Origin of the sequence: Enterobacter sp. JS8-1, assembly GCF_049187015.1 — a bacterium.
GTDB classification, from domain to species: Bacteria; Pseudomonadota; Gammaproteobacteria; order Enterobacterales; family Enterobacteriaceae; genus Enterobacter; species Enterobacter mori.
Map to the genome: position 1 here is coordinate 341984 of NZ_CP185805.1, position 114150 is coordinate 456133.

A 114150-nucleotide genomic window follows, 5' to 3' on the forward strand; every position below is an offset into this window, starting at 1 on the left:
CTGGCAGTCAGGCATGCTGTTTCTCCTTCTGGCGGATCAGCGTTAAAAAGGTCTCGACTGACTGTAGCAAACTTCCGTCGTTATTGAGGACGTGACAGCCTGACGGGGTGTAGCGCGCCGCACGGTCCAGGCGTTGGTCTATCTCTTTTGCGCTTTCGCGGCCACGAGTTTGCAGGCGGTTACGCAAGATCTGCGGCGACACCTCTAAACAGACCGGCAGCAGGGCCGCTTCATATCGGGAACGCGCCTGCGGTAGATGCGCGCGCGAGCCGTTAACCAGCACGTCAAAACCCGCGTGCAGCCAGAGGTCGATTTCGATGCCCACGCCATAGTAAAAGCCGTTGGCGTGCCAGCTCAGCGCCAGCAGATTTTGTCCGGCGCGGGTAAAAAATTCCTGCTCGCTCAGGGCGATATGGTTTTCGCTTCCGGCGTTGGCCGCGCGGGTGATGTACCTGTGCGCGACCAACAGTCGCGCGTGTTCCTGCTGCCGCAGCGCCGACAGCAGGCTGTCTTTCCCGGAGCCGGACGGCCCCATTAACCAGATGAGTCTTCCCATCAGAACACCCTTTTTCCCTGACGCCAGACATGGCCGATATGAACGTGTTCGCCCTTGCGGTGGGCGAGCACCAGATCCGCGCGTTTACCTTCGGCGATTTCCCCGCGATCGTGAAGATTGAGCGCGGTGGCCGGGTTTTTCGTCACCAGGCGAATCGCCTGCGGCAGCGTAAAGCTGTTGCCTTCGTCGTCAGCCACCCGGAACGCCGCATCCAGCAGGCTGGCGGGGTAGTAGTCGGACGAGAGAATATCCAGCAGGCCGAGGGAGGCGAGCCTGCTTGCCGCCACGTTACCGGAGTGCGATCCGCCGCGTACGATGTTAGGCGCGCCCATCAGCACGTTCATGCCGTGCCTGCGTGAGGCTTCTGCCGCTTCGAACGTGGTGGGAAATTCGGCGATCACGCTGCCAAGTTGGTGGGATTCGAGCACGTGATCGTGCGTGGCGTCGTCATGGCTGGCCAGCGCGATGTTGCGGTCACGGCACATGGCGGCAATCTTAAGGCGGTTAGGCTGCGACCACTGTACCGCAAGTGCCAGCTGCTCTTCCTCGTAGCGGGCCATCTCCGCATCGTTGAGAGAATATTTGCCCTGATAGTATTCGCGATACTTTTCAATGTTGGCGAACTGGCGCTGCCCCGGCGAGTGGTCCATCAGGGAGACCAGCGAGACCGGCTCGCGCCCGACCAGCTTTTCAAACAGCGGCAGGGTAGTGTGATGCGGCAGCTCGCAGCGTAGGTGCAGACGGTGCTCGGCGCGGTTGAGGCCGCGTTTTTGCGTCTCCTCCACGGCGTTGATCATCTTCTCCAGATTCTCCAGGCGATCGCCGCCGTCGCGCACGTCGCCAATGGCCACCGCGTCGAGCACGGTGGTGATGCCGCTGGCGACCATCAGCGCGTCGTGGCTGCTCATCGCCGAATGGGCGGGCCAGTCCACCTTCGGGCGCGGGGTGAAGAATTTGTCCAGATTATCGGTATGCAGTTCAATCAGCCCCGGTAGCAGCCAGCCGCCTTCGCCGTCCATCGCTTCAGGGGTACGGCTCTGGGTTTCTGCGAATGCGCGGATGACGCCGTCCTGGATTTCAACCGAACCGTCGACGACTTCGTTTTCCAGCACCAGCCTGACGTTATTGATAATCATGCGTTTGTCCCCATCGGGTGCAGTCTGTCTGCGACGCGGCTGCGAACGGTTTCGTCGTGGAAGATCCCGACGATCGCCGCGCCGCGCGCTTTGGCCTGTTCGATCAGCTCAACCACTGCCGCGCTGTTTTTATCGTCGAGCGAGGCGGTGGGTTCATCCAGCAGCAGAATCGGGTAGTCAACGATAAACCCGCGCGCGATGTTAACGCGCTGCTGCTCGCCGCCGGAAAAGGTCGACGGGGCAAGGTGCCACAGGCGCTCCGGCACGTTGAGGCGCGTCAGCAGGCTGGCGGCTTTGGCGGCGCAGGCTTCACGCGGTACGCCGAGATCCAGCAGCGGCTGCATCACCACGTCGAGCGCGGAGATCCGCGGGATCACCCGCAGAAACTGGCTGACCCAGCCGATCGTCGTGCGGCGCACGTCCAGCACCTTACGCGCGGGGGCCTGCACCAGGTCGACCCACTCATCGTTGTGGCGAATGCGAATGTGGCCTTCGTCCGGCAGGTAGTTGGCGTACAGGGAGCGCAGCAGGGTGGATTTTCCGCTGCCGGAGTGCCCGTGCAGCACTACGCATTCGCCCTTGCTGACCTCTAACGAGGCGTTTTGCAGCACCGGCAGGCGCACGCCGTTTTGCTGGTGGAGCACAAAGGTCTTACTTACGTTTTGTACGTGGATCATGTTGGCCTCGCGATTCGTTTTGCCGGGTGGCGGCTTCGCCTTACCCGGCCTACAAGGTGCGATGTTCGTAGGCCGGGTAAGCGCAGCGCCACCCGGCAACCGCGACCTCAGTTCTGCAACACGGACGACACCAGCAACTGGGTGTACGGATGGTGCGGATCGTCGAGCACCCGGTCGGTTAGCCCACTTTCCACCACCTGACCCTGCTTCATCACCAGCAGGCGGTCCGCCAGCAGGCGCGCAACGCCTAAATCATGGGTGACAATCACCACCGCCAGGTTCAGTTCCACCACCAGACCGCGCAGCAGGTCGAGCAGGCGGGCCTGCACGGAGACGTCCAGCCCGCCGGTGGGTTCATCCATAAACACCAGCTTCGGGTGGGTGACCAGGTTGCGGGCGATCTGCAGACGCTGCTGCATCCCACCGGAGAAGGTTGTCGGCAGGTCGTCGATGCGCGAAGCGGGGATTTCCACCTCCTCCAGCCAGTGCTGGGCGGTGGCGCGGATGTCGCCGTAATGGCGCGCGCCGGTGGCCATCAGGCGTTCGCCGATGTTGCCTCCCGCAGAGACCTGACGGCGCAGGCCATCCATCGGGTGCTGATGGACCACGCCCCACTCGGTGCGCAGCAGGCGGCGGCGCTCGGCCTCGCTTATGCCGTAGAGGGAGCGTCCCTGATACAGGATCTCACCGTGTTGCGGCGCGAGGCGCGCGGAGATGGACTTCAGCAGCGTCGTTTTGCCGGAGCCGGACTCGCCGACGATCCCCAGCACTTCGCCCGGCCACAGCTCGAACGACACGTCGCTAAAGCCTTTGCCCGGCGCATAAAGGTGAGTCAGGTGATTAACCGAAAGCAGCGGTTTCATTGGCCGTTCGCCTCGCTCTGTTGGCGGCAGTAATCGGTGTCGGAGCAGACAAACATCCGTTTGCCCGTGTCGTCCAGCACCACTTCGTCCAGATAGCTGTGTTTGGATCCGCAGATGGCGCAAGGTTCGTCCCACTCCTGCACCGTAAACGGGTGATCGTCGAAATCGAGACTTTCCACGCGGGTGTAAGGCGGGACGGCGTAGATGCGTTTCTCGCGCCCGGCACCGAACAGCTGCAGGGCGGGCATCATGTCCATCTTCGGGTTATCGAATTTCGGGATCGGCGACGGGTCCATCACGTAGCGCCCATTCACCTTCACCGGGTAGGCGTAGGTGGTGGCGATATGGCCGAAGCGGGCGATATCCTCATACAGCTTCACCTGCATCACCCCGTACTCTTCCAGCGCGTGCATGGTGCGGGTTTCCGTTTCGCGCGGCTCGATAAAGCGCAGCGGCTCCGGGATCGGCACCTGGAAAATCAAAATCTGATCTTCTGTCAGCGGGGTTTCGGGGATGCGGTGACGGGTCTGGATCAGCGTCGCGTCTTCGGTTTTTTCAGTGGTGTTTACGCCGGTTACGCGCTGGAAGAAGCTGCGGATCGACACGGCGTTGGTGGTGTCGTCGGCGCCCTGGTCGATGACCTTCAGCACGTCAGACTCGCCGATCACGCTGGCGGTGATCTGAATACCGCCCGTGCCCCAGCCGTAGGGCATCGGCATTTCGCGGCCGCCGAACGGCACCTGATAGCCCGGAATGGCCACCGCTTTAAGTATCGCGCGGCGGATCATGCGTTTGGTTTGCTCGTCCAGATAGGCAAAGTTGTAGCCGCTTAAGTTAGCCATTGGCGCGCTCCCGTTGCAGGCGTTTCAGCAGTTCCAGTTCAGCCTGGAAATCGACGTAGTGCGGCAGCTTGAGGTGCGAGACAAAACCGGCGGCCTCAACGTTATCCGCGTGGGCCAGCACGAACTCTTCGTCCTGCGCCGGGCCTGCAATGTGCTCGCCGTAGTCCGGTGCCTGGAGTGCGCGGTCGACCAGCGCCATTGCCATGGCTTTGCGCTCGCCGAGGCCGAACACCAGCCCGTAGCCGCGGGTAAAGTGAGGGTCTTCATTTTCGGGCGCGACAAAACCGTTCACCATTTCACACTCGGTCATCAGCAGTTCGCCGACGTTTACCGCAAAACCTAGCTCTTCCGGCACGATTTCGACGTCGATGTAGCCGCTGCGGATCTCGGCCGCAAACGGGTGGTTGCGCCCGTAGCCGCGCTGGGTGGAGTAGGCCAGCGCCAGCAGATAACCTTCGTCGCCGCGCATCAGCTGCTGCAGGCGGGACGAGCGCGAGCACGGGTAAACCGGCGGCGTGCGGGTGATGTCATCCGGCTGAGCGCCAGAATCTTCTTCCGCCTTCGCCAGGCCCTGTTTCGCCAGCAGGCTGAAGACGTGCGGAGACGGTTCTTGTTCGGCGTCAGAGGTGCTGAACTGCGGTGCTTCGCCGTTCGCCAGCAGGGTAAAATCCAGCAGGCGATGGGTGTAGTCGTAGGTGGGGCCAAGCAACTGGCCGCCGGGAATGTCTTTATAAACGGCAGAAATGCGGCGCTCCAGGCGCATCTGTGCCGTGTTGACCGGCTCGCTCACCGCCAGTTTGGCAAGCGTGGTGCGGTAGGCACGCAGCAGGAAGATGGCTTCGACGTTATCACCGCTGGCCTGCTTCAGGGCCAGCGCCGCCAGCTCGCGGTCGGCGATGCCGCCCTCGGTCATCACGCGGTCGACCGCGAGGTTTAACTGCTGCTCAATCTGGGCGACGCTCAGCTCGGGAAGCCGTTCATCGCCCCGTCGTCTGTGCGCCTGCAGCGCATGGGCGGCGGCGATCGCTTTTTCGCCCCCTTTGACGGCAACGTACATCAGCACACCTCCACGTGGGTGGTCCGCGGGATCGCCAGCAGGCGCTCGCCGCAGGTCAGGATCAGGTCAATGCCCAGCGGGAACGGGTGCGGGCGTTCGGTCAGCTCGTGAATGATGCACTCCGGCAGCTGCGGCGCGACCATGCGTTCTTCGGCAATGCCTGCGCCCGTCAGGCGCAGCATGCGGCCGCCGCTCAGGCTGGAAACCTGCAGGATCAGCGTGGCGCTGGTCTCCGGGGCGACAGCGCTGCCTTCACTCAGGGCGTTAAGCTGCTCATGGCTGATTTGCTCATCGACCACGGCAAAGATTGCCTGCTGGGGCTGATCGACCAGCGGGGCGCTGGTGTGAAAACGCAGGTTCTGGCTGGCGATATCGTTGGATAATGCACCTGAAAGCCAAACAGGCGTGTCGTTGTCGGCCAGGGTCAGCAGCACGCTGGTGGTCGCCAGGTTCAGCGGCAGCCAGCCCTGTGAAAGCTGGTGCAGCGAGACGATCACGCCCGGCTCGCTCATCGCCTTCAGCAGGCGACGAAAACTGTGTTGGGCATCCTGGACGGCCAGGGTAAAAGCAGGTTGAAGCGTCATGCGTTGTCTCCGCGAACGAGCGTAAAGAAGTCGACCCGGCTGGTGTTCACTTCGGCCTGACGTGCGGCAATGCGCGCGGCGCGGTCGGCTTCCAGCGGGGCAATAAGGGTTTCCATTAATGTCTGGAAATGCGGCTGTTCCTGTAAAAGCGCGTCGATCACCGCGCAGCGCTCGGCGTGGGCTTTGTCGCGCCCCAGCACGTAGCTGTAGCCCAGCGTGCCGCTGTTCAGACGGATTGCTGCGCGGGTGAGGGTGGCGTCTCCGGCGAAGAAGCGCTCGCCGGTGCCGCCCATGCGCGCCTGGATTTGTACCAGGCCAATCTCCGGTGCGCGGAGGGTGTCGTAATCAGGTGCCAGGCTAAGGGTGCTCATGCGGGCAGAGAGCGCAGCAGGCTGGCTGTGGGCCAGCACGCGCATCCAGCGCTGTCGGGTGGAGATATCGAAGTGCATTCAGTGCTCCATGGTGAATTCGATCATGTCGGCGCGGGTCAGGCTGACGGAGTATTCCGTCGCGTTGATCTCGCCGTCACGGTGGTTGAGGGTGCGTACGCAGAGCAATGGAGCCATGTTGGGAATTTCGAGAACCTTGCTCTCTTTCGCCTGCGCGCGACGGGCGCTGATGCGTGTCTGGGTGCGCTTGAGCGCAATGCCTGTCGCATCCTGAAGAAAATCATGCAGCGAGCCGCTGGAGAAACGCTGGAGCACGGGCCAGAGAGCGAGGTCCGCGAAGTAGTGGTCTATCTGGCACACCGCCACGCCGTTCACCCGGCGCAACGTGCGCAGGTGGATGACGTTTTCGCCCTCCTGAATGCCCAGCGCGTCCGCCACGTGGCTGGAGGCCGGGCGCAATACCGAGAGCAGCTTTTCGCTGGTAGGGTGGCTGCCCTGATCCAGCAGGTTCTGGCTAAAGCGCGCCTGGGCGTTTAGCGGGTAGTCGAAGGGGCGCATAAGCACCAGGACGCCCACGCCCTGGCGGCGCTGGACCCAGCCGCGCTCGACCAGCTGGTCAATGGCGCGGCGCAGGGTGTGTCGGTTCACCTCATAGCGGTCGGCAAGCTGCTGCTCGGCGGGCAGGTAGTCTCCACAGCGGTAGTGCGTGCGCAACTCCACTTCGAGCTTTGCCGCAATCTCTTGCCAGCGGGTGGGGTAACTGGTCGGATGTCTGGATAAGTGCATAGAAAACAAAGCCTCGCTTCTCAGATGAAGTGCTTACGCAAACGTTGAGAGAGGAAATCCAGCAGGCTGACGGTGACGATGATGAGCACCATCAGGGCGCAGGTTTGCTGGAACTGGAAACCGCGAATCGCTTCCCACAGGGTGACGCCAATCCCGCCTGCGCCGACCATGCCGACGACGGTGGCGGAGCGGACATTGGACTCAAATCGGTACAGGGAGTAGGAGATCAGCAGCGGCATCACCTGAGGCAGGACGCCGTAAAGGATCTCTTCGATTTTGTTGGCGCCCGTTGCGCGAATACCTTCTACCGGGCCGGGCTCGATGGCTTCGACCGCTTCGGAGAGCAGCTTGGAGAGCACGCCTGTGGTGTGGATGAACAGCGCCATCACGCCCGCGAACGGACCCAGGCCGACGGCGACCACGAACAGCATGGCGAACACCATTTCGTTAATGGCGCGGCAGGCATCCATCAGGCGACGCATCGGCTGGTATATCCACCACGGCACGATGTTTTCGGCGCTCATCAGGCCAAACGGAATGGAGAGAACGACGGCAAGAGCGGTGCCCCAGACGGCGATTTGCAGGGTGATCGCCATTTCGCTGAGGTAGTCCTGCCACTGGCTGAAGTCCGGCGGGAAGAAGTCGGCGGCGAAGGTGGCCATGTTGCCGGAATCTTTGAAGAGCAGCAGCGGATCCATTTCCGCGCCCTTCCAGGAGATAACCAGCACCGCCAGCAGGATGGCCCAGCTGATGAGCGAGAACCAGCTGCGCTTTGGCGGTGGGAGGGTGATGGTTTGCATGTTGGCTCCTTAATCTGTTCTCCCTCTCCCTGTGGGAGAGGGCCGGGGTGAGGGCATCAGCGTGCGCATTTCCCCCTTACCCTAACCCTCTCCCTCAAGGGAGAGGGGACTTGTGTTACTGCACCGCTTTATTCACGCTGGTCATTGCACCGAGCGCGGCGGTCAGGCGGTCGAGATCGTCCAGCTGGGCTTGAATTTCAGAGACTTTGCTGGTCTTCTCGTCTTCCTTAAGGCCTTTGTTGTCCTTCACGCTCTGCATCTGCTTGAACAGCGCCAGCTGGCGAATCGGAACCAGCTGCAGGTCGCTTGACGCGCGGAACGGTGCCCAGCCCAGATGTTCAAGAACCGCTTTCTCTTCCGGCGTTTTGCCGTAGCTCATAAAGAAGTCGTACACCTTCTCCTTGGTGCTTTCGGTGAGGTTTTTACGCCACACGATCGGGTCGCCCGGGATCAGCGGCGATTTCCAGATAACCTTCAGCTCTTTCAGCTTGTCCGGCGCGGAGGTCTTCAGCTTGTCGAGGTTTTCGGTGTTGTTAGTGGCAACGTCCACCTGCTTGTTGGCAACGGCCAGGGCGTTGGTTTCGTGGCTGGCGTTGACGGTGCGCTTGAAGTCGCTGGCGGAGGCGTTGTTTTTGGCGAAGACGTAGTAGCCAGGGACGAGGAAGCCGGAAGTGGAGTTCGGATCGCCATTGCCGAAGGTCAGCTCTTTGCGTTTGGCAAGCATGTCGTTGAGGTTGTTGATCGGGCTGTCTTTGTTCACGATCAGCACACTCCAGTAGCCCGGAGAACCGTCTGCTGCGACGGTCTGGGCGAAGACCTGTCCGTTCGCGCGGTCTACTGCCTCCATGGCGGAGAGGTTGCCGTACCAGGCGATGTCCACTTTATTAAAGCGCATCCCCTGGATGATGCCCGCGTAGTCCGGGGCGAAGAAGGCGTTCACTTTGATCCCCAGTTTGTTTTCCATATCTTTCAGAAACGGTTCCCACTGGGGTTTCAGGTTCTGCTGTGATTCCGTCGAAATGATGCCAAAGTTCAGCGCTTTTTCCTGCTCCTCGGCGTAGGCAGGGCTTAACAGGGTGCTGATGCTGAACATGCTGGTGAAGGCCAGCGCGGCAACCGTTTTATAGCTCATTTCCATTCCTCGTTATGGGGACGTTAAGCAGCCTGCGCGTTCTCTTCGACGCGATTAATGCTGCGGTAGAGATGGTCAAAACGTTCGTTATCAAACTGATGGCTAGCGCCATCAAAGAACACGTGCCCCTGACGCAGGGCGACGATGCGCTCGCAGTAGCGCAATGCGTAATCCACCTGATGCAGCGTCACCACCACGGTGATGCCGTCGTGCTGGTTAATGTCGCGCAGAGTTTCCATCACGATGCGCGCCGATTCCGGGTCCAGCGAGGCGATGGGTTCATCGGCAAGAATGATTTTTGCTTTCTGCATCAGTGCGCGGGCGATGGCGACGCGCTGTTGTTGTCCACCGGACAGGGTGGAGACGCGCTGATGGGCAAAATGCGCCATACCGACGCGCGTTAGCGCCTGCAGCGCTTCTTGTTTCTGAGAAGGGGAGAACCAGCGCAGGCAGGTACGCCAGAACGGGGTGCTGCCGAGTGCGCCAATCAGCACGTTCTCCAGCACCGTCAGGCGGTTCACCAGATTGAACTGCTGGAAGATGTAGCCCGTCTGGGCGCGGCTTTTGCGAATATCGCTCGCCAGACGGCCTGCACGCTGCACGGTGTTACCCAGCAGTTCGACGTGACTTTCCGGGGTTTTATCGCAGGTAATGAGGCCGCTTAAATGGCGCAGAAGGGTGGATTTGCCTGAGCCAGAAGGCCCGAGAAGCGCCACCATGTCGCCCTGCTGGACGGTCAGATCAACGGCATGCAGCGCCTTGTTGTGGTGGAAGGTCTTGCTCAGTTTCTCGACGCGGATGACGGTTTGCATGGGCTGGGCCTCACAATAAATGTGGCCTCATGCTGGCGCATCAATATGACATTTGGGTTAAGTCTGGGTTGCGGGAATTTGAAGAGTTGAGGGGAGTTTGATGACAATCACTGTAGGCCCGGTAAGCGCAGCGCCACCGGGCGCTGTTGCCGGATGCGCTGCGCTTATCCGACCTACGATTTAACGACGTTAATCATCCACGGCACACCGTATTTATCGGTGACCTTACCGAAGCCGTGCGCCCAGAAGGTTTCCTGCCAGGCCATTTCGACATTTCCGCCCGCGGCAAGACTGTCGAACCAGCGCTTACCTTCTGCCACGTCCTGGGTGTCGAGCACCAGCGTGAACCCGGCGTATTGCGCGCTGCTGCCGGGCGGCAACCCGTCGCTCATCATAATATCGCTGCCCGCAATGCGAACGTTGGAGTGAGCGATGGCGGAATCCGGAAACTGCATGCCGGACGGACAGCCTTCTTCGCTGTTTTCGTCTTTTGGCATTTCGCCGAAGGTGATTTTATAGAGAAGTTCTGCGCCGACGGCCTGCTGATAGAAGGCGGTGGCCTCAGCACAGTTACCGGCGAAAGAGATGTAGGGACTTAATGGCATAATCATTACCTCAGGTAAGAGAAGCCCATTAAGTTTAGTTATTGTAGGCCCGGTAAGCGAAGCGCCACCGGGCGGATAAATCAGTTCTTTTTAACGAACTCAGATTTCAGTTTCATTGGACCGAAACCGTCAATTTTGCAATCGATGTTGTGATCGCCTTCAACCAGACGGATATTCTTCACTTTGGTGCCGATCTTCAGCATGGAAGAGCTACCTTTCACCTTCAGATCTTTCACCACGGTGACGCTGTCGCCGTCGGCCAGAAGGTTGCCGTTCGCATCTTTTACGATGAGGGTATCGCTGTCCTGCGACGGCTCTGCGTCATTCCATTCATGTGCGCATTCCGGGCAGATGAACATGCCATTATCTTCATAAGTGTATTCAGAATTGCATTTCGGGCAGTGTGGGAGTTGCATGTCGGTATCCTCAAAAAAGTGTTAACACGCTGGAAAGTGCCAGCTAAATGACGGCAGAGTGCCGAAAAAGGCGGCAAGTATAACGTAAATCCACACTTTTGTCGGTGCTATTGCATAATAAAAAAAATGCAAAAATTGTGTGGCGAGTGACACTTGCTGTCAGTCAGTTAAGCGATGCTTGACGCATTAAGACGATGGAAAGAAATGATGCTAAATATATCGAATATTTTATTGCATCAAATTGCTACGCTCTTCCATTTCGGATAAGGTTAAGCAACAAGTTGTTATTTATCCACGTTCACCAACGCCATTCATCCCATGGTGGCGGGGAATTACCTCTCTTTTTAGGTGGGTAAATAGCAATGATATATCCTGATGTTTCCTGAAAATGAGCTACGCTTTTTATCTTTTGGCTTTCCGCCAAGGGGGCCGTTTTACACGCCTTGCAAGGATGGTTGTTTATTTCTTATTGCCATCAATTGGTTATATTTAGCGAACATGTTTTCCATACGTGATCATATAAGCCGAAACAGCATAATCAAAACAAAGTGGCTTAATAAAAGTAATAAATTTGCGTTAAGGAAAGGCTTTTATCATGCACACACAGACCATTTTTGAATTAAGCCAGGAAGCTGAGCGTCTGTTACAGCTCGCGCTACAGAATCTTGAGACGTTGAAATCAATGCCAGGTACAATGCTGGATAGCGCGACGGCCGCATTGAGAGGCGGTAATAATAATGTATTGCCTTTACATTTCAGCGCCCGTGGCGTCGATGCTCAGCAGGCGATGCTAAATAATGAATTGCGCAAAATAACCCGTCTCGAAATGGTATTGGCCATTGTCGGGACCATGAAGGCGGGTAAATCAACCACCATTAATGCGATTGTGGGTACCGAGGTATTGCCGAACCGCAATCGGCCAATGACCGCGCTCCCGACGCTGATCCGTCATACGCCGGGTCAAAAGGAGCCTGTACTTCATTTCTCGCATGTCTCTCCTATTGATGCGTTGATTCTGCAATTGCAGAAAAAGCTCTGCGATGACGATCGCGGTAAGCTGGCCCAGCGTCTGGAAATAGATAAAGACATGAATACCCTGCTGGAGTGTATCGAAAAAGGTGAGCCATTTGAAAAGCATCATCTTGGCGCAGAGCCGATATTCCATTGTCTGAAAAGCCTTAACGACCTGGTACGCCTCTCTCTGGCGCTGGGCGTGGATTTTCCGTTTTCCGAATACACGGCAATTGAACATATTCCGGTCATTGAGGTGGAGTTTGTCCATCTCGCAGGGCTGGATGCCCATTTGGGTCAACTGACGTTACTCGACACACCGGGGCCAAATGAAGCCGGACAGCCGCATCTGCAAAAAATGCTCAGCGAGCAGTTGGCTCGCGCCTCGGCTGTTCTGGCGGTGATGGACTACACCCAGCTCAAATCGATTTCCGATGAAGAGGTCCGTCAGGCGATCTCGGTGGCGGGTAAATCGGTCCCCCTGTATGCGCTGGTCAATAAGTTCGATCAGAAAGACCGTAACAGCGATGACGAGGAACAGGTCCGGGCGTTGATTTCCGGCACATTAATGAAGGGGAATATTTCGCCTGGGCAGATTTACCCGGTTTCCTCGATGTGGGCCTACCTGGCCAATCGTGCCCGCTATGAGATGGCCGCTAACGGACGGCTCCCTGACCATCAGGCGCAGCGCTGGGTGCAGGATTTTGCCGAGGCGGCGCTGGGACGTCGCTGGCGAACAGCCGATCTGGACGATATCGACCATATCCGTCACGCCGCGGACCTGCTGTGGGAAGACTCGTTGTTTGAACAACCCATCCGTAAGCTGATTTACGCTGCGTATGCCAACGCCTCGCTGTTTGCCCTGCGTTCGGCGTCCCACAAGCTGCTCAACTATGCGCAGAATGCCCGGGAGTATCTCGATTTTCGCTATCAGGGGCTGACCGTGGCCTTCGACGAGCTGGAGTTGAATATTGTCCGGCTTGAGGACGACATGGCGCTAATAAAAACGCGTCAGAGCGTGGTCAGCGATGAAGTGCAACACGAAGTTGAAGAGGCGCTTAGCGCAACAGATGAGTTCATGGCGCGGCAAAAGCACGCGCTGAAACAGGCCATTGGGCAGGTCTTTAGTCACGGCAATATCATGGGGGTCGCTGGTATCGATCCGCTGAATGTGCGAAACGACGCAGTGGAAGAGGCACATCATCTGGTGCTGGACGACGAAGGACAGGCGCAGGTTGTACTGAGTAAGATCAGCTCCTCTTGTGAACTGATTATGCTGGATGCGCAGGATAAGATCTGTCGAGAGCTGGCGTTGCGCTTCGATCAGCTGGAATCCACGCTGGCACGTTCGCTGAATGAGGCCATGCGCCCCATAGAGACGCGGATTAAAGCACAGCTGAGCCATGCGGGTTTTCGGGCGCGGATCAGTTTCCCTGCGTTTCAGCCTAATCAGCTGAACTTCAACACGCGTGCGCTGTTTAACGATGCCATTGCGATGGATAGCCGTCCGGCAGGGCGAACCTCGGGGACGGGCAGCATGCGTGAAACCGTCTCGCGCTGGTTGAACAATCCGGGCTGGGGCTGGGAGGACGCTGTCGCGACGCGTACACGATACGTCATCGATATCGCGCAGCTTCATGACAAATTTAAGCAACATATCGACCAGTTTTGTGAACAAATAGGTAAAGCTTTGGCCGCGCAGGTCGATGTTTCTGTTACGGCAGGTATGGCGACATTCTTTGCGGAATTTTCATTATGCCTGACCGGGTTACAGGAAAGCTTGCGTGATAGCCTCGCAGTGCGTCAGCAAAATGAGCATTCGACACGAGCGCTCAGCCAGATGCTGAAGCAAAGTCTTACAACTGCAACGTGGATTCAGGAAGATACCCGACTGTTACGCGATGATATTCAAACCCTATTCGCGGCAGAGCAACCATGACAACACAGCTACTGGACGGTCCCGGGCGGACGCTGGAGTGTATTCATCCCAAATTTATGGTCGATCTGGTTCAGGGCGTGGACGCTGCGCGTCATCCCCATCTGGGGCCGCAGCAGCTGCAGTTTCGTGAACGTTTGACGCAGGAAATCATGACGCACACCCGGCTACGGCCGTGGGCGATGTCGGGAATGTTCACCGAAAATACGGCATTGCGGCTGGGGCTGGCGGAGAAGCTGGCCGGAATGCTCGATCCTGGCCATCTGGCACTGACCCGAATGTCCGATAAATTGCTGGCGCTTCGGCAGCAGACGAACCCGCGCACCGTTCAGCCTCCGGGTCTGATACGGCAGTATGAAGAACTCACCACTCACTTTAGCCAGCGTGCGGCTTATAAAGAGAAAGCGCTGACGCAGCGTGGGCTCACGGTTCAGGCGGGTGAGCATAGCGAGCAGATTTTTACCCGCTGGCGTGCCGGCCAATACGACAGTTGGTCTTTGGCTGGCCGCTGTTACGTTGTTCTGGAAGAGTTGCGCTGGGGGCCGTTTGGTGATGCGTGCCGGCTGGCAAATGACGATGTGGCGGCCATGCTCAAGGATAACCTGCGCAGCATGGCGGCGAATTATCTTGCTCAGGGTATTAATGCCTCTCCCACCACCCGACACTTTTACCCTCAATGGCTGACAACATCCGCCTCCCCCGGTCTGATGGATTACAAGGATATGCTGGGCTGGTTGGGGGACTGGTGCCTGGCGGATAAACATCCGGTGTGCTGGTCGGTGACGCAGAGCTGGCAGACAGTCGCGCTGGGCATGCCAAGGCTCTGTTCGGCAAAACGGCTGGTGGATGGGATGGTGGAAGAGATTTTTGGCTGATCCCTTCCCCCTCACCCTAACCCTCTCCCCGCAGGGGAGAGGGCTTGGTGTGGTGTGTTAATGATTCATTTCTACTGGTTTTGGTTCAGGCTGGGTCTCTTGCACATTTCCGTAGCGTTTCGCATACAGCGCCGTGATGATGGGGACCAGAATCGCGGTGACGATCACGCTGGCGGCAACCAGTGCTGTGGCTGACGCGGCGACCGGTTCGAAGGCTGGGTTAATTTGGGCAATAATCACCGGGTTTGCGACGGCAGCCCCGGCGGCCGAAGACGCGGCGACACCCGCGGTTCCATTTCCGCCCCCAATCACGCGGTCAGCAATAATCAGCGGAATACCGGTGATGATGATGACGGCAACACCCAGCACAATACCCAGCAGGCCGGTATCCAGGATCACGTTCAGGTTGATAGTGTTACCCAGTGCGAAGCCAAAGAACGGGATCAGCACCGGCGTAGCTTTGCTGAAGAAGTCGCGTAAATCGTGATCCAGATTACCCAGCGCAAAACCGATCAGGAATGGCAGGATCGCACCGACAAAGTGGTGAGGTTCAAAGGAGGCAAGACCGGCAGAGCCCAGGATCAACATGGTCATCAGCGGGCCGGACTCCAGCGACATCAGTACGAACGCACCGGATTCTTCCTTGGTGCCGTACTGATTCATCAGGCTGGCATACAGGCCACCGTTGGTCATATCCATCGCTGACACGATGGCCAGCACGGATAATCCGGCAAAGAATCCGGTCTGAATGCCGTTCTCCGGAATGAACATCGCACAGATCATTGCAACAACCCAGGCGACGGCAATTTTTGTGATAACCAGTGTGCCTGATTTGCGTAATACCGTACCCGTGGCACGTAAATTTATGGATGCGCCGATACAAAAGAACCATACCGCCAGAATCGGTACCGTTCCGCTAATCATGCCTTTTGTGAATCCACCAAAATAAGCACCGGTATTCGGTGCCAGTGTATTTAAGATCGCACCAAGTACCAGCGGAACCAACATCATTCCGCCGGGGATACGTTCTATTGTGGCTTTAATCTTCATGTTTAACCCTCGCATCTCGCCCCGCGTATCTGGCGGAAAGCTTCAAAAAAATAAATAAACAAATTCAATGGATTAAGTGCCTTTTTGAGGGGCTGATTCGTTATCCATGCAATAAAATTAAATGAGTGTCTTCCGATTCTTTTGTTCGAAAGCACTGGGGATGATGTTTGCGGATTTATGATGCGATCTTTGGAATTGCGATTCAATGAAAATAAAACAGTGTTTTAGTTATCTCGATCACATAATGAATGTAAACAAAGGATGCGGCATTTTATTATTAAAATTTATGTAAATCTGATGTGAAGGATTGTGGCTTAATCTTTTGCTGAGACCCGAATAATAACGTACGTAAGCATATTTTTTACGCCGCTTGAGTAAGTACGCATTCGCAGGAATTGACAAAGTCTGACGTCATTTGACGAACAGGAAAAAGATATGTGAAGTTGATCACATATATAAACACTGGTAGGGTAAAAAGGTCATTAACTGCCCAGGCAGGCGTCAACAGGTTCGGTTGTATCGACGTGAAACGTCAATGTAAGTAAACCTGCTACGCTTGAATAAGGCGATTCGCATGGAGCGAATCCCAGGTTCACAGAACGCGAGTTAGCTGTGGAACGGACAGGGCTGAGTCTACGAGGAAAGCTATGCTAAGAAGGAAAAAGGTTAAACCCATTACGCTTCGCGATGTCACGATTATCGATGACGCAAAACTGCGTAAAGCGATCACCGCCGCCTCGCTCGGTAATGCGATGGAATGGTTCGATTTTGGTGTCTACGGTTTTGTTGCCTATGCATTAGGTAAAGTGTTCTTCCCCGGTGCCGACCCAAGCCTGCAGATGATTGCCGCGCTGGGTACGTTCTCCGTTCCCTTCCTGATTCGCCCTCTGGGTGGTCTGTTCTTCGGTATGCTCGGTGACAAATACGGTCGCCAGAAAATACTTGCTATCACCATTGTTATTATGTCGATCAGTACATTCTGTATCGGCCTGATACCGTCCTACGCCACCATAGGCATCTGGGCACCGATTTTGCTGCTGCTCTGTAAAATGGCGCAGGGCTTCTCCGTCGGGGGCGAGTATACCGGTGCGTCGATCTTCGTTGCGGAGTATTCACCTGACCGTAAGCGTGGCTTTATGGGCAGCTGGCTGGACTTCGGTTCGATTGCCGGGTTTGTGATGGGCGCAGGCGTCGTGGTGCTGATTTCAACCGTGGTGGGTGAAGAGAACTTCCTCGAATGGGGCTGGCGTATTCCGTTCTTTATCGCGCTGCCGCTGGGCATCATCGGTCTTTACCTGCGTCATGCGCTGGAAGAGACGCCAGCGTTCCAGCAGCACGTTGAAAAGCTGGAGCAGGGAGATCGCGAAGGGCTGCAGGAAGGCCCGAAAGTATCGTTCAAAGAGATTGCCACCAAACACTGGCGCAGCCTGCTGACCTGTATCGGTCTGGTGATTTCCACCAACGTGACCTACTACATGCTGCTGACCTACATGCCGAGCTATCTGTCGCATAACCTGCACTACTCGGAAGATCACGGTGTGCTGATTATTATCGCCATCATGGTGGGTATGCTGTTTGTGCAGCCGATTATGGGGCTGCTGAGTGACCGCTTTGGCCGTCGACCGTTCATCATCCTCGGCAGTGTGGCGCTGTTTGCGCTGGCGATCCCGGCCTTTATTCTCATTAACAGTAATGTGCTGGGTCTGATTTTCGCGGGCCTGCTGATGTTGGCGGTGATCCTGAACTGCTTTATCGGGGTGATGGCGTCAACATTGCCTGCGATGTTCCCGACGCACATTCGTTATAGTGCGCTGGCGGCGGCGTTCAACATCTCAGTTCTGATTGCGGGCCTGACGCCGACGCTTGCCGCCTCTCTGGTGGAAAGCACGCAGAACCTGATGATGCCTGCTTATTATCTGATGGTTATTGCAGTCATTGGCCTGGCAACCGGTCTTACCATGAAGGAGACGGCGAACCGTCCTCTGAAAGGGGCGACGCCTGCGGCATCCGATATTCAGGAAGCGAAAGAGATCCTGCGTGAGCACTACGATAACGTAGAGCAGAAGATAGAGGATATTGACGCAGAGATTGAAGAGCTGCAGAAGAAACGCTCTCGCCTTGTTGATCAACATCCACGGATTAACGAGTAATAATGAAACCCGCCGCTGGCGGGTTTTCTTTTATTAGCATCCGGCGGCAATGTAGTCGCCGTTGGCGCTGATGGGGATCACCGTCAGGAACAGGATGGTGGCGAACAGAATCAGCACGATCCCTCCCGCGATTTTCACGACCGGGACCAGCCAGCTCAGCGTTGACCCGCCGCCGAAATACGCCACCGTGCGTTCACGGGCATAGCGTACCGCCAGCGAGAGTCCCATAATAGAAAGCGCTGTACCCAGTGACATGGTCATCACTGCGGCGATCCCCCAGGTGACAATGCCGAGCGCATTCGAGAACATCAGGATCATGATCGCGCCGCTGCACGGTCGCGCGCCAATCGCCATCACCACGCCCAGACGCGTTTTCCAGTCGCCTTTTGTCAGATCGCTTCCTACGCCATGATGACCACAACCGCAATGCTCATCATGCTGGTGGAAGGGCTTGATCGAGGAGATTGTCATTCGATGCGGACGCAGGCTTTTTAGTGCCTGATAAATCATATATGCGCCGAATGCGCCAATAAGGACGGCGCTGACCTTCTCTACATACCATCGGCTGGTGCTGATATCCCCCGAGGCGAGGTTAAATCCTATCGCCAGTATAAAGACAAAGAGTATGGCGCTGACGCCCTGCATCAGGCTGCCGAGAAACGGCACAACCCGGGCGGCCAATTCGCTTTCTTTATTTGTACTGAGATAGGTGGTGACAATGAATTTGCCATGCCCCGGTCCGATGGCGTGAAGTACGCCATAAAGGAAGGCACCGGTGAGTAGCCACAGACCGCCGCTGTACTGATGGTTATTCAGCTGGAGCAAGTACATCACCAGATAGCGATGTAAGGTGATCTGGGTGGCGAGGCACCACTGAATAAAGGCATTCCAGTGCGTATGGAGCGTAAAACCTGCAAAGAGAAGTACCAGCATCATCAGTCCTGCTGTGGAGATGCGCCAGTCACGGGTGAGACGTTGTATGGTCATGGGAGGAGCCTGCAGGAGGAATATTTGTCGCTAGTATAGTGGATTTAAGGGACGGCTGTGGATAAGTCTGTGTGTAAAAAGGTATAAGGCGGGGTTTTGCTGTGTAATGCAGCAGTCAGTCATTTTTCTGTCATTTAGCGGTTGCGGCCTGCGGAGAACTCCCTATAATGCGCCTCCATCGACACGGCAGATGTGAATCACTTCACAAACAACCGGGTCGGTTGAAGAGAAAAAATCCTGAAATAACGGGTTGACTCTGAAAGAGGAAGGCGTAATATACGCCACCTCGCAACGGTGAGCGAAAGCCGCTTGCACTGCTCTTTAACAATTTATCAGACAATCTGTGTGGGCACTCAAAGTGACATGGATTCTTAATGTCTCCGGACAATAAATGAATACCAAGTCTCTGAGTGAACATACGTAATTCATTACGAAGTTTAATTCACGAGCATCAAACTTAAATTGAAGAGTTTGATCATGGCTCAGATTGAACGCTGGCGGCAGGCCTAACACATGCAAGTCGAGCGGCAGCGGAAAGTAGCTTGCTACTTTGCCGGCGAGCGGCGGACGGGTGAGTAATGTCTGGGAAACTGCCTGATGGAGGGGGATAACTACTGGAAACGGTAGCTAATACCGCATAATGTCGCAAGACCAAAGAGGGGGACCTTCGGGCCTCTTGCCATCAGATGTGCCCAGATGGGATTAGCTAGTAGGTGGGGTAACGGCTCACCTAGGCGACGATCCCTAGCTGGTCTGAGAGGATGACCAGCCACACTGGAACTGAGACACGGTCCAGACTCCTACGGGAGGCAGCAGTGGGGAATATTGCACAATGGGCGCAAGCCTGATGCAGCCATGCCGCGTGTATGAAGAAGGCCTTCGGGTTGTAAAGTACTTTCAGCGGGGAGGAAGGTGTTGAGGTTAATAACCTCAGCAATTGACGTTACCCGCAGAAGAAGCACCGGCTAACTCCGTGCCAGCAGCCGCGGTAATACGGAGGGTGCAAGCGTTAATCGGAATTACTGGGCGTAAAGCGCACGCAGGCGGTCTGTCAAGTCGGATGTGAAATCCCCGGGCTCAACCTGGGAACTGCATTCGAAACTGGCAGGCTAGAGTCTTGTAGAGGGGGGTAGAATTCCAGGTGTAGCGGTGAAATGCGTAGAGATCTGGAGGAATACCGGTGGCGAAGGCGGCCCCCTGGACAAAGACTGACGCTCAGGTGCGAAAGCGTGGGGAGCAAACAGGATTAGATACCCTGGTAGTCCACGCCGTAAACGATGTCGACTTGGAGGTTGTGCCCTTGAGGCGTGGCTTCCGGAGCTAACGCGTTAAGTCGACCGCCTGGGGAGTACGGCCGCAAGGTTAAAACTCAAATGAATTGACGGGGGCCCGCACAAGCGGTGGAGCATGTGGTTTAATTCGATGCAACGCGAAGAACCTTACCTACTCTTGACATCCAGAGAACTTTCCAGAGATGGATTGGTGCCTTCGGGAACTCTGAGACAGGTGCTGCATGGCTGTCGTCAGCTCGTGTTGTGAAATGTTGGGTTAAGTCCCGCAACGAGCGCAACCCTTATCCTTTGTTGCCAGCGGTCCGGCCGGGAACTCAAAGGAGACTGCCAGTGATAAACTGGAGGAAGGTGGGGATGACGTCAAGTCATCATGGCCCTTACGAGTAGGGCTACACACGTGCTACAATGGCGCATACAAAGAGAAGCGACCTCGCGAGAGCAAGCGGACCTCATAAAGTGCGTCGTAGTCCGGATTGGAGTCTGCAACTCGACTCCATGAAGTCGGAATCGCTAGTAATCGTAGATCAGAATGCTACGGTGAATACGTTCCCGGGCCTTGTACACACCGCCCGTCACACCATGGGAGTGGGTTGCAAAAGAAGTAGGTAGCTTAACCTTCGGGAGGGCGCTTACCACTTTGTGATTCATGACTGGGGTGAAGTCGTAACAAGGTAACCGTAGGGGAACCTGCGGTTGGATCACCTCCTTACCTTAAAGAACCTGCCTTTGTAGTGTCCACACAGATTGTCTGATGAAAAGTAAATAGCAAGGCGTCTTGCGATTGAGACTTCAGTGTCCCCTTCGTCTAGAGGCCCAGGACACCGCCCTTTCACGGCGGTAACAGGGGTTCGAATCCCCTAGGGGACGCCACTTGCTGGTTCGTGAGTGAAAGTCACCTGCCTTAATATCTCAAAACTCATCTTCGGGTGACGTTTGAGATATTTGCTCTTTAAAAATCTGGATCAAGCTGAAAATTGAAACGACACACATGTTATGTGTGTTCGAGTCTCTCAAATTTTCGCAAGTCGATGATGAATCGAAAGAAACATCTTCGGGTTGTGAGGTTAAGCGACTAAGCGTACACGGTGGATGCCCTGGCAGTCAGAGGCGATGAAGGACGTGCTAATCTGCGAAAAGCGCCGGCGAGGTGATATGAACCTTTGACCCGGCGATGTCCGAATGGGGAAACCCAGTGTGTTCCGACACACTATCGTTAACTGAATACATAGGTTAACGAGGCGAACCGGGGGAACTGAAACATCTAAGTACCCCGAGGAAAAGAAATCAACCGAGATTCCCCCAGTAGCGGCGAGCGAACGGGGAGCAGCCCAGAGTCTGAATCAGCTTGTGTGTTAGTGGAAGCGTCTGGAAAGTCGCACGGTACAGGGTGATAGTCCCGTACACGAAAGCACACTTGCTGTGAACTCGAAGAGTAGGGCGGGACACGTGGTATCCTGTCTGAATATGGGGGGACCATCCTCCAAGGCTAAATACTCCTGACTGACCGATAGTGAACCAGTACCGTGAGGGAAAGGCGAAAAGAACCCCGGCGAGGGGAGTGAAAAAGAACCTGAAACCGTGTACGTACAAGCAGTGGGAGCCTCTTTTATGGGGTGACTGCGTACCTTTTGTATAATGGGTCAGCGACTTATATTCTGTAGCAAGGTTAACCGTATAGGGGAGCCGAAGGGAAACCGAGTCTTAACTGGGCGTTAAGTTGCAGGGTATAGACCCGAAACCCGGTGATCTAGCCATGGGCAGGTTGAAGGTTGGGTAACACTAACTGGAGGACCGAACCGACTAATGTTGAAAAATTAGCGGATGACTTGTGGCTGGGGGTGAAAGGCCAATCAAACCGGGAGATAGCTGGTTCTCCCCGAAAGCTATTTAGGTAGCGCCTCGTGAATTCATCTTCGGGGGTAGAGCACTGTTTCGGCTAGGGGGCCATCCCGGCTTACCAACCCGATGCAAACTACGAATACCGAAGAATGTTATCACGGGAGACACACGGCGGGTGCTAACGTCCGTCGTGAAGAGGGAAACAACCCAGACCGCCAGCTAAGGTCCCAAAGTCATGGTTAAGTGGGAAACGATGTGGGAAGGCACAGACAGCCAGGATGTTGGCTTAGAAGCAGCCATCATTTAAAGAAAGCGTAATAGCTCACTGGTCGAGTCGGCCTGCGCGGAAGATGTAACGGGGCTAAACCATGCACCGAAGCTGCGGCAGCGACGCGTATGCGTTGTTGGGTAGGGGAGCGTTCTGTAAGCCGTTGAAGGTGGCCTGTGAGGGTTGCTGGAGGTATCAGAAGTGCGAATGCTGACATAAGTAACGATAATGCGGGTGAAAAGCCCGCACGCCGGAAGACCAAGGGTTCCTGTCCAACGTTAATCGGGGCAGGGTGAGTCGACCCCTAAGGCGAGGCCGAAAGGCGTAGTCGATGGGAAACAGGTTAATATTCCTGTACTTGGTGTTACTGCGAAGGGGGGACGGAGAAGGCTATGTTAGCCGGGCGACGGTTGTCCCGGTTTAAGCATGTAGGCGGGAGTTTTAGGTAAATCCGGAACTCTATTAACGCTGAGGTGTGATGACGAGGCACTACGGTGCTGAAGTAACAAATGCCCTGCTTCCAGGAAAAGCCTCTAAGCATCAGGTAACATCAAATCGTACCCCAAACCGACACAGGTGGTCAGGTAGAGAATACCAAGGCGCTTGAGAGAACTCGGGTGAAGGAACTAGGCAAAATGGTGCCGTAACTTCGGGAGAAGGCACGCTGATATGTAGGTGAAGCCCCTGCGGGTGGAGCTGAAATCAGTCGAAGATACCAGCTGGCTGCAACTGTTTATTAAAAACACAGCACTGTGCAAACACGAAAGTGGACGTATACGGTGTGACGCCTGCCCGGTGCCGGAAGGTTAATTGATGGGGTTAGCGGCAACGCGAAGCTCTTGATCGAAGCCCCGGTAAACGGCGGCCGTAACTATAACGGTCCTAAGGTAGCGAAATTCCTTGTCGGGTAAGTTCCGACCTGCACGAATGGCGTAATGATGGCCAGGCTGTCTCCACCCGAGACTCAGTGAAATTGAACTCGCTGTGAAGATGCAGTGTACCCGCGGCAAGACGGAAAGACCCCGTGAACCTTTACTATAGCTTGACACTGAACACTGGTCCTTGATGTGTAGGATAGGTGGGAGGCTTTGAAGCGTGGACGCCAGTCTGCGTGGAGCCGACCTTGAAATACCACCCTTTAATGGCTGGTGTTCTAACGTAGACCCGTTACCCGGGTTGCGGACAGTGTCTGGTGGGTAGTTTGACTGGGGCGGTCTCCTCCCAAAGAGTAACGGAGGAGCACGAAGGTTAGCTAATCCTGGTCGGACATCAGGAGGTTAGTGCAATGGCATAAGCTAGCTTGACTGCGAGAGTGACGGCTCGAGCAGGTGCGAAAGCAGGTCATAGTGATCCGGTGGTTCTGAATGGAAGGGCCATCGCTCAACGGATAAAAGGTACTCCGGGGATAACAGGCTGATACCGCCCAAGAGTTCATATCGACGGCGGTGTTTGGCACCTCGATGTCGGCTCATCACATCCTGGGGCTGAAGTAGGTCCCAAGGGTATGGCTGTTCGCCATTTAAAGTGGTACGCGAGCTGGGTTTAGAACGTCGTGAGACAGTTCGGTCCCTATCTGCCGTGGGCGCTGGAGAATTGAGGGGGGCTGCTCCTAGTACGAGAGGACCGGAGTGGACGCATCACTGGTGTTCGGGTTGTCATGCCAATGGCATTGCCCGGTAGCTAAATGCGGAAGAGATAAGTGCTGAAAGCATCTAAGCACGAAACTTGCCCCGAGATGAGTTCTCCCTGACCCTTTAAGGGTCCTGAAGGAACGTTGAAGACTACGACGTTGATAGGTCGGGTGTGTAAGCGCAGCGATGCGTTGAGCTAACCGATACTAATGAACCGTGAGGCTTAACCTTACAACGCCGAAGGTGTTTTGGCGAAGAGACACGATATTTTCAGCTTTGATACAGATTTAACAGAATTTGCCTGGCGGCTTTAGCGCGGTGGTCCCACCTGACCCCATGCCGAACTCAGAAGTGAAACGCCGTAGCGCCGATGGTAGTGTGGGGTCTCCCCATGTGAGAGTAGGGAACTGCCAGGCATCAAATAGAAGAACCCCGTACCGTAAGGTGCGGGGTTTTTTGCTTTGTGCTTCATTTTCACCTTCTCCCTGCGTCAGAAAGAATAGCGCCCCCAGAAATATAATAGCTCACCACTCTTCTCCTTATTTTTAAATAAATTCACATTTCCTTCTACGAAATATCTTAATTTCCCATGTTTTATAAATTTATTCACGCGGTAAAAGCATCATGAATTTAAGACTATTCATGTCACTCTGCGAGATATAACACCCTGCTTTCGTATCCTTGCGAGTTAACAATGCGTATATATCCCACATTAAATGTATTGCTTTGTGGTGAAGTTTTCATTTGGTAGCATTTAAATTAGTTCGAAGAAACGGTGATATTTAATATTTGCGAGTTTCATTAATCGCATATCGTTTCCAGAACAAAACCAAGAGTTAATTTCACTCGCGTATATTATTTTTATAGCGTGACGACTCTTTATTTCTCAGGATATTGGTAAAAACAGGATATTTTATGAAACTGAATAAAGTTGCTATGGCTGTCGCTTTGACCGCTGCTCTGGGTTCAATGTCTGCATTCGCTGATACGACGAATGGCCAAATTGAATTCCAGGGTGAACTGGTGAATACCGCATGTGGTCTGGCGCCAGGCTCCAGCCCGGTAAGCGTTGATTTTGGCCAGATTCCTGTTTCTGCGCTGGCTAATGGTGCGCGCGCCGGAAACGTACATCAGAACATCGAACTGCAGCACTGTGACACCACTGTTGCTCAAACTGCTGAAGTGACTTACTCCCCAACCAGCGTAAACCCAACGGATGCGTCTCTGGCAGCCTTCACATCTGGTACTGCGTCTGGTGCGGGTATTGGTCTGCGTGACAGCGCCAGTCAGGACGTTGTCTGGGGTAACGCAACCACCCCTGTTCAACTGGTTGATGGCACCAACACCATTCCGTTCGTGGCATATGTGAAAGCAGAAAGCGCAAGCGCGAGTGTGACGGCGGGTTCCTTCCAGTCAACGGTTAACTTCGAGATTGCTTATCAGTAATCCGCAGAGCGGAGTCAGTGCGGGAAAATTTCCCGCACTATTAAAGAACGAAAATAAAAACGTGTTCTTAATGCCGATTTATTTCGCTGTCGCGACGTAACTATTAAAGCGGAAGGCGTTACGGCGTTCGTACATGTTTTTAAATTGTCGACACCCACAAAATAATTATAACGCAGTGGAACGCAGAGCGCATTTAATGGATTTGTTCGGGACGGGGATCATGTCAGTAAAATTAAATACTAATCTAACAATAATTGCTCTCCTGGTGATGAATTGCTGCTATGCGGCAACGGCGCGCGCGGAGGAGCGAGTTGAGTTTAATACTGATGTTCTGGATGCTTCGGATCGTACCCGTATCGATCTGTCACGCTTTGCGACAGATAACTATGTCACACCTGGTGATTATTTGCTGGATATCCGTATTAACGGCCAGTCGATAGGCCAGGAGAAAATCCGTTATGTGGAATCGCCTGACGGCAATCGTACGCTGCCGTGTATCAGCGGCGACCTGCTGGACAAACTGGCGCTGAAAGAAGACGCACGTACACAAGTCGCTCAAATATATGAAAACTGCTATTCCCTGCAGCGTCTGTCGGGGGCGAAATTAAGTAACTATGCCGGTGTGCTTGATATCACCGTACCCCAGGCATGGATGAAGTACAACGACCTTGACTGGACGCCGCCTGAACGTTGGGATGAAGGTATCGCCGGTCTGATTTTTGACTACAGCATTAACGGACAGCTGACGCGTCAGTTCAGCGACAATGAAAACTACAGCGCGATATCAGGCTACGGTCAGGCGGGAGCCAACATCGGCGGCTGGCGTATGCGCGGTGAATATCAGACAAGCTACTACAGCCAGACCCATCAATCCAATTTCGACTGGAACCAGATCTACGCCTATCGGCCATTGCCGATGATGGCGGCAAAACTGACGCTGGGTGAGATTTACCTGAACTCGCAGGTTTTTGATACGCTGCGATTTACCGGGATTAACCTCGCCAGCGATGAGCGGATGCTTCCTCCGGCGCTACAGGGCTATGCGCCTGAAATCCACGGTATTGCCCGTTCGAATGCCAAAGTGACCGTCAGTCAGAGCGGGCGCGTCATTTATGAAACCACCGTCCCCGCCGGACCGTTCAATATTCAGGATTTGCGCAGTTCGGTGCGCGGTACGCTCGACGTGCGCGTTGAGGAGCAGGATGGCTCAATCTCGATGTTCCAGGTGAACACCGCCAACATTCCGTATCTCACGCGTCCGGGCTACGTCCGTTACAACCTGTCAGGCGGCACGCCGTCTCGCTATAACCACTCACTGAAGGGGCCAACGTTCCTGTCTGGCGATTTCTCCTGGGGGATCAGTAATGCATGGTCGTTGTACGGTGGCCTGCAGTCGTCGGGTGAAGCCTACACCGCAACCTCTCTGGGGATTGGTCGCGATCTTAACGTGTTAGGAGCCATCTCCATTGATGCCACGGAGTCGTGGAGCCGTGAGCCTGACGGGAAACGTCTGAAAGGCACCTCATACAAGCTGAGCTACGCGAAAACCTTCGACGAATACAACAGCTCAATTACGTTCGCGGGATACCGCTTCTCGCAGGAAGACTTCCGCACAATGGCGCAATACCTTGATGAGCGTTATCAGGGTTATGACCGTGTCGGGCGCGAAAAACAGCTCTATACCATCACCGGGAGTAAAACCTTTTGGGCCGGTGAAGCGGGTAAAGCGACAACCGTTTTTCTCACCTGGACCCACCAAAACTACTGGAATCAACGCAGCCAGGATCGATACGGCCTGTCCGTGGGACGTGTCTTCCGCATCGGCGATATCAACGGTATCACCGCCAATCTTTCCGCTTACCGTACTGACTATAAAGGGCAAAAGGACGACTCCATCTCCCTCTCATTATCTGTGCCGATTGGGGATAACAAATGGGCAGGGCTGGACATCCAGACCAACAACGGTAAAACCAGCCCGATGGCGTCATACACCGACAACAGCGATTTCAACAATCTGTGGCGCGTTCGCGCGGGTGCCAGTCAGAACAGTAACGCCAGCGTGGACGGCTATTACCTGCACCGTTCGCAATTGGCGGAAATTAATACCAACGCCAGCTACCAGCAAAATGAGTTTATGGCGTTAAGTACCACCCTGCGTGGCGGTTTCACGGCGACACGGCATGGCGCGGCGATGCATAACAGCGGCGCAACGATGAACACGGCACGTGTCATGGTCGATACCAACGGCATTGGCGGCGTCCCTCTCAATGGCGAAAAGTCCCGGACTAACCGCTTCGGTATTGCCGTTGTACCGGATGTGGTGAGCTACAACAGCTTTGACACCCGCGTAGACGTCGATGCCATGGATGGCGATATCGAACCGGCAAGAGCCATCAGTACCAGTACCCTGACGGAAGGGGCCATCGGCTATCAGGCTTTTGGGATGGCGAAGGGGATGAAGATGATGGGCACGTTACGCCTCGCAGATAACAGCGTCCCACCTTTCGGGGCGGAAATATACAACACCGATGGCGTAAGCGTCGCCATGGTGCTGGAGGACGGCAAGGCATGGCTTGCGGGCATAAACGCCAATGAAACTCTGAATGTCATGTGGGCGGGCAAACAGCAGTGCAAAGTGACCATCCCGCCCGGCGTGAACAACGGACGTTCGGACACGCTTCTGCCGTGCCGCTAATCCCTGTGTAAAGCGTTATCCCACTGTAATTAAAGGCTAAAAATGAGCAAGAACAGACATAGCAGATATCTTATGGCGGCGTGTGCGCTGAGCCTGTTGAACGGCTACGCACAGGCGGGCGTCTCTCTGGATCGGACGCGCATCATCATTACGGAGAAAGAGTCTTCGTCCAGCGCCAATCTGTCTAATACCAGTCCGGATATTCCGTTCCTGGCCCAGTCGTGGGTAGAGGATGAAAAGGGCAATAAGATCGCCTCGCCGCTGATTGTGCTCCCGCCGTTGCAGCGAATTAATGGGGGTCAGAAAGGGATAGCGCGCGTCACTAAAACGGCGGGCATCGACAAACTGCCGAAGGACAGAGAGAGTCTGTTCTACCTCAACGTCAGGGAAATTCCACCAAAGCCGGAAAAACCCAACACGCTGCAGCTGGCAATGCAGTCACGCATCAAGTTGTTCTATCGCCCTGAAGCGGTGATCCCGAAGACAAAGGGGGAAGTTTGGCAGGATCGCCTGGTATTCCACAAAAGCGGCAGCGAGATGACCGTGCAGAATCCCACGCCTTACTACGTGACCATCCTCAGCTTGACCAGGGCCGATGGGCAGAAAATTACCCGTTTCCCGGGGATCATGGTTGCGCCTAAATCGAGCCAGAAGTTTGAGGTGACGGATGCAGGCGTTAGCCAGTTTTCGATGAAGTTTGTGAATGATTATGGCGGGCATCCGGAGCTGAAATTCCGGTGTGAAGGCACTACCTGCAAGGCGTTACCCCCCGCCCAGCAGGGCTAATCAGGAAGGAGCCTGACAATGCAAAACCCTTTTCCTTATGCAGCCCTTCTGGCGTTGTGCACGCTCGGATTTTCCGGGGCGGCGTGGTCCGTGGTGGACGGTGAAATTAAGGCGGTAAATGGTACCTATGAATACCTGATTAACATTAGCAATCATGACATTACCAGCAACCAGGTCGGTGCCGTTGTTATCGACGAATTTGACCTGGCCGGGATGTTTCAGGGCCGTGCGTACTGCGCACAGCCGATGATAAGCCAGCCGGTATATTACATGTCGCAGGCAACGTTAACCCAATCAGGAATGACGGCGGGTTACCTCAAGCTCAATGACTACATGGACGTTAAAATCGAGATCTACATCGGCGGTAATTTACAGCAGTACAAAACCGTACCGTTCGATAATGTCTCCAACAACGTCAATCAGAACTACTGCAACCCCCCCAGCACCATACTGGACAATCAGTTTGCCTCCGGCGCGAAGGGAAGAGTGACCTTCATGATCACCAAACCCATTATCAACGGCGTGAACTTACAGGGTTCCGAAATCGCAACGCTTTATGGTCGACTGGGGCCGGGTGCCATGGGGCAAACGCCACTGTCGCGCGTCACCATCGCTTCCGGCGTCATCACCGTACCGGATAAATGCATCGTTAATCAGGGGACGCCCATCGTCGTCGATTTCGGCAATATTCCGGGAACGGGCAGCAGGCTGGATGGCATCAATTACAGTCAAAACGTACCGATTCACGTGAAATGCCAGGGCGGCAGTTTTTCCCAGGGAGAGCTGAATATCAAGCTGGGGATCCAGCAGGCTAATCCGGCATTCACTGATGGTAAATACCTGAGCACCCAGGGAACCGCCGACCGGTCTGAGCTGGGCATCGCTTTGCGTGACAGCACGGGTAATCCCGTGGTGCCAAACACGTTCTATAACGTGCCGGGATTTTCCCACAACGAAGGTGACTGGAATCTGATCGCCGCGCCGGTGGCCAAAAATGCCACCTCGGTTATCCCTGAGGGCGAATTCCATGCATCGGCGACGGTTGTGGCTGAATTCCAGTAAGGAGGGAATATGCATCTCATGATAATTATCCTCGCCTGTTTTTTGACGGCATTTTCTGCGACACCCGCCTGGGCGCGAGGGGAGTTGATTGGTGGCGATCTTAGCTTTAAAGGCGTCGTAATGGCTTACCCCTGCAGTATTGCGCCAGAATCGGGGCGGGTTCTGGTCGATTTTGGTGAGGTGTCAACAAAGTCATTGTATATAAACGGAAAAACAACACCGGTTCCGTTCACTATTACCTTGCAGGACTGTAATCCGAATGTCTTTAACGCGGTGACGGTGACGTTCAGCGGCATGGCCAACGGCAACATGGCGGACCGGCTGGCCATTAACGCCACTGCCCCAGGCAATGCGGGCGGGGTGGGGATAGGATTGCTGGAGGAGGATGATACGCCTGTGCGTTTGAATGTCGCCACGCGTCCCACCCTCATCAATGACACCCTGTTACGGCTAAGCTTCCAGGCCTTTGTTGAAGCGGAACCCGATGCCATTGCAAACGGAACGTTAACGACAGGGCCTTTTACCGCCACCGCAAATTATACATTGAACTATCAGTAGCGGCGCTAATAGGGAATTGCAGCATGAGGTATCAATTTTTTCTTTACGATAAAAATATTTTTTATTCGCAAGGAATTAAAATGGTTATTACCAGCTTACTTGCTGAACAGACGGACGTTTTATATTCCTTAACGGATGACTACGATCAGCTGCTTGCTCAACTACAGCATCAGGTTAACGGCGAGGGCTGCATGTGGATCCTCTGTGATTTAGATAGCCTGCCGCAAGAGCGGCTCCATACGCTGCAATTAATGAAAGAATTTTATCAGCATGAAAATAAAAGCCTGATTATGCTATTGAGTAAGCACAATATGCCTCTTTTTTTTGCTCTGTATTCGCTTTTGCCCACCGCGCATTGGCTGCTTAAAAATGAAAATATTGAGAGCATTATGCCGTTTTTTCAGCGTCTGTTGGATAAAAAACGTCAGGGATGTTGCTTTAGCGCATCGCTGGTCAGCTATACGCAAAAAAAAATTTACGACCGGAGCAGAGATCCCACTATTTCAGGGAGTGAGTGGTGGTTGATGGAGGAGCTATTTAAGGGGAAATCATTATCGCAAATATCAGACGAAGTAAATGTCGATATCCGTCGCTTGAGCTATATCAAGCGCCACTTAATGAAGAGACTGAATATTAGAAGCAATATCGCTTTATTCTCCGCATTTAGAGGCATTATGCCCTGAATCCGTGAGCCAACCTTTCGGTAGAACGCATTACCGATTTAACGGTGCAAATTATTGCACGTCATTAACTCGAAGTAAGGAAAACGGAAATGAAAAAACTGACAGTGTTTGAAGCCGCTGGCGTTGTAGGGGGAACCTGCAAGACCTGTGAAATCACGTATCAGAACGTCACCGTTGGTGGCGTCACCTCCTGTAAGCAGATCACAACCTGTACGGATAAGCATGGCTGCACGACCAGCATGAGAGATGCTGATTCAAGCAAATGTGGTGGTATCCCTAACCGCTATTAAAATCGGCACTGCCTGGGGTGTGCTGCCCCAGGCTTTTCTACTGTGAGAAAACGATAGTGAACCCATTAACGCGCAAAACAGCGATCGGTTATTCGATCTTTCTGATTATTATTTCCGTTTCGATTACGGTGCTTTTCTATCATATTTTTGTTTTTAATTCCTTTGCGAAAGATGATTCCGCGACGAAGGCGTTTCGAGAGATCAGCGCCGAAAAGCTTGCGAAAAGTCCGATAAAAAAAGAGCACAGTATTATCGAGGTCATGTCTTACGGTTGCCATTATTGTGCGGCAAACGAAGAGAACCTTGCAGAATTTACCCGTAAACTACCGCCGGATACCACATTTACCTCTATTCATATTGCAGGCGAGGATAATGGCCTTGCCGCCTATGCGCCGATCTTTGCCACGCTGGAAGCGATGGGAATAGAAAGGGATGTTCGCGACAGTGCGTATAACGCCATTATCACGCGAAACGTTGATCTTACGGATGAGAAAAAACTGAACGGTTGGTTAGCGAAAAATAATATTGATGTCGTCAAATTTACGACATTGAGGAAAAGTAAAAAGGTTAAAGAACGTCTCAGCGAAATGGCGTCTATTGCCCATTACTACGATATTAACGCCACGCCGATGTTTATTATTAATCAACGCTATGTTGTCGCGCAGGACCGCGAATTCCCGGCGTTTGCGCAGCGCATGCTGGAACTGCTCAAAGAGGATAAATAATTCTGTGATCAGATTATTCATTGTCTGGAGCGTGTTTAGCGTCAAGAATAGCGCGGGAAAAATTGAAGTCATTCAGCGAACGCTTTCTCAGTGCGGTATTTTTCTATTGCGAAAAATAATGCGATACGTGCCACTCCCCGTGACGCTGGTGGTGGCGAAGGGACTCTGCGCATCGTGGCTTCTCGGACGCGCGTTTCGCTTACGAAACGCGGTGGCTAATGAAAACTATCGTTGCCTGACTGGGCAAACGTCCCGGCTGGACGTGGCCTGGATGGCAGTCCGGCGACGCCTGCTGGAAGAGGCCGCCACCTGGGGGCAAAACACGGTGCTGCTTCAGCAAATTCGAGCCTGCGCCGCGGATCTCGATGCGGTGGTCGCACCGCTGCACCAGCAAAACGCGCCCTACATCCTGGCACCGCTCCATACGGTGTCTGACGTGCTGGCTGCCATCATTGGTGCCAGCGTCACGCCGGGTAAAGCAAGCGTGGTGGTTTCTTCCAGCGCTGAGCTTTACAGCGCCCCCGTCCGTGCGCTTGGGGGTGTTGCACTCGCCTACTGTTCAATTCATCAGGAGAACAAAACGCTGGCCAGCGGCCTGATGGAGCTCATCACCGATGTCGCCGTCGGGCAGCAGAACATGATTATTTTTCCTGATATCTCGCCCGACTATACCTCGCAGGCAGAAGGGGCGCGGGTGGCGAAGCTGCCATGTCGTTTATTTGGTCGCAGCGCAAAGTTGCATAGCGGTCTGGTGCGTCTTTCCGGCGCAATTGCCGCACAGGTCGTGTTTTATCACCTCAGCTATGACAACGGCCTGCGCATCCACATTCATCCGCCGGTGAGCAGTCAGAATGTCGCCAGCGCGCTGCCCGTCATCATTGAATCTACCCTGCGAAAGCACCCGCAGGAGTGGCTCCTCTGGCACAGCCATTCTCTCTACTTTATTAATCACTCACTATAAAAATGAAAACCACGATCCCGAATCTGATCTTTCAGGAAGAGACCAACGAGTGCGGGCTGGCGTGCGTAGCGATGCTGGCGCAAACGCAGGGGCAGACGATCTCGCTCGAGACGCTGCGCGGCATTTTTCCAGCCTCCGATCACGGTACTTCGCTGGACACGCTGATGGCCATCCTGGCGCGATTGGGCATAGCGACGACGCCCGTGCTGTTTGAGCATCATGAGCTAAGTGAACTGCCGCTGCCGGCTATTTTGCACTACGGTGCGAGCCACTATGTCCTGCTGGCCTGGCGTAAAGGCAACCACGTCTGCGTAATGAACCCGGCGATTGGCGAGCAGTGGCTGCCCTTTGCCGCGCTTAAGCAGGAGATCAGCGGTTATGCCCTGATTGTGGAACCCGACCAGGTGCTGGCCGCCGATCCCGAGCTGGCGCTGCCGACAACGGTACAGTCCATGCCAGGGGTGATGAGCATGCAGGAGACGGCGGGCGAGCCGGGTATTTATCGGCTGATGCTGTTGACCTTCCTGGTGTCGTTAACGCTGTTTCTGATGCCCACGATGGTCAGTAGCGCCATCAACCAGGCCTTCTCCAGCGTGGAGAACAGCGGCTTCCCGTACGGTTGGTTTATCCTGGCGTTTGTGGTCTCGTCGCTGATGGCTCTGGGGGTTCGGGCGATCAGCGAACGCTACATCAAACGGTTTGTGCTGATCCACAGCGGCGTCGGATTTTCTCGTCTGCTTCAAAACCCACTACGTTTTTTTGAAAAACGAGCCCCAGGGGAGATCTTCAGCCGCTTTACCGCCTGGCAGATGGGCCTGCTGCAGAAGATCGAGCTGGATAATGGTCTGCGTTCCGATTGGGTGATAGGTGCGATCGCGCTGGCGATCATGTTCTGGATCGCCCCGGTCCTGGCGGCGATCTCCGCCATCGGCGTGACGGTAATGGGGATCATCAGCGTCTGGGCCGTGATCCGCGACCGCTGGTTTACCCAGCAGTTGCAGCTGAAAAGCGCCGCGCTGAATGATTTTTTTATGGAGACCATTCAGGGCATCTTGACCGTCAAAACAGCCGGGCTGGAAGGGCAGCGTCAGGGTCAGTTTGCCGCCTTAAGCCGCGAACTGTTTGCATGCTTACAGCGCCAGAAGGTCTATCAACAGGTAAAAGAGGGTCTGTATCAGCTGAGCGGCAGCCTGGAGATGGTGGCATTTATGCTGGTGGTGCTGCCGATGGTTCACGGCAAGCTGATCTCACTGGGCGATTTTTTTGCCTACAGCTTCCTGCGGCAAATCTTTACCTCCTACGTCACGCGGATCTTCTACGCCATCATTCAGAAAACGCAGCTGCACGTGATCGACACCCGCGCGCATGCCCTTTTTGCGCCACGGGAAGACGGTGCGCGCGCGCCGCTAACAACAATACCCCCAGCTGATGCGGCGCCTGATTTGGACTTTAACGCGCTAGGCTACGGGTACGATCCCGCCATGCCCGTCCTCACATCCGTCTCATTACCGCTCCGGTCAGGGGAGCAGATTGCAATTGTGGGAGAGTCGGGGGCCGGTAAAAGCACCTTACTCCGGTTGATAGCCGGGCTGTTCTCCCCACAGGCGGGAGGATGTTATGCAGGCGGGAACGCGCTGCCTGCCGCACAGTTGGCGCAGTATGTCTGCCTGCAAAGCCAGGAGGACATTCTCTTTAACGCCTCGGTGCGTGAAAACATCACCTTATTCGACGCGTACTACCGGGAACGCGACCGCGGACGGGTTGAGGCTCTGCTTGATGCTCTCGCGCTGGGTGACGTGGTGCGTGCATTGCCAGGGGGGCTGGATGCCCTGATCCGCGAGAGCCACGCGGCGCTGTCTCTCGGCCAGCGTCAACGGCTGTTGCTGGCCCGTGCGCTGTACAGCTCACGCCCTGTTTTGCTCCTTGATGAGCCGACGGCCAATCTTGACGACGAGACCTCGGCAATCGTCATGGCAACGGTCCACGCGCACTGCCGCAGGGCTGGAAAATCATTGATTGTTGTCACGCACAGCGAGCAGGTTTTATCGGGATTTCAGCAGGTTTACCGCCTGGCTGGCGGCAGGCTCAGCCTGCGGGAGGGTGGCAATGAAGCTTGATTCCCGCTGGGTCATGCTGGGCTGCGGTCTGGCGCTTGCCGCCGCGATGGCGGGGTTTTGGGTGGTGATGGACTCGCCCTCACCGCATGCGCGCCTGGCCGTGGAGACTATCGGCACCGGCGACATCGAAAAGGTGGTGCTGGTGACGGGGATCCTGAAGCCAGCGGTACAGGTTAACGTCGGTGCTCAGGTCAACGGGCAGTTGCGTAAATTGTATGTTCGACAGGGAGAGCGGGTGAAAAAAGGACAACTGCTGGCGGAAATCGACCCGACGCTGCAGGAGTCGGAACTCAGGAATACAAAGGCACAGCTCGCCAGCGCCCGAGCGCAGAAGCTCTCCGCGCAAGCAACGTTGCTGCGCTACCGCCAGGAGCTGGATCGTCAGCGCATGATGCAGCGCGACGGCTCAGGCGTGCGCAGCGAGTTTGAGCAGGCCAGATCGCAATACGCGGTGCAGGTACAGCAGATTGAGGTGAGCGAGGCGCAGATCGCGCAGGCTGAAATGGCGGTGAAAACGGCGCAGGCCAACCTCAGCTATACGCGCATTGTCGCGCCGGTTGACGGCGAGGTATTGGGGGTTGTGACCCGTGAAGGACAGACCATCGTTTCGTCGCAAACGGCGCCGACCATCCTGGTGCTGGCGGATCTCGATACGATGCAGGTACAAACGCGTATCTCTGAGGCGGACGTCCAAAAAATTCATCCCGGCCAGCCGCTCAGTTTTTATGTCATTGCCAATCCGGATAAACGTTACGCCAGCACCATGGGCTATGTGCAGCCTGCGCCGCAGGACGCGATCGAGGCATCCGGCGAGAGAGGTATGGGCGGGAACCCTCAGGCCGCGGCGGTCTACTACACCGGCACGTTCGAGGTGCCTAACGCCGGTCGTGAACTCAAAACGTCAATGACGGCACAGGTCTTTATTCAGATCGCCAGGGCCAGTAACGTTCTGCGCGTTCCGGTTGCCGCGCTGGGCCAGGCGATGGATGGCGATCGATACACCATTACCACCGTTGAAGACGGGAATACGCAGTCCCGTACGATCCGCATCGGCATTAACGACCGTCAATACGCCGAAGTGCTTGAAGGGCTGCAGGCGGGCGACCAGGTGGTGCTGGCACAAGACGTGGAGCGAGGATAACGGATGGAGCCGATTATCGTTCTACGGCAGGTCTGCCGAACATTTAACGCGGGCACGCAAACGCTGGCAGTGCTGAGTGATATTTCACTGACCTTTCATCGCGGCGAAATGGTGGCGATTGTGGGGGCGTCCGGCTCGGGTAAGTCCACGCTGATGAACATCATCGGCTGCCTGGACAGGCCCTCTTCCGGAGAGGTACTGATCAATGGCACGCCGGTGCATCGCGCGGATAACCTCTACCTTGCCGATCTGCGCAGTCGTTATTTGGGGTTCATTTTCCAGCGCTATCACCTGATGCCGTATCTGACCGCAGAAGAAAACATTGCCATTCCCGCGCTGTACACCGCGATGTCGGAACGGGAGCGCACGGCGCGCGTGCGGAGATTGGCCTTTCAGCTCGGACTTGAACACCGGCTACGGCACCGTCCAGCGGAGCTTTCTGGCGGACAACAGCAGCGCGTGAGCATTTGTCGGGCACTGATAAACGGCGCGCACGTTATCCTGGCAGACGAACCTACCGGAGCCCTGGACAGCACCAGCGGTAAGGCGCTGATGGGCGTGTTGCATCAGCTGCATGCGGACGGGCACACGGTCATTATCGTAACCCACGATCGCGACGTCGCCCGACAGGCGCAGCGCATTATTGAGATCGGCGACGGGCGAATCATCAGCGATGTTCAGCACGCCGAGGCTTGTTCCTCAAAACCGCTGCCGGAGCAGGATAACGGGCGGGCGTCACTGGCGCGGCGCCTTCGCGAATCTGTTCGTATGGCCTGGCGTGCACTGGCTGGGCACCGGCTGCGCGCGTTTCTCTCCATGCTGGGGATCATCATTGGCATCGCATCGGTGGTGTCATCTATGGCAGTAGGGGAAGGCGCGCGGCGGTCAATCATGGATGAGATTGGCAAGTTGGGAAATACGACGCTTGAGATACGCCCGGGAACCGGATGGGGCAATGCGCGTCCGGACATGGAGCATGCGCTGTCGATGGAAGACGTGCGCAGTTTGCAGACGCTGCCGTGGGTGATGGGCGTCTCGCCGATCGTCAGCAGCACGGCGCTTGCGGTGCGCAAAGGCTTCGATTCCTCAATGATGCTGTCCGGTGTTTCGCAAGACTTCTTCTCCCTGCAGGGACTGCGCTTTGTTCAGGGCACGGGCTTTACGGCACGTGATGTTGCGGATGGCGAACCGGTCATCATTCTTGATGAAACCGGGCGGGATACGCTGTTCCCCGGTGGGGAAAATCCGCTTGGTGAGCTTGTGCAGATTACCGGTGCGCCGTGGCGGGTGATCGGTGTCGCCACCCGCCCGGGGCCGAAAGTGGTGGGGGGATTCATGGCTGCGTGGGTGCCTCATACCGCGTTGCAGCAGCGACTGACGGGGCAAATACCGCTGGAGTCGCTGGTTCTCCGTTTCCAGCCGCCGCTGGAGCCACAGGAGGCCGCGGAGCGCGTGGAGCGTCACCTGCTGCGGGAGCATGGGCGGAAAGATTTCTTTATTCAAACCGATGACCGGCTGGCGAATGCCATGCAAAAAACCTCTGACTCTATGTCGCTTCTGATTACCGCGATCGCGGCCATCTCGCTGCTGGTGGGCGGCGTGGGGGTGATGAACATCATGCTGGTGTCAGTGACGGAGCGGACGCATGAAATCGGCATTCGATTATCGGTAGGGGCGCGTCCCGCGGACATCATGAATCAGTTTCTCATCGAAGCAGTGATGATCTGCGCGCTCGGCGGCCTGGTTGGGGTGCTAGGTGCCTGGCTGGTGGGGCAATTTTTTGCCTTCGTCACGGATGCATTTTCAATGGTGTTTACCGTCTTCCCGGTGCTGATGGCCTGCGGCTTTTCCGCTGCGATTGGCCTGGCGTTTGGTTATTTCCCGGCGCGCAGTGCCGCACGCCTTAACCCCACAGAGGCGCTGGCTCGCGAATGACAAGACACCTCTTTTTAGCCGCGATGCTACTTCTGGCGGGGTGTAGCGCGATGACCCGCAGCGACTACCAGCGCCCAGTGCTGTCATTACCGACAGGGTGGCCCACGATGACGGAGAAGGAAACGGAAAACGGCTGGCGTTTTAACGATCCCCGCCTGTCTCGGGTAATTGAACAGGTGCTGGAAAGCAATAACGATCTCGCGGCGGCAGCCATCACGCTGCAGCAGGCACGCGTTGCGGCAGGGCTAACCCGCACCAACGTGACCCCCGACGTCAGGGCGAGCGGTTCCATCAGCAACAGTAAAACGGTGCGTCAGGGGACACCTGCACAGGAGAGCTACAGCGGCGGTATTGCTATCGCCTGGGAGTTGGATCTGTGGGGGAAACTGGCGCGTACCCGTGAGCAGAGTGAATGGCAGGCCAGGGCGAGCGAGCAGGATTACCATGCGACCGTCCTTTCTACTATTGGCACCACGGCCCAGCTTTACTGGCGCATCGCCCTGTATAACCAGCAGATCCGCAACCAGCGTGACGGCCTGACGATCTCGGAACAGACCGTGCAGCAGGTGGCGTCGTGGTTTAACGCCGGAAAAGTAGGGCAGCTTGATGTTCTGCAAGCACAGCAAGCGCTGCTGGAGCGGAAAAATCAGCTCAGAACCTTAGTTCAGCAGCGCCAGAACACACGCAATGCGTTAGCGCTGTTGCTCAACAGACCAGCCGAGCAACATGCGGATGAATCGATCGCGCTGGATGTCCATCAGCAGGTGCCCATCTCGCGCACAACGCCGCTGCGGGCGATCGCTCAGCGGCCTGACATTCAGGCTGCTGAGTCGCGCCTGCGCGCTGCGCTTGCGGGTTATGACGCGGCTCGCCTGCAGTTTTACCCCGCGCTTTCTCTTGATGCGTCTCTGAATGCCGGAAGCCAGATTTTCAGTCAGTGGTTCCGCGACCCAATCCTCACAACAGGCGCCGCGCTGGCCTTGCCGTTTATCCAGTGGAATACCCGCCAGCTCACCGTTGAGCAGGCGGATTTAGCAACAAAACTGGCTGCGGTCGCTTTCCGTTCTACCGCCTATACCGCACTCGCTGAAGTGGATGAGGCCATGGAAAACCGGCTAAGCGCAGATGAGCAACGCGCCAGGCTACTTCAGTCGCAGGCCCTGAGCCAGCGGCGATTGTCCCTCACGGAAAACCGTTATCGCGCAGGCGCGGTGGATTTCCAGACGCTGCTTGACGCGCAGGACGAACTGTTGACCACAGAGAACGCCCTCGCGCAAATCCAATACGACTACCTTTACGCCACGCTGCAGCTCTGGCTGGCGCAAGGGGGCGACACGCAATACAGGATAATGAAAGATGAAGCTTAAACATGGAGATAAGCGGGTTGTTGTAACCGGTTATGGCGCCGTTACACCCCTTGGCGTGACGGCTGATGAGAGCTGGCAGGCGATCGTGAACTACCAGCTTGGGTATCGTTACGTCGATTACTCGGCGCAGAATATCAAAACCCATTTTCTTGGGCTGGTGGATAACGAACCCAGCCTGGTCGGGGTGCCGGCCGCCGTCAGACGCCGCCTGCCGCGGTTTGCCCGGCTCACGTTTGGCGCGGCGCGTCAGGCCATGGCGATGGCCTTTGGTGACCAGCCACCGCAGGAGTTCTACAGCCCGTTAGACTGCGGAGCGATCATGGGTACCGGCTGGGGAGGGCTGGACGAAAGTTACGATGCGCAACGTGATTTTTCGGCAACGGGTTTCGCCTCGCCTTTTAACTGTTTTTATTCGATGCCGAGCGTCACCACTGCCGCCTGCAGCCAGTTCTGGGGGCTTAACGGTTTTCAGAATACCGTTGTGGCGGCCTGTGCGACGGGAACGATCGCGATTGGCGAAGCCTACGAGGTGATCCGCACCGGAAGGGCGCAGATGATGCTGGCAGGCGCCGGGGAGTCTCTGACGAGTCCCTGTGCGATCTGGAATATCGACGTATTAGGGGCATTGAGCAAAGAGGCGCGGGATCCGCGGCGCGCCAGCTGTCCTTTCAGCGCGCACCGTAATGGATTCGTGCTGTCAGAAGGCGCGGCGGTGCTGTGTCTGGAGGAGCGCGAGGGGGCGATCGCGCGAGGAGCAACTATTCTCGGTGAAATCACGGGTTACGCCAATTTCTCTGACGCCTGGGATTTTACCTCACCCGCCGAAGACTGCCTTGCGCGCGTGCAAACCATCATCTCCGTGCTGCGGCAGGCGGAGCTTGAACCCGGGCACCTGGACTATATCAATGCTCACGGTACCTCGACGCCGCTGAACGACATCAACGAAACGCAGTCGCTAAAAATGGCGCTGGGGGATGCGGCCTGGTCTATCCCCATTTCCAGTACGAAATCCTACTCGGGACACTTAATTTCAGCCGCAGGCTCGTTCGAGAGCATCGTCTGCCTGCAGGCCATCGCCCACGGAATGATTCCCGCAACGGCCAATTTCCAGCAGGCCGATGAGCGCTGCGACCTTGACTATGTTGTGGAAGGGCATCGTAGCGCGAATATCCGCCGTACGCTCAACCTGAGCTTTGGATTTGGTGGCGCAAACGCGGCGTTAATTCTGGAGAAACATTCATGATGACGCTGCATTACAGCCAGCAGGACGCACGGTTGTGGGCTGCATTTTCAGGGGATTACAATCCGGTGCATTTCGATAAGGCATGGGTGAAATCGCAGGGCGGAAGCAGGCTCAGCGTTCACGGCATGCGCGCATTGCTGGATGTTAAACGTTTCATTAGCCCGGAGGTTCGCCGCTCACCCTTTCTGAAGTGTACCGTGCGGTTGCGTAGACCGCTGTGGCGGGATACCGATTATCTTCTGATGCGCGACTCGAATAAGCCCGTTTCAGCCGCCGTGCACGATCTTACCGCGCAGAAAGTCTGCCTCTCATGCACTATCGTGCCGGTGAGTCTTTTCGCTGTAGAAGAAGCAGAAAGTCAGCGAGAACTCGGCGCGTCAACGATTGCCGCGCTGCATCAGACTTTTTTGCCTCTGCTTCCCGACGCCCGGCAGTGGCATTTTCTTGATGCGCTGCTGTTTCGCCATCTCCTTCAGGATACCGCGCTGTTAGATCAGAACGTCATTGCATCGCTGGTGCCGGCTGGTCGTACGCTGGACGCGCTCTTCACCCGCTATCCCGTTGTGCAAACCCATCAGGAGGTTGTTTTCGACAGCCATCTGCTCGCGCCCTGGCAGTCGGTGCCTTTACCAGAACCTCTTGAGATCGAGACATTACCCGCCATGGTGGTCGGCGATCTTTTACAGGGTGCAGTGGTGCGAATTGCTGCGCAAACCCGCTATCAACAACACTACATTAGCAGTGCCGTGACGCTGAAAGTCGGCCCGCTGACAAAAGGAAATGCAAATGAAACCGTATGAAAACATCTACAGCAAAATCAGCGAAATGATTGCCGATGCGAAAGATATGACGCTGGAAGCGTTGAGGCCGGACACGACGCTGTCGCAGCTGGAACTCGACAGCCTCGATTATGTTGAACTGATGGTGCTGGCGAAACGCGAGTTTAATGTGACCCTCACGGCTGAAATGTTTATGAAAAAGCAGCCGATGACCCTCCGCGATTTGAGTCTGTACATCGAACAGGAAATGGCCGGCTGAGATGGAAAAGAGATGGATGTTGATCACCGGCGGCAGCAGAGGAATTGGTCAGGCTTTGGTGAGCCACCTGCTGCCCGACTGGAACATTGTGTTTACCGGCCGCAGTGAGGCCGGTATTGGCCGCACGCTGGCGCAGGCGCGCAAACTGCACACGTCAACCTGGGTTAAAGGTTACCGCTGCGATGGTCGCGATGAGGGGAATGTTCAACGACTGGCGATGTCGCTGCTTGATGAATTTGGCGCACCCGCGGCGATTATTCACAACGCCGGAATGACCCGTGACGCACTGCATATTCATCAAACGGCACGCGACTGGCAGGATGTGCTGACGAACAACCTGGTTGCGCTCGTGAACTGGAACCGAATTCTCTTGCCTGCCATGATGATGCAGGGCCGCGGAGCCATCGTGCTCATGTCGTCCGTCACGGCAATAAAGGGCAACAGCGGGCAAACGGCATATGCGGCCAGTAAGGCGGCAATGATTGGCCTGACGCGTTCGCTGGCTCAGGAGATGGGACGGTTTGGTATTCGGGTAAACTGTCTGGCACCTGGACTTATTGAGGGAGAAATGGTGGAGGCTATCCCTGAGGCCCGCCTGAAAGCAATGCGGCAGAACATTCCCTTACGCCGTCTGGGGCAAACGCAGGACGTTGCGCACGCGGTTGCCTTTCTGGTCGGAGAAGGGAGCCGCTATCTCACGGGGCAAACGCTGGTGCTGGACGGAGGTTTGTCAGTCTGAGGTAAGGCAACCGCGAGAAGGGCTACTTCTCGCGGCTCATGACGAGCTCAGCTGATTAATTCGCTGTACCAGCGCGAGTCGTTCTTTAACGGATTCCTGGAATATCTGTAATAAAATAGCACTGTGTTGCCGCACGATCCCCGCCAGCTCGGGTGTGATTTCCGCCGTTTCAGCCACGCGAGTCTTAAATTCCGACGATAGCGTAACTCCCTGCAGTAAGGAGGCCAGCCAGATACTGGCTTTGATGATCGTCACTTCCGGGGGATAGGCTGATTTTGCATCTACCGATTTCTGAATCTGACACCACCCGGCAATGTCTCGGATTGCTTCGATGGGATAGAGTTCATCCCACACGGCATTACCCCCATCGGCATGTGCCGGTGCGGCGCACACGGCCAGCGTTGGGAGATTATGCAACAGCCCCCCGATTTCAATTTTCAGACACTGCACAGGAGGAATACCCATCTCTTTGGCAAGGTATCCCGATATTCTCCCAACCACCAAAGAATGCTGAACGCCATGTTGACTGAACCCATCAATAATAAACGCCAGCATACCGGCGATATCACGGAAGTTATGTAAAGAGATGAAGTCGTTATGAATGCGGGGGACTTCTTTAATATAATCGTCAAATGCGGTCGATTTTATTTTTAGCCAAAAGTGTTCGCTTTTTGCGACCCTTCGGAATGCGTTGATATATTCTGGTTGAAATAATTCACTTTCACCGCTGACAATGATTTTTATAATTTCTTCTTTTGCCGTGATGATATCGCCAGCACGATAGTGTGCGATTAAAACATCCAGACGATCCGCCAGATAGATGATATGGCTTTCTTTAGGCGTTTTTACGCCATTAACACACGCGCCTCGACCATTTTTCCAATGGGTATGATGATAGCGTACAATTGCATGTAATGGATTCAGTAAAGGAACACTGGCCAGTAGTTCAGCCCCCACAGCGGCGTGATTATTGAGTTCATTATCGTAATAGCTCATGGGCTGGAGGCGAGACTCTTCGTTCAGTCCTCCAATATCATGAAGCAGGGCTGCCAGCAGTGTTTTCCGACATTGCGCAGGCGTAAACTGCGACTCACATGCCAGAAGCCAGGCAATATACGCCGTTCTGACATGATGCAAGTTAAGTCGGGGGTTGATCATGTCTATTATTTTTGAAATGCAAGTCAGTGATTCTATTAAGTTTATATTCATGATATTGAAAATTTAACTTACGCTGTGCTTCGTTAAAGAAAACCACACAAATTAATTTCGCTTGCAACCATACTGCGGGAATGTGTGGTTACCAAAGAGTATTGTATTATTATTAAATTTATCGAGGTAAATTATCTTGTCATCAGACCCTTTGCCAAACAATAAATTCAGAGCGACACTGTCGTCAATATTGTCTGTACTATCGCGCAGGGTGCGGACGCTTGTGACTTGATATAAATGTGCGCTGGCATTAAACGGTTTATATTTTATCTTTAGCGTACGTGATATAAGTTGGTTTTTATTGTTATGAGAAAGTAAACCATCGATATTGATAAATATATTATCGTTCGACATGTTAAAAAAAATCAGACCTTCAGCATGGATAGTATCGTCATTGATGTTTTGTACAACAGAAAACTGCGACTCACATGAGAAAGTAGAGGGTCTGGTAAACGAAAAAATCCCCCCCGCCAGGGAGAGGCCGAGGCAGAGGAACAGGAAAAAGACGCGCTTAGACATTGGTTTTTTCTCTGTAATAAAAACTTTCGCAGTTGCCGTTATTACACTCAATCAGAAGCAAATGTATAATATTCCCCAGCGCTCCTTTTATCTGCTTTTTGTAAAGATACAATTCTTTAGGCTGTGAGCAGTCGAACGGTTGCGTTGTAAAATTAAAACTATTTTTGACATCCCATAGCGTCAGGGCGGGGGAGGTAAAGATAATGCATTGGTCGTCAACGATTTTATGTATATCCTCCCCGGAATCGACGTTATGAGGCCTAATTAACAAAAGGATTAATACAAAACCCAGCGTCATTATTCGGGCAATCCTTTCAAAAAAAGAAGGAGAAGGTGGGTTGCGGGTGGGATCGGGGACTTTTTCTTCCAGAAAAGGGGTTCGATACTCGCGATCGTTATGGATGACGACGTCATCCGCAATCTTGAAACCAATGCGCGGAACGGTAGTAATGATCTCTTTTTCTACGCCCAGGTCGCTCAGGTTTCTGCGTAACGTAGAGATATATTGATTTAGATTACTATTTGATGCTCTGGCACCGTATTGATCAAATACCGAATGGAAAATTTCACTCCTGGAAAGGATATCGCCGCGGTGGGTGAGTAATTCTGCTAACAGACGCGTAGAAGTCTGGGATAATTCAACGCAATCTCCGGTCAGCAGATTCAGGAGAGATGCATCCTCTGTATCAAAAGTGATAAATCCCTCAATATCGTACCTCATTTCCCTCTCCTCCCTAAGCCTTACTTTTCTCTCACATACCGACTGTTTTTGATAAAACAGTATGAAAGTCAGATAAAAATCCTGTTTTTACTTTCATCTAAAGCTAATGTTGCTGGTTGACTCAAGGGATTTCATACTGCTAACGCCTTCAAAAATCAGGAGTCGACAATGAAACTCTCACAGTGTTCATACAACCCGGGTGCTGTACATCCAGGCTACAACGCCCCTCACGACAATCTGCAGATGTTAGCGGCGGAAATGGGAATAAGTGGTCTGGAGACGATCAGAGGGCCGGAACAAATGTTGATTCTCAATTTATTGAAAGATCATAGCACGCGCGGTCTTTCCACCAGGGAGCTTGCCGATCTGTGCGGTATTTCAATTTATAAAGTTAGACACTTACTTCTTCCGCTGGAAAAATATGGCCAGGTTATACGGGATAAAATGCAAAAGCATCATCAGTGGTTTTTATCAAAGAAAGCGACATAAATTATGTTCGCATTCTAACAAGGGGTATTTTTATTTGCAACAATGGGGCGGAAGTCAAATAGATATGTCTAAAACATTTGAAAAATACTAATTATAATCTCGCAGGGTGGTAAGAAAATTCCCAATAAAATTTTTAATGTTCGGGTATTAAGGATAATGTTTTTATGTTTTTTGACTCAGAATAATATTGCTGCTTTTACGACTGAATGCCCCGCATTTCGTAAATGCGGCACGTGCAACTCTGCATCAGGGTTGCCGTGATGAGGAAGCACCGTCTGTTTGACCAAAGAAGGCATCTAAAGGGAAGTGAGCGAATGTTTTTTTCAGGGGCAGAAAAGCAAAAACCCAGCCATAGGCTGGGTTCTTTAAATAGTGGTGCCCGGACTCGGAATCGAACCAAGGACACGGGGATTTTCAATCCCCTGCTCTACCGACTGAGCTATCCGGGCAACGGAGCGCATTAAACCGCAAACCCGCCCGATCGTCAACACTATTTCGGGAAAAGCGATTCAACTGCTTAACTTTGCGGCAGTCTGTCGGTTTGTGCGTCGACGCAGAATGCTGGCTTAAGTCAGTGCCCCGCCCATACGGCACTGGGCGAAGCGCAGAATGTCCTCCGCCAGACGGTGAGCAGTATCCACATCCGCCTGACTACGGTTCACCAGCATGCGGCTCAGGCAACCTTCCAGCACCAGCTCCATCTGCTTCGCCACCATCGCCGGGTCATCCACTTCAAGCGTGGTCAGCAGTTCGTGGGTAAAATCATGCGCCGCACGTTTTTGCTGATCCGCCAGCTGATGGATGGGGTGGCCAGGATCGGGGAAGTACGTACAGGCGGCGATGAACAGACAGCCCGGATAGCGGTTGTTGCTGACGCATTCCGTCAGGGCGGTATAACGCGCCAGCAGCTTTTGCTCTGCCGTGAGCTCTTCATTCAGCATCAGCTGCCTGCGCCAGATATCCACCTGCTGGCTGAGGTAGCGCAGGGCGTCATAGAGCAGCGCCTCTTTATCGGGCCAGAAGCGGGTAAGCTCGTCCAGAGGGTAATCGATACGGTCGGCGACCATCTCAAGCGTGGTGCTGGCGATCCCTTGAATCTCAAGTAATTGCAGGGCTTGTCCCAGTACGTCTTCACGTTGCACGGTTTTCTCCTCCGTTATTCCCAACGGTTTGTCCCGTCTAAAGTGTTGTTTACGGTTGGCGATTGCGCAAATGCGCGCTGAACGCCGTCGCATCCATAAACCCGGTTACACGCTGCATCGGCTGCTCTTCGCCCTGCTCATTGAAGAACAGAATCGTTGGCAGCCCAAGAACGTTAAGTTGTTTTAGCAGCGCTTTGTCCTGCGCATTATTGGCTGTCACATTCGCCTGGAGCAGAACCGTGTCTTTCAGGGTACGTTGTACCTGCGGATCGCTAAAGGTGTATTTTTCAAACTCTTTACAGGCGACACACCAGTCGGCATAGAGATCGAGCATCACCGGTTTGCCTTTTGCTTGCATCAGGGCGGCGTTGAGTTCATCCACGTTATTAATCTGCGTGAAATTCAGGTGCGCCTGCGTCTCGCTAACGGGTGAGCCGAACGCCCAATCCTGTAGCGGACGCACGCTCACCAGCGCAGCGGCGAGCAGAAGAATTTGCACCAGGCGCATCCACGCTTTTTTTGCGCCCAGGCTGACGATAAATGCCCAGGCGAAGAAGGCCACGCCGAGCATTGCCCACAGGCGAATGCCCCAGACATCACCGATGATGCGCTCCAGCAGGAATACAGGCAGCGCCAGAATCACAAAGCCAAACGCGGTTTTTACCGTCTCCATCCACGGGCCACTCTTCGGCAGCAGACGGTTGCCGAACACCGTCACCAGAATCAGCGGCAGGCCCATGCCGAGTGCATAGAGGTACAACGTCCCGCCGCCGAGCCACATGTTGCCGCTCTGGGCGATATACAGCAGGATGGCGCTCAGCGGCGCGGTGGTGCAAGGGGAGCAGATCAGCCCTGCTATCGCGCCCATCGCAAACACCCCGCCTGCCGATCCGCCCTGCTGACGGTTACTCATCAGCGTTAAGCGGGTTTGCAGCGAGGAGGGCAGCTGCAGCGTGAACAGGCCAAACATCGACAGCGCCAGTAGGATAAACACCGCTGACAGGCCGATAAGCACGTAAGGATGCTGAAGCGCCGCCTGGAACTGTAATCCGGCAGCGGCGACGACGAGGCCGAGCGCGGTGTATGTCAGCGCCATACCCTGCACGTAGATGAAGGCCAGCAGCAGCGCACGTGCGGTGGAGAGGCGTTGTTTGCCGCCCAGTACGATGCCCGAAATAAGCGGGTACATTGGCAGGACGCACGGCGTAAAGGCAATGCCGATGCCGATCAGTAAGGCCCACAGCGCTGAGAACGGAAGGTCTGACGCGGCTTCGCCTTCACCCCTCACCCTGGCCCTCTCTCCTGAGGGGAGAGGGGGAATAGCGGCGGCAGCATTAACTTCGCTAAGGGGCACGACTTTCGTTTCCGGCGGATAGCAGAACCCGGCATCCGCACACCCTTGATAGGTGACGGTCAGCGTAGCACCCTTGTCGGCCTGATTCACCGTAACGGGCACGCTTAAGCGCTGGCGGTAGATTTCACTCTTACCGTAAAACTCGTCCTCGTGCCACTCGCCCGCGGGCATCTGCAGTGCGCCCACCTTAGCCTGGACAGGCGTAATGCTCACCTGCTTGCGGTAAAGGTAATAGCCCTCTTTCACCTGCCAGGTAAGATTGAGATCGTGCTGTTTTTGCTGAAAGTCGAAAACGAACGCCTGGTCGGCAGGAATAAAGTTCGAACGGCCGGGTGCGTCAAACAACCCGGCAAAAGCTGACGTGCTGCACAGCAGCAGGATCAGCGTAAGGAAGCGTTGAGCCATGAGAGATAGTCGTTATCGCCGTGGACCACTGGCAGCACCAGCAGTTCCGGAGTTTGGTAAGGATGATGAGATTTGAGGCAGTCGAGAAGCGCCTGCTGATTCGCCGGATTGGTTTTGAGCAACATCTGGACTTCGTACTCCTGCTCCAGCTTGCCTTCCCAGTAATAAAGGGAGGTGGCACCGGGGAGGAGCGTCACGCAGGCAGCCAGTTTTTCGGCCAGCACTTTGGCGGCGAGATCCTGGGCAGTGGCTTCATCAGGGGCGGTGCACAGTACGACAACAGCATTAGGCGTGTTCACAAGTCGACCTCCTCATCACGAAAGTCTTCACTATATCACGCAAGGCAGTTGGTCATTAATGAAACGGGCCGCAGAGCGGCCCGATTTTAACTATTTTTACAACGGCAATCCGTTTACAGCACAATGCCGCCGATGATAAAGCCGAGGATCACGCAAAGCGTAATGGCGACGACGCCCGGGATCAGGAACGCGTGGTTAAACACGTACTTACCGATACGCGTTGAACCGGTGTCATCCATTTCAACCGCCGCCAGCAGGGTTGGGTAGGTTGGCAGCACGAACAGCGCAGAAACCGCCGCGAAAGAGGCAATTGCCGTCAGCGGCGTCACACCCAGCATCAGTGCCGCAGGCATCAGCGCTTTCGTGGTGGCGGCCTGAGAGTAGAGCAGTGTCGCAGCAAAGAACAGCACGACCGCCAGCAGCCACGGGTAATTGTGCAGCAGGTCACCGGCTACGGTCTGGATGTCGCTGATGTGCGCTTTCACGAAGGTATCACCGAGCCAGGCTACGCCCAGTACGCACACGCAGGCGCTCATACCGGATTTGAAGGTGCTGGCGTTCAGCACTTCGCTGGTGTCAATTTTACAGGTGATGCTAATCAGCGTCGCGATGGTCAGCATGAATACCACAATCGCTTCGTTACGCGGCAGGACCGGGTTCTGGATCAGGCCCACGGTGTCGCTGATGGCGGTCGCATAGAACATCACGGCGACAATACCGATCAGGAACAGCAGCACGGAGCGTTTTGCGTGTGGCTTCAGCTCGAAGACCTGGCTGCCGCGAAGCTTCACTTCACCTTTCGCCAGGCGTTCCTGGTAAACCGGATCGTCTTTCAGCTCGGCACCAAGGAAGTTACACAGCACGGCGGTGATCATAACCGCAATCAGCGTCACCGGAATACAGATCGCCAGCAGCGTCAGGTAGCTCACGCCCATCGGCTCAAGGATACCGGCGAAGAAGACCACCGCAGCGGAAATCGGCGAGGCGGTAATCGCAATCTGGGACGCGACGACGGCAATAGAGAGCGGACGCGACGGGCGAATACCTTGTTCCTTCGCCACTTCAGTAATCACTGGCAGCGTAGAGAAGGCGGTGTGGCCCGTACCGGCGAGAATGGTCATAAACCAGGTCACCAGCGGGGCAAGGAAGGTAATATATTTTGGATGGCGGCGCAGCATACGCTCCGCCAGGCTCACCAGGTAGTCCATACCGCCTGCGACCTGCATGGCCGCGATAGCCGCAATAACTGCCATGATGATTTCGATAACGTCAAAAGGGATTGCGCCGGGTTTGATCTGAAAGATAAGGGTAAGAACGAGCACCCCGAGACCGCCGGCAAAACCGATGCCGATCCCCCCGAGTCGTGCGCCCAAATAAATCGCCAACAAGACGATGACGAGTTCTGCTCCAAACATAAGTGCCTTCCTTGTTTATTAACAAGTTGATATTGAAATGTTGTGTAATTGGTAATGCTTAAAAAGAAAAAAGGCACGTCACAAGTGACGTGCCTTTCGGAAGCTTAGCCTGAACTGTTACTGTTCGCTTTCATCGGTATATCGTTTCGCTTTATACGCCGGGTGCATCAGGTTCTGGGCCGAGAAGATATCGTCCAGCTCAGCTTCGGTCAACAGTCCCCGCTCAAGCACGACTTCACGCACGCTCTTACCGGTTTCGGCACAAATCTTACCGACGATATCGCCGTTGTGGTGGCCGATGAACGGGTTGAGGTAGGTGACGATCCCGATAGAGTTATAGACGTAACCTTCACACACTTCTTTATTGGCGGTGATGCCGTTGATGCATTTTTCCAGCAGGTTGTAGCAGGCGTTGGTCAGGATGTGAATGGATTCAAACATCGCCTGGCCAATCACTGGCTCCATCACGTTCAGCTGCAGCTGACCGGCTTCAGAGGCCATGGTCACGGTAGTGTCGTTACCGATGACTTTGAAGCAGACCTGATTGACCACTTCTGGCACAACCGGGTTAACTTTGGCTGGCATGATGGACGAACCCGCCTGCAGTTCTGGCAGGTTAATCTCGTTCAGACCCGCGCGCGGGCCGGAAGAGAGCAGGCGCAGGTCGTTACAGATTTTGGACAGTTTCACCGCCAGACGTTTCAGGGCGCTGTGAACCATGACGTATGCGCCGCAGTCGGACGTCGCTTCAATCAGGTCTTCCGCAGGGACAACGGCCAGGTTAGAGACTTCAGCCAGTTTCTGTACCGCCAACTGCTGATAGCCGTCTGGCGTGTTCAGGCGTGTACCGATGGCGGTTGCGCCCAGGTTCACTTCCAGCAGCAGCTCAGAGGTGCGCAGCAGGTTTTTGGTCTCTTCATTCAGCAGCACGTTAAACGCGTGGAATTCCTGACCGAGGGTCATAGGGACTGCGTCCTGCAACTGGGTACGACCCATTTTCAGGATATCCTGGAACTCAACCGCTTTACGCTGGAAGCCATCGCCCAGCTGGTTGATCGCGTCCACCAGTTTCACTACAGAGGCATAGACCGCGATGCGGAAGCCGGTTGGGTAAGCATCGTTGGTAGACTGACACTTGTTAACGTGGTCGTTCGGGTTGAGGTACTGGTATTCACCTTTCTGGTGGCCCATCAGCTCCAGGCCAATGTTTGCCAGCACTTCGTTAGTATTCATGTTGACGGAGGTGCCCGCGCCGCCCTGGTAGACGTCAACCGGGAACTGATCCATGCATTTGCCGTTGTTCAGCACTTCATCGCACGCGGCGATAATCGCATTTGCAGCGCTCTTAGGAATGGTTTGCAGCTCTTTGTTTGCCAGTGCTGCGGCTTTCTTCACCATCACCATGCCACGGACAAACTCAGGGATGTCGCTGATTTTGCTGTTGCTGATGTAGAAGTTTTCAATCGCTCTCAGAGTGTGAACACCGTAGTAGGCATCCGCTGGAACTTCCCTGGTACCCAACAAGTCTTCTTCGATACGAATGTTGTTTAACATGTGAACCTTCTTTTCAAGCTGCCGATGGATTGTACTAAACACACAGTATATATGTGGTTTTGAATATTTTCTGACCGACGATTATTCCCTCAATCGGCCTGATGTTCGAGATCATATGCTGATGATAGCGAATTGCCGTAAGCTGGATCACTTATTATCGACCCGATTCCATGATAATTATTAATCTGTGAAATGTGTCACCGCTTTAATATTTCCGAAAAAAATATCCGTGCAAACCGATTGAATTTTGGCTAACCGTCGCCATCTCTAAAAAACGCGTTTTGCGAACACATTCAGACAGGGGCCAGATGGCACCTGCCCTACAGGAGATGCCAGTGCGCTGGATACCGTTTATTGCTTTCTTTCTCTATGTTTACATTGAGATTTCGATTTTCATTCAGGTTGCCCATGTGCTGGGCGTGCTGCTGACGTTGATTCTGGTGATCTTCACCTCCGTCATCGGCATGTCGCTGGTGCGTAATCAGGGTTTCAAAAATTTCCTGTTAATGCAGCAGAAGATGGCCGCGGGTGAAAGCCCGGCAGCCGAGATGATCAAAAGCGTGTCGCTGATTATTGCGGGCCTGCTGCTGATCCTGCCGGGGTTCTTCACCGATTTCCTCGGCCTGTTGCTGCTGTTACCGCCGGTGCAGAAGCACCTGACCATGAAGCTGCTGCCGCATCTGCGTTTCAGCCGCATGCCGGGTGGCGGGTTCAGCACCGGGCCGGGTGATACGTTTGAAGGGGAGTACCAGCGTAAGGACGACCAGCGCGACCGGTTAGATCATAAAGACGAACGGTGATTTTTTTGCCCGGTGGCGCTTCGCTTACCGGGCCTACGGATTCTGCTGTTTCGGTAAAAACAGCCACAGCCCTGCCAGAATGACAATAGCGTACAGACTCTTCCATCCCACCATCGCCAGCAGCAGCAGGCAAAGCACACCCCCAACGACCGCCAGGGCTTTATAGCGACCTTTCAGCAGACGGCAACCCGCGAGCATACACAGCAGGTAGATCATGATGAAAATGCCGTTGGCGTAAACGATCAGCGCGTCCAGATTGATATCCAGCGCGTAAATACACAGCGAACTCAGGACGCAGCAGCCCAGCACGGCATTCAGGGCATTCAGCGGAAGCTGGCGTTTAGACAGGCGCGCGAGGCGATTCTCAGGTTTGTCGAGCGCCTGCGACCACACCAGCCGGGCAAAGCTCTGGATATAAATATTCAGGCTGGCAAAACAGGCCAGATAGCCGATGACGCAGGCGATCCACAGCGCTTTCACACCGAACAATTCAACCACAATGCCCGGCAGCGATGCAGCGGCAGCGAGATCCGCACCGAACGCGTTGAAGTGTAATACCAGCACGGTACACGCCCAATAGACCGTACCCGCCAGCAGCAGGCCAATCATCAGCGCGCGGGGAAAATCACGTTCAGGCTGCTTAAATTCCGACGCCAGATGGGCAAAGGCTTCCAGGCCCACAAAACACCAGAACATGACGGAGAGGGCGGCGAAAAGCTGTGAATGGTCGACGTCTGTTACCGCGGGAAAGGGAATTTCCTTTATGGTGATATCGCCCGCCCACCAGATAGCGGCAACGAGCGCAACAATCAGCACCGCAACCAGCGTCTGCAGATTGGCGCTGGAGCTGGCGCCGTGCGAGCCCACCCACCAGACGATCGCCAGTGTGCCCAGTTCGGCCAGCAACAACTGCGCGTTATGCCAGCCAAACAGCGCCTGACCAAAGCCGGTCGCAATATGCAACGCCGCAGGAAGACCAACCGGAATGACGGAGAGAAACAGCCAGCCGGTGACGCGCTCAAGGCGCGGACCAAACGCTATGCCGACAAAATGCGCCACGCCGCCCGCGCTGGGAAAATGCCGCCCGAGGATGGCGAAGACAATTGCCACCGGGAAAACCAGCACAATCAACACCGGCCACGCCCACAGGCTGTTATTCCCCGCGACCAGCGCGGCCAGGGCGGGTACGGCAAACACGCCCGTGCCTAACAAGGAGGTGGAGAGTAAGCCAACGCCCTGTGCCAGCCCCAACTCCTGCTTGAGTCCACTCATTTCCATCGTCCTGCCACCATCAAAAGAGAGGCGATGGTAACACTTTCGCAAATTTTTTTTCGATTCCCCCTTGAAGGGGGAAAAAGCTATCCCCATCTCTCAGGGCACTAGCCGGAAAACCGCGTGCGGCCCGGCGTCATCCATAACTGATAATGACTTTCTCAAAGGAGAGCTATCAATGAGTATTCGTCCGTTACATGATCGTGTGATCGTCAAACGTAAAGAAGTTGAAACCAAGTCTGCTGGCGGCATCGTTCTGACCGGTTCTGCGGCAGCCAAATCAACGCGTGGCGAAATCATCGCTGTCGGTAAGGGCCGCATCCTGGAAAACGGAACTGTGCAGCCGCTGGACGTTAAAGTTGGTGACATCGTCATTTTCAACGATGGCTACGGCGTGAAATCCGAGAAGATCGACAATGAAGAAGTGTTGATCATGTCCGAGAGCGACATTCTGGCAATTGTTGAAGCGTAATTTACGCACGAAACTGTACGAATTTGAGGAAATAAGAACATGGCAGCTAAAGACGTAAAATTCGGTAACGACGCTCGTGTAAAAATGCTCCGCGGCGTAAACGTACTGGCAGACGCAGTGAAAGTGACCCTGGGTCCGAAAGGTCGTAACGTAGTGCTGGACAAATCCTTCGGCGCGCCAACCATCACCAAAGATGGTGTTTCTGTTGCACGTGAAATCGAGCTGGAAGACAAGTTCGAAAACATGGGCGCGCAGATGGTGAAAGAAGTGGCCTCTAAAGCGAACGACGCTGCAGGCGACGGTACCACCACCGCGACCGTACTGGCGCAGGCTATCATCACTGAAGGTCTGAAAGCCGTTGCTGCGGGCATGAACCCAATGGATCTGAAACGTGGTATCGACAAAGCTGTCGCATCCGCTGTTGAAGAACTGAAAGCGCTGTCCGTACCGTGCTCTGACTCTAAAGCGATTGCTCAGGTTGGTACCATCTCCGCTAACTCCGACGAAACCGTAGGTAAACTGATCGCAGAAGCGATGGATAAAGTCGGTAAAGAAGGCGTGATCACCGTTGAAGACGGTACCGGTCTGGAAGACGAACTGGACGTGGTTGAAGGTATGCAGTTCGACCGCGGTTACCTGTCCCCATACTTCATCAACAAGCCAGAGACTGGCGCTGTTGAGCTGGAAAGCCCGTTCATCCTGCTGGCTGACAAGAAAATCTCCAACATCCGCGAAATGCTACCAGTGCTGGAAGCCGTTGCGAAAGCAGGCAAGCCGCTGGTTATCATCGCTGAAGACGTTGAAGGCGAAGCACTGGCGACCCTGGTGGTTAACACCATGCGCGGCATCGTGAAAGTGGCTGCGGTTAAAGCACCTGGCTTCGGCGATCGTCGTAAAGCAATGCTGCAGGATATCGCTACCCTGACTGGCGGTACCGTAATCTCTGAAGAGATCGGTATGGAGCTGGAAAAAGCGACCCTGGAAGACCTCGGCCAGGCGAAACGCGTTGTGATCAACAAAGACACCACCACCATCATCGATGGCGTGGGTGAAGAAGCCGCTATTCAGGGCCGCGTTGGTCAGATCCGTAAGCAGATCGAAGAAGCGACTTCTGACTACGACCGTGAAAAACTGCAGGAGCGCGTAGCGAAACTGGCTGGCGGCGTTGCGGTAATTAAAGTCGGTGCGGCGACCGAAGTTGAAATGAAAGAGAAAAAAGCACGCGTTGACGATGCCCTGCACGCGACCCGTGCTGCGGTAGAAGAAGGCGTGGTTGCTGGTGGTGGTGTCGCACTGGTGCGTGTTGCCGCTAAGCTGGCAGGCCTGACTGCTCAGAACGAAGATCAGAACGTGGGTATCAAAGTTGCGCTGCGCGCGATGGAAGCGCCACTGCGTCAGATCGTGTCCAACGCCGGTGAAGAGCCATCCGTTGTAACCAACAACGTGAAAGCGGGCGAAGGTAACTACGGTTACAACGCGGCAACTGAAGAATATGGCAACATGATCGACTTCGGTATCCTGGACCCAACAAAAGTAACCCGTTCTGCTCTGCAGTATGCGGCTTCTGTTGCTGGCCTGATGATCACCACCGAGTGCATGGTGACCGACCTGCCAAAAGGCGACGCGCCTGACTTAGGTGCTGCTGGTATGGGCGGCATGGGCGGTATGGGCGGCATGATGTAATCGTGCGCTTTACCGCTTAGAATGTGAAAAACCCCCGGGCAGAAATGCTCGGGGGTTTTTCTTTTGGTCATCTTTTAGGTATAAGGTTTACACACGGACAACTACTGTCCAGCTTATTGAAAACGAGGAATAACATGCGCGTAAAAGTCTGTGCAGGGATTGTAGGGGCAGCATTGCTGCTGGCGGGTTGTAGCTCCAGCAATGAGCTGTCGGCAGCGGGCCAGGGCGTTCGCTTTGTGGAAAATAAGCCGGGTAGTGAATGCCAGCTGTTAGGCACGGCAACCGGTGAGCAAAGTAACTGGATGTCAGGTCAGCATGGCGAAGAAGGTGGCTCTATGCGCGGTGCGGCGAATGCCCTGCGTAACCAGGCTGCGGCAATGGGCGGTAACGTGATTTACGGCGTGAGCAGCCCAACGCAGGGGATGCTGTCCAGCTTCGTGCCGACCGCCAGCCAGATGAATGGCCAGGTCTACAAGTGCCCGAACTGATTGCCTTTTCCCTCTCCCTGTGGGAGAGGGTTAGGGTGAGGGGAAACTAGCACTGCCGCAGCTGCAAATCCAGCGGCGTCTTGCTCGGTTCACCGCCAATCTCACGCGCCAGCTTCGGCACCATATAGCCTGAAACCAGCGTTAACAGTTCGCGCATAATCTGCCGGGCTTCTTCATCCGTCACCATGAAATGCGCTGCGCCCTGAACGCGATCCAGCACGTGCAGGTAATAGGGCATCACGCCCGCATCAAACAACGCATTGCTCAAATCTGCCAGCACGCGGGCGCTATCGTTTACGCCGCGCAGCAGCACGCTCTGGTTCAGCAGCGTCACGCCCGCTTTACGCAGACGCGCCATCCCCGCCCGAAATGCATCGTCAATTTCGTTCGCGTGGTTGATATGGTTTACCAGCAGCACCTGTAAACGAGACTGCTCAATGCGTGAGACCAGCCCATCGGTGATCCGCGCCGGAATAACAATCGGCAAACGGCTATGAATGCGCAGACGCTTGATGTGCGGGATGGCTTCCAGCTGCGTCAGCAGCCAGTCCAGCTCGTGATCTTTCGCCATCAGCGGGTCGCCGCCGGAAAAAATAATCTCATCAAGCTCGGGATGGGCGGCGATATAGTCCAGTGCGACCTGCCAGTTGCGTTTATTGCCCTGATTGTCGGCATAGGGGAAGTGCCGACGGAAGCAATAACGACAATTTACCGCACAGCCGCCTTTTACCAGCAGCAGCGCGCGGTTGAGGTACTTGTGCAGTAAACCCGGCACCACGCTGTTCTGCTCTTCCAGCGGATCGGTGCTGTAACCCGGGGCGGTGACAAACTCATCCTGCGAAGTAAGCGTTTGTTTTAATAGCGGATCGTCGGGGTTACCTTTCTCCATACGCGCCACAAACGCACGGGGAACGCGCAGGGCAAAAAGGCGCTTTGCCTCGCGGCCTGCAAGCAACTCTTCGTGTTGATCGAGGTCTAAAAGACGCAGCAATTCATCAGGACTGGTGATTACATCGGCAAGTTGCGATAACCAATCTTCTCTGGACGGGGTGTTTAGGGTTACAATATGCGCCATTTTGTGGCTTAGCTACCAGTTAACAAATTTAGAGGGCCTTATGGCAACGTACTATAGCAACGATTTTCGTGCTGGTCTTAAAATCATGATGGACGGCGAACCGTACGCGGTTGAAGCCAGCGAATTCGTTAAACCAGGTAAAGGCCAGGCATTCGCACGCGTTAAGCTGCGCCGCCTGCTGACCGGCACCCGTGTTGAGAAAACCTTCAAGTCTACTGACTCCGCTGAAGGCGCTGATGTTGTTGATATGAACCTGACCTATCTGTACAACGACGGTGAGTTCTATCATTTCATGAACAACTCTACTTTCGAACAGCTGTCTGCTGATGAGAAAGCAGTAGGCGACAGCGCTAAATGGCTGCTGGATCAGGCTGAGTGCATCGTGACCCTGTGGAACGGCCAGCCTATCGCTGTGACCCCACCAAACTTCGTAGAACTGGAAATCGTTGAAACCGATCCAGGTCTGAAAGGTGACACCGCAGGTACCGGCGGTAAGCCAGCTAAACTGTCTACCGGCGCAGTGGTTAAAGTGCCACTGTTCGTCCAGACTGGCGAAGTGATCAAAGTGGATACCCGCTCCGGCGAATACGTGTCCCGCGTGAAGTAATTTACGTCATGATTGAAGGCGCAGCGCCCGCTGCGCCTGATTTTTGCAGGCAGGGATGATGAAACGTACCGTTAAAATTCTGCTTCTGTTAGCGCTGACCAGCGCAATCCTTTCTGGATGCAACACCGCGCGCGGCGTGGGTGAAGACATCAAAGATCTTGGCCACGTCATTTCTAATGCAGCCAGCTAATTTCGTCTAATTTTCTTAAAAATGCTTCCTGTGCCGTCAAATGACGGGATCTTGTCTATCCTTAAGTTGCTATACACAAAACAACTTTGGCTATAAAAGGAAGATATTATGGTTAAGAAAACAATTGCAGCGATCTTTTCTGTTCTGGTGCTCTCTTCTGTACTGACTGCATGTAATACCACCCGCGGTGTAGGGGAAGATATCTCCGATGGTGGCAATGCTATTTCTGGTGCAGCCACTAAAGCTCAGAACTAATGACGCACTGACGGTACGGCGCACCACTCTTACCGTACCGTCAATTCTCTGCTTCCTGCAGGGATAAAAACGGGGAATAGCGCGTGTCCATATGCAGCTTCATCCTGATATTCCGCTTGTAGGTATAAACCGTTTTTCCGTTAATACTTAAATGGCTGGCAATCTTCTGGTTGCTCGCGCCGTCCATCCACAGCGTTAGCACTTTCTCCTCCTGACGAGTCAGCAGCGGGGCGGCAATCTGCGGCATTTCAACGCTTGCGCATGACGTCAGCGCGTCATTAATCACCATCGCCACTTCTTCTAAATCGGCATTTTTCAACAGCGAAGCCCATACCGGGAATTGTGTCAGGTAGTTTGTCATGTCTTGTTCTTCGCCCGACTGGAGTAAAATAAAGGGCTGCGTTTCGCTGGCAATCATCAGGGAAGAGAGTTGCTGAAAATGATGAAAATCGTGTCGAAAACCGTGTAAGTCAGCGATAACCAGCGTCGGTTTCCACTGCAGGATATGCTCTCTGGCGAGGAAGAGGTTATTCAACCCGGTCACGACGAAGTGACCCGGAAAAAGACCAGAATGATTGAGCCATGCTTCAAAACCCGTACGGGTGAAGTGGCAACGGTCAATCAAAAGAATTTTGAACATAGTGGATTCGCAGTCGGCTAGTGGTTTGGCTTCCTGCCATCAGAAAGCACATCATCATAGAGAAGTCGGATGAGTGATAAATGCCTGAACTGCGCGCCATACTGCGGCTATTTCTTGCCTTAACATATTCAGCACAAAGGGATTGAAAAAAAAGCGCACTCTATCCACAATATTGAGCGTAATCTCTGCCTTTCGGGACGACCCGTAAGCGCTTCTTTCACCGGGGACGGCCCCAACTTGTGCTTAAGTTAAGGAGCCTGAAATGTCCTGGATTATTCTTTTCATTGCCGGTTTGCTCGAAGTGGTTTGGGCAATTGGTCTGAAATATACCCACGGTTTTACCCGCCTGACGCCCAGCGTCATTACCGTTACCGCAATGATTGTCAGTATTGTCATGCTGTCATGGGCAATGCGTACCCTGCCTGTTGGGACGGCTTATGCGGTCTGGACTGGAATTGGAGCGGTAGGCGCGGCCATCACCGGCATTCTGTTGCTGGGAGAGTCAGCGAGTCTGGCGCGTATTGCCAGCCTCGCCCTGATTGTTGCCGGAATCGTTGGCCTGAAGCTCAGCACGCCTTAACGCGGCTGTTCAACCCAAATTAATTTCGCTACATCAAACCCTTGCCGGGTCGCCACGTCCAGCATCTGATGTTTCATTTCAGGTGAAATGGTCGGGGTGCGGGAGAGTATCCACAGGTAGTCGCGATCCGGCCCGCACACTAACGCGTGACGATATTCTCTGTCGAGTGCAATCACGTTATATCCACCGTAAAACGGGCCGATGAAAGAGACTTTCAACGCGGCACGGCTCGCGTCGCCGGTGAAGTACGCCTTGCCAACCGACTGTTGCCACATCGCCCGGTCCGGGTTGTAACCACGGTTAACGACCTGAATACCGCCGTCATCCATTGAACTGTAATGGGCTGTGACTTTTTCTAAACCGCGCTCGAACCGATGATCCATTCGGGCGATTTCATACCAGGTTCCAAGGAAGCGTTGTGAATCGAAAGGCGTGACGACGGTGACGCCGGGTGGCGGGGTAGGGGAACTGCAGGCAACGACTAAAAACGCGGCTGTCACTGCGGCGATAACAGGCAGAATGCGCATAGGTGTTTCCTTACTGTTTTCTGTTAAGTGTAGATGACAGCAAGGAAAATGTGGCTTTTATGCGGCGTCATACCGTGGATTTTGTAGGCCGGGTAAGGCGAAGCCGCCACCCGGCAATGTTTTACTGCAGCGCGTCGAGGATACGGTATGCCGCCTCAACGCGTGCCGGGTTCGGATAGCTCTTGTTCGCCAGCATCACGATGCCAAGCTGCTTCTCCGGGATAAAAGCCACATAGCTGCCGAATCCGCCGGTGGAGCCGGTTTTGTGCACCCATGAGGCTTTTACCGGAGGCGCCGAAGGATTCACTTCTCTCGCGGGCAGTGGTGCCAGCGCGACCTTATTGTCGCTACCTTCAACCACGGTTTTGGCATCGACCGGCCAGTTAAGCATTTCCCAGCCTAATCCCTGATACATGGCCCCCACGCGCCAGTAGCGCGACTGCGCCAGCGTAATGCCTTGCTTCAGCGATGCATCCTGAACGTTATCCGGAGCCATATTGGCCACCACCCAGCTCGCCATATCCTGCACGTTGGTTTTCACGCCGTAGGCTTCGGCGTCCAGCAACCCCGGTGACACGTGGACCGCTTTACCGTCACGGTATCCCCAGGCGTAATGTGCCTCTTCTGCTTTCGGAACGTTAATCCACGTATGGTCGAGCCCGAGCGGTTTAAAGACCCGCTTCGTCATGGCCTGTTCAAAGCCCATGCCGGAAGGTTTAACCGCCAGTGCGCCAAACAGACCGATGCTGGCGTTCGCATACAATCGCGTGGTGCCAGGTTTCCACTGCGGCTGCCATGTCTGGTAAAAGCGCAGCAGAGAGGCGTTATCAGTGACCTCATCCGGTACCTGCAGCGGCAGACCGCCTGCGGTATAGGTTGCCAGGTCCAGCATGCGAATTCCCTGCCACTGCTTGCCCGTCAGCTCAGGCCAGTACTTTGTCACCGGATCGCCCAGCGATATCTCACCGCGGGCAACAGCATCGCCACCCAGTACGCCGGTGAAAGTTTTACTGATAGAACCCAGTTCGAACAGGGTTTGTGGGGTAACTGGTTTGTTCGCTGCAACATCGGCTTTACCAAAAGTAAAATAGTGCGGCTGGCCCTGGTAGATCACGGCAACCGCCATGCCCGGAATGGACTGCGCTTTCATCAGGGGGGTAATGCTTTTTTCCACCACGTCAGCCAGCTGTTTTTCTGTCATCGACGCAGCAATGCTGGAACATGACACGCCGAGCAGCAGGGCGCAGCAAAGGGATTTTTTGATCATCAGTTATCTTCCATAATCGCGGTTCAGGGGAGTGTCCGGGCCCATCAGACGAGCGTAGTCTGTGGGATTTGACTGTGGCTGACAAACGGTTAAATTTAGCATTAGCTGTTAATTTTTCTAACGGAACGACAGATGACGCGAAGCTATCTTCCTCTTAACTCGCTTCGTGCTTTCGAAGCGGCCGCCAGGCATCTTAGTTTTACGCATGCCGCCATTGAGCTCAATGTGACCCATTCTGCCATTAGCCAACACGTGAAGGCGCTGGAGCAGCACCTGCACTGCCAGCTGTTCGTTCGCGTTTCCCGTGGGCTGACGTTGACCACGGAAGGCGAGAATTTACTGCCGGTGCTGAACGATTCGTTCGATCGTATCGCCGGTCTGCTCGATCGCTTTACTCACCATCTTGCCATGGAGAAGCTGAAGATCGGCGTGGTGGGTACCTTTGCGACAGGGTTGCTCTTTCCGCAGCTGGAGGATTTTCGTCGCTGCTATCCGCACATTGATCTGCAGCTTTCCACGCATAACAACCGTGTCGATCCTGCCGCCGAAGGACTGGATTACACCATCCGCTTTGGTGGAGGCGCGTGGCATGGTACCGAGGCGCAGTTTCTTTGCCCTGCGCCGCTGGCTCCGCTTTGCACGCCGGATATCGCCTCTGTGCTAAAAAACCCGGCAGATATCCTGAAATTTACCCTGCTGCGCTCTTACCGACGCGACGAATGGGCTGCCTGGATGCAGGCGGCGGGTGAGCATCCTCCTTCACCGACGCACCGGGTGATGGTGTTTGATTCGTCTGTGACCATGCTTGAGGCGGCTCAGGCGGGCGTGGGAATTGCCATCGCGCCTGTTGATATGTTTAGCCATTTGCTGAACAGCGAGCGTATCGTGCAGCCGTTTGCGACGCAGATTGACCTGGGCAGTTACTGGCTGACGCGACTCCAGTCGCGCGCAGAAACCCCCGCAATGCGTGAGTTTGCGCAGTGGCTGGTGGGAAAAATGCAGAAATAACAGGCCCGCCGGATGGCGGGCCTGAAGCGTCAGATGGTGACTACCGCAATCAGCGTCACCACGGTCAGGATGGTTGCCAGACCGTAGAACACCCATTTACCGCTCGGTACATGGATTTTCAAGTCATGCATCGCATGGTGAATGCGGTGCAGGCCACACCACAGCGGTAGAACGATCATCAGGAAGAGGAACACGCGACCGATAAAGCTGCTCGCAAAGGCCAGTACGCGCTCGTAGCTCAGTGCATCGCCCGGGAACAGCCCCAGCGGCAGCATAATGCCGACCAGCAGGATAATGACCGGCGCGATGATGGCGCTCCACATGCCGCCTGCACCGAACAGGCCCCAGAAGACCGGCTCGTCAGAACGTTTTGGATTTGGATTGATCACAGTAGTCTCCTTACCAGAACAGTGCGACAAACAGAATGACCACAGTGACCAGAATCGTCACTGCCCAGAGCCCTTTAATCACCGGCTCTGGCCCCATTTTTTCGCCTTTAACGATGATGTTCGCCGCTTTTGGCGCCAGTTCAAACCAGGTTTTGGTATGAAGCAGCGCGGCCGCGAGCACGATCAGGTTCAGCACAACGATGATCGGGTTTTGCAGGAAACCGACAAAGCTGGCCCAGGTTTCCGGGCCGTGTTTGAGGGCGAAAACCCCGTACATCAGCTCAAGGCTGAACCAGACCGCAGGTACCGCCGTGCCTTCACGCAGCATATAGAAGCGATAAAACGGCAGGTTTTTCCACCAGGTGGACGGCATTGGCCGCACATAGGCTTTGCGTTTAGTCGTCATCATGCACTCCTTAGCGTGGTTTCAGGGTAGCGATAAGAAAGTCTTTCGAGCTTTCCACTTTACCCTGCTGAATAGCGGCGGCCGGGTCGACGTGCTTCGGACAGACTTCGGAGCAGTAGCCGACAAAGGTACAGCTCCAGACGCCGTTCTGGCTGTTTAGCTGCGCCATACGTTCTTTTTTACCGTGGTCGCGGCTGTCCTCGTTATAGCGGTGCGCCAGGGTAATGGCGGCCGGGCCAATGAACTCCTTGTTCAGGCCAAACTGTGGACAGGCGGCGTAGCACAGACCGCAGTTGATGCAGCCGGAGAACTGATGGTACTTCGCCATCTGGGCTGGCGTCTGGGTGTTTGGCCCCTGTTCGGGCGTGCGCGGGTTGCCAATGATATACGGCTTAATGGCTTCCAGGCTTTCGATAAAGTGGGTCATATCGACCACCAGATCGCGCTCAATCGGGAAGTTGCCCAGGGCTTCAACCTTGATGCCTTTGGTGTACTCGCGCAGGAAGGTTTTACAGGCCAGCTTCGGTACCTTGTTAACCATCATGCCGCAGGAGCCGCAGATCGCCATGCGGCAGGACCAGCGATAGCTCAGGTCTGGGGCCAGGTTGTCTTTGATATAGCCGAGCGCATCCAGCAGGGAGGTTTGCTCGTCATAAGGAACTTCATAGAAAGCGCTGTGCGGTGCGGCGTCCACTTCCGGGTTGTAGCGCACCACTTCAACTTTCAGTTTTTGCATCTCAGCCATTCGCCTTCTCCTTCTTCTCGGCGTCTTCTGCTTCTGCACCGTAAACGCGCTTCGCCGGTGGCAGCGTGGTGATTTTCACGTCGCTGTAGTCCAGACGGGTAGTGCCATCCGCATCGCGCCAGGCGAGGGTATGTTTCAGGAAGTTGACGTCATCACGTTCGGTACAGCCTTCATCAAGGCGCTGGTGCGCGCCGCGCGATTCTTTACGCGCCAGTGCGGAGTGCGCCATACATTCCGCGACGTTCAGACCGTGGCCCAGCTCGATGGTGTAGAGCAGGTCGGTATTGAACACGCTGGAGGTATCGGTGATGCGCACGCGCTTGAAGCGTTCCTGCAGCTCTGCCAGCTTGTCGACGGTTTTCTGCATCAGCTCTGGCGTACGGTAGATACCGCAGCCTTCTTCCATCGACAGGCCCATTTCATCGCGGATCTTAGACCAGTTCTCGTTACCTTCCTGATTCACCAGATCTTTCAGCCGTTTTTCAACGTCTGCGACCTGAGCGTCCAGCGCGGCACCGTTGGCTTCACCTGCAGTAGCCGCCCGCTCCATCGCGCGTTCGCCTGCCATGCGGCCAAAGACGACCAGCTCTGCCAGCGAGTTAGAGCCCAGACGGTTCGCACCGTGCAGGCCCACGGAGGAACACTCGCCCACGGCGAACAGTCCTTTGATGCGGGTTTCGCACTGCTGATCGGTTTCGATACCGCCCATGGTGTAGTGCGCGGTTGGACGCACCGGAATCGGTTCTTTCACCGGGTCAACGCCCACGTAGGCTTTTGCCAGCTCGCAGATGAACGGCAGACGCTCCAGCAGTTTCTTCTCGCCGAGGTGGCGCAGGTCGAGATAGACCACATCGCCGCGCGGCGTGGAGATGGTGTTGCCTTTGCGCCACTCGTGCCAGAAGGCCTGAGACACTTTGTCGCGCGGGCCGAGTTCCATGTATTTGTTCTTCGGCTCGCCGAGCGGGGTTTCCGGGCCCATGCCGTAATCCTGCAGATAGCGGTAGCCGTTTTTGTTGACCAGAATACCGCCTTCACCGCGGCAGCCTTCCGTCATCAGAATGCCGGAGCCCGGCAGACCGGTTGGGTGATACTGCACGAACTCCATATCGCGCAGCGGCACGCCGTGGCTGAGCGCCATGCCCATCCCGTCGCCGGTGACGATGCCGCCGTTGGTGTTGTAGCGATAAACGCGACCCGCACCGCCTGTTGCCATTACCACGGCTTTCGCGCGGATCTGGACAAGCGTGCCTTCCATCATGTTCATCGCCACCAGGCCGCGCGCCTCACCGTCATCGACCAGAATGTCGAGAACGAAATGTTCATCAAAGCGTTGAATTTGCGGGAACTGAAGGGAGGTCTGGAACAGGGTGTGCAGCATATGGAAGCCGGTCTTATCAGCGGCGAACCAGGTGCGTTCAATCTTCATTCCGCCGAAGCGGCGAACGTTGACGCTGCCGTCCGGACGGCGACTCCACGGACATCCCCACTGCTCAAGCTGGGTCATTTCCGTAGGACAGTGGTGCACGAAGTAGTCAACGACATCCTGCTCGCAAAGCCAGTCGCCCCCTGCAACCGTGTCGTGGAAATGGTATTCGAAGCTGTCATGATCCTGCGCAACAGCGGCGGATCCTCCTTCTGCAGCAACCGTGTGGCTACGCATAGGATAGACTTTTGAAATCAGTGCGATTTTAGCGTTGGGATTAGCTTGTGCTGCAGCAATTGCAGCGCGTAATCCCGCTCCGCCAGCGCCTATTACGGCAAGATCGGCTTGAAAAGTTTGCACGACATTCCTCCAGATTTTTGTTTTTCCGCAACGCGTTGAACTAAAGGTAGCTCACCTGTCCGAACGGGAAATTGCGAAAGCGATTCCACTGCTCCTTTATGGGTAAAACAGTATAACCGTATGGATGTGAGGGAAATTTGACGTGTTCGATTTTTTTGCTGTTCAGTGCGGTGATTTATCATCGTTATTGATGAATTCCGTTACGTTATTTTTCTTCGTTATGAAAAAGGCGCTTTTACCGCGCAAAATTTGTCTCTGCCCCGGCTTACGAGTAGACTTCGTGCCCTTGTCTGAAATCGGAGAATTACTCATGAGCGAAACGGCCACCTGGCAGCCGAGCGCATCCATCCCAAACCTGTTAAAACGCGCAGCAGTAATGGCGGAGATCCGCCGCTTCTTTGCTGACCGCGGCGTCCTGGAGGTGGAAACTCCGTGCATGAGTCAGGCAACGGTAACGGATATTCATCTGGTCCCGTTTGAAACCCGTTTTGTTGGCCCAGGCCATTCTCAGGGTATGAATCTGTATCTGATGACCAGCCCGGAATACCACATGAAGCGCCTGCTGGCGGCGGGATGTGGTCCGGTGTATCAGCTGTGCCGCAGCTTCCGTAATGAAGAGATGGGTCGTCACCACAACCCGGAATTCACCATGCTGGAGTGGTATCGCCCGCATTATGATATGTATCGCCTGATGAATGAGGTGGACGATCTGCTGCAGCAGGTTCTGGACTGTTCAGAAGCGGAGACGCTCTCCTATCAGCAGGCGTTCCAGCGTTGTCTGGAAATCGATCCTCTTTCAGTGGATAAAGCCCAGCTGCGTGAAGTGGCGGCAAAACTGGATCTGAGCAATGTGGCGGATACTGAGGAAGATCGCGATACGCTGCTGCAACTGCTTTTCACCTTTGGCGTGGAACCGCAGATTGGCAAGGATCGTCCGACGTTTGTTTATCATTTCCCCGCAAGCCAGGCTTCGCTGGCGCAGATCAGCACCGAAGACCACCGCGTGGCGGAGCGTTTTGAGGTTTATTATAAAGGTATTGAGCTGGCGAACGGTTTCCACGAGCTGACTGACGCGCGCGAACAGCAGCAGCGTTTTGAGCAGGATAACCGCAAGCGTGCAGCGCGCGGTCTGCCGCAGCAGCCGATTGATACCAACCTGCTGGAGGCGTTAAAAGCTGGCCTGCCGGATTGTTCTGGTGTGGCGCTGGGCGTTGACCGTCTGGTGATGCTGGCGCTGGGCGCAGAGCAGCTTGGCGATGTGATTGCCTTTACGGTCGATCGCGCCTGATAAAGTGCCGGGTGGCGCTGCGCTTACCCGGCCTGGCATTCCTGTCAATTAACCTTTCCATTTCCGCACGGCAACATTAAAAACTGCCAATTTCTCTATACACGGGTCTTTTTCTTAGTTTGCCTCGCATAGCCACAATTTTTGTCTGGTCATCTGCTACCATCCGCGCAGCTTAATTCTCCTTCGGATGGTTATATGTCTCACTCACTCAAAAAGATGACCCTCACCGGGCTCATCCTGATGATATTTACCTCGGTCTTTGGTTTTGCCAACAGTCCGTCGGCCTTCTACCTGATGGGTTACAGCGCGACGCCGTTTTATATCGTCTCTGCGCTATTCTTCTTCATTCCCTTTGCGCTGATGATGGCGGAAATGGGATCGGCCTATCGCAAAGAAGAGGGCGGGATCTATTCGTGGATGAACAACAGCGTTGGCCCGCGCTATGCGTTTATCGGCACGTTTATGTGGTTCTCCTCTTACGTCGTCTGGATGGTCAGTACGGCCGCGAAAGTGTGGGTTCCGTTCTCGACGTTTGTGTTCGGTGCTGATAAAACCCAGGTCTGGTCGCTGGCGGGCCTCAGCTCTACGCAGGTGGTGGGTATTCTGGCGGTCTGCTGGATGGTTGTTGTAACGCTGGTGGCGTCTAAAGGCATCAACAAAATAGCCCGTATTACCGCTGTGGGCGGTATTTCGGTCATGGGGTTGAACCTGGTTCTGCTGGTGGTCAGTATCGCCATTCTGTGTCTGAACGGCGGCCATTTTGCACAGGAGGTGAATTTTGTTTCATCCCCTAATCCGAGCTATCAGTCCGGCCTCGCCATGCTCTCCTTCGTGGTCTTTGCCATCTTTGCTTACGGCGGTATTGAAGCCGTAGGCGGCCTGGTCGATAAGACCGAGAACCCGGAAAAGAACTTTGCCAAAGGCATTATTTTTGCCGCCATCGTCATCTCGATTGGCTATTCGCTGGCGATTTTCCTCTGGGGCGTCAGCACTAACTGGCAGCAGGTGCTGAGCAACAACACCACGAACCTCGGGAACATCACCTATGTTCTGATGAAAAGTCTGGGCATGACGCTGGGGCAGGCGATGAACCTGACGCCGGACGCGGCGGCGACGATGGGCGTTTGGTTTGCGCGCATCACCGGGCTGTCGATGTTCCTTGCGTATACGGGCGCGTTCTTCACGCTGATTTACTCTCCGCTGAAAGCCATTATTCAGGGCACGCCAAAAGCGCTGTGGCCAGCGCGCATGACGCAGTTGAATACAACCGGCATGCCCGCTAACGCCATGTGGATGCAGTGTCTGCTGGTATGCGTGTTCATTCTGCTGGTGTCGTTTGGTGGTGACACGGCGTCAGCGTTTTACAACAAGCTGACTCTGATGGCGAACGTTTCAATGACGCTCCCGTATCTGTTCCTGACGCTTGCGTTCCCGTTCTTTAAGGCGAAGCAGGGGCTGGAACGTCCGTTCGTGATTTTCAACACCCGCGCAACAACGCTGCTGGCAACCACGGTGGTGGTTTTGGTGGTGGCGTTTGCCAACATATTCACCGTGATCCAGCCCATCATTGAGGCGAATGACTGGAACAGCGCGCTGTGGATGGTTGGCGGTCCGATCTTTTTCTCGCTGCTGGCGATGGGGATTTATGAGAACTATCGTCGTCGCTCGATGGCGTACGTCGTGGAAGTCGCGTAGCGGTAAAACGCCCCTCCCCACAGGGAGGGGCGAGTATTACAAACTTCCCGCCGGGCGTTTGCGCCCCGCTGATGACAGCGTTCTTGACGTTTTAGTCCCGCCGAGGCTTTCCAGACGCATCTGGAACGGTGGGAACGGCATATCAATTCCGTGCTCGCGGAAGCCAGCCAGAATCAGCTGGTGGATCTCATGGCGCAACGGCATACGGTGCCCCATCTCGGCGGCGTAGATGCGCAGCTCGAAGATCTGAATACCCTGCTGTAAATCCACAAGGAATACCTCCGGTGCCGGGTTGTCGATCACCAGCGAGCAGCGCTCTGCTGCGGTGTAGAGGATCTGCGTCACCTCTTCGCTGTTGGCATCAGACGGTGCCGGTACGGTCAGCACCACTCGGGTGACGGAGTCTGACAGCGACCAGTTGATAAACTGCTCGGTGATAAACGCCTTGTTCGGGACGATGATCTCTTTTCGATCCCAGTCGCTGATCGTAGTGGCGCGCGTATTGATCTTCGTGACGCTACCGGTCAAATCGCGGATGGTCACCGTATCGCCAATACGGATCGGCTTCTCAAACAGAATGATCAGACCGGAAACGAAGTTGGCAAAAATCTCCTGCAGGCCAAAGCCCAGACCCACGGTCAGGGCGGCGACCAGCCACTGCAGTTTTGACCACTCAATACCAATCATCGAGAAACCTACCAGCCCACCAAACAGCATGATCAGATACTTGGTGATGGTGGTAATGGCGTAGCCCGTGCCGGGGGTTAAATCCAGGTGCTGCAGCAGCGCCAGCTCCAGCAGTGCCGGGAAGTTACGCACCAGCTGCGTGGTGATGATCAGCACCAGAATGGCAATCAGCACCGCGCCTAAGGTGATCGGCTCCAGACTTTCAACACCCTGTACTGTGGACGTCACGTCCCACAGAGAGATGTTCTCCAGGAAGCCAAACGCGGAATGAATTTCCGACCACAGGAAGATCACCGACAGAAGGGCAACCAGCATCAGGAGGGAACGTACCAGCCGCAATGACTGGGTACTGATGGTATCCAGATCGATTTCGACATCGTCGGCATCCGTTGTCCCTTCTGTACTGTTGACGTGGTTTGGCTCTTCTTCACCGCGTGCGCGCTGGGCCAGAATTTCGGCGCGGCGATGCTTGGCACGGTCAAACGCCAGACGACGACGCTGGATCAGCATTCCGCGGCGGATGACATGGTAGACCACCAGCAGCAGGAACCAGATGGCGACGGAGGTTTCAAGACGTGCCAGCAGCGCCTGCGCGGTCGCCAGATACCCCACGGCTGCGGCCAGAATGGCCACCAAAGGCGCGGAGAGCATCAGGTTCCACAGCATGCGGTTGAGCATGTTATCGCCGCTGCCCGTCTTATCGAGATACAGCGGAATGCCGGCGCGTTTAAGGCTGAGTTTCACCATTGCCAGCGCGCCGCAGATGAGGATAAAGCAGAGACGGCCCAACGAACCGGAGAACTCCCGGTCATTGAGGTTATCGAACATGATCAGCGCCATGATTAGCGGCACGATCAGGCCGATGCTCATCAGGTAGTAACGCATGCCGCGCGCGACGCGGCTGCGCGGCCAGCCAAAGTGGGCGACAAACAGACCGTTTGGACGCGCGAAGGTGGCACAAATCATCACTACCCACAGCAGCGGCACGGTGGCGGTGACGCCATCGCCAATCGCCACCGCAAGCGGATAGGGCCAGGCCTCGCGCAGGCCGTATCCCAGCGTCATCCACAGCACCGGTAGCGGTGAAGCAACAAGAATCGACCAGAATACGGTACGCAGCGTCAGCCAGAAGTGATCCTGCGTCACTTTCCCGACGCGCGCGCTGGAACGTTCGAGGAAGCGCGTAAAGTGCCTGCGGGAGTAGATACTGAAGCCCACCAGAATCAGCGCGCCCAGCAGCGGGAAGATGGTCTCCTTACTGGTAATCATCATCACGCTGGCCTGGCCCAACTGGCTGAAGGTATCCAGCGAAATCAGGCGGCGCAGATCCTGCACAATCTCTATTGGCCACGAGAAGGTCATTGGCCGCACGTCAGATGTCCAGAAGAGATAACGGTGCGTCGCCTCGTTGACCTCTTTCAGCGCATCTTCCAGCTGGCTGTTTGACACTTTCAGCTTGGTTAGCTCAAGGATCAGCGTATCGCCGCCCTGCAGCAGAGAGTTCAGCAGCTCACGCTGGGTGCGCAGCTGGGCTTCAAGGATGCGGTTCTGCTCACCGGTAAGCGGTTGTCCATCGGCCTGACGGATCTGGCGGATTTGCGGCTGCTTATTGAGGAGGTCTTCAAAATGCAGGCGCTGGACGCGCAGCTGCGCCATCTCGGTATCAAGCTGCTGCGGCTTTGGCATTTCCGGCAGGCGGGCAACCTGGGCGCGTAAGGCTTCACCCAACAGGTTGGAGGACCCCAGCCACTGGGACTGCTCACGCAGGGTGTTAAGCGCCTGACGTACCTGCAGCGTTTGATTGGTCGCCTGTCGCTGCTGCGACGCAACCAAATCCATACGCTGCGCCTGCTGGTTCAGCGCGGCTGAAAGCTCGCGGTTAACCTTGAACTGATCGACGATGCCGACAGGCAGATTTGCGCTGTTTTCCGCGAGGAGTTCTGTACTTTCCAGCGCGCGTTCGGCTTCGCGCTGGCGCTGGCTATTTAACTGGTTGCGCAGGCTCTGCAGATACGCGTCCAGCTGTTGGCTCTGCTTCTGCGCCAGTTCAGCGCGCATGCGCGACAGTTCCTGGCGGTTGTTGGCAGAAAGCTGCGCCAGCTCCAGCTCATCAACCAGCGCTTTGAGCCTGGCGGATTCCGCCTGTAGCCCAAGATTTTGCGCCTGGCTCTGTGGCGTATTACCGGCTTGCGTGCCGACGCGACGCTCGACCTCGTTCAACTGACGGCGGGCATCGGTCTGCTGCTGCGGTAGCTGGCTGAGCGAGTCGGCGATTTCACGTGCGCGCTCTTGTTCCTGCTGCGCCTGGCGGCTCTTTTCCAGAAGCTGGCTGCTAACCTGGAGGATCTCCTGGTTTAGCGCATCCGACGTTAAGCCCACAGGAACCTCGCGCGGTTCATCACGCAGGTTATTCAGCTGTGAGCGCAGCGTTTGAGAGAGTTTCGGGAAGTTGTCGATAACCTGCTGATATTGCTGAGCGCGCTCAAGGGAGCCTTTTCGCTCCTCAAGCGCGTTCAGGGCAGACTGGAGCGACTCGACGGTCTCTGGCTGCGCGGGTTTCGCCGCTTTTGCCTGCTCCAGTTCCTGGGTTATCTGTTTGGCGTCGGGGGCTGTCGCTGCGTACGCCCCCATGCTGAGGCACCAGGCCATCAGTAGAACGATAATCGGGCGCACGTCAGCGATCCTTCTGTTGTTAGCCTTCGTCTTTTTTGTCGTCAACCAGCGGGCTGGCATCATGCTCGGCGTTGATCTCTTCTTCAGGCAGCGGCGCAGGCTCTGCGTCCGGCGTGATGAAGGTTTCGGTCGACACCGCCAGCGGTTGACCCAGTTTGGTCACCGACAGGCTTTCCAGCTGTTCCACCAGGTTCACTTTACCCGGTGCAAACAAGTTGATCACGGTAGAGCCCAGCTTAAAGCGACCCATCTCCTGACCTTTCAGCAGGGCCACAGAGCCTTCCTCTTCACCGGCAGGCCAGGTCCAGCGCTTGATCACGCCTTCGCGCGGCGGGGTAATGGTGCCCGCCCAGACGGTTTCGATACTGCCTACAATGGTAGCACCCACCAGAATCTGTGCCATTGGGCCAAATTCAGTATCAAACAGGCAGATAACGCGCTCGTTACTGGCGAACAGGTTCGGAACGTTCTGTGCGGTCAGGTGGTTCACGGAGAATAGATCCCCTGGCACGTAAATCATCTCACGCAGAATACCGTTACACGGCATGTGTACGCGGTGATAGTCGCGCGGCGACAGGTAGGTGGTCGCGAAGGAACCGTTACGGAACAGATCTGCCATCAGGTAGTTACCTGCGAGCAGCGCCTCCAGGGTGTAGTTATGGCCTTTGGCCTGCAGAATTTTGTCGTCTTCGATCTTACCGAGCTGGCTGATCACGCCGTCCGCAGGCATCACCAGCACGTTAGGGTCGGTATTTAACGGGCGCACTTCGTCGCGCAACGGGCGCACGAAGAATTCGTTAAACGTGCGGTAGCTGGCGGTGTCCGGCTTCTGCGCCTCTTTCATGTCGACCTTGTAGAATTTCACGAACAGGTCGATGACCAGTTTGGTCAGCCAGCCCGCTCGTTTGCTTGCGCCCCAGCCCGCCAGGCGAGTGAGCCACAGTTTTGGCAGAATGTATTGAAGCGAAAGTTTGAATGAGTTTAACAAGGTAGCCTCCAGGCCATTGTTTTGTCGTTCCTGATCCGGCGGAAAAGCGCCGGAACCTGAAAAAAGGGGACGATTTTAGCGATGCTTAGCTTAGTTGTCAGTTATCAGAATCAGAAAAGTTTTTACGCGTTTTTACGTCTTCCATGCTCTCAAGAATGCGGTGATAGTTTTCGAAGCGGGTTTCCGCAATCTCACCGTTCTCTACCGCCTCGCGGATGGCGCAGCCAGGGTCGTTGTCGTGCTTACAGTCGCGATATTTGCAAGCGCCTAAATAGTCATGGAATTCGACAAACCCGTTGAAGATTTGTTCCGGCTCAAGGTGCCACAGGCCAAACTCACGTACGCCCGGCGAGTCAATCACGTCGCCACCGTGCGGGAAGTGATAAAGACGTGAGGCGGTGGTGGTGTGCTGGCCCAGACCCGAAACGTTGGACACATCGTTGGTCAGGATCTCTTGCTGGAGGCCGAGAAGGTTGTTCAGCAGGCTCGATTTACCTACGCCAGATTGACCCGCAAAGATACTGATTCGGTCAGTCAGCGCTTCTTCTAACGGCTTCAGGCCATCTTTAGTGTGGCTGGAGACCATCAGCACGCGATAACCGATCTTGCGATAGATATCCATCTGCTCATTCACGAAGGCCATGCCGTCGTCATCCAGCAGATCGATCTTGTTCAGCACGATGATCGGTTCAACCTGCAGCGTTTCGCAGGCGACAAGATAACGGTCGATAATATTGAGCGAAAGCTCAGGCAAAATCGCCGAAACGATGACGATCTGGTTAATATTGGCGGCAATGGGTTTAACACCGTCGTAGAAATCAGGACGGGTCAGCACCGACGTGCGTTCATGCACGGCTTCAACGATGCCCTTAACCGTCACCCCTTCAGCGGCTTCTTTACCCGGACGCCAGACGACGCGATCGCCGGTTACCAGTGAACGGATAGTGCGACGGATATTGCAACGGTGGATATCCCCGTCGGCGGATTCGACATCAGCATGCATACCAAAACGGCTAATCACGACGCCCTCTGTCGCTTCACCAAACAGGTTGTCGTCGTAATCCGGCTTCTCCGAAGTGGTTTTAAGACGGCGCTGGTGGTTGGCGTTTACGCGGCGCTGCTGCCCTTTGGAGAGTTTATTTTTACTCAATCGCGCTGGCTCCTGGTCGCCCGTAAGGGGCAAAACCTCTATGATACACTCTAATTAATACTAGTTAACCTGCTACTGCCGGTTATGCGAGAAGGGTGGAAAATAACATGAGCGCGGATGAAAACAACCTGATTTGGATCGATCTTGAAATGACCGGGCTGGATCCCGAGCGCGATCGCATCATTGAAATTGCAACGCTGGTCACCGATGCCAACCTGAATATTCTGGCGGAAGGGCCAACCATCGCGGTACATCAGTCTGACGATCAGCTTGCGCTGATGGATGAATGGAACGTGCGCACCCATACCGGTAGCGGGCTGGTAGAGCGCGTGAAGGCCAGCACCCAGGGCGACCGCGAAGCAGAGCTGGCAACCATTGAATTCCTGAAACAGTGGGTTCCGGCGGGCAAATCGCCTATCTGCGGTAACAGCATTGGTCAGGATCGTCGCTTCCTGTTTAAGTACATGCCGGAGCTGGAATCGTATTTCCACTACCGCTATCTGGATGTCAGCACCCTGAAAGAGCTGGCGCGTCGCTGGAAACCGGAAATTCTCGACGGCTTTAAAAAGCAGGGAACACACCAGGCGATGGACGACATTCGCGAGTCGGTTGCGGAGCTGGCGTACTACCGCGAAAACTTTATAAAGCTGTGATTTTGCGACCCGGCGCCTTGCGTGGCCGGGTTTTTGTCGTTAAATTGTTCAGCTTGCCGATTAATTAAGCATTTGAACGGATTTTCAAAAAAATCGCTTTAAGGGGGGTTGCAGCTAAAAGGATTTCTCGTATAATGCGCCTCCCGTAACGACAGAGAATTACACGTTACGACAGCAACAAAAGCAGTACAGATTTGCGGGAATAGCTCAGTTGGTAGAGCACGACCTTGCCAAGGTCGGGGTCGCGAGTTCGAGTCTCGTTTCCCGCTCCAAAATTTGAAAGTATCGCAAGATACGCCAGCACCAGAACACCCAAGCGGGAATAGCTCAGTTGGTAGAGCACGACCTTGCCAAGGTCGGGGTCGCGAGTTCGAGTCTCGTTTCCCGCTCCAAAATTTGAAAGTATCGCAAGATACGCACAGCACCAGAACACCCAAGCGGGAATAGCTCAGTTGGTAGAGCACGACCTTGCCAAGGTCGGGGTCGCGAGTTCGAGTCTCGTTTCCCGCTCCAAATTCTTCTTCATATTCAAATTATCCACAGCGGAATGCTCCGTTGGGGACGTTTTCTATTTCATCTGAAATACTCTTGTAAACAGAGTTATCCACAGAAGTTGCCGCTGAACTGTTAGTGCCAAACGCTTCGCAGGGTGAATAGTATCTTTATAATATTCTGATTTATAAAAAGAAAATATCATTTCAAAATGTTAGTGAGATCACTTGACCTCTTAGCCAGCCCTGATGGCGCCTGAGTTTGTAATTTTATACACAGGCTGTGAATAGTTCAGGCATCTCGCGTGAGCCCTTTTTCAATCACCCTTACCAGCCGCTGTTTCTTGGGTAACTGCACTTCGACCACGCAGGCTTTTCGCTTCTCAATTTGCTGTGCAACCGCCCACTCTATGTGTTCATCGAGAAGTGGGTGCTCACCTCTACGGCTTTCGAGTGCCTGAATATTCGCTTCATCCCACGGGGCATTGCCCAGCGCAACGGCAACATTTCGTAGCCAACGCAAATGACCGATACGGCGAATGGCCGAACCTTCCGTCACTTTCAGGAACCAGGCTTCTGTCCAGGCGAACAGCTCAATAAGCGGTGGTGCATGCAGCGCCTTACGCGGGCTGAAATCCTCTTCGTCCGTGAGCTGCGAATAGCGGTTCCATGGACAGATCAACTGGCAGTCGTCACAACCGTAGATCCGGTTGCCGATAAGCGGTCGAAATTCCTCAGGAATGGCCCCTTCCAGTTCGATAGTGAGATAGGAGATGCAGCGGCGTGCGTCAACGGTATAAGGCTCGACAATAGCGCCTGTCGGGCAGATGGTCAGGCAGGCTACACACCGGCCGCAGCCTTCCTCTACCGGGCCGTCTACCGGCAGCGGTAAATCTATCAGCAGTTCACCCAGGAAAAAGAACGAACCGGCGTCGCGGCTAAGGATAAGTGAGTGCTTACCTGTCCAGCCAAGCCCCGCTTTTTCAGCAATCGGACGTTCAAGAATAGGCGCGGAATCCACAAAGGGTCTAAAATTCAGCGAAACACAGTGCTGCTGAATCATTTCCCCAAGTTTTTTTAAACGGTTGCGCAGAAGCTTATGGTAGTCACGCCCCAGAGCATACCGGCTGACGTAACCCAAAGAGGGATTTTTGAGCGTGCGCGCAAAGGCCGCATTGGCGGGCAGGTAGTTCATGCGCACGCTGATGACGCGTAATGTGCCCGGCAACAGCTCGTGTGGACGAGCGCGCATCATGCCATGACGCGCCATCCACTCCATCTCGCCGTGGTACTGTTTGTCCAGCCACGCCTGCAGTTTGGGCTCGCTGGCGGAGAGGTCGGTGTCGGTGATGCCCACCTTCTGGAAGCCAAGCTCAGCACCCCACTGTTTTATATTTTGCGCTAACTGATTGAGATCGAGGGGCTGTGACATGACGGACCATACGGTGAAGAAAAACCCCGCAAGTATACCACATTCCATCTGGCATGCGGATGCGCTCCGACGTGCCGAAAAAGAGGCTGCAGACAGTCTCGGCATAACCCTTTACGAACTGATGCTACGCGCGGGTGAGGCGGCATTTAACGTTGCCCGCCACGCGTACCCGCAGGCCGCTCACTGGCTCATTTTATGTGGACACGGTAATAACGGCGGCGATGGCTATGTCGTCGCCCGTCTGGCCGTGGCGGCAGGTCTTCGCGTCACGTTACTGGCCGTTGAGAGCGAACATTCGCTGCCGGAAGAAGCCAGTGCGGCGCGAGAGGCCTGGCTGAACGCAGGCGGTGTTATTCATGCGTCAGATATCCTCTGGCCGGAAGATGTGGATCTGGTTGTTGATGGTCTGCTGGGCACCGGTCTGATGCGCGCGCCCCGCGACAACATTGCCGCTCTGATTGAGCGTGCTAACGCGCATCCCGCACCGGTGGTGGCGCTGGACATCCCCTCTGGACTGCTCGCGCAAACCGGTGCGACGCCGGGGGCGGTGATTCAGGCGTCACATACTGTCACCTTTATTGCCCTGAAACCGGGTCTGCTAACCGGAAAAGCGCGGGATGTGGTGGGGAAACTGCATCACAACGCGCTGGGGCTTGAAAGCTGGCTGGCGGGACAGGATACACAAGTTTCACGATATGACGCCTCACAGTTGACCGGATGGCTGCCGCCGCGCCGTCCAACGTCCCATAAGGGCGATCACGGCAGGCTGGTGATCGTCGGGGGTGACCACGGCACGGCGGGCGCTATCCGCATGACCGGCGAGGCGGCTCTGCGCTGCGGTGCCGGTTTAGTGCGGGTGTTAACGCGTAGTGACAATATCATCCCGATCGTTACCGCCCGACCGGAGCTGATGGTGCATGAACTCACGCCGCAGACGCTGGAAGAGAGCCTCGAATGGGCCGATGTTGTGGTGATTGGCCCCGGGCTTGGGCTGCAGGCATGGGGTAAACAAGCCCTGCAAAAGGTCGAGAACTTTCGTAAACCGATGCTGTGGGATGCCGACGCGCTTAACCTTCTGGCAATAAACCCGGATAAGCGTCACAATCGCATCCTGACGCCACACCCCGGCGAAGCCGCGCGGCTGCTTAACTGCAGCGTGGCAGAAATTGAAAGCGATCGCTTACTTTCTGCTCAGCGTCTGGTAAAACGTTACGGAGGTGTTGCTGTTTTGAAAGGGGCGGGAACCGTTATCGCCAGCGAGGATGCGCTGGGTATTATTGATGCCGGAAATGCAGGCATGGCGAGCGGGGGCATGGGTGATGTGTTGTCTGGCCTCATTGGCGCATTGCTCGGACAGAAACTTCCCCTTTATGATGCAGCCTGTGCGGGCTGTGTGGCCCACGGCGCAGCGGCTGACCAGCTTGCTGCACGCTATGGTACGCGCGGTATGCTGGCCACCGATCTTTTTTGCACGCTACGGCGTGTTGTTAACCCGGATGTGATTGACGTAGAAAATGACTAATCGAGCGATTCCTTTACCTGATGAACAAGCCACTTTAGATCTCGGCAAGCGCGTGGCGCAGGCCTGTCAGGGGGCAACCGTCATTTATCTTTATGGTGATTTAGGTGCGGGTAAAACCACCTTCAGCCGGGGTTTTTTGCAGGCGTTAGGCCATAACGGGAATGTGAAAAGCCCAACCTACACGCTGGTAGAACCGTACACCCTTGAAAATCTCATGGTGTACCACTTCGATTTATACCGCCTTGCGGATCCTGAGGAGCTGGAATTTATGGGGATCCGTGATTATTTTGCCAACGACGCCATTTGCCTGGTGGAGTGGCCGCAACAAGGTGCGGGTGTGCTGCCTGACCCGGATGTCGAAATTCACTTAGATTACCAGGCACAAGGGCGTGAGGCACGCATCAGTGCTGTTTCCTCATCAGGCAGTTCCTTACTGGCGCGACTGGCCGGTTAAGCGTAGGGATGACGGGATGAAAAATCGCGTTAAAGGTTGGTTGTTGGCTGCTACGGTGCTGCTGTGCGCGCAGGCCGGGGCGGCGAGCCTCTCAGATATTCAGGTGTCGAACGGGGAAAATCAGGCCCGGATCACGTTTAGCTTTATGGGCGACCCAGAATATGCGTTTTCTCAGCCAGACAGCCACAGCGTGGCGCTGGATATCAAACAAACGGGCGTAATCCAGGGATTACCGCTGCGGTTCAGCGGTAACAACCTGGTGAAAAGTATCCGTTCGGGAACGCCGCAGGATAGCCAGTCGTTACGCCTGGTTGTGGATCTGACCGAAAAGGGCAAAACGAAGGCGGTGAAGCAGCAAAACGGGGCGAACTATACGGTGGTCTTTACCATCAATGCCGACGCACCGCCGCCACCTCCACCGCCTGCACCGGTGGTGGCGAAGCGCGTGGAAGAACCTGTGTATACCCCGCGTCCGTCTGAACCTGCCCGTAATCCGTTTAAGTCGCAAAACGATCGCATCACAGCGGCAACCAGCAGTAATACGGTGACGCGTCCGGCCGCCAGCGCACGACGCGCAGCGGTCAGCGGTGACAAAGTGATCATCGCCATCGATGCAGGTCACGGCGGGCAGGATCCTGGCGCAATTGGCCCGGGCGGTACGCGGGAGAAAAACGTGACAATCGCGGTAGCCCGCAAGCTCAGGACGCTGTTAAACGACGATCCGATGTTTAAAGGTGTGCTCACTCGCGACGGCGACTATTTTATCTCCGTAATGGGACGCTCGGACGTGGCGCGTAAGCAAAACGCAAACTTCCTGGTCTCCATTCATGCGGATGCCGCGCCGAATCGTAGCGCGACCGGCGCCTCTGTTTGGGTGCTGTCGAACCGTCGCGCCAACAGTGAAATGGCAAACTGGCTTGAAGAGCACGAGAAACAGTCTGAACTGTTAGGCGGTGCGGGTGATGTGCTGGCTAATAGCCAGTCTGACCCGTATCTCAGCCAGGCGGTGCTGGATTTACAGTTCGGTCATTCCCAGCGTGTCGGGTATGATGTCGCGACTAACGTACTGAACCAGCTGCAGGGCATCGGGGCATTGCACAAGCGCCGTCCGGAGCATGCGAGCCTGGGTGTTCTGCGTTCGCCGGATATTCCATCGATCCTCGTGGAAACGGGCTTTATCAGCAACAACGGTGAAGAGCGCCTGCTGGGAAGCGACAGTTACCAGCAGCAGATTGCCGAAGCGATTTATAACGGTCTGCGTAAATATTTTGAAGCCCATCCGCTTCAGTCAGCGCCGCAAAGCGGTGCAGGCCAGACGGCCAGTGCCGCGCTGCCGGGTGAGATGACCGCCACAAATTAAGGAGAATTCATGCCGATTCAGGTTCTACCGCCGCAGCTCGCGAACCAAATCGCCGCCGGTGAGGTGGTGGAGCGCCCCGCGTCGGTGGTGAAGGAGCTGGTGGAAAACAGCCTCGATGCGGGGGCAACCCGCATTGATATTGATATCGAACGCGGGGGCGCAAAGCTTATTCGTATTCGTGACAACGGCTGTGGCATCAAAAAAGACGAGCTGGCGCTGGCGCTGGCGCGTCACGCCACCAGTAAAATTGCCTCTCTGGACGATCTGGAAGCCATTATCAGCCTTGGTTTTCGCGGCGAAGCGCTGGCGAGCATCAGTTCCGTATCCCGCTTAACCCTGACCTCCCGTACTGCGGAACAGCAGGAGGCCTGGCAGGCCTACGCTGAAGGGCGCGATATGGACGTCACGGTCAAACCTGCGGCGCACCCTGTCGGCACCACGCTTGAAGTGCTGGACCTGTTCTATAACACCCCAGCCCGACGCAAGTTCATGCGTACCGAGAAGACCGAATTCGGACACATCGATGAGATCATTCGCCGCATCGCGCTGGCGCGATTCGATGTCACCATCAACCTCAGCCATAACGGCAAGGTGATGCGTCAGTATCGTGCGGTGGCGGAAGGTGGGCAGAAGGAACGCCGGTTAGGGGCTATCTGCGGCACGCCGTTCCTTGAAAAAGCGCTGGCGATAGAGTGGCAGCATGGCGATCTGGCGCTGCGCGGCTGGGTGGCCGATCCGAACGCGAGCAGCGCCGCCTTTGCTGAGATCCAATACTGCTACGTGAATGGCCGCATGATGCGCGACCGTCTGATCAACCACGCCATTCGTCAGGCCTGTGAAGACAAACTCGGCGCGGATCAACAGCCCGCGTTTGTGCTTTATCTGGAGATCGACCCCCATCAGGTGGATGTGAACGTCCATCCTGCGAAGCATGAGGTGCGCTTCCACCAGTCACGTCTGGTTCATGATTTTATTTATCAGGGTGTGGTCACGGTATTGCAGCAGCAGGCGGAGCCAACGCTGCCGTTGGAAAACGACGCCCCGGCACCGCGTCCGCTGCCGGAAAACCGGGTGGCGGCAGGCCGCAACCACTTTGCTGAACCCGCCGCTGCCCGCGAACCGTCGGCTCCGCGTTTCTCAGCGGGGGGCAGCGCGCCTCGCCCTACGGGGGCGAACTACCCCAACGCTCAGCCGGGTTATCAGAAGCAGCAGGGGGCGTTGTACCGCAAACTGCTTGATACGCCCGCCGTGGAACGTAAAGAGCATATCGAGGTGTCGCAACCTTCACTGGATGGGCATAGCCAGAGCTTTGGTCGTGTACTGACGATTGTTGCTCCGGATATGGCATTGCTCGAACGCGAGGGGAAACTGATGCTACTGGCGTTGCCGGTGGCGGAACGCTGGCTTAAACAGGCGCAGCTGACGCCGGGGGAAAACGCCGCCTGCGCACAGCCGTTGCTGATCCCGGTCCGGTTAAAAATAACCCCTGAAGAAACAGGGATTTTGCGGCGTGCACAGGCGCTTCTTGCCGAAATGGGCATAGAAATCGTGCTTGAAGCGCAGCATGTGACAATTCGCGCAGTGCCTTTACCCTTACGCCAACAAAATTTACAAAACTTGATTCCTGAACTGATAGGCTACCTGGCGCAGCAAACGTCGTTTGATGCCGCCAACACCGCGCAGTGGATCGCTCGCCATCTGGCCAGCGAACACTCACCGTGGAGTATGGCGCAGGCGATTACCGTGTTGGCAGAGGTTGAATGCCTTTGCCCACATCTGGTGAAAACGCCGCCGGGTGGATTATTACAACCTGTTGATTTAAAAACGGCGATGACCGCCCTGAGACATGATTGACGTAAGTAAGGCGAGCCTGCCTAAGGCGATTTTTTTAATGGGCCCTACGGCCTCAGGTAAAACAGCGTTAGCCATTGAGTTACGTAAAGTTTTGCCTGTAGAGTTGATTAGCGTCGATTCCGCCCTCATTTATCGAGGAATGGACATCGGCACGGCGAAGCCAGACGCAGATGAACTGCGCGCGGCACCGCACCGTTTGCTGGATATTCTCGACCCGGCTCAGGCGTACTCCGCAGCAGACTTTCGCCGCGATGCCTTAGCCGAGATGGCTGACATTACCGCTGCGGGACGAATACCGCTACTGGTTGGCGGAACCATGCTCTACTTCAAGGCGCTGCTGGAGGGGTTATCGCCTCTGCCATCGGCAGATCCGGACGTACGAGCCAGGATTGAACAGCAGGCGGCAGAGCAGGGATGGGACGTTTTGCACCAGCAACTGGCGGAGATTGACCCGGTTGCTGCAGCGCGAATCCATCCGAATGATCCGCAAAGGCTTTCCCGGGCACTGGAAGTTTTTTTCATTTCGGGTAAAACTTTAACGGAACTGACGCAAACGTCAGGAGACGCTCTGCCGTATCAGGTGCATCAGTTCGCCATCGCCCCGGCGAGCCGTGAACTGCTCCATCAACGAATTGAGCAGCGTTTTCATCAGATGTTGGCTTCAGATTTTGAAGCAGAAGTGCGGGCGCTATTTGCCCGTGGAGATTTGCATACGGATATGCCTTCCGTTCGTTGTGTGGGATACCGCCAAATGTGGTCGTATCTTGAAGGTGAGATTTCATACGATGAAATGGTTTATCGAGGTGTTTGCGCCACGAGGCAGTTAGCGAAGCGCCAGATCACCTGGTTGCGCGGTTGGGAGGGCGTTCACTGGTTAGACAGTGAAAAGCCGCAACAGGCGCTAAACGAAGTGATTGAGGTTGTTGGTGATATCGCTGACTGAATGTGTACAATTGAGACGTATCGTGCGCAATTTTTCAGAATCGCAAGGTTCTAAGTACAAAACAAGCATATAAGGAAAAGATAGAATGGCTAAGGGGCAATCTTTACAAGATCCGTTCCTGAACGCATTGCGTCGGGAACGTGTTCCAGTTTCTATTTATTTGGTGAATGGTATTAAGCTGCAAGGTCAGATTGAGTCTTTCGATCAGTTCGTGATTCTGTTGAAAAACACGGTCAGTCAGATGGTCTACAAGCACGCTATTTCTACTGTTGTTCCGTCCCGTCCGGTATCTCATCACAGCAATAACGCTGGCGGCGGCACTGGTAGTAACTACCATCATGGCAGCAACGCGCAGGGTTCTTCAACGCCTGCGCAGGACAGCGACGAGACCGAATAAGGTTTCGCACTGTTATCCACACGGGGAGCCAGGGATCCTGCGTTCCCCGCTGATCTTTTTAGAGAGGTTTACGCTTGTTTGACCGTTATGATGCCGGTGAGCAGGCGGTGCTGGTACACATCTATTTTTCGCAAGACAAAGATATGGAAGACCTCCAGGAGTTTGAATCTCTGGTCTCTTCTGCCGGTGTCGAAGCAATGCAGGTGATTACCGGTAGCCGTAAAGCGCCGCACCCAAAGTATTTTGTTGGTGAAGGTAAAGCAGTCGAAATTGCGGATGCCGTAAAAGCAACCGGCGCGTCAGTCGTGTTGTTTGATCATGCGCTGTCTCCAGCCCAGGAGCGCAACCTGGAAGCCCTTTGCGAATGCCGTGTTATCGATCGCACGGGATTGATTTTAGATATTTTTGCTCAGCGTGCGCGTACCCACGAAGGTAAGCTGCAGGTTGAACTGGCGCAGTTGCGCCATCTGGCAACGCGTCTTGTGCGTGGCTGGACACACCTTGAAAGACAAAAAGGCGGGATTGGTTTGCGCGGCCCGGGTGAAACCCAGCTCGAAACCGACCGTCGTTTGCTGCGTGGCCGTATTACCCAGATCCTCTCACGTCTGGAAAGAGTTGAGAAACAGCGTGAGCAGGGACGTCGGGCGCGAACGAAAGCCGATATCCCGACGGTGTCGCTGGTGGGGTATACCAACGCCGGTAAATCCACCCTGTTTAACCAGATCACCGAGGCCCAGGTTTATGCCGCTGACCAGCTGTTTGCGACCCTGGACCCGACGCTGCGCCGTATTGACGTTGCTGACGTCGGTGAGACGGTGCTGGCGGATACCGTAGGGTTTATCCGTCATTTGCCGCATGACCTGGTGGCGGCGTTTAAAGCGACGTTGCAGGAGACGCGACAGGCGACCCTGCTGCTGCACGTGATTGATGCGGCAGACGTGCGCGTTCAGGAGAACATCGACGCGGTGAACGTGGTGCTCGAAGAGATCGACGCCCACGAAATCCCAACGCTGTTGGTGATGAACAAGATCGATATGCTGGACGATTTCGAACCGCGTATCGACAGAGATGAAGAGAACAAACCGATTCGGGTCTGGCTTTCTGCCCAGACCGGTATCGGTGTGCCACTGCTTTTCCAGGCTTTGACAGAACGTCTTTCCGGTGAGGTCGCCCAGCACACGCTGCGATTGCCGCCACAGGAAGGCAGGCTGCGCAGCCGGTTTTATCAGCTTCAGGCGATAGAAAAAGAGTGGATGGAGGATGACGGCAGCGTGGGGATGCAGGTGCGTATGCCGATCGTTGACTGGCGTCGCCTCTGTAAACAAGAACCTGCGCTGGCGGACTATATCGTCTGATCAGAAAGGGGAAGCCTGAATAATTCGCCCTTGCATAACAAATATGGAGCATATACATGGCGTGGAATCAGCCCGGTAATAACGGACAAGACCGCGACCCGTGGGGAAGCAGCAATAATCAAGGCGGCAACTCTGGGGGAAATGGCAACAAAGGTGGTCGCGAGCAGGGGCCGCCGGATCTGGATGATATCTTCCGCAAGCTGAGCAAAAAGCTCGGTGGCCTTGGCGGAGGAAAAGGTTCTGGCTCGGGTGGTAATTCCACTCAGAGTCCGCGCCCGCCAATGGGTGGCCGCGTAGTGGGCATTGTGGCCGCTGCGGTGGTAATCATCTGGGCAGCCAGCGGGTTCTACACCATTAAAGAAGCTGAACGCGGCGTGGTCACTCGTTTCGGTAAGTTCAGCCATCTGGTTGAACCTGGCCTGAACTGGAAACCGACCTTCGTTGACAACGTCACCGCGGTTAACGTGGAGTCCGTCCGTGAACTGGCGGCATCTGGCGTGATGCTGACCTCTGACGAGAACGTCGTGCGCGTTGAGATGAACGTGCAGTACCGCGTAACCGATCCTGAGCGTTATCTGTTTAGCGTGACCAGCGCCGATGACAGCCTGCGTCAGGCGACCGACAGCGCCCTGCGTGGCGTGATCGGCAAGTACACCATGGACCGTATTCTGACCGAAGGTCGTACCGTTATTCGTAGCGATACCCAGCGCGAGCTGGAAGAGACCATTCGTCCATACAACATGGGTATCACCCTGCTGGACGTCAACTTCCAGGCTGCGCGTCCGCCGGAAGAGGTGAAAGCCGCATTTGACGATGCGATTGCTGCACGTGAAAACGAACAGCAGTACATCCGTGAAGCTGAAGCGTACACCAACGAAGTTCAGCCGCGAGCTAACGGTCAGGCGCAGCGTATTCTGGAAGAAGCACGCGCGTATAAGACTCAGACCATCCTGGAAGCACAGGGTGAAGTGGCTCGCTTCGCGAAGATCCTGCCGGAGTATAAAGCGGCACCGGAGATTACCCGCGAGCGTCTGTATATCGAGACCATGGAAAAAGTGCTGAGCCACACCCGCAAAGTGTTGGTTAACGACAGCAAAGGCGGAAACCTGATGGTCCTGCCGCTGGATCAGATGCTGAAAGGCGGTTCTGCACCGGCTGCGAAAGACACCAGCGGTGCGAATAACCTGCTGCGTCTGCCACCAGCCTCTTCAGGCAACGCCAGCGCGAACACAACGCCTTCTTCGAACGATGGTGACATTATGGACCAACGCCGTGCTAACGCGCAGCGTAACGACTACCAGCGTCAGGGGGAATAAGGATGCGTAAGTCAGTTATTGCGATCATCGTCATCGTACTGGTCGTGCTGTATACCTCGATCTTTGTGGTGAAAGAAGGCGAGCGTGGGATCAAATTCCAGTTCAGCAGCGTCGTGCGTGATGGTGACAAACGCCCGGTGATTTACGAACCGGGTCTGCACTTCAAGGTGCCTTTCATTCAGTCAGTGAAAACGCTTGATGCGCGTATCCAGACCATGGATAACCAGGCCGACCGTTTCGTGACCAAAGAGAAGAAAGACCTGATCGTTGATTCCTACATCAAATGGCGTATCAGCGACTTCAGCCGTTACTTCCTGGCAACGGGCGGTGGCGATGTTTCTCAGGCAGAAGTGCTGCTGAAACGTAAGTTCTCTGACCGTCTGCGTTCTGAGATTGGTCGTCTGGATGTGAAAGACATCGTGACCGACTCCCGCGGCCGTCTGACGCTGGAAGTACGTGATGCGCTGAACTCCGGTACAGCGGGCACGGAAGACGAAGTGGAAACGCCAGCAGCGGATGACGCGATTGCTAAAGCCGCTGAACGCGTTCAGGCTGAAACTAACGGTAAAGTGCCGGTGATCAACCCGAACAGTATGGCCGCGCTGGGTATCGAAGTCGTTGACGTGCGTATCAAGCAAATCAACCTGCCAGCGGAAGTGTCCGAGGCGATCTACAACCGTATGCGCGCCGAGCGTGAAGCGGTAGCCCGTCGTCACCGTTCACAGGGTCAGGAAGAGGCTGAGAAGCTGCGTGCTGCTGCGGACTACGAAGTGACTAAGACGCTCGCAGAGTCTGAACGTCAGGGTCGTATCCTGCGCGGTGAAGGCGATGCCGAAGCGGCGAAGCTGTTTGCTGATGCCTTCAGTCAGGATCCAGACTTCTATGCCTTTATCCGTAGCCTGCGTGCTTACGAGAATAGCTTCCAGAGCAACCAGGATGTGATGGTGCTCAGCCCGGACAGCGATTTCTTCCGTTATATGAAGACGCCGACTAACGCAACGCGATAAACTCAGGTCCGTTTGAGTATTCAAACCACCGCTCTCAACGGAGCGGTGGTTTTCTTTTATAAGGACTAAAAATGAATTCAACGATCTGGCTCGCGCTGGCCCTGGTTTTGGTGCTTGAAGGTCTTGGACCGATGCTTTATCCGCGCGCCTGGCGTCGAATGATCGCGACGATGAGCCAACTGCCGGATAATATTTTGCGTCGTTTTGGCGGCGGTCTTGTGGTTGCAGGTATCGTTATCTACTACATGTTGAAGAAAACGATTGGCTGATCAAAAAGTAGGCGCAATCGGCGTATTTTGAGGTCAAAAAGTGCTGTATATCTGAAAAAGCGATGGTAGAATCCATTTTTAAGCAAACGGTGATTTTGAAAAAAATGGGTAACAACGTCGTCGTACTGGGCACCCAATGGGGTGACGAAGGTAAAGGGAAGATTGTTGATCTTCTGACTGAACGGGCTAAATATGTTGTACGCTACCAGGGCGGTCACAACGCAGGCCATACTCTCGTAATCAACGGTGAAAAAACCGTCCTCCATCTTATTCCATCAGGCATTCTTCGCGAAAACGTCACCAGCATCATCGGTAACGGCGTTGTGCTGTCTCCTGCTGCGCTGATGAAAGAGATGAAAGGTCTGGAAGACCGTGGTATCCCTGTTCGTGAGCGTCTGCTGCTCTCTGAAGCCTGCCCGCTGATCCTGGATTATCATGTGGCGCTGGACGTTGCGCGTGAAAAAGCGCGTGGCGCGAAAGCGATCGGTACCACCGGTCGTGGTATCGGCCCGGCTTACGAAGATAAAGTTGCACGTCGCGGTCTGCGCGTGGGCGATCTCTTCGACAAAGCGACCTTCGCTGAAAAACTGAAAGAAGTGATGGAATATCACAACTTCCAGCTGGTGAATTTCTACAAAGCTGACGCTGTTGACTACCAGAAAGTGCTGGATGACGTCATGGCGGTGGCTGATATTCTGACCGGTATGGTTGTGGATGTGTCCGATCTGCTGGACCAGGCGCGCAAACGTGGCGATTTCGTCATGTTCGAAGGTGCGCAGGGTACGCTGCTGGACATCGATCACGGTACCTATCCGTACGTAACCTCCTCTAACACCACCGCGGGTGGCGTGGCAACCGGCTCTGGCCTGGGTCCACGCTATGTGGATTACGTTCTGGGTATCATCAAAGCGTACTCCACTCGCGTGGGTGCCGGTCCATTCCCGACCGAGCTGTTTGATGAAACCGGCGAGTTCCTGTGCAAGCAGGGTAACGAGTTTGGCGCGACCACCGGTCGTCGTCGTCGTACCGGCTGGCTGGATGCGGTCGCAGTGCGTCGTGCAGTGCAGATCAACTCCCTGTCTGGCTTCTGCCTGACCAAGCTGGACGTACTGGACGGCCTGAAAGAAGTGAAAATCTGCGTTGGCTACCGTATGCCAGATGGCCGCGAAGTGACCACCACTCCGCTGGCTGCTGACGACTGGGAAGGCATCGAGCCAATCTACGAAACCATGCCGGGCTGGTCTGAGACCACTTTCGGTGTGAAAGAGCGTAGCGGCCTGCCGCAGGCGGCGCTGGATTACATCAAGCGCATTGAAGAACTGACCGAAGTGCCGATCGATATTATTTCTACCGGCCCGGATCGTACTGAAACGATGATCCTGCGCGACCCGTTCGACGCATAATCTTCGTGACTGCTGGCCTGCGGGGAGACCCGTAGGCCGGATAAGCGTAGCGCCATCCGGCGACCGCTCCTGGATCTCCGCTTTTTCGCCCCGTCTGTCAAATAAATTAGCCCGTAACTATCTGGCTGGTTTATCATCATTAATGAATATCTCTGCGGTTTAACCGCGTTTTCCCTTTTTCCCTGAGGTTGATGTGCAGTTAACGAGTTTCACCGATTACGGCTTACGCGCCCTGATTTACATGGCGTCGTTACCCGATGGAAAGATGACCAGCATCTCTGAGGTAACAGAGGTCTATGGTGTATCCCGTAATCATATGGTCAAAATAATCAATCAACTTAGCCGTGCCGGATACGTTGCTGCCGTCCGCGGGAAGAATGGTGGGATCCGTCTCGGTAAACCGGCACAGAGTATTCGCGTTGGGGATGTGGTACGTGAACTGGAGCCGTTGTCTCTGGTGAACTGCAGCAGCGAGTTCTGCCACATTACTCCCGCTTGCCGCCTGAAACAGGCGCTTTCTAAGGCCGTGCAAAGTTTTCTCATGGAACTGGATAACTACACGCTGGCCGATTTGGTTGAAGAGAATCAACCGCTTTATAAATTATTGCTGGTGGAATGAAGAAAATTTCCACCGGAGCTGACAACGGAGGAACCGACATGTCACATGATCCTTTCCAGGAACGCGAAGCCGAAAAATACGCGAATCCTATCCCTAGCCGCGAGTTCATCATTGAACACTTAACAAAACGCGAAAAACCCGCCAATCGTGAAGAACTTGCCGTTGAATTAAACATTGAAGGTGAAGAGCAAATTGAAGCCCTTCGCCGCCGCCTGCGTGCGATGGAGCGTGACGGGCAACTGGTCTTTACCCGCCGCCAGTGCTACGCGCTGCCAGAACGCCTCGATCTGCTGAAAGGGACCGTCATTGGTCACCGCGATGGCTTCGGCTTCCTGCGCGTGGAAGGCCGCAAAGACGATCTGTACCTCTCATCTGAGCAGATGAAGATGTGTATCCACGGCGATCAGATCCTGGCGCAACCGCTGGGCGCGGACCGTAAAGGTCGCCGCGAAGCGCGCGTGGTGCGTGTGCTGGTGCCAAAAACCAGCCAGATTGTTGGCCGCTACTTTACCGACGCGGGCGTGGGCTTTGTGGTACCGGACGACAGCCGCCTGAGCTTCGACATTCTGATCCCACCTGAAGAGGTGATGGGCGCACGCATGGGCTTTGTGGTGGTGGTAGAACTCACCCAGCGCCCAACCCGTCGCACCAAAGCCGTAGGTAAAATCGTCGAAGTGCTGGGCGATAACATGGGCACCACGATGGCCGTTGATATGGCGCTGCGTACCCATGAGATCCCTTACGTCTGGCCGAAAGCGGTTGAAGATCAGATCGAAAGCCTGCGCGAAGAAGTGCCGGAAGAGTCTAAGGTGGGCCGCGTGGATCTGCGCTCCCTGCCGCTGGTCACTATTGATGGTGAAGACGCCCGCGACTTTGATGACGCCGTTTACTGTGAGAAAAAACGCGGTGGCGGCTGGCGTCTGTGGGTTGCTATCGCTGACGTAAGCTATTATGTCCGTCCGCATACGCCGCTGGATAACGAAGCGCGCAGCCGCGGTACGTCGGTCTACTTCCCGTCTCAGGTTGTGCCGATGCTGCCGGAAGTGCTCTCTAACGGTTTGTGCTCCCTGAACCCGCAGGTTGACCGTCTTTGCATGGTCTGCGAGATGACCATCTCTACCAAAGGGCGCTTAACCGGCTTCAAATTCTACGAAGCGGTGATGAGCTCGCACGCGCGTCTGACCTATACCAAGGTCTGGCATATGCTGCAGGGCGACCAGGATCTGCGCGAGCAGTACGCGCCGCTGGTCAAACATATCGAAGAGCTGCATAACCTCTACAAAACGCTGGAACAGGCGCGCGAAGAGCGCGGCGGGATCTCGTTTGAGAGCGAAGAAGCGAAATTCATCTTCAACGCCGAACGCCGCATTGAGCGTATTGAGCAGACCCAGCGTAACGACGCCCACAAGCTGATCGAAGAGTGTATGATCCTGGCGAACATCTCGGCGGCACGTTTCGTTGAGAAAGCCAAAGAGCCAGCGCTGTTCCGTATTCACGATAAGCCGACCACGGAAGCCATTACCTCATTCCGTTCTGTGCTGGCTGAACTGGGCCTGGAGTTGCCGGGTGGCAACAAGCCAGAGCCGCGCGATTACGCCGAGCTGCTGGAATCCATCGGCGATCGTCCTGATGCAGAAATGCTGCAGACCATGCTGCTGCGCTCCATGAAGCAGGCGATCTACGATCCGGAAAACCGCGGCCACTTCGGTCTGGCGCTGCAGTCTTACGCCCACTTCACGTCGCCGATCCGTCGTTATCCTGACCTTTCCCTCCACCGTGCGATCAAGTATCTGCTGGCGCAGGAGCAGGGCCACAAAGGGAACACCACCGAAACCGGCGGCTACCACTATTCGATGGAAGAGATGCTTCAGTTGGGCCAGCACTGCTCCATGGCCGAACGTCGTGCCGATGAAGCAACACGTGACGTGGCGGACTGGCTGAAGTGTGACTTTATGCTGGATCAGGTAGGCAACGTTTTCAAAGGCGTGATTGCCAGCGTGACCGGCTTTGGTTTCTTCGTTCGTCTGGACGAGCTGTTTATTGACGGTCTGGTGCACGTCTCCAGCCTGGATAACGACTACTACCGCTTTGATCAGGTCGGACAACGCCTGATTGGCGAGTCTGGCGGCCAGACATACCGTCTGGGCGACCGTGTGGAAGTGAAGGTCGAAGCCGTGAATATGGACGACCGTAAAATCGACTTCAGCCTGATCTCCAGCGAGCGTGCGCCGCGTAACGTCGGCAAAACCGAGCGTGAAAAAGCGAAAAAAGGCGGTAACGGTAAACCGGGCGGCGGTAAACGTCGTCAGGCGGGCAAGAAGGTAAACTTCGAGCCGGACAGCGCGTTCCGCGGCGAGAAGAAACAGAAGCCGAAGGCGGCGAAGAAAGAAGCTCGCTCAGCGAAAAAACCTTCCGCTAAAACGCAGAAAATAGCTGCCGCGACCAAAGCGAAGCGTGCGGCCAAGAAAAAGCAGGCGGAGTAAATTCTCCCCTCACCCTGACCCTCTCCCCAACGGGGGGAGGGGAAATACTTATTACGAGAACCATCAATGAGTGAAATGATTTACGGCATCCACGCGGTGCAGGCCCTTCTCGAGCGCGCACCGGAGCGTTTTCAGGAAGTCTTTATTCTGAAAGGGCGTGAAGATAAGCGTCTGATGCCGCTGATCCACGCGCTGGAAGCGCAGGGCGTGGTGATCCAGTTGGCGAACCGCCAGTTCCTGGATGAGAAAAGTGAAGGTGCGGTGCACCAGGGCATTATTGCGCGCGTGAAGCCGGGCCGTCAGTATCAGGAAAACGATCTGCCGGATCTGATTGCCGAACTGGATAACCCGTTCTTCCTGATCCTCGATGGCGTTACCGATCCACACAACCTCGGTGCCTGCCTGCGTAGCGCCGATGCGGCGGGCGTACACGCGGTGATTGTGCCGAAAGATCGCTCCGCGCAGCTGAACGCGACGGCGAAGAAAGTGGCCTGCGGCGCGGCGGAAAATGTTCCGCTGATCCGCGTGACCAACCTGGCGCGCACCATGCGTCTGCTGCAGGAAGAGAACATCTGGATCGTCGGTACCGCCGGTGAAGCGGACCATACTTTGTACCAGAGCAAAATGACCGGCCGTCTGGCGCTGGTGATGGGGGCGGAAGGCGAAGGTATGCGTCGTCTGACGCGCGAGCACTGTGACGAGCTTATCAGCATTCCGATGGCGGGCAGCGTGTCGTCCCTGAACGTGTCCGTTGCGACGGGTATCTGCCTGTTTGAAGCGGTGCGTCAGCGTAGCTGATTTTCGCCCGGTGGCGCTTCGCTTACCGGGCCTACGGTTTTGTAGGCCGGGTAAGGCGAAGCCGCCACCCGGCAAAACAACCTCACTCCTCCAGCGAACGCAAATGGTCATCCTTTCTCAGCGTCATCAGCGCAAAGATACTCACCACTGCCGTCGCCATCACGTAATACGCCGGAATATCCAGGTTGCCCGTCTGCTTAATCAGCCCGGTAATGATTAACCCTGCACATCCCGAGAAAATCGCGTTCGACAAAGAGTAGGCCAGCCCCAGTCCCGTATAGCGCACGCGCGTCGGGAACATCTCAGATAGCATTGCCGGGCCCGGCCCCGCCAGCATCCCGACCAGACCGCCCGCAATCAACACCACAACAGCCTTCACCGCCAGCGTACTCGACTCCGCCTGCAGGATTTTCAACAGCGGCAGGGCGAGGATCAGCAAAAGCGCGGTGGCGATAATCATCACCGTGCGGCGCCCGATCCGGTCGCTCAGGATCCCCGACGGAATAATCGTCAGCGCAAACCCAATATTCGAAATCACCGCTATCAGCAGCGCCTGGTTAAACCCGGTGTGCAGCGCCGACTGCAGATAGGTCGGCATAATCACCAGGTAGGTATACCCCGCTGCAGACCAGACCATCACGCGGCCAATCCCCATCATGATGGCCCGGAGCGTGGCGGCAGTATCCGCCTGAGCGACAGCCGGTTTATCCTGCTGCTGCACAAAGCTGGGTGTCTCCTCCATGCTGACTCGAAGCCACAGCGCAACGACGCCCATAGGCAGCGCCAGGAAGAACGGAATGCGCCAACCCCAGTCGTGGAGGGCTTCCGGCGTGAGGAGGGCGGAGAGCAGCGCCACGATGCCTGCCCCCGCCAGCAGCCCCAGCGCCACGGTAAAGGACTGCCACGCGCCATAGAGTCCACGCTTGCCGCGCGGGGCGAACTCCGTCATCAGCGAGACCGCACCGCCGTACTCGCCCCCCGCGAACAGCCCCTGCAGGATGCGAAGCAGTGTAATAATGAGCGGGGCGGCAATCCCGATGCTGGCGTAGACCGGCACAATGCCGATGGCGGCGGTAGCGAGCGTCATCAGCACCAGCACAATGATTAGCGTCGGCTTACGGCCAATCCGGTCACCGATGCGGCCAAACACCACCGCACCCAGCGGGCGGAAGAAGAAGGCGATGGCAAACGAGGCGTAGGTGAGGATCAGGCTGGTAAGCCCCGCTTCTCCTTCAAGCTGGAAGAAGTTTTTCGCAATAACGGTTGCCAGAAAACCGTAGACCGCAAACTCATACCACTCGATAAAGTTACCAATGGAGCCTGCAATTAATGCACGCTTGTGCGCGTCCCGTTGCATAACGATCCTCACTGAAAGGGGTAAGAATAAATTATTCAACAAAAGCGAAGTGATGAAATAGTTTATTCTTATGTTATGTGAGCTATTTCACGAATGATATCAGCGGGATCGTGAACGTGTGATTCCCCTCCCATGCAGCGTGCGCGCGGTCTGTCCATACTTATCGTCATTGCCACTGAAGGAGGGAGACAGCATGCACTGGCAGACTCACACCGTTTTCAATCAACCGGCACCGCTTTCCAACAGCAACCTTTTTCTCTCGGACTGCGCCCTGCGCGATGCGGTTACGCGTGAAGGCGCCGAGTGGGATATTGAGTTGCTCGCCAGTATCGGGCAGCAATTAGGTACCGCGGAGTCGCTGGAGCTTGGCAGGCTGGCAAACGTCAACCCGCCCGAGCTATTACGCTATGACGCCACGGGGGAGCGGCTGGACGACGTGCGTTTTCATCCGGCATGGCATCTGCTGATGCAGGGGCTTTGCGCCAACCGCGTGCATAACCTGGCGTGGGAAGAGGAGGCGCGTAAAGGGTCGTTTGTCGCTCGGGCCGCGCGCTTTGTGCTTCATGCTCAGGTGGAGGCCGGCACACTGTGCCCTGTCACCATGACGTTCGCCGCCACGCCGCTGCTGCAGCAGGCGCTCCCCAAAATATTTCACGACTGGCTCACGCCGCTGCTCAGCGATCGCTACGATCCGCATCTGGCCCCCGGCGCGCAAAAGCGCGGCCTGCTGATCGGTATGGGGATGACGGAAAAGCAGGGCGGCTCAGACGTGCTCAGCAATACCACCAAAGCGGAAAAATGCAGCGACGGCAGCTACCGGCTGGTGGGACATAAATGGTTTTTCTCCGTGCCGCAAAGCGATGCACATCTGGTGCTGGCCCAGGCTAAGGGCGGGCTATCCTGCTTTTTTGTGCCGCGCTTTTTACCCGACGGACAACGTAACGCCGTCCGCCTGGAACGCCTCAAGGACAAGCTCGGGAACCGCTCCAACGCCAGCAGCGAGGCGGAATTCCTCGATGCCTCCGGCTGGCTGTTGGGGGAAGAAGGCGAAGGGGTACGGCAGATACTCAAAATGGGCGGTCTGACGCGCTTCGACTGCGCGCTGGGCAGCCACGGACTCATGCGTCGGGCGCTGTCGGTGGCGCTTTATCATGCCCATCAGCGGCAAACCTTTGGCAAAAATCTTATCGACCAGCCGCTAATGCGTGAGGTGTTAAGCCGGATGGCGCTGGTGCTGGAGGGGCACACGGCGCTGCTGTTCCGCCTGGCCCGCGCGTGGGACAAGCGTGCCGATCCGCAAGAAGCTGGCTGGGCGCGGCTCTTCACTCCGGCGGCGAAATTTAGCGTGTGTAAAGCGGGCATCCCATTTGTCGCGGAGGCGATGGAGGTGTTGGGTGGGATCGGATATTGCGAAGAGAGCGAACTTCCCCGTCTGTACCGTGAAATGCCGGTCAACAGCATCTGGGAAGGATCGGGCAATATCATGTGCCTGGACGTGCTGCGCGTGCTGGCGAAGCAGCCGGGGATCCACGATCTGCTTGCAGATGAGTTTGCGCAGGTAAAAGGGCAGGACAGACACTTCGACCGCAGCTGGCGACAGCTGCAGCAAAAACTGCGTAAGCCGCAGGAGGCACAGGGCCGGGAGATTGCTCAACAGCTCTTTTTACTGGGTGCCGGAAGCCAGATGCTGCGACACGCTTCACCGCCCGTGGCGCAGGCGTGGTGCCGCATGATGCTGGATACCCGTGGCGGAACGCTAATGAGCGAACAGGTGCAAAATGACCTGCTGCTGCGCGCCACGGGCAGAGTCGGTTAGCCTTTTAGCTGGAACAGGCTGACCAGTTGGGTAAGGTGTGAGCCTTTCTCGCGTAGCGTGTGTGCGGTCTGCTCGCTGCGCGAGACGCGGTCGGCGTTGATGTGCGACGCTTCGCCAATGTGCGTCATGGCAAGATTCACCTGCCCAATCCCTGCGGATTGTTCACGGGAAGCGTGGTTAATCTCGGTAACCAGCTGGCTGATGTTATCGATATGAACAATGATAGCGTCCATAGCCAGACGCGTCTTTTCTGACAGCGCGTGGCCTTCGCTTACCTTGTTCAGCGTATCGCCAATCAGGTGTTCAATCTCCTTCACCGCGTTGGCACTGCGTGCCGCCAGGGCGCGAACCTCCTGCGCTACCACGGCGAAGCCTTTGCCATGTTCGCCCGCGCGAGCCGCTTCGACCGCCGCATTCAGCGCCAGAATGTTAGTCTGGAACGCGATGGACTCAATCACGCGGGTAATGTCCTCAATGCGTTTAGAAGCATCGCGGATATCATCCATCGTCGACACCGCGTGGGTGACCGTCTCGCCGCCCTGATGAACCGCGAGCGAGGTTTCACCCACCAGCTGCTGTGTTTGCTCCATGTTGGCGGCATTTTGCTGCACGGTGGCGGCCAGCTGCTCCATGCTGGCGGAAGTCTCTTCCACGCTGCTGGCCTGCTTGTTGATCTGCTCCGAGATTTCTCCGGTGTCGGAAGCCAGCGCATTGGTGCCCAAATGGATCTCGCCCGCGGCCTCACGCACCTGCAGGACAATTTTTTGCAGCCCATCGCCAATACCGTTGATGGCATCAACCAGCTGGCCGACCTCATCCTGACGCGTTACGGGCAGGCTGGCGCGCAGATCGCCTGCGGCATACTGGCGGGCCAGCTCGATCACGTTACGCAGCGGGCGGGTCAGCATCCGTCGAATGAGCACCACAAACAGGCCCGCGAAGAGCACGGAAAGCACCACGCCCGCCAGCAGGAACCGGTCACGCATGGCGTTGACGCTTGCGAGAAGGACCGATTTATCCACTTCACCCACGATGGTCCAGTTCCAGCCCGGCAGCGGCGTATAGGCCATTTTCAGCGTGCGGCCGTCGTCGCTTACGCGCTCCAGCGTGCCGGAGGAATCGCTCAGCAGCAGCTGTTGGGTGGCGCTGTCCCACTTCGGCAGTTGCCCCTCTTCACTACCGTGGAACAGGAACTGCCCGCGCGTTTTGCCGTTGCTGCGATCCAGCACATAGAAGTGCCCGCTCTCGCCCAGCCGACGGTTGAGGATTTTCTCTCGCATAACGTTCCAGGAGTGTGTGATATCTACCCCAACAAAGATGATCCCAATAACCTGGCCTTCACCATTCTTAACCGGCTGGTACTGGGTGATGTAGCGTTTACCAAACAGCAGCGCCAGGCCACGGTAAACTTCGCCCCTGGTGACGGCCGCAAACGCCGGGCTGGTGGTATCCAGAAGGGTTCCCATCGCCCGGTCGCCATTCTCCTTGCGCAGGGAGGTGGCAACGCGAATAAAGTCGTTACCGCTGCGAACGAACAGCGTGGAGATTGCGCCCGTACGATTCAGAAAGTCGTCAGAAAAAGCATTGTTTTCATGCAGTTCAGATTCGCCGCCTTTCAGCAAAGGCACATTGATCCCGTTAATGGTACGGGTCTGACTCGTATCGACCGTAAATGGCTGAGGCAGGAAAGTGGTAAACAGTCGGGTATAGCTTTCGACCTCTTCGCTCAGACTGGTATTAAACATCTGCACCATATCGACCATGCCGGTGGACTGGTTATGCAAATCTTCGACGGCAAGATCTTCAAGCTGCTGGCTGGCTTTATGGCTGAGCAGAAAAGTGAAAAGCAGAAACAGAATGGCGACACTCATACCGGTCAGCAGCGATAGCTTAGTGCCCAGACCCGCACGGCGGAAAGAATTGATCATAAATTGCTCATCATTGAAAAGGTATGCCTGTTCAACGGCAGAGCAGCGATAACATTTATGCTATTAATGTAACAAAATGTTATTTGTTTGTTTTTGGATGGTTTTGAAAAAGATAAAAGATTTGCAAAAACGAAAAGCCACTAAAATTAAGTGGCTTTTATCGGGAGGGGCTAAACATAGAGGATGGCTTGCACCCGCCAATGATCGACATGGTTATCTTCCTGCATCTGGATGATGCGATACCAGGAAGCGCCTTGTTCATCGGCTTTTAATGCAACGACACGTTCAACGTCTTGCGGGCTCCCCGAAATGTTATTCACGGAGATTTGGCCTATTTCATTCAGGCCAGTCACGCAATCAGCACTGGCGAATTCAGCTGATTGTGCGGTTGTGCTCACAAGGCCTGCTGAGAGCAACAGTGTGGTCAAGGCAAGAGTTCGTTTCATCGTCAGCTCCATTTCACATGTCTCCGGTATCCGCCGGGCAATCCTTCGCAAATAAACTCACTTCCATTGGTGCAGGCATGGAGTTTATTGTGGACAGGAAAATGTCTATGGACGCAAAGCAGTGTAAATGTCGTTCAAATGATCGCCATTACTTACGGTACAAAATCGCCTGCGAGTACCACTGTCCCGTAATGATGGTTTCGTCGATCATAATGATGACGTAATAATCTGCTTTGGCGGCTGCGGCTTGTGCTTCAATAGAGGCTTCCGCGTCATCCGGGGAACCGCGAACCAACGCGGAGACAGTGCCCATTCGCTGTAATCCTTCAGTCTGATTACGACGAATTTCCTGCGGGTGATCGGCGACCGGCGGAGCGGGTTGCGGTGTTCCCTGCAGCGCGCTACAGCCACTGAGCAGAAACACAAACAATAAAGCAGCAAACCTGCGCATAACCATATCTCGTTTCCTGATAGCCATAGTGTAGTTGCCTGTAAATTTAGTTTTGGGGGAATGTTCCCGAAGTGTTATCTGAGGCGAAGATTTCGAATGAAAATATCCAGAAACCGTAATCCAGCTCTCAAACATTATGAATCATTCATCAGTACAGGACCGACAATGATTGAACTCGAAACGCGACGCCTTGGTGACCGCGAAATATTACATGCTTTCCCCACCGGGAAAAGTGAGCAGCCGCTGCCAGTTGTGGTTTTTTATCATGGGTTTACCTCGTCAAAACTGGTTTATAGCTATTTTGCTGTGGCGCTGGCGCAGGCTGGATTCCGCGTTGTTATGCCGGATGCTCCGGATCATGGCGCGCGATTTTCGGGCAACGAGCAGGCGCGGCTCGGCCAGTTCTGGCAAATCTTGCATGGTAGCCTGACGGAATTTGCAGGGCTGCGCGATGCGCTTTTTGAGGCCGGGCTGGTGGAGAACGATCGCCTGGCGGTTGCTGGGGCTTCAATGGGGGGAATGACGGCGCTGGGGATCATGACGCATCATTCGGAGGTGAAGTCCGTCGCTTGTCTGATGGGGTCGGGCTACTTCACTTCGCTCTCGAAGACGCTGTTTCCCTCGCAGAACCCAGAAGATATCGAAGCGGCGCTGGCGGAGTGGGACGTCACCCATGCGTTACCGCACCTGGCCAATCGCCCGCTGCTGCTGTGGCACGGCGAGGCGGATGATGTGGTTCCGCCTGACGGAACGTTCCGTTTACAGCAGTCGTTAAAGAATGAAGGGCTGGACGGCAATTTAACCTGCCTTTGGGAGGCGGGCGTTCGTCACCGTATTACGCCGACGGCGCTGGATGCCACGGTGAGCTTTTTCCGCCAGCACCTTTAAACCCGAAGAATTTTGACCCCTTGATCTTCCAGCTTCTGGAGGATCTCCGGGTTGGCATTTTTACCGGTGATCACCATGTCGATTTGCTCGGCACGGCTGAACAGCATGCCTGCGCGCTCGCCCACTTTGCTGCTGTCGACCAGCACAACAAGCTTGCCTACCACGTTAAGCATGTTTTGCTCCGCCATGGCGGTCAGCATATCGGTTTTATACAGCCCATCTGTAGTCAGGCCTTTACCGCTGGTGAACATCCAGTGTCCGGCGTAGAGGCTATTTTCACTGTCCTGTGGGCTGAGCGTAATGGACTGGCTCTTATTGTACTGACCGCCCATGATCACTACGCTTTCATGCTCCTGGTCAATGAGATAGTTGGCCAGCGGCAAATAGTTAGTGATGATTTGCACCGGTTTGCCACACATCTCCCGCCCCAGTAAAAACGCCGTGGAGCCGCAGTTGATCACGACGCTTTCGCCAGGGTTGACCAGCTGTGATGCTGCTCTTGCAATCCGCACTTTTTCATCGTGGTTCTGCGCCTGATGAATGTTCATCGGCGTCCAGCGCGGACGCTGCTGGCTAATGGCTTCCGCACCGTTACGGACTTTTTTCAGTTTGCCACTTTCATCCAGCTTGTTGATGTCCCGTCGGGCCGTTGCCGGAGAAATGCCTAATCGTTCGATCACTTTCTCAACGGTGATAAACCCTGTTTGCGCCAGGAGTTCCAGTAAAATTTGATGTCGTTGCGCTTCCGTCATGAGCTATTCCGATAAGAATTGATTTGAAAAGATGATATTTGAAATAGCGTGAAATTACTAAAATAAATATGACATCGCCAGACACAAGGTCTGGCGATTTGACTTCACAATCAGAGGAAGGACTTGAACGGCAGGTCAGGCTCAATGGTGAAGCAATCATCGAAACCACGTGGGTAGTGATATTCCAGATTATCTTTGTCCAGTGGCCAGGTGAACTTGCCACCGACCTGCCAGATGAACGGCTTGAAGCCATACTTCAGGCGGTCTTTTTTCATTTCCCACAGCACGCGGATTTCCTGCGGGTCTGCCTGGAAGTTTGACCAGATATCATGGTGGAACGGAATAACCACTTTGGTGTTCAGCGCTTCCGCCATGCGCAGCATATCGGCGCTGGTCATTTTGTCGGTGATGCCGCGCGGGTTCTCACCGTAGGAGCCCAGCGCCACGTCGATCTGATGCTCGTTACCGTGCTTCGCATAGTAGTTGGAGTAGTGGGAGTCCCCGCTGTGGTACAGAGAACCGCCAGGGGTTTTAAACAGGTAGTTCACCGCACGTTCGTCCATACCATCTGGCAGCACGCCTGCTGCTTTCTGATCGGCGGGCAGGGTGATCAATGCTGTACGGTCAAAGGCATCCAGCGCGTGGATTTCAATGTCTTTAATTTTTACTACATCGCCCGGTTTCATCACGATGCAGCGCTCTTTCGGCACGCCCCAACCGATCCACAGATCCACGCAGGTCTGCGGCCCAATGAACGGCACATCGTCCGCGCAGTTTTGCATCACCGCTGCAGCCACGTTCACGTCGATATGATCGTTATGATCGTGGGTAGAGAGGACGGCGTCGATCTGACGAATTGCAAACGGATCGAGCACAAACGGCGTAGTACGCAGGTTCGGCTGCAGTTTTTCCACGCCCGCCATGCGCTGCATCTGATGACCTTTTTTCATCAGCGGGTTGCCGTGGCTCTGTTTACCGGTGCCGCACCAGAAATCGACGCAGATATTGGCGCCACCTTCTGATTTCAGCCAGATACCGGTACAGCCCAGCCACCACATTGCAAATGTGCCAGGAGCAACCTGTTCCTGCTCGATCTCTTCATTCAGCCAGCTACCCCATTCCGGGAAGGTGCTCAGAATCCATGATTCACGGGTGATGGTGTTCACTTTACTCATCGTTTTGACTCCTGGTTTAATCAAAAGTAATCACAATATGATTTGTTGTGATTGATACTGGCATCATTTGACGCGTTTTGCAATGGTGAAAATGGTGAATTTTATCTGTTCGACTTCACGGGTTATCCGCTTTTTACTTGTTAGACTATCCGGTATTAATCATTAATTTAATGAATTATAAAGATTAATTTATTTTTCATGCACGGTAGTGAAAATCATTACTAACACCATGGAAATAATTTGCGTGATACGTCACAAATAATCAAATCCAATCTTGTGGTGATTATTTGTGATTACTAGAGTGATGGCACCAACCACACAGGGATTGCCCCTCGTGTTCTCATTTCTGGAGAGAGTTATGGAGATCCTCTACAACGTCTTTACCGTGTTCTTTAATCAGGTAATGACCAACGCCCCGCTGCTGCTGGGTATCGTGACGTGCCTGGGCTATATCCTGCTGCGAAAAAGCGTCAGCGTGATTATCAAAGGCACCATCAAAACCATTATTGGTTTTATGTTGCTGCAGGCGGGTTCAGGCATTCTGACCAGTACCTTTAAGCCGGTTGTCGCCAAAATGTCGGAAGTGTATGGCATTAACGGCGCTATCTCTGATACCTACGCATCCATGATGGCGACCATTGAACGCATGGGTGATGCCTATAGCTGGGTGGGGTATGCGGTCCTGCTCGCGCTGGCCCTGAACATCATTTACGTTCTGCTGCGCCGCATTACCGGCATTCGCACCATCATGCTGACCGGCCACATCATGTTCCAGCAGGCGGGGCTGATTGCGGTTTCTTTCTATATCTTCGGCTACCCAATGTGGACCACGATTATCTGCACCGCGGTGCTGGTTTCGCTCTACTGGGGTATCACCTCCAACATGATGTACAAGCCAACCCAGGAAGTGACTGATGGCTGCGGCTTCTCCATCGGTCACCAGCAGCAGTTCGCCTCCTGGATTGCTTACAAAGTTGCGCCGTACCTGGGCAAAAAAGAAGAGAGCGTTGAAGACCTCAAGCTGCCGGGCTGGCTGAATATCTTCCACGACAACATCGTTTCAACGGCGATTGTGATGACCATCTTCTTCGGCGCCATTTTGCTCTCCTTCGGCATTGACGTCGTTCAGGCGATGGCGGGTAAAACCCACTGGACGGTCTATATCCTGCAGACCGGCTTCTCCTTCGCGGTGGCCATTTTCATCATCACTCAGGGCGTACGTATGTTCGTCGCCGAACTGTCGGAAGCCTTCAACGGTATCTCCCAACGCCTGATCCCTGGCGCGGTGCTGGCGATTGACTGTGCTGCTATCTATAGCTTTGCGCCAAATGCGGTGGTCTGGGGCTTTATGTGGGGCACCATCGGCCAGCTGATTGCGGTAGGCATCCTGGTCGGCTGCGGCTCCTCAATCCTGATTATTCCTGGCTTTATTCCGATGTTCTTCTCCAACGCCACCATCGGCGTGTTTGCTAACCACTTCGGCGGCTGGCGCGCAGCGCTCAAGATCTGCCTGGTAATGGGCATGGTTGAAATCTTCGGTTGCGTGTGGGCGGTCAAGCTTACCGGTATGAGCGCCTGGATGGGCATGGCGGACTGGTCAATTCTGGCACCACCGATGATGCAGGGCTTTGCCTCCGTCGGACTGGTCTTTATGGCCGTCATCATTCTGATTGCACTGGCTTATATGTTCTTCGCTGGCCGTTCTCTGCGAGCTGAAGAAGATGCGGAAAAACAAACAGCAGAAGTGTCTGCTCATTAAGGAGTTTCGATTATGACCGTACGTATCCTGGCTGTATGTGGCAATGGGCAAGGCAGCTCCATGATCATGAAGATGAAAGTGGATCAGTTTTTAACCCAGTCAAACATCGACCACACGGTGAACAGCTGCGCAGTGGGCGAATACAAAAGTGAGCTGAACGGCGCAGACATCATCATCGCTTCTACCCACATCGCCGGCGAGATCACCGTGACGGGCAACAAATATGTGGTGGGCGTGCGCAACATGCTGTCGCCTGCGGATTTCGGCCCAAAACTGCTGGAAGTGATCAAAGCGCACTTCCCTCAAGACGTGAAGTAAGGACGAAACATGAAATTACGTGATTCGCTGGCAGAAAATAACTCCATCCTTTTGCAGGCGGAGGCCAGCACCTGGCAGGAGGCGGTGAAGCTGAGCGTGGATCTGCTGGTTAAGGCTGACGTTGTCGAGCCGCGTTACTACCAGGCCATTCTTGATGGCGTGGCGCAGCACGGCCCTTACTTTGTGATTGCGCCAGGCCTGGCCATGCCGCACGGCCGCCCTGAAGAGGGCGTGAAAAAAACCGGCTTTGCCCTTGTGACGCTGAAAACGCCGCTGGTGTTTAACCATGAAGATAACGACCCGGTCGACATCCTGATCACCATGGCCGCCGTGGATGCCAACACCCACCAGGAGGTGGGCATCATGCAGATCGTCAATCTGTTTGATGATGAAGCCAATTTTGACCGTTTACGCGCCTGCCGTACCGAGCAGGAAGTGCTGGATTTAATTGATAACGCCACTGCGGCGGCAGTCTAAGAGGAACTGAATATGTCATTACCAATGTTGCAGGTTGCGCTGGATAACCAAACGTTGTCCCACGCTTACGAAACTACCCGTCTGATCGCGGAAGAAGTGGACATCATCGAAGTGGGTACCATTCTGTGCGTGGGTGAGGGCGTTCGCGCCGTTCGCGACCTGAAGGCGCTCTATCCGCATAAAATCGTGCTGGCGGATGCCAAGATCGCCGATGCAGGCAAAATTCTTTCCCGCATGTGCTTCGAAGCGAATGCTGACTGGGTCACCGTGATCTGCTGTGCAGATATCAACACTGCGAAAGGCGCGCTGGACGTGGCAAAAGAGTTTAACGGCGACGTGCAGATTGAACTGACCGGCTTCTGGACCTGGGAGCAGGCGCAGGAGTGGCGTGACGCGGGCATTCAGCAGGTGGTTTACCACCGTAGCCGTGATGCGCAGGCTGCAGGCGTGGCGTGGGGTGAAGCGGATATCAGCGCCATCAAACGTCTGGCGGATATGGGCTTCAAAGTGACCGTCACCGGCGGCCTGGCGCTGGAAGATCTTCCGCTGTTCCAGGGCATTCCAATTCACGTCTTTATTGCCGGTCGTAGCATTCGTGATGCGGCGTCTCCGGTTGAAGCGGCGCGTCAGTTTAAACGCTCAATCGCTCAGCTTTGGGGCTAAGGAGCGGGTATGTTGTCAAAACAGGTCCCGCTTGGCATCTATGAAAAGGCACTCCCCGCGGGGGAGTGCTGGCTGGAGCGGCTGCAGCTGGCAAAACAGCTGGGCTTCGATTTTGTCGAAATGTCCGTGGATGAAACAGACGAGCGCCTCTCTCGTCTCGACTGGAGCCGTGAACAGCGGCTCGCACTGGTGAGCGCCATTGCTGAAACGGGCGTGCGCGTGCCGTCCATGTGTCTGAGTGCCCACCGTCGTTTTCCGCTCGGCAGCGAAGATGATGCCATACGTGCGCAGGGGCTGGAGATCATGCGTAAAGCCATTCGCTTTGCGCAGGATGTCGGTATCCGCGTGATCCAACTGGCGGGTTATGACGTTTACTATCAGGAAGCCAACGATGAAACGCGCCGTCGTTTTCGCGATGGTCTGAAAGAGAGCGTTGAGATGGCAAGTCGCGCGCAGGTCACGCTGGCGATGGAGATCATGGACTACCCGTTGATGAACTCCATCAGTAAGGCGCTGGGCTACGCGCACTATCTCAATAATCCATGGTTCCAGCTTTATCCCGATATCGGCAATCTGTCGGCATGGGATAACGACGTACAGATGGAGCTGCAGGCGGGCGTCGGTCATATCGTGGCGGTGCACGTCAAAGATACACGTCCAGGCGTATTCAAAAATGTTCCGTTCGGCACCGGGGTGGTGGATTTCGAACGGTGCTTTGAAACGCTCAAACAGACGGGTTATTGCGGGCCTTACCTGATTGAGATGTGGAGCGAAACGTCAGCCGACCCGGCTGCCGAAGTCGTGAAAGCGCGGGACTGGGTGCGCGAACGTATGGCGCGGGCGGGATTGCTGGAGGCTGAACATGCTTAAGCTTAAACAGCAGGTCTTTGAAGCCAACATGGATCTGCCGCGCTATGGCCTGGTCACGTTCACCTGGGGTAACGTCAGCGCTATCGATCGCGAGCAAGGTCTGGTAGTGATCAAGCCGAGCGGTGTGGCGTATGACACCATGAAAGCTGAAGATATGGTGGTGGTGGATCTCGAAGGGCGTGTCGTTGACGGCAAATGGCGGCCTTCATCAGATACCGCAACCCATCTGGCGCTGTATCGGCGTTATCCGTCCCTTGGCGGCGTGGTGCATACCCACTCCACGCACGCGACTGCCTGGGCTCAGGCGGGGCTGCCCATACCGGCACTTGGGACGACGCATGCGGACTACTTCTTTGGCGACATTCCCTGCACGCGCGCATTAACGCAGGCTGAAGTGGAAGGCGAGTACGAGCTCAACACCGGGAAGGTCATCATCGAAACGTTGGGCGCAAGTGAACCGCTGCATACGCCGGGGATTGTGGTGTACCAGCACGGTCCGTTCGCCTGGGGTAAAGATGCTCACGACGCGGTACATAATGCCGTGGTGATGGAAGAGGTGGCCAAAATGGCGTGGATTGCTCGCGACATCAATCCACAGCTTCAGGGCATTGATGATTACCTGATGAACAAGCATTTTATGCGTAAGCATGGCCCGAATGCCTATTACGGGCAGAAGTGAATAAGTGCTCTGGAATACCAAAAACAGTTGTAACCGGTGGTATTCCGGAGCCATTCACAAAAAAAAGCCCCCGGGCAGGGGGCAAGTCAAACTATGGCTATGTTCTCTTTGTTGGCTTTCCTGGTGCTAGCGTTAAAGCGTTATCGGTAAATATCTGCACTGGCGTGCATGTTGCCGTTGCTGCCGGGCTCACGGGTTAACATCACGTGGTAATAGGTTGCGCCCTGGGCATCGGTTTCTTCGTTTAATGCCTGATCTGCTTCACTTTCCGTGGCGAAATTATGATTGATGTAAATTACGCCCAAGCTTTGCACATCATCCATGTTTCTGGCCTGTCGGCTGTCTATCTTGATGGCTGCCATCGCGTTTGCACTGAGCAAAAGCGCCGCCATTATGGCTAATGCGATTTTTTTCATGATATGCGCTCCACGACTGCGTGCTGTGTGACGGTTTGTCCTGCTCCTTCTCGGTTTAGATGGGCTCTGATTAAAGTGTAATCGCTTATCGCTGTGCGATGAGTGACCATTTCTGATGGTGTTGTTCAAAAAAACAACGCTTCTCGGTGTGATTAATTTTAAATCACCGACTTAGACCCGCTTCGCGCTTTGTGCGAATTATTTGTGCAATCAGCTTGAGTTTCCAGGGGCGCGCAAGTATTATGACGCGTCAATTTTTCAGCCGACCTTTAACACGTTCCTTGCCTCCCCGGGCCTCGGCTGACCCAGACAGGAGGCTGAATAATCCGTAAGGAGCAATTCGATGCGTCATTACGAAATCGTTTTTATGGTCCATCCTGACCAGAGCGAACAGGTTCCGGGTATGATCGAGCGTTACTCTGCTGCCATCACTGGTGCAGAAGGTACGATCCACCGTCTGGAAGACTGGGGCCGCCGTCAGCTGGCTTACCCGATCAACAAACTGCACAAAGCACACTACGTTCTGATGAACGTTGAAGCGCCGCAGGAAGTGATCGATGAGCTGGAAACTACCTTCCGCTTCAACGATGCCGTTATCCGCAGCATGGTTATGCGTACCAAAAACGCAGTTACCGAAGCATCTCCGATGGTTAAAGCGAAAGACGAGCGCCGTGAGCGTCGCGATGATTTCGCAAACGAAACCGCAGATGATTCTGATGCTGGGGATTCTGAAGAGTAATTTCTGATGACCAACCGTCTGGCGTTGTCCGGCATCGTATGCAGGGCTCCCCTTCGAAAGGTCAGTCCATCAGGAATTCCGCATTGCCAGTTCGTGCTTGAGCATCGTTCTGTGCAAGAGGAAGCCGGGTTTCACCGGCAGGCGTGGTGCCAAATGCCCGTTATTATTAGCGGACACGAAAACCAGGCCATTACTCACAGTTTAACGGTCGGTAGCGCAGTAATCGTTCAGGGGTTCATCTCTTGCCACAAGGCAAAGAACGGCCTGAGCAAAATGGTTCTGCATGCCGAGCAGATTGATTTGATAGATTCTGGAGACTAGCCATATGGCACGTTATTTCCGTCGTCGCAAGTTCTGCCGTTTCACCGCGGAAGGCGTTCAAGAGATCGACTATAAAGATATCGCAACGCTGAAAAACTACATCACCGAAAGCGGTAAGATTGTCCCAAGCCGTATCACCGGTACTCGTGCAAAATACCAGCGTCAGCTGGCTCGCGCTATCAAACGCGCTCGCTACCTGTCCCTGCTGCCGTACACTGATCGTCATCAGTAATCGGGCACGGTCCATTAATACGACTTTAAGAGGATAAGGTAATGCAAGTTATTCTGCTTGATAAAGTAGCAAACCTGGGCAGCCTGGGTGATCAGGTTAACGTTAAAGCGGGTTACGCACGTAACTTCCTGGTTCCACAGGGTAAAGCTGTTCCAGCTACTAAGAAAAACGTTGAGTTTTTCGAAGCACGTCGCGCTGAACTGGAAGCCAAACTGGCTGACGTTCTGGCGGCTGCTAACGCTCGCGCTGAAGCAATCAACGCACTGGGCACTGTTACCATCGCGTCTAAAGCTGGCGACGAAGGTAAACTGTTCGGTTCCATCGGTACCCGCGATATCGCTGATGCAGTTTCTGCAGCAGGCGTTAAAGTGGCTAAGAGCGAAGTTCGTCTGCCGAACGGCGTTCTGCGTACCACTGGTGAGCACGAAGTTGACTTCCAGGTTCACAGCGAAGTGTTCGCTAAACTGGTTGTTAACGTAGTAGCTGAGTAATTTTTTACTCTGCTCACGTCGAAGCGCCGGCCTTGTGCCGGCGTTTTGCTTTTCTGGGGGACCAGAATTCATCATTTCTTCTTGTATGGTAGCTATTCCTGTCGCATTCTCTGATAATAAATTGAAACGCAATTTTATTTATGAGATTTGTCATGGATACCGCTCTGCCCACACCTGTCTTTGCGCGCCGAAATGTGGCCTATGCCTGCGCCACGCTCTGCTGTCTGCTCTGGGGTAGCTCCTACCCGGCCATTAAAAGTGGTTATGCGCTTTTCCAGATCGCAACCGATGATATTCCATCGAAAGTGGTGTTTGCCGGATACCGTTTCCTGTTTGCCGGTGTGTTGCTGCTGCTGTTTGCATTGGCCCAGCGAAAACCGATTGGCAGGCTTACGCCCACGCAGTTTGGCCAGCTCACCATTCTCGGCCTGACCCAGACGACTATTCAGTACACTTTCTTCTATATAGGCCTGGCCTACACGACGGGGGTGAACGGTTCAATCATGAACGCCACTGGAACCTTCTTCAGCGTGCTGTTGGCGCACTTCATCTACCACAACGACAAGCTGAGCTATAACAAAACGCTGGGCTGTATTCTCGGGTTTGCCGGGGTGATGTTGGTGAACTTCCACAGCGGGTTAAGCGATTTCCAGTTTGTCTGGAATGGTGACGGGTTTGTGGTGCTGGCTGCTTTTATTCTCTCCGCTGCCACGCTTTACGGAAAACGCATCTCCCAGACCGTCGATCCCACGGTGATGACCGGCTGGCAGCTGGCTATCGGTGGACTGGTGTTGGTGGGGGGAGGGTATGCAACAGGCGGAACGCTGGAAGTGCACAGTATGAAGGCCATCGCCGTACTGGGGTATCTGACGCTGCTCTCATCCGTCGCCTTTGCGCTGTGGAGCGTGCTGCTGAAAGTTAACCGCGTCAGTATGATTGCGCCGTTTAACTTCGTTGTGCCGGTGGCAGGCACAGTCTTATCCGCCATTTTCCTCGGGGAAAATATTCTGGATATCAAATATGCGATTGCGCTGGTATTGGTCTGTTCGGGGATCTGGTGGGTGAATAAGCGGAGTGCCTGAGAACAGTGTGCCGGGTGGCGGCTACGCCTTACCCGGCCTACAGAACTAGCGTGCGCGAATAAAACTGCCGTCGGTCTGACGGGTAAACAGCACCTGCTGGCCATTACCGGTATCGATCGTCAGACCGGTCACCACGCCGCTGGCGTTCTGGCGGATCTGCACCATCTGTCCATTTTGCAGGTTGCTCAGCGGCTTGCCTGCGCCTTCCACCTGCGCCATAGCATAGACATCCGTAGCAGGCAGGTTGTGGTCGCGGAACAGCTGCGCGAGCGTTTTACCCGGCTCAACGCGATAGGAACGCCACTGCTGTTCAATGCCTGTCGGTTGCTGAACTTGTGGCGCAGCGGCCTGCTCCTGCGGTTGTTCTTCCTGAACGGGTTCAGGCTCTACAGGTGCGACCTGGCCTGGATCGTTGGATGGCGTCACCAGCTGCGTCTGCATGGGCTGCGCATCCGGCTGCGGTCGCGTTTGCGACTGGATATCCAGCTGCGCATTGCGGGTCACCGGTGCGGTATCAACGTCGTCGCCGCCAGAAGGAAGCAGGAAGCCCACGATCACCAGCAGCGCGCCAATGATAATGCCTCTGCGGTGCATAGGGGGCAGCGGGTCCATAATGCGAAAATTGTCTGGCGCCTGCCAGATTTTCGCCAGGGTAGGTTTCAGTTCAAATCGCCCGGGCATGGCTCTCCTCCTGCTCCGCGTCTTTTTTATCCTGTCCTGAGAAGTGTAGTTTGCTAACTGCCTGATGGGCGTAACAAAGCCAGCTTTCGTGACACATATTTGGGAAAATCCTGACTGGCTCTATTGTTTCTGTTTCGCCGCAGTTTGTCACCTTTACTTAAGACAAAGTTTTACCCATAAGGGCATGGCTGATATGCTGCCCGCTACTTTAAATGTGATGGAAGGAAAACCCATGACCACCCCGACTTTTGACACTATCGAAGCGCAGGCAAGCTACGGCATCGGCTTGCAGGTAGGACAGCAGCTGAGCGAATCCGGCCTGGAAGGTCTGTTACCGGAAGCGCTGGTGGCGGGTATCGCTGACGCGCTGGCAGGCAATCATCCGGCTGTTCCGGTTGACGTTGTGCACCGCGCGCTGCGTGAAATTCACGAACGTGCTGACGCCGTGCGTCGCGCGCGCTTCGAAGAGATGGCAGCAGAAGGCGTGAAATACCTGGAAGAGAACCGCGAGCGCGAAGGCGTGAACAGCACCGAATCGGGCCTGCAGTTCCGCGTGATCAACCAGGGTGACGGCGCGATCCCGGCTCGCACCGACCACGTTCGCGTTCACTACACCGGCAAACTGATTGACGGTACCGTGTTCGACAGCTCTGTTGCACGCGGCGAACCGGCTGAATTCCCGGTTAACGGCGTTATCGCGGGCTGGATCGAAGCGCTGACCCTGATGCCTGTTGGCTCCAAATGGGAACTGACCATTCCTCAGAACCTGGCCTATGGCGAGCGTGGCGCGGGTGCGTCCATTCCGCCATTCAGCACCCTGGTCTTTGAAGTCGAGCTGCTGGAAATCCTGTAATCGGCTTTTCTTATTTCCTCTCTCCGTCCGGGGAGAGGAAAATAGTGATAAAACCTATAGTTACGACGTAATCAACATTTTATCTTGCAAACGAAACTGTTGCGTGTATTTTTGTGAGCTGTTTCGCGCTGTATGAGTGATATGACACTCACTTTCAACATATTATTAACATAATATTCAAATCATAGTATTCATCCCGCCGATTCTTACCTAATATCGATTAGCCCTTACAAGGGACCGTCATTCTTTGACGTATTTAAAGGCCAGAAGAGCCTTAACAACACAGACAGGCATAAACAGGAAAATATCACATGGTAGATCAGGTCAAAGTCGCCGCTACAGAAGAGGCGTCGTCTGAACAGTCGCTACGGCGCAATCTCACAAACCGTCATATTCAGCTTATCGCTATCGGGGGTGCCATCGGTACCGGGCTGTTTATGGGGTCAGGCAAAACCATCAGTCTTGCCGGGCCGTCGATCATCTTCGTTTATATGATCATCGGTTTTATGCTTTTCTTCGTGATGCGCGCAATGGGTGAATTGCTGCTCTCGAATCTCGAATACAAATCTTTCAGCGACTTTGCTTCCGACCTTTTGGGGCCATGGGCGGGCTATTTTACCGGCTGGACTTACTGGTTCTGCTGGGTTGTCACCGGTATGGCTGACGTTGTGGCCATCACGGCGTACGCGCAATTCTGGTTCCCCGGCCTCTCGGACTGGGTGGCTTCGCTGGCGGTGATTGTCCTGCTGCTGAGCCTGAACCTCGCCACTGTGAAAATGTTCGGCGAGATGGAGTTCTGGTTCGCGATGATCAAAATCGTCGCTATCGTGGGGCTGATTGTTGTGGGCCTGGTGATGGTGCTGACGCACTTCCAGTCGCCAACCGGCGTTCAGGCATCATTTACCCATCTGTGGAATGACGGCGGTTGGTTCCCGAAAGGCCTTAGCGGCTTCTTTGCGGGCTTCCAGATAGCGGTGTTTGCGTTTGTCGGGATTGAGCTGGTGGGTACCACGGCTGCGGAAACCAAAGATCCGGAGAAATCCCTGCCGCGCGCCATTAACTCCATTCCGGTGCGTATCATCATGTTCTACGTCTTCGCGCTGATCGTGATTATGTCCGTGACGCCGTGGAGTTCGGTGGTGCCAACCAAGAGCCCATTCGTTGAGCTGTTCGTGCTGGTGGGTCTGCCTGCTGCTGCGAGCCTGATTAACTTCGTGGTGCTGACCTCAGCGGCTTCATCTGCAAACAGCGGCGTGTTCTCCACCAGCCGTATGCTGTTTGGTCTGGCGCAGGAGGGTGTTGCCCCGAGCGCGTTTGCCAAGCTGTCTAAACGTGCAGTACCGGCGAAAGGGCTGACCTTCTCGTGCATCTGCCTGCTGGGCGGTGTGGTGATGCTCTACGTCAACCCGAGCGTGATTGGCGCGTTCACCATGATTACCACGGTCTCTGCGATCCTGTTTATGTTCGTCTGGACCATCATCCTGTGCTCGTACCTGGTGTACCGCAAACAGCGTCCACACCTGCATGAGAAATCGATCTACAAGATGCCGCTGGGCAAGCTGATGTGCTGGGTATGCATGGCGTTCTTCGTCTTCGTGCTGGTGTTGCTGACGCTGGAAGATGATACCCGTCAGGCGCTGATCGTCACGCCGCTGTGGTTTATCGCGCTGGGGCTGGGCTGGATGTTTATCGGTAAGAAACGGATGGCTGGCGTAAGGTAAAAGCAAAACGGCAACTTCGGTTGCCGTTTTTAGTTTTTGCACCCTCTCCCCGTGGGTGTACGGTCCGGGGACATGGTAGACAGGTGTTCGGGGACATGGTGAACACTTTTTAACATCCTTTACCCATGGTGATCGACTTTTTCTTCAGGTCGATCACCCCCACTTTCGTGCTGTACCACCACACCTCGTAGCTGCCGTCTTCCTGCGTCTCCTTCAGCCCGACCCGTTCTCCCCTGAACGCCTTGCCTGCGCTCAGACTTACCCCTTTCACGCTCAGCTTTCCGCTGATATCCACTTTCCTGACCATCACGCCCTCGTCGTATTCCGGGGGCGTGGTGTTGCCGCTGTATTGTCGTGCAGACGGCTTATACCGCGAGCCCGGTACCGCCATATCCAGCGCCTCATGCGGGCGTTCAAGGTTGTACACCGTCCGCCAGTGGTCGAAGGCGCGCTGCAGTTCACCCTCGCTCGCGAACCACTTGCCCTGCAGCACTTCCGCCTTCAGGCTGCGGTGAAAACGCTCCAGCTTGCCCTGCGTCTGCGGATGATAAGGCCGGGAATGCCCCACCCGGATACCGTGGCGCATCAGCCACAGCTCCAGCGCCGTCCAGGTGCCGGTGGTGTCTCCCCACGGTGAGCCGTTGTCCATCGTCATCCGGTCCGGCAGGCCGTAACGTTCAAACACGCTGACCAGTTGCTGCTGCACGGTCTCGCGCCGTTCATCGGTACAGTGCGCCAGGCACAGGGAAAAACGGGAATGGTCGTCCAGGAGGGTGAGCGGATGGCAGCGGCCACCGCCAAAGGGAAAGTGGCCCTTAAAGTCCATCTGCCAGAGGCGGTTCGGCGCGTCGTGTTCGAAGCGTCCCGTGGCGGGAATGCCCGGTGAAGTGCCCGGCAGCAGGCCGTGACGGGCCATCAGGTTATGGACGGTGCTGAAGGCGGGCATGGTGTGCCCCTGGTCTTCGAGCCAGCGCTTTATCTTGCGTGCGCCCCAGCGTTGATGGCGGTCATGGGCCATACGCAGCAGGGCAGTGATGTCGTCAGATGAGCGGTTCGGGGAATGGTGCGGTATGCGCGGGCGGTCCTGAAGGCCGGCGGCCCCTTCCTCCGCCCAGCGGCGAAGCCACTTGTAGCCGGTGGCCGGTGAAATGCCGAAGCGACGGCAGAGGGAACGGATGTTCGCCCCGTCCTGCGAGGCGAACAAAACAAACTCGGTACGTAATGACATGGTATCTCTCGCATCCCAGGGCATAAGCGACTCCATAAACGGGTTCTTATGCCTTAGTTGTAAGTGTCTACCATGTCCCCGAACAAGTGTTCACTATGTCCCCGGACCGTACAGTGGGAGAGGGCCGGGGTGAGGGCGTCAGGCCGCAGCGGCCTTTTTTATTCCCCGGCCAACGCCCGCGGGAACAACACGTTAT

The 114150-nt window shown here is 55.2% G+C and carries 110 protein-coding genes, 5 tRNA genes and 3 rRNA genes (2 of these 118 only partly in view); 69 read left to right on the forward strand and 49 right to left on the reverse strand.

Going from position 1 to position 114150, the window contains the following annotated elements; genetic code table 11:
* The 15 genes from phnO to ACOQH0_RS01710 all read right to left on the reverse strand — a co-directional run.
* Positions 1–15, reverse strand: partial view of an aminoalkylphosphonate N-acetyltransferase gene (gene phnO / locus ACOQH0_RS01640; RefSeq protein ID WP_420986361.1) — the start only. It extends 420 nt beyond the left edge of the window; the window shows 15 of its 435 coding nt (coding positions 1–15); its start codon is at positions 13–15; the stop codon falls past the left edge of the window.
* Positions 8–559: a ribose 1,5-bisphosphokinase gene (phnN, locus tag ACOQH0_RS01645; protein WP_420986372.1), complete on the reverse strand. Its 552-nt coding sequence runs from the start codon at positions 557–559 to the stop codon at positions 8–10. Before phnN ends, phnO begins: the two co-directional genes overlap by 8 nt.
* Positions 556–1692: an alpha-D-ribose 1-methylphosphonate 5-triphosphate diphosphatase gene (phnM, locus tag ACOQH0_RS01650; protein WP_421511388.1), complete on the reverse strand. Its 1137-nt coding sequence runs from the start codon at positions 1690–1692 to the stop codon at positions 556–558. The genes phnN and phnM overlap by 4 nt, the downstream gene beginning before the upstream one ends.
* The gene (phnL, locus tag ACOQH0_RS01655) at positions 1689–2369 is read right to left on the reverse strand and encodes a phosphonate C-P lyase system protein PhnL (RefSeq protein ID WP_089598642.1); all 681 of its coding nucleotides are present in this window, start codon (positions 2367–2369) and stop codon (positions 1689–1691) included. Before phnL ends, phnM begins: the two co-directional genes overlap by 4 nt.
* Positions 2370–2476: 107 nt before the next feature.
* Positions 2477–3232, reverse strand: coding sequence for a phosphonate C-P lyase system protein PhnK (gene phnK, locus ACOQH0_RS01660; protein ID WP_182401817.1), 756 nt, complete (start codon positions 3230–3232; stop codon positions 2477–2479).
* A complete protein-coding gene (phnJ, locus tag ACOQH0_RS01665; protein ID WP_029740231.1) occupies positions 3229–4074 on the reverse strand; it encodes an alpha-D-ribose 1-methylphosphonate 5-phosphate C-P-lyase PhnJ in 846 nt (281 codons plus the stop codon). The genes phnK and phnJ overlap by 4 nt, the downstream gene beginning before the upstream one ends.
* Complete coding sequence (locus tag ACOQH0_RS01670) at positions 4067–5131, reverse strand: carbon-phosphorus lyase complex subunit PhnI (protein WP_421511389.1); 1065 nt, start codon at positions 5129–5131, stop codon at positions 4067–4069. Before ACOQH0_RS01670 ends, phnJ begins: the two co-directional genes overlap by 8 nt.
* Complete coding sequence (gene phnH, locus ACOQH0_RS01675) at positions 5131–5715, reverse strand: phosphonate C-P lyase system protein PhnH (protein WP_421511390.1); 585 nt, start codon at positions 5713–5715, stop codon at positions 5131–5133. The genes ACOQH0_RS01670 and phnH overlap by 1 nt, the downstream gene beginning before the upstream one ends.
* Positions 5712–6164, reverse strand: coding sequence for a phosphonate C-P lyase system protein PhnG (phnG, locus tag ACOQH0_RS01680; protein WP_421511391.1), 453 nt, complete (start codon positions 6162–6164; stop codon positions 5712–5714). The genes phnH and phnG overlap by 4 nt, the downstream gene beginning before the upstream one ends.
* A complete protein-coding gene (gene phnF, locus ACOQH0_RS01685) occupies positions 6165–6890 on the reverse strand; it encodes a phosphonate metabolism transcriptional regulator PhnF (RefSeq protein ID WP_421511392.1) in 726 nt (241 codons plus the stop codon).
* A 20-nt stretch (positions 6891–6910) separates the two neighbouring features.
* Positions 6911–7690, reverse strand: coding sequence for a phosphonate ABC transporter, permease protein PhnE (gene phnE / locus ACOQH0_RS01690; protein WP_421511393.1), 780 nt, complete (start codon positions 7688–7690; stop codon positions 6911–6913).
* Between the two features lie 115 nt (positions 7691–7805).
* A complete protein-coding gene (phnD, locus tag ACOQH0_RS01695) occupies positions 7806–8822 on the reverse strand; it encodes a phosphonate ABC transporter substrate-binding protein (protein ID WP_421511394.1) in 1017 nt (338 codons plus the stop codon).
* 23 nt (positions 8823–8845) lie between these two features.
* Complete coding sequence (phnC, locus tag ACOQH0_RS01700; protein ID WP_089598650.1) at positions 8846–9634, reverse strand: phosphonate ABC transporter ATP-binding protein; 789 nt, start codon at positions 9632–9634, stop codon at positions 8846–8848.
* A gap of 173 nt (positions 9635–9807) precedes the next feature.
* Positions 9808–10239 carry a VOC family metalloprotein YjdN gene (yjdN, locus tag ACOQH0_RS01705; protein WP_089598651.1) on the reverse strand — a complete coding sequence of 144 codons (432 nt, stop codon included), beginning with the start codon at positions 10237–10239 and terminating at the stop codon, positions 9808–9810.
* Positions 10240–10319: 80 nt separating this feature from the next.
* Positions 10320–10655: a zinc ribbon domain-containing protein YjdM gene (locus ACOQH0_RS01710; RefSeq protein ID WP_042719123.1), complete on the reverse strand. Its 336-nt coding sequence runs from the start codon at positions 10653–10655 to the stop codon at positions 10320–10322.
* Between the two features lie 595 nt (positions 10656–11250).
* On the opposite strand from ACOQH0_RS01710, the gene crfC reads away from it, so the two are divergent.
* Together crfC and ACOQH0_RS01720 are read left to right on the forward strand one after the other, a co-directional pair.
* The gene (crfC, locus tag ACOQH0_RS01715; protein WP_421511395.1) at positions 11251–13605 is read left to right on the forward strand and encodes a clamp-binding protein CrfC; all 2355 of its coding nucleotides are present in this window, start codon (positions 11251–11253) and stop codon (positions 13603–13605) included.
* The gene (locus ACOQH0_RS01720; RefSeq protein ID WP_421511396.1) at positions 13602–14477 is read left to right on the forward strand and encodes a diguanylate cyclase regulator RdcB family protein; all 876 of its coding nucleotides are present in this window, start codon (positions 13602–13604) and stop codon (positions 14475–14477) included. Before crfC ends, ACOQH0_RS01720 begins: the two co-directional genes overlap by 4 nt.
* A 57-nt stretch (positions 14478–14534) precedes the next feature.
* Here ACOQH0_RS01720 and kdgT read toward each other — a convergent pair whose 3' ends face one another.
* Entirely contained in the window at positions 14535–15527 is a 993-nt protein-coding gene (kdgT, locus tag ACOQH0_RS01725; RefSeq protein WP_042719120.1) for a 2-keto-3-deoxygluconate transporter, read from the reverse strand.
* Between the two features lie 647 nt (positions 15528–16174).
* On the opposite strand from kdgT, the gene proP reads away from it, so the two are divergent.
* The gene (gene proP / locus ACOQH0_RS01730; protein WP_089598654.1) at positions 16175–17677 is read left to right on the forward strand and encodes a glycine betaine/L-proline transporter ProP; all 1503 of its coding nucleotides are present in this window, start codon (positions 16175–16177) and stop codon (positions 17675–17677) included.
* A 33-nt stretch (positions 17678–17710) separates the two neighbouring features.
* Here proP and ACOQH0_RS01735 read toward each other — a convergent pair whose 3' ends face one another.
* Positions 17711–18664: a nickel/cobalt transporter gene (locus ACOQH0_RS01735; RefSeq protein ID WP_421511397.1), complete on the reverse strand. Its 954-nt coding sequence runs from the start codon at positions 18662–18664 to the stop codon at positions 17711–17713.
* 459 nt (positions 18665–19123) lie between these two features.
* Here ACOQH0_RS01735 and ACOQH0_RS01740 point away from each other — a divergent pair.
* The 21 genes from ACOQH0_RS01740 to ACOQH0_RS01840 all read left to right on the forward strand — a co-directional run bounded on the left by ACOQH0_RS01740 (position 19124) and on the right by ACOQH0_RS01840 (position 42480).
* A 16S ribosomal RNA gene (locus ACOQH0_RS01740) occupies positions 19124–20665 on the forward strand.
* Between the two features lie 85 nt (positions 20666–20750).
* Positions 20751–20826 (forward strand) — tRNA-Glu (locus tag ACOQH0_RS01745).
* Positions 20827–21018: 192 nt separating this feature from the next.
* A 23S ribosomal RNA gene (locus ACOQH0_RS01750) occupies positions 21019–23925 on the forward strand.
* Positions 23926–23994: 69 nt separating this feature from the next.
* Positions 23995–24110 (forward strand): 5S ribosomal RNA (gene rrf / locus ACOQH0_RS01755).
* The 16S, 23S and 5S rRNA genes sit together here with 1 tRNA gene alongside, the layout of an rRNA operon.
* 499 nt (positions 24111–24609) lie before the next feature.
* Positions 24610–25140 carry a fimbrial protein gene (locus tag ACOQH0_RS01760; protein ID WP_010427801.1) on the forward strand — a complete coding sequence of 177 codons (531 nt, stop codon included), beginning with the start codon at positions 24610–24612 and terminating at the stop codon, positions 25138–25140.
* 220 nt (positions 25141–25360) lie between these two features.
* Positions 25361–27835, forward strand: coding sequence for a fimbria/pilus outer membrane usher protein (locus tag ACOQH0_RS01765; protein WP_421511398.1), 2475 nt, complete (start codon positions 25361–25363; stop codon positions 27833–27835).
* A gap of 42 nt (positions 27836–27877) precedes the next feature.
* Complete coding sequence (locus ACOQH0_RS01770) at positions 27878–28621, forward strand: fimbrial biogenesis chaperone (RefSeq protein WP_226347960.1); 744 nt, start codon at positions 27878–27880, stop codon at positions 28619–28621.
* 18 nt (positions 28622–28639) lie between these two features.
* Positions 28640–29683 (forward strand): fimbrial protein, encoded by a 1044-nt coding sequence (locus ACOQH0_RS01775; protein WP_421511399.1) that lies wholly within the window; start codon positions 28640–28642, stop codon positions 29681–29683.
* 18 nt (positions 29684–29701) lie between these two features.
* Positions 29702–30241, forward strand: a complete 540-nt coding sequence (locus ACOQH0_RS01780; protein ID WP_421512319.1) for a fimbrial protein — start codon at positions 29702–29704, stop codon at positions 30239–30241.
* A gap of 23 nt (positions 30242–30264) precedes the next feature.
* Positions 30265–30924, forward strand: a complete 660-nt coding sequence (locus ACOQH0_RS01785; RefSeq protein ID WP_421511400.1) for a DNA-binding response regulator — start codon at positions 30265–30267, stop codon at positions 30922–30924.
* An 89-nt stretch (positions 30925–31013) separates the two neighbouring features.
* Positions 31014–31214, forward strand: a complete 201-nt coding sequence (locus ACOQH0_RS01790; RefSeq protein ID WP_042714040.1) for a DUF4762 family protein — start codon at positions 31014–31016, stop codon at positions 31212–31214.
* Between the two features lie 56 nt (positions 31215–31270).
* A complete protein-coding gene (locus ACOQH0_RS01795; protein ID WP_421511401.1) occupies positions 31271–31939 on the forward strand; it encodes a DsbA family protein in 669 nt (222 codons plus the stop codon).
* A 4-nt stretch (positions 31940–31943) separates the two neighbouring features.
* Positions 31944–32900: an ABC transporter gene (locus tag ACOQH0_RS01800; protein WP_411778185.1), complete on the forward strand. Its 957-nt coding sequence runs from the start codon at positions 31944–31946 to the stop codon at positions 32898–32900.
* A 2-nt stretch (positions 32901–32902) separates the two neighbouring features.
* Entirely contained in the window at positions 32903–35017 is a 2115-nt protein-coding gene (locus tag ACOQH0_RS01805; RefSeq protein ID WP_421511402.1) for a peptidase domain-containing ABC transporter, read from the forward strand.
* On the forward strand, positions 35007–36158 hold the full coding sequence (locus tag ACOQH0_RS01810; RefSeq protein WP_256460243.1) for an efflux RND transporter periplasmic adaptor subunit: 1152 nt from the start codon (positions 35007–35009) through the stop codon (positions 36156–36158). Before ACOQH0_RS01805 ends, ACOQH0_RS01810 begins: the two co-directional genes overlap by 11 nt.
* 3 nt (positions 36159–36161) lie before the next feature.
* Positions 36162–38093: an ABC transporter permease gene (locus ACOQH0_RS01815; protein WP_421511403.1), complete on the forward strand. Its 1932-nt coding sequence runs from the start codon at positions 36162–36164 to the stop codon at positions 38091–38093.
* Positions 38090–39460, forward strand: a complete 1371-nt coding sequence (locus tag ACOQH0_RS01820; protein ID WP_421511404.1) for a TolC family protein — start codon at positions 38090–38092, stop codon at positions 39458–39460. The genes ACOQH0_RS01815 and ACOQH0_RS01820 overlap by 4 nt, the downstream gene beginning before the upstream one ends.
* Positions 39450–40703: a beta-ketoacyl-[acyl-carrier-protein] synthase family protein gene (locus ACOQH0_RS01825; RefSeq protein WP_421511405.1), complete on the forward strand. Its 1254-nt coding sequence runs from the start codon at positions 39450–39452 to the stop codon at positions 40701–40703. Before ACOQH0_RS01820 ends, ACOQH0_RS01825 begins: the two co-directional genes overlap by 11 nt.
* Positions 40700–41503 carry a protein dehydratase gene (locus ACOQH0_RS01830; protein ID WP_316383319.1) on the forward strand — a complete coding sequence of 268 codons (804 nt, stop codon included), beginning with the start codon at positions 40700–40702 and terminating at the stop codon, positions 41501–41503. The genes ACOQH0_RS01825 and ACOQH0_RS01830 overlap by 4 nt, the downstream gene beginning before the upstream one ends.
* Positions 41490–41741 carry an acyl carrier protein gene (locus ACOQH0_RS01835; RefSeq protein ID WP_421511406.1) on the forward strand — a complete coding sequence of 84 codons (252 nt, stop codon included), beginning with the start codon at positions 41490–41492 and terminating at the stop codon, positions 41739–41741. The genes ACOQH0_RS01830 and ACOQH0_RS01835 overlap by 14 nt, the downstream gene beginning before the upstream one ends.
* 1 nt (position 41742) lies before the next feature.
* The gene (locus ACOQH0_RS01840; protein WP_029484976.1) at positions 41743–42480 is read left to right on the forward strand and encodes an SDR family oxidoreductase; all 738 of its coding nucleotides are present in this window, start codon (positions 41743–41745) and stop codon (positions 42478–42480) included.
* Between the two features lie 36 nt (positions 42481–42516).
* Here ACOQH0_RS01840 and ACOQH0_RS01845 read toward each other — a convergent pair whose 3' ends face one another.
* From ACOQH0_RS01845 to ACOQH0_RS01855, 3 genes are all read right to left on the reverse strand, one after another.
* Positions 42517–43638 carry an HD domain-containing protein gene (locus ACOQH0_RS01845; protein WP_421511407.1) on the reverse strand — a complete coding sequence of 374 codons (1122 nt, stop codon included), beginning with the start codon at positions 43636–43638 and terminating at the stop codon, positions 42517–42519.
* Positions 43639–43740: 102 nt separating this feature from the next.
* The gene (locus ACOQH0_RS01850) at positions 43741–44208 is read right to left on the reverse strand and encodes a hypothetical protein (protein WP_421511408.1); all 468 of its coding nucleotides are present in this window, start codon (positions 44206–44208) and stop codon (positions 43741–43743) included.
* Entirely contained in the window at positions 44201–44929 is a 729-nt protein-coding gene (locus ACOQH0_RS01855; protein ID WP_421511409.1) for a winged helix-turn-helix domain-containing protein, read from the reverse strand. The genes ACOQH0_RS01850 and ACOQH0_RS01855 overlap by 8 nt, the downstream gene beginning before the upstream one ends.
* A gap of 168 nt (positions 44930–45097) precedes the next feature.
* Between ACOQH0_RS01855 and ACOQH0_RS01860 the strand changes: the two genes are divergently transcribed.
* Positions 45098–45418, forward strand: coding sequence for a FaeA/PapI family transcriptional regulator (locus ACOQH0_RS01860; protein ID WP_421511410.1), 321 nt, complete (start codon positions 45098–45100; stop codon positions 45416–45418).
* Positions 45419–45791: 373 nt separating this feature from the next.
* Here ACOQH0_RS01860 and ACOQH0_RS01865 read toward each other — a convergent pair.
* The 6 genes from ACOQH0_RS01865 to aspA form a co-directional block, all read right to left on the reverse strand.
* A tRNA-Phe gene (locus ACOQH0_RS01865) sits at positions 45792–45867 on the reverse strand.
* Positions 45868–45984: 117 nt separating this feature from the next.
* The gene (locus ACOQH0_RS01870; RefSeq protein ID WP_089601520.1) at positions 45985–46560 is read right to left on the reverse strand and encodes a transcriptional regulator; all 576 of its coding nucleotides are present in this window, start codon (positions 46558–46560) and stop codon (positions 45985–45987) included.
* 49 nt (positions 46561–46609) lie between these two features.
* Entirely contained in the window at positions 46610–48319 is a 1710-nt protein-coding gene (locus tag ACOQH0_RS01875) for a protein-disulfide reductase DsbD (protein ID WP_421511411.1), read from the reverse strand.
* Positions 48295–48618: a divalent cation tolerance protein CutA gene (gene cutA, locus ACOQH0_RS01880; protein WP_421511412.1), complete on the reverse strand. Its 324-nt coding sequence runs from the start codon at positions 48616–48618 to the stop codon at positions 48295–48297. The genes ACOQH0_RS01875 and cutA overlap by 25 nt, the downstream gene beginning before the upstream one ends.
* Before the next feature lie 113 nt (positions 48619–48731).
* Positions 48732–50033 carry an anaerobic C4-dicarboxylate transporter gene (locus ACOQH0_RS01885; RefSeq protein ID WP_028016415.1) on the reverse strand — a complete coding sequence of 434 codons (1302 nt, stop codon included), beginning with the start codon at positions 50031–50033 and terminating at the stop codon, positions 48732–48734.
* Between the two features lie 117 nt (positions 50034–50150).
* Complete coding sequence (gene aspA, locus ACOQH0_RS01890; protein WP_010427776.1) at positions 50151–51587, reverse strand: aspartate ammonia-lyase; 1437 nt, start codon at positions 51585–51587, stop codon at positions 50151–50153.
* A gap of 335 nt (positions 51588–51922) precedes the next feature.
* Between aspA and ACOQH0_RS01895 the strand changes: the two genes are divergently transcribed.
* The gene (locus tag ACOQH0_RS01895) at positions 51923–52387 is read left to right on the forward strand and encodes an FxsA family protein (protein ID WP_214595123.1); all 465 of its coding nucleotides are present in this window, start codon (positions 51923–51925) and stop codon (positions 52385–52387) included.
* A 33-nt stretch (positions 52388–52420) separates the two neighbouring features.
* Here ACOQH0_RS01895 and yjeH read toward each other — a convergent pair whose 3' ends face one another.
* A complete protein-coding gene (gene yjeH, locus ACOQH0_RS01900; RefSeq protein ID WP_421511413.1) occupies positions 52421–53659 on the reverse strand; it encodes an L-methionine/branched-chain amino acid transporter in 1239 nt (412 codons plus the stop codon).
* A gap of 178 nt (positions 53660–53837) precedes the next feature.
* On the opposite strand from yjeH, the gene ACOQH0_RS01905 reads away from it, so the two are divergent.
* The 3 genes from ACOQH0_RS01905 (at position 53838) to ACOQH0_RS01915 (ending at position 56302) form a co-directional block, all read left to right on the forward strand.
* Positions 53838–54131, forward strand: coding sequence for a co-chaperone GroES (locus ACOQH0_RS01905; RefSeq protein ID WP_003855929.1), 294 nt, complete (start codon positions 53838–53840; stop codon positions 54129–54131).
* A gap of 39 nt (positions 54132–54170) precedes the next feature.
* Entirely contained in the window at positions 54171–55814 is a 1644-nt protein-coding gene (groL, locus tag ACOQH0_RS01910; protein WP_010427772.1) for a chaperonin GroEL, read from the forward strand.
* Between the two features lie 134 nt (positions 55815–55948).
* Positions 55949–56302, forward strand: a complete 354-nt coding sequence (locus ACOQH0_RS01915; RefSeq protein WP_421511414.1) for a DUF4156 domain-containing protein — start codon at positions 55949–55951, stop codon at positions 56300–56302.
* A gap of 46 nt (positions 56303–56348) precedes the next feature.
* On the opposite strand, the gene epmB is transcribed toward ACOQH0_RS01915, so the two are convergent.
* The gene (epmB, locus tag ACOQH0_RS01920; protein ID WP_218308836.1) at positions 56349–57377 is read right to left on the reverse strand and encodes an EF-P beta-lysylation protein EpmB; all 1029 of its coding nucleotides are present in this window, start codon (positions 57375–57377) and stop codon (positions 56349–56351) included.
* Between the two features lie 40 nt (positions 57378–57417).
* On the opposite strand from epmB, the gene efp reads away from it, so the two are divergent.
* From efp to ecnB, 3 genes are all read left to right on the forward strand, one after another.
* Positions 57418–57984 (forward strand): elongation factor P, encoded by a 567-nt coding sequence (gene efp / locus ACOQH0_RS01925; protein ID WP_010427766.1) that lies wholly within the window; start codon positions 57418–57420, stop codon positions 57982–57984.
* 58 nt (positions 57985–58042) lie between these two features.
* Positions 58043–58174: an entericidin A/B family lipoprotein gene (locus ACOQH0_RS01930; protein ID WP_010427765.1), complete on the forward strand. Its 132-nt coding sequence runs from the start codon at positions 58043–58045 to the stop codon at positions 58172–58174.
* Between the two features lie 108 nt (positions 58175–58282).
* A complete protein-coding gene (gene ecnB, locus ACOQH0_RS01935) occupies positions 58283–58429 on the forward strand; it encodes a lipoprotein toxin entericidin B (RefSeq protein WP_003855942.1) in 147 nt (48 codons plus the stop codon).
* A 40-nt stretch (positions 58430–58469) separates the two neighbouring features.
* On the opposite strand, the gene ACOQH0_RS01940 is transcribed toward ecnB, so the two are convergent.
* Entirely contained in the window at positions 58470–59069 is a 600-nt protein-coding gene (locus ACOQH0_RS01940) for a helix-turn-helix transcriptional regulator (RefSeq protein WP_010427762.1), read from the reverse strand.
* A gap of 262 nt (positions 59070–59331) precedes the next feature.
* On the opposite strand from ACOQH0_RS01940, the gene sugE reads away from it, so the two are divergent.
* The gene (gene sugE, locus ACOQH0_RS01945) at positions 59332–59649 is read left to right on the forward strand and encodes a quaternary ammonium compound efflux SMR transporter SugE (protein ID WP_010427760.1); all 318 of its coding nucleotides are present in this window, start codon (positions 59332–59334) and stop codon (positions 59647–59649) included.
* Here the strand turns inward: sugE and ACOQH0_RS01950 are convergent.
* Together ACOQH0_RS01950 and blaACT are read right to left on the reverse strand one after the other, a co-directional pair.
* Positions 59646–60176: a lipocalin family protein gene (locus ACOQH0_RS01950; RefSeq protein WP_421511415.1), complete on the reverse strand. Its 531-nt coding sequence runs from the start codon at positions 60174–60176 to the stop codon at positions 59646–59648. The genes sugE and ACOQH0_RS01950 overlap by 4 nt on opposite strands.
* Positions 60177–60297: 121 nt before the next feature.
* On the reverse strand, positions 60298–61443 hold the full coding sequence (blaACT, locus tag ACOQH0_RS01955) for an ACT family cephalosporin-hydrolyzing class C beta-lactamase (protein WP_421511416.1): 1146 nt from the start codon (positions 61441–61443) through the stop codon (positions 60298–60300).
* A gap of 132 nt (positions 61444–61575) precedes the next feature.
* On the opposite strand from blaACT, the gene ampR reads away from it, so the two are divergent.
* Positions 61576–62451, forward strand: a complete 876-nt coding sequence (gene ampR, locus ACOQH0_RS01960) for a LysR family transcriptional regulator AmpR (RefSeq protein WP_421511417.1) — start codon at positions 61576–61578, stop codon at positions 62449–62451.
* A 29-nt stretch (positions 62452–62480) separates the two neighbouring features.
* Here ampR and frdD read toward each other — a convergent pair whose 3' ends face one another.
* The 4 genes from frdD to frdA are packed head-to-tail and all read right to left on the reverse strand — an operon-like array spanning position 62481 to position 65774.
* Entirely contained in the window at positions 62481–62840 is a 360-nt protein-coding gene (frdD, locus tag ACOQH0_RS01965) for a fumarate reductase subunit FrdD (RefSeq protein ID WP_042715376.1), read from the reverse strand.
* A gap of 10 nt (positions 62841–62850) precedes the next feature.
* Entirely contained in the window at positions 62851–63246 is a 396-nt protein-coding gene (gene frdC / locus ACOQH0_RS01970) for a fumarate reductase subunit FrdC (protein ID WP_010427752.1), read from the reverse strand.
* Between the two features lie 10 nt (positions 63247–63256).
* Positions 63257–63991 carry a succinate dehydrogenase/fumarate reductase iron-sulfur subunit gene (locus ACOQH0_RS01975; RefSeq protein ID WP_089600271.1) on the reverse strand — a complete coding sequence of 245 codons (735 nt, stop codon included), beginning with the start codon at positions 63989–63991 and terminating at the stop codon, positions 63257–63259.
* Positions 63984–65774, reverse strand: coding sequence for a fumarate reductase (quinol) flavoprotein subunit (gene frdA / locus ACOQH0_RS01980; protein ID WP_089600273.1), 1791 nt, complete (start codon positions 65772–65774; stop codon positions 63984–63986). The genes ACOQH0_RS01975 and frdA overlap by 8 nt, the downstream gene beginning before the upstream one ends.
* Positions 65775–66084: 310 nt before the next feature.
* Here frdA and epmA point away from each other — a divergent pair, with 310 nt between their 5' ends.
* On the forward strand, positions 66085–67062 hold the full coding sequence (gene epmA / locus ACOQH0_RS01985) for an elongation factor P--(R)-beta-lysine ligase (protein WP_421511418.1): 978 nt from the start codon (positions 66085–66087) through the stop codon (positions 67060–67062).
* Positions 67063–67257: 195 nt separating this feature from the next.
* Positions 67258–68757, forward strand: a complete 1500-nt coding sequence (yjeM, locus tag ACOQH0_RS01990; protein WP_089600931.1) for a glutamate/gamma-aminobutyrate family transporter YjeM — start codon at positions 67258–67260, stop codon at positions 68755–68757.
* 36 nt (positions 68758–68793) lie between these two features.
* On the opposite strand, the gene mscM is transcribed toward yjeM, so the two are convergent.
* The 3 genes from mscM to rsgA form a co-directional block, all read right to left on the reverse strand.
* Positions 68794–72117, reverse strand: coding sequence for a miniconductance mechanosensitive channel MscM (gene mscM, locus ACOQH0_RS01995; protein WP_089600929.1), 3324 nt, complete (start codon positions 72115–72117; stop codon positions 68794–68796).
* Positions 72118–72136: 19 nt separating this feature from the next.
* Positions 72137–73105 (reverse strand): archaetidylserine decarboxylase, encoded by a 969-nt coding sequence (gene asd / locus ACOQH0_RS02000; protein ID WP_421511419.1) that lies wholly within the window; start codon positions 73103–73105, stop codon positions 72137–72139.
* A gap of 97 nt (positions 73106–73202) precedes the next feature.
* Positions 73203–74255, reverse strand: a complete 1053-nt coding sequence (rsgA, locus tag ACOQH0_RS02005; RefSeq protein WP_010427739.1) for a small ribosomal subunit biogenesis GTPase RsgA — start codon at positions 74253–74255, stop codon at positions 73203–73205.
* Between the two features lie 107 nt (positions 74256–74362).
* On the opposite strand from rsgA, the gene orn reads away from it, so the two are divergent.
* The 4 genes from orn (at position 74363) to ACOQH0_RS02025 (ending at position 75421) form a co-directional block, all read left to right on the forward strand.
* Positions 74363–74908 (forward strand): oligoribonuclease, encoded by a 546-nt coding sequence (gene orn, locus ACOQH0_RS02010; RefSeq protein ID WP_089600925.1) that lies wholly within the window; start codon positions 74363–74365, stop codon positions 74906–74908.
* Between the two features lie 196 nt (positions 74909–75104).
* A tRNA-Gly gene (locus ACOQH0_RS02015) sits at positions 75105–75180 on the forward strand.
* A gap of 44 nt (positions 75181–75224) precedes the next feature.
* Positions 75225–75300 (forward strand) — tRNA-Gly (locus tag ACOQH0_RS02020).
* Positions 75301–75345: 45 nt separating this feature from the next.
* A tRNA-Gly gene (locus ACOQH0_RS02025) sits at positions 75346–75421 on the forward strand.
* A 270-nt stretch (positions 75422–75691) separates the two neighbouring features.
* Here ACOQH0_RS02025 and queG read toward each other — a convergent pair.
* Complete coding sequence (queG, locus tag ACOQH0_RS02030) at positions 75692–76831, reverse strand: tRNA epoxyqueuosine(34) reductase QueG (protein WP_214594721.1); 1140 nt, start codon at positions 76829–76831, stop codon at positions 75692–75694.
* Here queG and nnr point away from each other — a divergent pair.
* From nnr to rlmB, 14 genes are all read left to right on the forward strand, one after another.
* The gene (nnr, locus tag ACOQH0_RS02035) at positions 76830–78353 is read left to right on the forward strand and encodes a bifunctional ADP-dependent NAD(P)H-hydrate dehydratase/NAD(P)H-hydrate epimerase (RefSeq protein WP_421511420.1); all 1524 of its coding nucleotides are present in this window, start codon (positions 76830–76832) and stop codon (positions 78351–78353) included. The genes queG and nnr overlap by 2 nt on opposite strands.
* Positions 78346–78807: a tRNA (adenosine(37)-N6)-threonylcarbamoyltransferase complex ATPase subunit type 1 TsaE gene (tsaE, locus tag ACOQH0_RS02040; protein WP_008502923.1), complete on the forward strand. Its 462-nt coding sequence runs from the start codon at positions 78346–78348 to the stop codon at positions 78805–78807. The genes nnr and tsaE overlap by 8 nt, the downstream gene beginning before the upstream one ends.
* Before the next feature lie 16 nt (positions 78808–78823).
* The gene (gene amiB / locus ACOQH0_RS02045; RefSeq protein ID WP_100165638.1) at positions 78824–80167 is read left to right on the forward strand and encodes an N-acetylmuramoyl-L-alanine amidase AmiB; all 1344 of its coding nucleotides are present in this window, start codon (positions 78824–78826) and stop codon (positions 80165–80167) included.
* A gap of 9 nt (positions 80168–80176) precedes the next feature.
* A complete protein-coding gene (gene mutL, locus ACOQH0_RS02050; RefSeq protein ID WP_421511421.1) occupies positions 80177–82021 on the forward strand; it encodes a DNA mismatch repair endonuclease MutL in 1845 nt (614 codons plus the stop codon).
* The gene (gene miaA / locus ACOQH0_RS02055) at positions 82014–82964 is read left to right on the forward strand and encodes a tRNA (adenosine(37)-N6)-dimethylallyltransferase MiaA (RefSeq protein WP_010427503.1); all 951 of its coding nucleotides are present in this window, start codon (positions 82014–82016) and stop codon (positions 82962–82964) included. Before mutL ends, miaA begins: the two co-directional genes overlap by 8 nt.
* Positions 82965–83049: 85 nt before the next feature.
* Positions 83050–83361, forward strand: coding sequence for an RNA chaperone Hfq (gene hfq / locus ACOQH0_RS02060; RefSeq protein ID WP_008502919.1), 312 nt, complete (start codon positions 83050–83052; stop codon positions 83359–83361).
* A 74-nt stretch (positions 83362–83435) separates the two neighbouring features.
* The gene (hflX, locus tag ACOQH0_RS02065) at positions 83436–84716 is read left to right on the forward strand and encodes a ribosome rescue GTPase HflX (RefSeq protein ID WP_010427502.1); all 1281 of its coding nucleotides are present in this window, start codon (positions 83436–83438) and stop codon (positions 84714–84716) included.
* A gap of 56 nt (positions 84717–84772) precedes the next feature.
* Positions 84773–86032, forward strand: coding sequence for an FtsH protease activity modulator HflK (hflK, locus tag ACOQH0_RS02070; RefSeq protein WP_010427500.1), 1260 nt, complete (start codon positions 84773–84775; stop codon positions 86030–86032).
* A 2-nt stretch (positions 86033–86034) separates the two neighbouring features.
* Entirely contained in the window at positions 86035–87039 is a 1005-nt protein-coding gene (gene hflC, locus ACOQH0_RS02075) for a protease modulator HflC (protein WP_010427498.1), read from the forward strand.
* Positions 87040–87110: 71 nt separating this feature from the next.
* Positions 87111–87308 carry a DUF2065 domain-containing protein gene (locus tag ACOQH0_RS02080; RefSeq protein WP_010427497.1) on the forward strand — a complete coding sequence of 66 codons (198 nt, stop codon included), beginning with the start codon at positions 87111–87113 and terminating at the stop codon, positions 87306–87308.
* Positions 87309–87412: 104 nt separating this feature from the next.
* Complete coding sequence (locus ACOQH0_RS02085) at positions 87413–88711, forward strand: adenylosuccinate synthase (RefSeq protein WP_042713442.1); 1299 nt, start codon at positions 87413–87415, stop codon at positions 88709–88711.
* A 193-nt stretch (positions 88712–88904) separates the two neighbouring features.
* Positions 88905–89330, forward strand: coding sequence for a nitric oxide-sensing transcriptional repressor NsrR (gene nsrR / locus ACOQH0_RS02090; RefSeq protein WP_010427492.1), 426 nt, complete (start codon positions 88905–88907; stop codon positions 89328–89330).
* A 38-nt stretch (positions 89331–89368) separates the two neighbouring features.
* Positions 89369–91813 carry a ribonuclease R gene (gene rnr / locus ACOQH0_RS02095; protein ID WP_042713434.1) on the forward strand — a complete coding sequence of 815 codons (2445 nt, stop codon included), beginning with the start codon at positions 89369–89371 and terminating at the stop codon, positions 91811–91813.
* 66 nt (positions 91814–91879) lie between these two features.
* Positions 91880–92611: a 23S rRNA (guanosine(2251)-2'-O)-methyltransferase RlmB gene (rlmB, locus tag ACOQH0_RS02100; protein WP_058840431.1), complete on the forward strand. Its 732-nt coding sequence runs from the start codon at positions 91880–91882 to the stop codon at positions 92609–92611.
* 82 nt (positions 92612–92693) lie between these two features.
* Here the strand turns inward: rlmB and ACOQH0_RS02105 are convergent, their stop codons facing one another.
* Positions 92694–93968 (reverse strand): MFS transporter, encoded by a 1275-nt coding sequence (locus ACOQH0_RS02105; RefSeq protein WP_089599125.1) that lies wholly within the window; start codon positions 93966–93968, stop codon positions 92694–92696.
* 193 nt (positions 93969–94161) lie between these two features.
* Between ACOQH0_RS02105 and ACOQH0_RS02110 the strand changes: the two genes are divergently transcribed.
* Positions 94162–95784 carry an isovaleryl-CoA dehydrogenase gene (locus tag ACOQH0_RS02110; RefSeq protein WP_421511422.1) on the forward strand — a complete coding sequence of 541 codons (1623 nt, stop codon included), beginning with the start codon at positions 94162–94164 and terminating at the stop codon, positions 95782–95784.
* Here ACOQH0_RS02110 and ACOQH0_RS02115 read toward each other — a convergent pair.
* The 3 genes from ACOQH0_RS02115 to bsmA all read right to left on the reverse strand — a co-directional run bounded on the left by ACOQH0_RS02115 (position 95781) and on the right by bsmA (position 98636).
* Positions 95781–97712 carry a methyl-accepting chemotaxis protein gene (locus ACOQH0_RS02115; protein WP_421511423.1) on the reverse strand — a complete coding sequence of 644 codons (1932 nt, stop codon included), beginning with the start codon at positions 97710–97712 and terminating at the stop codon, positions 95781–95783. The two genes, ACOQH0_RS02110 and ACOQH0_RS02115, sit on opposite strands and share 4 nt — an antisense overlap.
* Before the next feature lie 170 nt (positions 97713–97882).
* On the reverse strand, positions 97883–98158 hold the full coding sequence (gene yjfN, locus ACOQH0_RS02120; RefSeq protein ID WP_139157912.1) for a DUF1471 family protease activator YjfN: 276 nt from the start codon (positions 98156–98158) through the stop codon (positions 97883–97885).
* Positions 98159–98306: 148 nt separating this feature from the next.
* Positions 98307–98636 (reverse strand): biofilm peroxide resistance protein BsmA, encoded by a 330-nt coding sequence (gene bsmA, locus ACOQH0_RS02125; RefSeq protein ID WP_071985399.1) that lies wholly within the window; start codon positions 98634–98636, stop codon positions 98307–98309.
* 138 nt (positions 98637–98774) lie between these two features.
* Between bsmA and yjfP the strand changes: the two genes are divergently transcribed.
* Positions 98775–99497 (forward strand): esterase, encoded by a 723-nt coding sequence (gene yjfP / locus ACOQH0_RS02130; protein ID WP_421511424.1) that lies wholly within the window; start codon positions 98775–98777, stop codon positions 99495–99497.
* On the opposite strand, the gene ulaR is transcribed toward yjfP, so the two are convergent.
* The gene (gene ulaR / locus ACOQH0_RS02135; protein ID WP_042713424.1) at positions 99494–100249 is read right to left on the reverse strand and encodes an HTH-type transcriptional regulator UlaR; all 756 of its coding nucleotides are present in this window, start codon (positions 100247–100249) and stop codon (positions 99494–99496) included. The genes yjfP and ulaR overlap by 4 nt on opposite strands.
* A gap of 110 nt (positions 100250–100359) precedes the next feature.
* Complete coding sequence (gene ulaG / locus ACOQH0_RS02140; RefSeq protein WP_010427455.1) at positions 100360–101424, reverse strand: L-ascorbate 6-phosphate lactonase; 1065 nt, start codon at positions 101422–101424, stop codon at positions 100360–100362.
* A gap of 358 nt (positions 101425–101782) precedes the next feature.
* On the opposite strand from ulaG, the gene ulaA reads away from it, so the two are divergent.
* From ulaA to ACOQH0_RS02170, 6 genes are read left to right on the forward strand one after another with little or no spacing between them, the layout of a single operon-like run.
* Complete coding sequence (ulaA, locus tag ACOQH0_RS02145; protein ID WP_089599122.1) at positions 101783–103183, forward strand: PTS ascorbate transporter subunit IIC; 1401 nt, start codon at positions 101783–101785, stop codon at positions 103181–103183.
* 12 nt (positions 103184–103195) lie between these two features.
* Positions 103196–103501: a PTS ascorbate transporter subunit IIB gene (gene ulaB, locus ACOQH0_RS02150; protein ID WP_001577590.1), complete on the forward strand. Its 306-nt coding sequence runs from the start codon at positions 103196–103198 to the stop codon at positions 103499–103501.
* 9 nt (positions 103502–103510) lie between these two features.
* On the forward strand, positions 103511–103978 hold the full coding sequence (gene ulaC, locus ACOQH0_RS02155) for a PTS ascorbate transporter subunit IIA (protein WP_013095304.1): 468 nt from the start codon (positions 103511–103513) through the stop codon (positions 103976–103978).
* A gap of 12 nt (positions 103979–103990) precedes the next feature.
* Positions 103991–104641, forward strand: a complete 651-nt coding sequence (ulaD, locus tag ACOQH0_RS02160) for a 3-keto-L-gulonate-6-phosphate decarboxylase UlaD (RefSeq protein ID WP_023334265.1) — start codon at positions 103991–103993, stop codon at positions 104639–104641.
* Between the two features lie 9 nt (positions 104642–104650).
* Entirely contained in the window at positions 104651–105511 is an 861-nt protein-coding gene (locus ACOQH0_RS02165; protein ID WP_010427449.1) for an L-ribulose-5-phosphate 3-epimerase, read from the forward strand.
* Positions 105504–106190 (forward strand): L-ribulose-5-phosphate 4-epimerase, encoded by a 687-nt coding sequence (locus ACOQH0_RS02170; RefSeq protein WP_421511425.1) that lies wholly within the window; start codon positions 105504–105506, stop codon positions 106188–106190. The genes ACOQH0_RS02165 and ACOQH0_RS02170 overlap by 8 nt, the downstream gene beginning before the upstream one ends.
* A 140-nt stretch (positions 106191–106330) precedes the next feature.
* Here the strand turns inward: ACOQH0_RS02170 and yjfY are convergent, their stop codons facing one another.
* Entirely contained in the window at positions 106331–106606 is a 276-nt protein-coding gene (yjfY, locus tag ACOQH0_RS02175) for a DUF1471 family protein YjfY (protein WP_010427445.1), read from the reverse strand.
* 343 nt (positions 106607–106949) lie between these two features.
* Here yjfY and rpsF point away from each other — a divergent pair, with 343 nt between their 5' ends.
* The 5 genes from rpsF (at position 106950) to ACOQH0_RS02200 (ending at position 109471) form a co-directional block, all read left to right on the forward strand.
* Positions 106950–107345, forward strand: coding sequence for a 30S ribosomal protein S6 (gene rpsF, locus ACOQH0_RS02180; RefSeq protein WP_014068637.1), 396 nt, complete (start codon positions 106950–106952; stop codon positions 107343–107345).
* Between the two features lie 6 nt (positions 107346–107351).
* Positions 107352–107666: a primosomal replication protein N gene (gene priB, locus ACOQH0_RS02185; protein WP_008502895.1), complete on the forward strand. Its 315-nt coding sequence runs from the start codon at positions 107352–107354 to the stop codon at positions 107664–107666.
* Positions 107667–107670: 4 nt separating this feature from the next.
* Positions 107671–107898, forward strand: a complete 228-nt coding sequence (gene rpsR / locus ACOQH0_RS02190) for a 30S ribosomal protein S18 (RefSeq protein ID WP_000135199.1) — start codon at positions 107671–107673, stop codon at positions 107896–107898.
* 41 nt (positions 107899–107939) lie between these two features.
* Positions 107940–108389, forward strand: a complete 450-nt coding sequence (gene rplI, locus ACOQH0_RS02195) for a 50S ribosomal protein L9 (protein ID WP_008502894.1) — start codon at positions 107940–107942, stop codon at positions 108387–108389.
* Between the two features lie 152 nt (positions 108390–108541).
* Positions 108542–109471: a DMT family transporter gene (locus ACOQH0_RS02200; RefSeq protein WP_010427442.1), complete on the forward strand. Its 930-nt coding sequence runs from the start codon at positions 108542–108544 to the stop codon at positions 109469–109471.
* A 45-nt stretch (positions 109472–109516) separates the two neighbouring features.
* Here the strand turns inward: ACOQH0_RS02200 and ACOQH0_RS02205 are convergent, their stop codons facing one another.
* A complete protein-coding gene (locus ACOQH0_RS02205; protein ID WP_089599117.1) occupies positions 109517–110152 on the reverse strand; it encodes an OapA family protein in 636 nt (211 codons plus the stop codon).
* Positions 110153–110384: 232 nt separating this feature from the next.
* On the opposite strand from ACOQH0_RS02205, the gene fklB reads away from it, so the two are divergent.
* Positions 110385–111005: an FKBP-type peptidyl-prolyl cis-trans isomerase gene (fklB, locus tag ACOQH0_RS02210; RefSeq protein ID WP_168927638.1), complete on the forward strand. Its 621-nt coding sequence runs from the start codon at positions 110385–110387 to the stop codon at positions 111003–111005.
* A gap of 311 nt (positions 111006–111316) precedes the next feature.
* Positions 111317–112726 (forward strand): D-serine/D-alanine/glycine transporter, encoded by a 1410-nt coding sequence (cycA, locus tag ACOQH0_RS02215; protein ID WP_420986186.1) that lies wholly within the window; start codon positions 111317–111319, stop codon positions 112724–112726.
* Between the two features lie 109 nt (positions 112727–112835).
* Here the strand turns inward: cycA and ACOQH0_RS02220 are convergent, their stop codons facing one another.
* Both ACOQH0_RS02220 and ytfE read right to left on the reverse strand, forming a co-directional pair.
* Positions 112836–113978, reverse strand: a complete 1143-nt coding sequence (locus tag ACOQH0_RS02220) for an IS481 family transposase (RefSeq protein WP_421510610.1) — start codon at positions 113976–113978, stop codon at positions 112836–112838.
* Positions 113979–114112: 134 nt separating this feature from the next.
* A protein-coding gene (gene ytfE, locus ACOQH0_RS02225; RefSeq protein WP_303569662.1) for an iron-sulfur cluster repair protein YtfE crosses the window boundary here: on the reverse strand, positions 114113–114150 show its final stretch. Its footprint extends 625 nt past the window's final position; only the last 38 of its 663 coding nucleotides appear in the window; its start codon lies beyond the right edge, outside the window; the stop codon is at positions 114113–114115.

What these genes read in the sequence shown, in the direction of transcription:
- hfq (WP_008502919.1), top strand. Translation starts at nt 83,050, where the DNA reads ATGGCTAAGGGGCAATCTTTACAAGATCCGTTCCTGAACGCATTGCGT.
- ulaG (WP_010427455.1), bottom strand. Translation starts at nt 101,424, where the DNA reads ATGAGTAAAGTGAACACCATCACCCGTGAATCATGGATTCTGAGCACC.
- yjfY (WP_010427445.1), bottom strand. Translation starts at nt 106,606, where the DNA reads ATGAAAAAAATCGCATTAGCCATAATGGCGGCGCTTTTGCTCAGTGCA.
- phnH (WP_421511390.1), bottom strand. Translation starts at nt 5,715, where the DNA reads ATGACGCTTCAACCTGCTTTTACCCTGGCCGTCCAGGATGCCCAACAC.
- phnF (WP_421511392.1), bottom strand. Translation starts at nt 6,890, where the DNA reads ATGCACTTATCCAGACATCCGACCAGTTACCCCACCCGCTGGCAAGAG.
- ACOQH0_RS02110 (WP_421511422.1), top strand. Translation starts at nt 94,162, where the DNA reads ATGCACTGGCAGACTCACACCGTTTTCAATCAACCGGCACCGCTTTCC.
- ACOQH0_RS01915 (WP_421511414.1), top strand. Translation starts at nt 55,949, where the DNA reads ATGCGCGTAAAAGTCTGTGCAGGGATTGTAGGGGCAGCATTGCTGCTG.
- aspA (WP_010427776.1), bottom strand. Translation starts at nt 51,587, where the DNA reads ATGTTAAACAACATTCGTATCGAAGAAGACTTGTTGGGTACCAGGGAA.
- rplI (WP_008502894.1), top strand. Translation starts at nt 107,940, where the DNA reads ATGCAAGTTATTCTGCTTGATAAAGTAGCAAACCTGGGCAGCCTGGGT.
- kdgT (WP_042719120.1), bottom strand. Translation starts at nt 15,527, where the DNA reads ATGAAGATTAAAGCCACAATAGAACGTATCCCCGGCGGAATGATGTTG.
- bsmA (WP_071985399.1), bottom strand. Translation starts at nt 98,636, where the DNA reads ATGGCTATCAGGAAACGAGATATGGTTATGCGCAGGTTTGCTGCTTTA.
- miaA (WP_010427503.1), top strand. Translation starts at nt 82,014, where the DNA reads ATGATTGACGTAAGTAAGGCGAGCCTGCCTAAGGCGATTTTTTTAATG.
- ACOQH0_RS02115 (WP_421511423.1), bottom strand. Translation starts at nt 97,712, where the DNA reads ATGATCAATTCTTTCCGCCGTGCGGGTCTGGGCACTAAGCTATCGCTG.
- priB (WP_008502895.1), top strand. Translation starts at nt 107,352, where the DNA reads ATGACCAACCGTCTGGCGTTGTCCGGCATCGTATGCAGGGCTCCCCTT.
- ACOQH0_RS01845 (WP_421511407.1), bottom strand. Translation starts at nt 43,638, where the DNA reads ATGATCAACCCCCGACTTAACTTGCATCATGTCAGAACGGCGTATATT.
- ulaC (WP_013095304.1), top strand. Translation starts at nt 103,511, where the DNA reads ATGAAATTACGTGATTCGCTGGCAGAAAATAACTCCATCCTTTTGCAG.
- ACOQH0_RS01670 (WP_421511389.1), bottom strand. Translation starts at nt 5,131, where the DNA reads ATGTACGTTGCCGTCAAAGGGGGCGAAAAAGCGATCGCCGCCGCCCAT.
- rlmB (WP_058840431.1), top strand. Translation starts at nt 91,880, where the DNA reads ATGAGTGAAATGATTTACGGCATCCACGCGGTGCAGGCCCTTCTCGAG.
- mutL (WP_421511421.1), top strand. Translation starts at nt 80,177, where the DNA reads ATGCCGATTCAGGTTCTACCGCCGCAGCTCGCGAACCAAATCGCCGCC.
- ecnB (WP_003855942.1), top strand. Translation starts at nt 58,283, where the DNA reads ATGGTTAAGAAAACAATTGCAGCGATCTTTTCTGTTCTGGTGCTCTCT.
- frdC (WP_010427752.1), bottom strand. Translation starts at nt 63,246, where the DNA reads ATGACGACTAAACGCAAAGCCTATGTGCGGCCAATGCCGTCCACCTGG.
- ulaA (WP_089599122.1), top strand. Translation starts at nt 101,783, where the DNA reads ATGGAGATCCTCTACAACGTCTTTACCGTGTTCTTTAATCAGGTAATG.
- ACOQH0_RS01825 (WP_421511405.1), top strand. Translation starts at nt 39,450, where the DNA reads ATGAAGCTTAAACATGGAGATAAGCGGGTTGTTGTAACCGGTTATGGC.
- ACOQH0_RS01940 (WP_010427762.1), bottom strand. Translation starts at nt 59,069, where the DNA reads ATGTTCAAAATTCTTTTGATTGACCGTTGCCACTTCACCCGTACGGGT.
- nnr (WP_421511420.1), top strand. Translation starts at nt 76,830, where the DNA reads ATGACGGACCATACGGTGAAGAAAAACCCCGCAAGTATACCACATTCC.
- ACOQH0_RS01835 (WP_421511406.1), top strand. Translation starts at nt 41,490, where the DNA reads ATGAAACCGTATGAAAACATCTACAGCAAAATCAGCGAAATGATTGCC.
- ACOQH0_RS01840 (WP_029484976.1), top strand. Translation starts at nt 41,743, where the DNA reads ATGGAAAAGAGATGGATGTTGATCACCGGCGGCAGCAGAGGAATTGGT.
- phnE (WP_421511393.1), bottom strand. Translation starts at nt 7,690, where the DNA reads ATGCAAACCATCACCCTCCCACCGCCAAAGCGCAGCTGGTTCTCGCTC.
- phnL (WP_089598642.1), bottom strand. Translation starts at nt 2,369, where the DNA reads ATGATCCACGTACAAAACGTAAGTAAGACCTTTGTGCTCCACCAGCAA.
- ACOQH0_RS01905 (WP_003855929.1), top strand. Translation starts at nt 53,838, where the DNA reads ATGAGTATTCGTCCGTTACATGATCGTGTGATCGTCAAACGTAAAGAA.
- ACOQH0_RS02200 (WP_010427442.1), top strand. Translation starts at nt 108,542, where the DNA reads ATGGATACCGCTCTGCCCACACCTGTCTTTGCGCGCCGAAATGTGGCC.
- efp (WP_010427766.1), top strand. Translation starts at nt 57,418, where the DNA reads ATGGCAACGTACTATAGCAACGATTTTCGTGCTGGTCTTAAAATCATG.
- ulaB (WP_001577590.1), top strand. Translation starts at nt 103,196, where the DNA reads ATGACCGTACGTATCCTGGCTGTATGTGGCAATGGGCAAGGCAGCTCC.
- orn (WP_089600925.1), top strand. Translation starts at nt 74,363, where the DNA reads ATGAGCGCGGATGAAAACAACCTGATTTGGATCGATCTTGAAATGACC.
- ACOQH0_RS01810 (WP_256460243.1), top strand. Translation starts at nt 35,007, where the DNA reads ATGAAGCTTGATTCCCGCTGGGTCATGCTGGGCTGCGGTCTGGCGCTT.
- sugE (WP_010427760.1), top strand. Translation starts at nt 59,332, where the DNA reads ATGTCCTGGATTATTCTTTTCATTGCCGGTTTGCTCGAAGTGGTTTGG.
- yjeM (WP_089600931.1), top strand. Translation starts at nt 67,258, where the DNA reads ATGTCTCACTCACTCAAAAAGATGACCCTCACCGGGCTCATCCTGATG.
- yjfP (WP_421511424.1), top strand. Translation starts at nt 98,775, where the DNA reads ATGATTGAACTCGAAACGCGACGCCTTGGTGACCGCGAAATATTACAT.
- ACOQH0_RS01830 (WP_316383319.1), top strand. Translation starts at nt 40,700, where the DNA reads ATGATGACGCTGCATTACAGCCAGCAGGACGCACGGTTGTGGGCTGCA.
- phnC (WP_089598650.1), bottom strand. Translation starts at nt 9,634, where the DNA reads ATGCAAACCGTCATCCGCGTCGAGAAACTGAGCAAGACCTTCCACCAC.
- ACOQH0_RS01930 (WP_010427765.1), top strand. Translation starts at nt 58,043, where the DNA reads ATGAAACGTACCGTTAAAATTCTGCTTCTGTTAGCGCTGACCAGCGCA.
- epmA (WP_421511418.1), top strand. Translation starts at nt 66,085, where the DNA reads ATGAGCGAAACGGCCACCTGGCAGCCGAGCGCATCCATCCCAAACCTG.
- proP (WP_089598654.1), top strand. Translation starts at nt 16,175, where the DNA reads ATGCTAAGAAGGAAAAAGGTTAAACCCATTACGCTTCGCGATGTCACG.
- ACOQH0_RS01875 (WP_421511411.1), bottom strand. Translation starts at nt 48,319, where the DNA reads ATGGCTCAACGCTTCCTTACGCTGATCCTGCTGCTGTGCAGCACGTCA.
- ACOQH0_RS01885 (WP_028016415.1), bottom strand. Translation starts at nt 50,033, where the DNA reads ATGTTTGGAGCAGAACTCGTCATCGTCTTGTTGGCGATTTATTTGGGC.
- fklB (WP_168927638.1), top strand. Translation starts at nt 110,385, where the DNA reads ATGACCACCCCGACTTTTGACACTATCGAAGCGCAGGCAAGCTACGGC.
- cycA (WP_420986186.1), top strand. Translation starts at nt 111,317, where the DNA reads ATGGTAGATCAGGTCAAAGTCGCCGCTACAGAAGAGGCGTCGTCTGAA.
- queG (WP_214594721.1), bottom strand. Translation starts at nt 76,831, where the DNA reads ATGTCACAGCCCCTCGATCTCAATCAGTTAGCGCAAAATATAAAACAG.
- crfC (WP_421511395.1), top strand. Translation starts at nt 11,251, where the DNA reads ATGCACACACAGACCATTTTTGAATTAAGCCAGGAAGCTGAGCGTCTG.
- yjfN (WP_139157912.1), bottom strand. Translation starts at nt 98,158, where the DNA reads ATGAAACGAACTCTTGCCTTGACCACACTGTTGCTCTCAGCAGGCCTT.
- ulaR (WP_042713424.1), bottom strand. Translation starts at nt 100,249, where the DNA reads ATGACGGAAGCGCAACGACATCAAATTTTACTGGAACTCCTGGCGCAA.
- ACOQH0_RS02205 (WP_089599117.1), bottom strand. Translation starts at nt 110,152, where the DNA reads ATGCCCGGGCGATTTGAACTGAAACCTACCCTGGCGAAAATCTGGCAG.
- rpsF (WP_014068637.1), top strand. Translation starts at nt 106,950, where the DNA reads ATGCGTCATTACGAAATCGTTTTTATGGTCCATCCTGACCAGAGCGAA.
- ACOQH0_RS02165 (WP_010427449.1), top strand. Translation starts at nt 104,651, where the DNA reads ATGTTGTCAAAACAGGTCCCGCTTGGCATCTATGAAAAGGCACTCCCC.
- ACOQH0_RS02105 (WP_089599125.1), bottom strand. Translation starts at nt 93,968, where the DNA reads ATGCAACGGGACGCGCACAAGCGTGCATTAATTGCAGGCTCCATTGGT.
- phnD (WP_421511394.1), bottom strand. Translation starts at nt 8,822, where the DNA reads ATGAGCTATAAAACGGTTGCCGCGCTGGCCTTCACCAGCATGTTCAGC.
- ACOQH0_RS01975 (WP_089600271.1), bottom strand. Translation starts at nt 63,991, where the DNA reads ATGGCTGAGATGCAAAAACTGAAAGTTGAAGTGGTGCGCTACAACCCG.
- ulaD (WP_023334265.1), top strand. Translation starts at nt 103,991, where the DNA reads ATGTCATTACCAATGTTGCAGGTTGCGCTGGATAACCAAACGTTGTCC.
- phnM (WP_421511388.1), bottom strand. Translation starts at nt 1,692, where the DNA reads ATGATTATCAATAACGTCAGGCTGGTGCTGGAAAACGAAGTCGTCGAC.
- hflK (WP_010427500.1), top strand. Translation starts at nt 84,773, where the DNA reads ATGGCGTGGAATCAGCCCGGTAATAACGGACAAGACCGCGACCCGTGG.
- blaACT (WP_421511416.1), bottom strand. Translation starts at nt 61,443, where the DNA reads ATGATCAAAAAATCCCTTTGCTGCGCCCTGCTGCTCGGCGTGTCATGT.
- ACOQH0_RS01760 (WP_010427801.1), top strand. Translation starts at nt 24,610, where the DNA reads ATGAAACTGAATAAAGTTGCTATGGCTGTCGCTTTGACCGCTGCTCTG.
- tsaE (WP_008502923.1), top strand. Translation starts at nt 78,346, where the DNA reads ATGACTAATCGAGCGATTCCTTTACCTGATGAACAAGCCACTTTAGAT.
- ACOQH0_RS01735 (WP_421511397.1), bottom strand. Translation starts at nt 18,664, where the DNA reads ATGACCATACAACGTCTCACCCGTGACTGGCGCATCTCCACAGCAGGA.
- ACOQH0_RS02170 (WP_421511425.1), top strand. Translation starts at nt 105,504, where the DNA reads ATGCTTAAGCTTAAACAGCAGGTCTTTGAAGCCAACATGGATCTGCCG.
- ACOQH0_RS01860 (WP_421511410.1), top strand. Translation starts at nt 45,098, where the DNA reads ATGAAACTCTCACAGTGTTCATACAACCCGGGTGCTGTACATCCAGGC.
- hflC (WP_010427498.1), top strand. Translation starts at nt 86,035, where the DNA reads ATGCGTAAGTCAGTTATTGCGATCATCGTCATCGTACTGGTCGTGCTG.
- yjdN (WP_089598651.1), bottom strand. Translation starts at nt 10,239, where the DNA reads ATGCCATTAAGTCCCTACATCTCTTTCGCCGGTAACTGTGCTGAGGCC.
- ACOQH0_RS01710 (WP_042719123.1), bottom strand. Translation starts at nt 10,655, where the DNA reads ATGCAACTCCCACACTGCCCGAAATGCAATTCTGAATACACTTATGAA.
- groL (WP_010427772.1), top strand. Translation starts at nt 54,171, where the DNA reads ATGGCAGCTAAAGACGTAAAATTCGGTAACGACGCTCGTGTAAAAATG.
- ACOQH0_RS01820 (WP_421511404.1), top strand. Translation starts at nt 38,090, where the DNA reads ATGACAAGACACCTCTTTTTAGCCGCGATGCTACTTCTGGCGGGGTGT.
- phnK (WP_182401817.1), bottom strand. Translation starts at nt 3,232, where the DNA reads ATGAAACCGCTGCTTTCGGTTAATCACCTGACTCACCTTTATGCGCCG.
- phnJ (WP_029740231.1), bottom strand. Translation starts at nt 4,074, where the DNA reads ATGGCTAACTTAAGCGGCTACAACTTTGCCTATCTGGACGAGCAAACC.
- ACOQH0_RS02220 (WP_421510610.1), bottom strand. Translation starts at nt 113,978, where the DNA reads ATGCCCTGGGATGCGAGAGATACCATGTCATTACGTACCGAGTTTGTT.
- ACOQH0_RS01765 (WP_421511398.1), top strand. Translation starts at nt 25,361, where the DNA reads ATGTCAGTAAAATTAAATACTAATCTAACAATAATTGCTCTCCTGGTG.
- epmB (WP_218308836.1), bottom strand. Translation starts at nt 57,377, where the DNA reads ATGGCGCATATTGTAACCCTAAACACCCCGTCCAGAGAAGATTGGTTA.
- ACOQH0_RS02085 (WP_042713442.1), top strand. Translation starts at nt 87,413, where the DNA reads ATGGGTAACAACGTCGTCGTACTGGGCACCCAATGGGGTGACGAAGGT.
- ACOQH0_RS01780 (WP_421512319.1), top strand. Translation starts at nt 29,702, where the DNA reads ATGATAATTATCCTCGCCTGTTTTTTGACGGCATTTTCTGCGACACCC.
- rpsR (WP_000135199.1), top strand. Translation starts at nt 107,671, where the DNA reads ATGGCACGTTATTTCCGTCGTCGCAAGTTCTGCCGTTTCACCGCGGAA.
- ACOQH0_RS01785 (WP_421511400.1), top strand. Translation starts at nt 30,265, where the DNA reads ATGAGGTATCAATTTTTTCTTTACGATAAAAATATTTTTTATTCGCAA.
- ACOQH0_RS01950 (WP_421511415.1), bottom strand. Translation starts at nt 60,176, where the DNA reads ATGCGCATTCTGCCTGTTATCGCCGCAGTGACAGCCGCGTTTTTAGTC.
- ACOQH0_RS01720 (WP_421511396.1), top strand. Translation starts at nt 13,602, where the DNA reads ATGACAACACAGCTACTGGACGGTCCCGGGCGGACGCTGGAGTGTATT.
- ACOQH0_RS01790 (WP_042714040.1), top strand. Translation starts at nt 31,014, where the DNA reads ATGAAAAAACTGACAGTGTTTGAAGCCGCTGGCGTTGTAGGGGGAACC.
- ACOQH0_RS02080 (WP_010427497.1), top strand. Translation starts at nt 87,111, where the DNA reads ATGAATTCAACGATCTGGCTCGCGCTGGCCCTGGTTTTGGTGCTTGAA.
- rnr (WP_042713434.1), top strand. Translation starts at nt 89,369, where the DNA reads ATGTCACATGATCCTTTCCAGGAACGCGAAGCCGAAAAATACGCGAAT.
- yjeH (WP_421511413.1), bottom strand. Translation starts at nt 53,659, where the DNA reads ATGAGTGGACTCAAGCAGGAGTTGGGGCTGGCACAGGGCGTTGGCTTA.
- ampR (WP_421511417.1), top strand. Translation starts at nt 61,576, where the DNA reads ATGACGCGAAGCTATCTTCCTCTTAACTCGCTTCGTGCTTTCGAAGCG.
- ACOQH0_RS01805 (WP_421511402.1), top strand. Translation starts at nt 32,903, where the DNA reads ATGAAAACCACGATCCCGAATCTGATCTTTCAGGAAGAGACCAACGAG.
- ACOQH0_RS01775 (WP_421511399.1), top strand. Translation starts at nt 28,640, where the DNA reads ATGCAAAACCCTTTTCCTTATGCAGCCCTTCTGGCGTTGTGCACGCTC.
- ACOQH0_RS01850 (WP_421511408.1), bottom strand. Translation starts at nt 44,208, where the DNA reads ATGTCTAAGCGCGTCTTTTTCCTGTTCCTCTGCCTCGGCCTCTCCCTG.
- phnG (WP_421511391.1), bottom strand. Translation starts at nt 6,164, where the DNA reads ATGCACTTCGATATCTCCACCCGACAGCGCTGGATGCGCGTGCTGGCC.
- ACOQH0_RS01815 (WP_421511403.1), top strand. Translation starts at nt 36,162, where the DNA reads ATGGAGCCGATTATCGTTCTACGGCAGGTCTGCCGAACATTTAACGCG.
- ACOQH0_RS01770 (WP_226347960.1), top strand. Translation starts at nt 27,878, where the DNA reads ATGAGCAAGAACAGACATAGCAGATATCTTATGGCGGCGTGTGCGCTG.
- amiB (WP_100165638.1), top strand. Translation starts at nt 78,824, where the DNA reads ATGAAAAATCGCGTTAAAGGTTGGTTGTTGGCTGCTACGGTGCTGCTG.
- ACOQH0_RS01855 (WP_421511409.1), bottom strand. Translation starts at nt 44,929, where the DNA reads ATGAGGTACGATATTGAGGGATTTATCACTTTTGATACAGAGGATGCA.